Source organism: Thauera carbonicopians (genome assembly GCF_025699485.1).
GTDB lineage: Bacteria > Pseudomonadota > Gammaproteobacteria > Burkholderiales > Rhodocyclaceae > Thauera.
This window is the reverse complement of record NZ_JANUXN010000004.1, coordinates 1-114408: the sequence shown is the minus strand read 5'-3', so window position 1 is coordinate 114408 and position 114408 is coordinate 1. Positions and strand designations below refer to the sequence as shown.

Genomic DNA, 114408 nt, shown 5'->3' with positions numbered 1-114408 from the left:
AGTCCTGCGGGAACTGGGTTGCGACTACGGGCAAGGCTATTATTTCTCCCATCCGCTGGACCGGGACCAGACCCTGCAATGGCTGGAACAGGAATCAGCGAAGGCCAGCACGTGATGAAGAACAGACTCACCGCCCGGCTGACGGCCTTCGCCGCCGCCCTCGTCCTGCACGCAGGTCCAGTTGCCGCGGACATCGAGAGCGTCACCTTCTCGGGCTTCGGCACCCTGGGCGCCGTCGCGTCGGATACCGACGACCTCCAGTTCGTCCGCGTGGGCACCGAAGCACCCGGCTCAGGCAGGCTCAACTTCGGCTCCGACTCGGTTCTCGGCGTGCAGGGCAATTTCGGCTTCGGCAACGGCACCGAAGCCGTCGTCCAGGTACTGGCCCGGCACACCCCGAAGAACAACTACACCCCCCGCGCTGCGCTGGCTTTCATCAGCTTCGCGCCCTCGCCGGAGTTCACCCTGCGCGCCGGACGACTGCGTGTGCCGGCCTTCATGCTGTCGGATTCGCTGGACGTCAATTACGCGCATCCCTGGGTACGCCCGCCGGTGGAGGTGTACACGCTCAATCCCTTTGCCGACCTGGACGGCATCGACCTCCTCTACCGCACCCGGATCGCGGATGTGGACCTCGAGCTGCACCCCTACTTCGGCCGCAGCCGGGTCAACATCGCCCACTACGGCCATGCCTCGCTGTCGCGGCTGCGGGGCCTGAACATCGGGCTCTCCAAGGGTCCGCTCACGCTCCATCTCGGCTACTCGCGTGCGCGCCTGGACCTGCGCTGGGGCGACCCCGAATTCGATCGCCTGCAGCACGCCTTGAACACTTTCCCGCAGGGCAGGCTGATGCTGGCCGAAATGGAGGGCGACGGCGCCTCCGCCTCCTTCACCTCCGCCGGCTTCCACTGGGACGACAACCGCTGGCAGTTGATCGGCGAATACGCGGTGCGCCGCACCTCGGCCTTCGTGAACAGCGCCTCCGGCTGGCATCTGACGATCGGACGGCACGTCGGTGCCACCACGCCCTACCTCAGGTTCGCCCGCAACCGGCAGAACAGCCCGATCGTCAGCCGGAACCTGAGCATGGGCCTGGCCGAGATCGATGCCTTCAACGCGTCGCGCAACAACAGCCAGCGCAGCATCGGCGCCGGCCTGCGCTGGGATCTGCATCCGAACGCCGCCATGAAGGTCGAGCTGGCACGCAGCCGCATCGAGAACGACGGATGGGGAGCGTTCTACCCGCAGGGAGACATCCTTTCCACCCGCGTCAGCGGCCGCACGGTCAACACTTTGAGTCTGTCGATCGATGTGGTCTTCTGATCGCTTCGCCCTCCCACAGTGCTGGATCGCCCTGTTGGCGATCCTGCTCGCCCTGGGCGCGCACCCGGCACACGCGGAGGAGGTCCTGATCGTCACCGCACGCACGGGCACGGTCGAGACCCTGAGCCGCGACGAAGCCGAACAGCTCTACCTGGGGCGCCGCGCCACCCTCGCCACCCGCATCTCCATGCTGCTGGACCTGCCGCCCGGAAGAACGCGAGACCATTTCTACCGCACGCTCACGGACAAGAATCCCAGCCAGATCCGCGCCTACTGGTCGCGCATGGTGTTCACCGGACGCGCGCTGCCGCCCAAGGAAGCGGCCGACGCCAGCGATGCGCGCCGCCTCCTGCTCGAGAACCCCGGCGCCATCGGCTACCTGCCCGGGCGTTACGCCGACGACCCGGAGCTTCGCATCCTGCTTCGCCTCGAATAGGCCTGAGCCGCCATGCACACGGGGAACGCGATCACCCGCCGCAGCACAATGGTGCCACCGCGGCGAGGTTGATACACTCCGCGTTTTTGCGCCCGGCTCCGCCGCGGCAGCCATTTCCGTGATCAGAATCGAAGGACTCGGCAAGACCTATCTCGTCAAGGGGCGGGAGGTCAGCGCGCTGGACGGCGTCGACCTCGAAATAGCCAAGGGCGAAATCTTCGGCATCATCGGCCGCTCCGGCGCCGGCAAGAGCACGCTGCTGCGCAGCCTGAACCTGCTCGAACGGCCGAGCTCGGGCCGGGTGCTGATCGACGGCGAGGACATCACCGGCTTCGACCGCCAGCGCCTGCATGCGCTGCGCCAGCGCATCGGCATGATCTTCCAGCATTTCAACCTGCTCAACGCCAAGACCGTGGCGGCCAACATCGACTGGCCGCTACGCTGCACCAGCAACCTGACCGCCGCCCAGCGCACCGAACGCGTGGCCGAACTGCTGGCCCTGGTCGGACTCAGCGAGCACGCCGGCAAGTACCCCGCGCAACTGTCCGGCGGCCAGAAGCAACGCGTCGGCATCGCGCGGGCGCTGGCCAGCCGGCCGCAACTGCTGCTGTGCGACGAAGCGACCTCGGCGCTCGACCCCGAGACCACCCAGTCCATCCTGCGCCTGCTGCTCGACATCAACCGCCGGCTCGGCCTCACGATCGTGCTGATCACCCACGAGATGCAGGTCATCCGCACATTATGCGACCGCGTCGCGGTCATCGACGGCGGCCGCATCGTCGAAAGCGGCAAGGTCGCGGACGTCTTCCTGCACCCGCGGCATCCGGTCACCCGCAGCATGGTGGCGCAGGACGATCCGCTGACCGCGGCGATGCTCGACCCCACCCACGCCTTCGCCCAGGACAAGCTGCGCGGCACCCTGGTGCGCCTGACCTACGTCGGCGACATCACCTACCAGCCCGTCCTGAGCGACATCATGGCCGCCAGCGCGGTGCGCTTCACGATCCTGCAGGGCGAAGTGTCGAGCATCAAGGACCTGCCTTTCGGCCAGTTGCTGCTCGAGCTCGAAGGCAGCGACGAGGACGTCCGCCGGGTGTTCGCCGAACTGGACCGGCACCACATCCATCACGAGGTGCTGCAATGATCGACCTGTCGATGATCGAGTGGGGCGACATCGCCCTCGCCACCTGGGAAACCCTGGTGATGACCGGCGTGTCGCTGTTCTTCACCGTGCTGATCGGCCTGCCGCTCGGCATCCTGCTGTTCGTCACCTCGCAGGGGCAGTTGCTGGAACAGCGCGCGCTGTACCGGGTGCTGTCCTTCGTTGCCAACGTGCTGCGCTCGGTGCCCTTCCTGATCCTGCTGATCGTGATGATCCCGGTGACGGTGATCCTGATCGGCACTTCGCTCGGCGTCGAAGGCGCGATCCCGCCGCTGGTGGTGGCCACCTCACCCTTCTTCGCCCGCCTGGTGGAAAACGTGCTGCGCGAGGTAGACCGCGGTGTCATCGAGGCCTGCCAGGCGATGGGCATCCGCACCCACCGCATCATCTTCGGCGCCTTGCTGCCCGAAGCCCTGCCCGGCCTGCTCGCCGCCACCACGGTGACCGCGATCACCCTGATATCCTACGCGGCGATGTCCGGCGTGATCGGCGGCGGCGGCCTCGGCGACCTCGCCATCCGCTTCGGCTACCAGCGCTTCCAGACCGAAGTGATGGTGATCACCGTCGCCCTGCTGGTGGTGCTGGTGCAGCTCATCCAGTACGCCGGCGACCGCCTCGTGCTGCATTTCAGCCGCAAGTAACAGACTGGACCTTTCAACCCCGGAGCCCCACATGTCCTTCACCCTTCGCAAACTGCTGTGCGCCGCCGTCGGCGCGCTCGCCTTCACCGCCTCCGCCCACGCCGCGGACAAGCTGGTCATCGCCGCCACGCCGGTGCCGCACGCCGAGCTGCTCGAATTCGTCAAGCCGATGCTGGCCAAGGAAGGCGTGGACCTCGAAGTCAAGGTCTTCACCGACTACGTGCAGCCGTCGATGCAGACCAACGAGAAGCGGGTGGACGGCAACTTCTTCCTGCACGGCCCCTACCTCGACGAGTTCAAGAAGAAGCAGAAGAACGACATCCAGGTCGTCGTCGCCAAGATTCACGTCGAGCCCTTCGCCGGTTACTCGACCAAGCACAAGACGCTCGCCGACCTGCCCGAAGGCGGCACCGTCGCGCTGCCGAACGACCCCTCCAACTCCGGCCGCGCGCTGCTGCTGCTGGCCAGGCAGGGCGTGATCACGCTGAAGGATCCGGGCAACGTCGTTGCCACCACCCGCGACATCACCGCCAACCCGAAGAAGCTGAAGTTCCGCGAGCTGGAAGCCGCCACGCTGCCGCGCATCCTGAATCAGGTCGATCTGGCGCTGATCAACACCAACTACGCGATCCAGGCCAAGCTGAACCCGATCACCGACTCGCTGTTCATCGAGGACGCCAGTTCGCCCTACGCCAACCTGCTGGTGGGCCGCGAGGACAACGCCGACAGCCCGGCAATGAAGAAGCTGGCGGCGGCGCTGACCTCGCCCGAAGTCCGGCAGTTCATCGCCGACAAGTACCAGGGCGCGGTCGTGCCGGCCTTCTGATGCTTGCAATGGCACGGCCCTCGTCCGCGGGGGCCGTGCTTTCCTAAAGCACAAATCTTCATATCGAATTCGGTTTTTATTATTTTTTGCCTGATTACGGCACTTGTAGACTCCCCAGCCATTACTTGCTGGAGTCATCATCATGCCGTTCCCGGCTTCTTCCCCTGGCCTGCCGGCGCTGCCCGACAGGCCAGTCGCAGCGTTTTCCCCTTCCTTCCCGCCCGCTGCCGGCCTGACGCACGGGCTGGCTGCTGAGCCTGCCCCCGGCGCCGGCCGAAGTCCCCACACGCCTGCGGCGGTACGCTGATGTCGGCCGCCAAGACTTTCCGCGTGCTGCCGGGCTTCAACCTGACGCTCGGCTATACCCTCGGCTACCTGTCGCTGATCGTGCTGATCCCGCTCGCCGCGGTGTTCCTGAAGACCGCAGAGCTGAGCTTCGGCGAATTCTGGAACGTCGTCACCGCGCCGCGCGTCGTCGCCTCGTACAAGCTGTCCTTCGGCATGTCGCTGCTCGCCGCCGCGATCAACGCAGTGTTCGGGCTGATGCTGGCTTGGGCGCTGGTGCGCTACAGCTTTCCCGGCAAGAAGCTGATCGACGCCCTGGTGGACCTGCCCTTCGCCCTGCCCACCGCGGTGGCCGGCATCTCGCTGACCGCGCTGTATGCCAAGAACGGCTGGCTCGGCCAGTACCTCGACGTGTTCGGCATCAAGGTCGCGTTCACACCGCTCGGCGTGCTGGTGGCGCTGGTGTTCATCGGCCTGCCTTTCGTCGTGCGTACCGTGCAGCCGATCCTCGAAGACCTCGACACCGAACTGGAAGAAGCCGCCACCAGCCTCGGCGCCCAGCGCTGGCAGACTTTCCGCCACGTCATCCTGCCGATCCTGCTGCCGGCGCTGATGACCGGCTTCGCCCTCGCCTTCGCCCGCGCGGTGGGTGAATACGGCTCGGTGATCTTCATCGCCGGCAACATCCCGATGGTGTCCGAGATCACCCCGCTGATGATCATCACCAAGCTGGAGCAATACGACTACACCGGCGCCACGGCCATCGCCACCGTGATGCTGATCCTGTCCTTCATCCTGCTGCTCGTCATCAACGGCCTGCAGGCATGGACGGCGAAACGTACCGGGAGGGACCGCTGATGGCCGCCGCCACCACGATGCACCTGGGCGGCGACCAGGCCGCCCGCTTCGAGAGCCGCGCCGCCACACGCGAAACGCCGCTGGTGAAGTGGCTGATCCTGGGCACGGCGCTGAGCTTCTTCGCCGTGTTCCTGCTGATGCCGCTGATCGCGGTGTTCGTCGAGGCGCTGCGCAAGGGCTGGGAAACCTACGCCACCGCGCTGGTCGATCCGGACGCGCTGTCGGCCCTGCGCCTGACCCTGCTCGCAGCCGCCATCGCGCTGCCGCTGAACCTGGTGTTCGGCGTCTGCGCGGCCTGGGCGATCGCCAAGTTCGAGTTCCGCGGCAAGCACTTCCTGATCACGCTGATCGACCTGCCGTTCTCGGTGTCGCCGGTCATCGCCGGCCTGATCTACGTGCTGGTGTTCGGCGCCCAGGGCTGGTTCGGGCCGTGGCTGTCGGAACACGACATCAAGATCATCTTCGCCGTGCCGGGCATCGTGCTCGCCACCGTGTTCGTCACCTTCCCCTTCATCGCCCGCGAGTTGATCCCGCTGATGCAGGCACAGGGCAAGGAAGAGGAAGAAGCGGCGATCGTGCTCGGCGCCAACGGCCTGCAGACCTTCTGGCACGTGACCCTGCCCAACATCAAGTGGGGCCTGCTGTACGGCGTGATCCTGACCAACGCGCGGGCGATGGGCGAGTTCGGCGCGGTATCGGTGGTCTCCGGCCACATCCGCGGCGAGACCAACACCCTGCCGCTGCACGTCGAGATTCTCTACAACGAATACCAGTTCGCCGCCGCCTTCGCGGTGGCCTCGCTGCTGGCCCTGCTGGCGCTGGTGACCCTGGGCATCAAGACCTGGGTCGAACACCGCGCCGCCGCAGCCTGGCGCAATTCACAGGACGACGCATCATGAGCATCCAGGTACGCAACATCCGCAAGCAGTTCGGCACCTTCACCGCGCTGGACGACATCTCGCTCGACTTCCCGACCGGCGAACTGGTCGCCCTGCTCGGCCCCTCGGGCTGCGGCAAGACCACGCTGCTGCGCATCATCGCCGGCCTCGAACAGGCCGACGGCGGCCAGGTGCTGCTCGAAGGCGAGGACGCCTCGGACACCCACGTGCGCGACCGCCAGGTCGGCTTCGTGTTCCAGCACTACGCGCTGTTCCGCCACATGACGGTATTCGACAACGTCGCCTTCGGCATCCGCATGAAGCCGCGCCGCGAGCGGCCGTCCGAGAAGCAGATCGCCGACAAGGTGCACGAACTGCTGAACCTGGTGCAGCTCGACTGGCTGGCCGACCGCTTCCCGTCGCAGCTTTCCGGCGGCCAGCGCCAGCGCATCGCACTGGCCCGCGCGCTGGCGGTGGAGCCGCGCGTGCTGCTGCTCGACGAGCCTTTCGGCGCGCTCGACGCCAAGGTGCGCAAGGAGCTGCGGCGCTGGCTGCGCAAGCTGCACGACGACCTGCACATCACCTCGATCTTCGTCACCCACGACCAGGAAGAGGCGCTGGAAGTCGCCGACCGCGTGGTGCTGATGAACCACGGCAATGTCGAGCAGATCGGCACCCCGGAAGAGGTCTATCGCCACCCGGCCACGCCCTTCGTCTATGGCTTCCTCGGTGCGGTCAACTTCTTCCACGGCCGCGTCGAAGGCGAGGGCCTGCGCGTCGGCGACGACCACCTGCTCCATGCCGCGGACGATTTCGGCCAAGGCGCGGAAGTGATCGCCTTCGCCCGCCCGCACGAGCTGGACATCGCCGTCGGCGCCGAGGCGAACCAGGGCATCCCCGCCCGGGTCAGCCGCGTGCTGTCCTTCGGTGTCACCGCGCGCGTCGAACTCGACGGCCTGAACGGCGCCACCGGCCAGCATTTCGAGGTCGAGCTCACCCGCGAGCGCGCCGCCGAACTCGCGCTGGAAGAAGGACAGGCCGTCCGCCTGCTACCCTCCCGCCTCAGCATCTTCGAACAACGGCATGCGGCGAATGCCACGGCGGCGGGAGCCCGGAAATGAACTTCCAGCAGTTGCGCATCATCCGCGAGACGGTGAGGCGCGGTTTCAACCTGACCGAGGTGGCGAATGCGCTGTTCACCTCGCAGTCGGGCGTGTCGAAACACATCAAGGACCTGGAGGACGAGCTCGGCGTCGAGCTGTTCACCCGTAAGGGCAAGCGCCTGCTCGGCCTCACCGCACCGGGCAAGGAACTGGTCGTGGTGGTCGAGCGCATGCTGCTCGACGCCGCCAACATCAAGCGCCTGGCCGAGCAGTACAGCAACGTGGACGAAGGCCAGTTGACGGTCGCCACCACCCACACCCAGGCGCGCTACGCGCTGCCGAAGATCGTCGCCGCCTTCAAGCAGGCTTTTCCCAAGGTCCATCTGCGGCTGCACCAGGGCAGCCCGGACGAGATCGTGCAGATGCTGCTCGACGGCGAAGCCGACGTCGGCGTCGCCACCGAAGCGCTCGCCGAGGTGCCCGAGCTCGCCACCTTCCCGTATTACGGCTGGCAGCACGCGGTGGTGGTGCCGGCGGGCCATCCTCTCGAAGCCGTCCGGCCGCTGACACTGGAAGCGATCGCCGAATACCCGGTCATCACCTATCACGAAGGCTTCACCGGCCGCACCCGCATCGACAAGACCTTCGCCGGTGCCGGGCTGAAACCCGAAGTGGTGATGTCCGCGCTCGACGCCGACGTGATCAAGACCTACGTCGAACTCGGGCTGGGCGTGGGCATCCTGGCCTCGATGGCCTTCAGCCCGGAACGCGACCCCGGGCTGCGCAAGCTCGACAGCGACGGGCTGTTCGCCGAGAACATCACCCGCATCGCGGTCCGCCGCGGCCACTACCTGCGCGGCTTCGCCTACCGCTTCATCGAGCTGTGTTCGCCGGAGCTGACCGAGGCCGTCGTCGCCAACACGGTCAGCAGCACCAGCGCATAGCCCCGCTGCGCGGCATCGATTCGCGCGCGCTCCCATCTCTCGAAGCCCCTTTCCTGCAGCTTCGCGCAGCGCCGCAAACCGCTTTTCCGCTGCCCTCCGGCACCGCCTTCACCGACAGGATTGACTCTCCCCGGTAATGCGTGATGTAATGCGAATCGTTATTATTGGTGCAAGCACAAAAATGCATTCCCGACAGGATGAGGGTCCGGCGCCAGCCGATCGGTTCCAGTCCGGCGATCCAGCGCTCCCCAGGCCCTGGCCGCTGCCCGCCGGCACGCCCCTGTCGACCGATGTACTGCTCGCCGGACGGAACGCGGTGACCATCGTGCATCTGGGAGTTCATTACGTGCTGCGCGCAACACGTTCCGGGAAGCTGATCCTGACCAAGTGAATCGCCGACCTTCAGGCGGAATCGAGCAGCGAGGCTAGAATATGTACGTCTGTGTGTGTAACGCCGTCACCGAACGCCACATCGTCGCCGCCGTGCGCGAGGGAGCCACATCCCTGCGCCATCTGCGCCGGGATCTGGGCGTGACGGCCGAGTGCGGGCGTTGTGCGCGTTGTGCGCACGACTGTCTGCGTTCGGCGCTGGCGGAACACAACAGTACGTCCGAAGCGAGCACCCCCATGTTCGCCCGGCCCATGTTCCCGCTTGCCCTGGAGGCCGTATGAAAGGCGACAAGAAAGTCATTCAGTACCTGAACCGTCAGCTCACCATCGAACTGACCGCGATCAACCAGTATTTCCTGCATGCCCGCATGTACAAGAACTGGGGCTTCGACCGGCTCGGAAAGCACGAGTACGACGAATCCATCGAGGAAATGAAGCACGCCGACATGCTCATCGAGCGCGTGCTTTTCCTCGAAGGCCTGCCCAACCTGCAGAACCTCGACAAGCTGCTGATCGGCGAGAACGTGCCCGAATGCCTGCAGGGCGACCTCACGCTCGAACTCGGCGGCCGTGCCAACCTCGTCGAAGCCATCCAGTACTGTGAGTCCTGTAAGGACTACGTGTCGCGCGAACTGTTCGAACACATCCTCGACGACACAGAAGAACACATCGACTACCTGGAAACCCAACTCGGCCTGGTCGACAGCGTGGGCCTGCAGAACTACCTGCAATCGCAGATGGAGCCGCAGGCCTCCTGAGCCCCAAGACTGAAATTCGCCTGACGGCATGCGCCCTGCGGGGCGCATTTTTTCCTACTGATGACTTCCGCTGCCCCAGCTCTCACGTTGCCACTCTACCCGCCTCCCGATCCGCTCACGCTTCGACAAGAAGCCGCTGATACGCTGGCGGGATCCTCATTATTGGCCACTCCCCACGTCTCATACGGCAGCAGCGTCCAGCGCATAGGTCTGGCGAGCTTGGTCGTCATTGCCCACCTGGCCGGCATGGCGGGCATCGCGCATCTGGCGAACCGTCCCGTCGACGTACCCGAACTCACCAGCATCGCCGTCGCACTGATCCCCGCCGAGCCGGCCATCGAACAGACCGCCCCCGCGCCGGTCGAGACGCCGCCTCCGCCCGAGCCGGTGAAGCCGGAGGTCAAGCCGCCTCCGCCGCCGCCGAAGGAAATTCCCAAACCCAAGCCGAAACCCAAGCCCAAGCCGGTGCCCAAGGTGACGGAATCGCCCACTGCGGTGACCCAGGAAGAAGCTCCGCCCGACCCCAGTCCGCCCGAAACCACCACAGTCCCCGACGCTGCGCCGAGCGCACCGGTCGCAGCCGCTCCGGTGAGTTCGGCGCCGCCCGGCCCTCCCACCGGCGGGCCGGTCACCGGCGCGCGTTTCGACGCCGACTACCTCAACAACCCGAAACCGCCCTACCCGCCGCTGTCGCGCCGGCTGCGCGAAGAAGGTCAGGTCATGCTGCGCGTGCTGGTATCGGTCGACGGCATGCCGAGCCGCATCGAAGTGCGCACCAGTTCGGGCTCCGAACGCCTCGACCGCGCCGCCGAGCAGGCCGTGAGCCGCTGGCGCTTCGTGCCCGCCAAGCGCGGCGACACACCGATCGAGGCCTGGGTGCTGGTACCGATCGTCTTCAAACTCACTGGAAACTGAAACAATGGAAGCAACGCAAGCCTTCGGCATCGCTCATCTGTGGGAGCAGTCCGACCTCGTAATCCGTGGCATCGCTGTGATCCTGATGCTGATGTCGATCGCGAGCTGGTATCTGATTCTGGTGCGCGGCCTGCGCCAGTTGCGCACTCGCCGCCAGGTGGGCGCGATCGAAGCCTTCTGGACCGCCCCTAACCTCGACGCCGGCCTGAAGCGGCTCAGCGAACTGGCCCCCGGTTCGTCCTTCGAAGCCCTCGCCCAGCAGGGCGCGGCCGCAGCACAACACATCCGCCGCCATGCCGGCAACGACACGCTGGGCAGCAAGCTCGATGCCGACGAAGTCCTGACCCGTTCCCTGCGCAAGTCGATCGCGCTGTCGACCGCCGGCCTGGAATCGGGCATGACCGTGCTGGCCTCGATCGGCTCCACCGCACCTTTCGTCGGCCTGTTCGGCACGGTGTGGGGCATCTACCACGCGCTGGTCAACATCAGCACCTCGGGCATGGCGACGCTGGACAAGGTTGCCGGCCCGGTCGGCGAAGCACTGATCATGACCGCCTTCGGCCTCTTCGTCGCGATCCCGGCAGTGCTGGCCTACAACGCCGTCACCCGCGCCAACCGCGTCGAGCTGTCCGAGCTCGATGCCTTCGCCCACGACCTGCAGGCCTGGTTCTCGACCGGCGCCCGCATCGCCCCGGTGAGCGTGGCGCAAACCGCCAAGGAGCGCTCGGCGGCTCCGGCAGCGAGCGCCGCGCCGGCCAGCGGAGCAGCGTAAATGGCATTCGGCGGCTTCAACAACGGGGACAGCCGTCCCCTGCAAAGCGAAATCAACATGGTTCCGCTGATCGACGTCATGCTGGTGCTGCTGATCGTGTTCATGATCACCGCACCGCTGCTGACGCACTCGGTCAAGATCGACCTGCCCCAGGCGTCGAGCCAGCCCAACGAGGAAAAGCCCGAAACCGTGTCGCTGGCGATCAACGGCGAAGGCCAGTTGTTCTGGAATAACGAACCGCTCGACCAGGTTGCGCTGCCGTTGCGCCTGCAGGCGGCGGCCGAGCAGAAGCCCCAGCCCGAGCTGCACCTGCGTGCAGACCGCGAGACGCGCTACCAGAAGCTGGCGGAAGTCATGTCGCAGGCGCGCGAGGCCGGCATCGAGAAGATGGGCTTCATCACCCTGCCGGAAAGCGCACCCGCCGAATGAGCGGCTGAGCGGTAGATAAAGGCAGCACGGAAAGTCGGGCCGCATCCTGCGGCCCGACGCACGTCCGGCACCGGCACACTCAGCCGCGCTTGCTGCGCACCCGGATGATCACGTCGAGATGCTCCAGTTCGGCGCCCTCGGGCAGGCGCGGCACGCCGACGACCTTCAGTTCATCGGCGGCAACGTCGCGCACTTCACCGGTATCGACGTCGTACAGGTGGTAATGCGGGTCGGTGTTCGAATCGAACACCACCCGGTCCGGATCGATGATCAGTTCGCGTACCAAGTTCTTCTCGCGGAACAGGCGCAGCGTGTTGTAGACCGTGGCGCGCGAAGTCTCGGGCGCGTTGACGCGCACCCGCTCCAGCACCTGGTCGGCAGACAGATGGACGGGGCGCGCGAACAACACGCGCGCAATCTCGATGCGCTGCTGGGTGATCGGGACGCCGACGCTGCGCAGGCAGGCGATCGCATCTTCTGTGGTGTGAACGTTCATGTCTCTCTGGGCCCGTCCGGACCTCGATCTTGTCGTCGGGATGGTGCCACGCGCCGTGGCGCCATCCCTGCAAAAAAACCCCGGCCATTCCGTCAGCACGGAACGGCCGGACCATCGGCCCCCCCTTACTGCCAGGGGTTCGGCTTCGGCGTGTCGTTGGACGACGGCGGCAGCAGCGGCATCACGAAGGTCGGCTGGTCACCGGTCAGCGTCTTCAGGAAGGCGACGATGTCGGCGATTTCCTGCTCGCTGTATTTGCGGCCCAGTTGCAGGCGCCCCATGATGTCGACCGCCTCTTCCAGCGTCGCGGCTTCGCCGTCGTGGAAGTAGGGATAGGTCAGTTCCACGTTGCGCAGCGTCGGCACCTTGAAGTTCATGCGGTCTTCGTCCTTGCCGGTGACCGCAGCACGACCTTCGGCCGGGTTGTTGGTCTTGTACGGCTCGAACAGGCCCATCTTCTGGAACGAGGTGCCGCCCACGGCCGGGCCGTTGTGGCAGGCCACGCAGCCGCTTTCCTTGAACAGGCCGTAGCCGGCCAGTTCGCGGTCGGTCAGCGCCTTGTCATCACCCTTCAGCCACTGGTCGAACGGCGAATTCGGCGTCACCAGCGTTTCCTCGAAGGCCGCGATCGCCTGGGTGATCTTGTCGATGTTGATCGCCGCGGAGCCGAACACCGACTTGAACTCGGACACATAGCCCGGGATCGAACGCAGCGTATCGATTGCCAGATCGTGGGTGAAGGCCATCTCGCCCGGGTTGGCGATCGGGCCGCCCGCCTGTTCCTTCAGGTCGGCCGCACGACCGTCCCAGAATTGCGCCACCGCCAGGCTGGAGTTGAGCACGGTGGGCGAGTTGATCGGGCCCTGTTGCCACTTGTCGCCGATCGAGGTCTTCAGGTTGTCGCTGCCGCCCATCGACAGGTTGTGGCAGGAATTACAGGAGATGAAGCCCGAGCGCGACAGGCGCGGATCGAAGTACAGCTTCTTGCCCAGTTCGACCATCGCCGGATTGACGACCTTGGCCGGCTCGATCGGCTGGATCGGCTCGTCGCGGACCGTGGCAGCCCATGCGGAGCCGGCCACGACGAGTGCGGTAGCGGCCGCGATTGCCTTGATTCTCATGTTGATTCTCCTTGTGCGCTTGAAAGTGCTCTGCCGCCGTTTTTAGACGACGTCTAAATTTCCACGGCCATTAGACCCAGCTCTTCCGGACCGTTTGTTGACCGGCATCAAGAAACATTCACTTGCAACGGTCGCTTGTCACGCAAGGGCTGCAATTCGATACACGCCGACACAGGCCAGTCACTATGCTTGGCGGCGTCCAATCCTGGCCGCGGGGCGCAGTACCGGCATTCCAGGCCGCGCCCGCCCCATTCCGAACCACTGAACGACGCAAACGATGACCGCCCCACCCTCCCGCCCGAAGAAGAACCGCGCCCTGCGCACCGGCCTCGTCGTGCTGCTGCTCGCCCTTGCCGGCGCCGGTACCTGGCTGACCTGGTCGCAGTTAACCGGCAGCAACGGCGCTGCTGCCTACCAGTTCGCCAGCGTGCAGCGCGGCGACATCGAGGACGTCGTCACCGCCACCGGCACGCTGCAGCCGCGCGACTACGTCGATGTCGGCGCCCAGGTCTCCGGCCAGTTGAAGAAGATCCACGTCGAAGTCGGCTCGGTGGTCAAGGAAGGCGACCTGCTCGGCGAAATCGACTCCACCGTGTACCTGTCGAAAGTCGATGCCTCGCGCGCCCAGTTGCGCAACCTGCGCGCCACGCTCAAGGACCGCGAGGCGCAGCTCGCGCTGGCCCGCATCCAGCTTCGCCGCCAGAAAGCGCTGATGGCCGAGGACGCCACCACCCAGGAAAGCCTGCAGACGGCCGAAGCCAACGCCAAGTCGGCCGAAGCCTCGCTCGAAGCGCTGCGTGCCCAGATCGAGCAGAACGAATCCAGCCTGCGCGCCGACGAGGCCAACCTGCAGTACTCCAACATCCTGTCGCCGATGAACGGCACCGTGGTATCCATCTCCGCCCGCCAGGGCCAGACCCTGAACACCAACCAGTCGGCACCGACCATCCTGCAGGTGGCCGACCTCACCACGATGACGGTGCAGACCCAGGTGTCGGAGGCCGACATCAGCCGGCTGCGCACCGGCATGGACGCCTACTTCACCACGCTGGGCGGCCAGGGCAAGCGCTGGTACGGCAAGCTGGCCAAGATCGAACCCACGCCCACCGTCACCAACAACGTCGTGCTGTACAACGCGCTGTTCGACGTGCCCAACGACAACGGCGAACTGATGACGCAGATGACCGCCCAGGTCTACTTCATCGTTGCCCAGGCGCGCGACGTGCTGCAGGTGCCGCTGGGCGCGCTGAGCCAGATCCGCCCGCTGCGTCCGCAGGGCGCCGGGGCCGACACGGCCGGGGACGAGCGCCCGGCACCACGCATGCGGACAGCCGCCGAAGCCGGAGACGGCAGCGACGCCGGCCGCCCCGGCAGGCCGGATGGCGAACGCCGCGGGCCTCGCGCCCAGGCGGGCGCCGAAGCCGGCGGCGCCGGCGAGGCCTTCCGGCGCACCGGCCGAGGCCCGCGCGAAGGTATGCAGGCCGCCACCGGCGCAGCGCGCCAGGCCACGGTGCGGGTGCTCAGGCCCGACAACAGCATCGAGGAGCGCCTCATCACCATCGGCATCTCCAACCGGGTCGCTGCGCAGGTGCTGTCCGGCCTCGAAGAGGGCGATCGGGTCGTGGCCGGCGTCGCCACAGCGGGTGGCAACCAGCCCGGTGGCCAGCCGGGCGGCAACCGCCCGCCGATGATGGGTCCGGGACCGCGGCTGTGAAGCGCGAGATTTTCTCTCCCGCCAGCGCGCAGGCGGCAAAAGCCGCCCAGCCGCTGATCGAGCTGTCCGGCATCACGCGGACTTTCGTCAATGGTGAAGTCGAGACGCGCGTGCTGCACGGCATCGACCTCGCCATCCATCCGGGCGAATTCGTCGCCATCATGGGCGCCTCCGGCTCGGGCAAATCGACGCTGATGAACATCCTCGGCTGCCTCGACCGCCCCACCAGCGGCACCTACCGCTTCATGGGCCAGGACGTCTCCGGTTTCGACCGCGACGAGCTCGCCCGCCTGCGGCGCGAAGCCTTCGGCTTCGTGTTCCAGAGCTACAACCTGATCGGCGGCGCCACCGCACGTGAAAACGTCGAAGTGCCGGCGATCTACTCCGGCATGCCGCCGGCCGAGCGCCACACCCGCGCCGAAGCCCTGCTCGACGCGCTCGGCCTCGCCGAACGCAGCCATCACCGCCCCAACCAGCTCTCCGGCGGCCAGCAGCAGCGCGTCTCGATCGCGCGCGCGCTGATGAACGGTGGCCGCATCATCCTTGCCGACGAACCGACCGGCGCGCTCGACAGCAAGAGCGGCGAAGACGTCATGAAGCTGCTGCGGCAGCTGTCCGCCGACGGCCACACCATCATCCTGATCACCCACGCCCGCGAAGTGGCGGAGCAGGCTCAGCGCGTCATCGAGATCCGCGACGGCCACGTCGTCGCCGACCCCGGCCCGCGGCGGCCCGAAGGCCCGGAGCCCGACTTCAGCCCGCAGGTGGACCGCAGCTCGTCCTTGACCGACATCGTCGAAGCCACCCGCACCGCGCTGCGCGCGCTGCGCGCCAACCTGTTCCGCACCATCCTGACCCTGCTCGGCATCGTCATCGGCGTCGCCTCGGTGATCGCCATGCTCGCCATCGGCGACGGCGCCAAGCAGAAAGTGGTCGACCAGATCAGCGCCATGGGCACCGACCTGCTGACCATCCGCCCCGGCGCACCCAACCAGCGCGGGCGCGACAACACCGCCACGCTGGTGCCCGAGGACGTGGACGCGATCCGCGACCTGCCGAACATCCGCGCCGCGGTGCCAGAGCAGTCGAGCAGCGTCACGCTGCGCTACGGCAGCAACGACCACCGCACCCAGATCAACGGTACATCCGAAGATTACGTCATCGCGCGCACCTGGGCGGTCGCCAGCGGCACCTTCTTCAGCGCCGACGACGTCTCCCGCTACGCCACCGTCGCCGTGCTCGGCCAGACCGTCGCCAACGCGCTGTTCGCCGGCGCCGACCCCATCGGCCAGTACGTGGTGGTCAACAACATCCCCTTCCAGGTGATCGGCACCATGAGCGGCAAGGGCGCCACCGCCTTCGGCCAGGACCAGGACGACGTGATCTTCATGCCCTACACCACCGCCAGCCTGCGCATCACCGGTCAGCGCTTCCTGCGCAACGTCACCGTGGCGGTGGCCAACGTCGACCGCATCGACGATACCCAGGACGAGGTCCACGCGCTGCTGCTCAATCGCCACGGCAGGGAGGATTTCCAGATCCGCAACATGGCCTCGATCATCGACACCGTGTCGGCGACGCAGAACACCCTGACGATCCTGCTCGGCACCGTGGCGGCGATTTCGCTGCTGGTGGGCGGCATCGGCGTCATGAACATCATGCTGGTGTCGGTCACCGAGCGCACCCGCGAAATCGGCATCCGCATGGCGACCGGCGCGCGCATGAGGAACATCCTGCAGCAGTTCCTGATCGAGGCACTGGTGGTGTCGGCCATCGGCGGTGCCATCGGCGTCGCTGCCGGGCTCGGCACCGCGGCCATCATCGCCTTCTTCGGCACCCAGGTGAAATACACCCTGCTGCCGGTCGTGCTCGCCTTCGGCTGCGCCTTCGCCACTGGCCTGGTGTTCGGCTACCTGCCGGCGCGCAAGGCCGCCCGGCTGGATCCGGTCGTCGCGCTGGCCTCCGAGTGACCCCCTCCCCGTCTTTCCGCTCATCCATGTCCGCTCCGCATCTCCGCACCCTGCCCGCCATGCTGGCCGTCGCCGCCGCGCTCGCCGTCGGCGGCTGCGCGCTGCCCATCGCCCACCCCGGCGCCTCGTTCGACATCCCCGCCACCTGGGACGAAGCCGCCGCCAGCGAGGCTGCCGCCAGTTCGATCGATGCCGAATGGTGGCGGCAGTTCGGCTCGGCCGAACTCGATGCCCTGATCGAGCGTGCGCTCGCCGGCAGCCCCGATCTCGCCGTCGCCACCGAACGGGTGCTGCAGGCCGAGATCGCCGCCCGCAGTGCCCGTACCTCGCTGTTCCCGACCGTCGATCTGCGCCTCGACACCAGCACCACCGGCAGCCGCGACAGCGACGGCTCCAGCAACAGCAGAGGCTCCCAGGCCAGTCTCGGCATCAGCTACGAGATCGACGTCTGGGGCAGCAACATCGCGCGCTACGAAGGCTCGCGCTACAGCCTCGCCGCCACCCGCTACGACTACGAGGCCACCCGGCTGTCGCTGGTCGCGGGCGTGGTCAATGCCTACACGCAGATCCTGTCGCAACGTGCGCGGCTCGACATCGCCCGCGAAAACCTCGCCATCGCCGAACGCCTGTTCAAGATCGTCGAGGCGCGCTACCGCAACGGCGCCGCCTCGGCCCTCGATCTCAGCCGCCAGCGCGGCACCGTGCTGTCGCAGCGCGATGCCATCCTGCCGCTGGAAGTCACCGAGCGCCAACTGCTGCGCGCGCTGGCGATCCTGGTCGGCTCCACGCCGGTCGGCTTCGACGTCGCCGGGAGGAACCTCGATCCGCTCGCGATTCCCCACGTCGCGCCCTTCGTGCCGGCCGAACTGCTGGTGCGCCGCCCCGACCTCGCGGCCGCGGAAGCGCAGCTCGCGGCGGCCGATGCCAACATCACCGTCGCCCGTGCCGCGCTCTTCCCGCTCAAGCTCAGCCTGAGCGCCAGCGGCGGGCTTTCCAGCGGCGAGTTCGGCCTGCTGAACCTCTCCAATCCGGTCTCCAGCGGCACCCTGGCGATCTCGCTGCTGCAGTCGATCTTCGACGGCGGCAGGCTGCGCGGCGCGGTCGAGACAAGCGAATCGCAACGCCGCCAGGTCCTGGAGAACTACCGCAAGGCGGTGCTCACCGCCCTGAAGGAAGTCGACGACGCCGCCGCCAATGCCGAACGCAGCCAGCAGCAGGAAGCCTCCCAGCTCGCCATCCGTACCGAATACGAACGCGCGCTGCGGCTCTCGGAGCTGCGCTATCGCGAGGGCAGCGACGACCTTTCCTCGCTGCTCGACGCCCAGCGCAGCCTCTTCTCGGTGCAGGATTCGATCGTGCAGCAGCGCCTGTCGCGCCTCAACGCCGCGGTGGACCTGTATAAAGTGCTCGGCGGCGGCTGGATCGTGCCGCCTTCCCCGACCGACACGACCGAAGGCTGAACCCACCGATGTCCACCCCGCTGCCCAAGCTGAGCGCCATTCCGCAAGAGATCGCCGCCGTCGGCGACTACGAAGCCCAGGCCCGCGCCCGGGTGGATGACAACGCCTGGGCCTACATCGGCAGCGGTGCCGCCGACGAGATCACGCTGCGCGACAACCGCACCGCTTTCGACCGCATTCCGCTGCGCGGGCGGGTGCTGGCCGACGTGCGCGGCGGCAACACCCGGCTCGAACTGCTCGGCCACAAGCTCGCCCACCCCATCCTGCTGGCGCCGGTGGCCTATCAGAAGCTCGCCCATCCGGCCGGCGAAACCGGCACCGTGCAGGCCGCCGCCGCGCTCGACGCCTGCATGGTGGTCAGCACGCTGGCGAGCTGCACGCTCGAAGACATCGCCCGCCACGCCGCCGGCCCGCTTTGGTTCCAGCTCTACGTGCAGCCCGACGCCGGCTTCAACCGCCACCTGATCGAACGCGCCGAAGCCGTTGGCTACTCTGCCCTGGTCATCACCGTCGACGCCCCGGTCGCCGGCGCGCGCAACCGCGAGCACCGCGCCGGCTTCCATCTGCCGGCCGGCATCGACGCCGCCAACCTGCGCGGCATGCCGCAGCCCGCCGCGCCGCCGCTGCCGGCCGGCGGCAGCCAGGTGTTCGACCGCCTGATGGCGCACGCCCCCACCTGGAAGGATCTCGACGCCCTGCGCGCCGCCACCCGCCTGCCGGTGATCCTGAAAGGCGTCATGCACCCCGACGACGCCGCACTGGCCGTCGCCGCCGGCATCGACGCCATTGTCGTCTCCAACCACGGCGGCCGCACGCTCGACACCCAGCCCGCCACCATCGACGCCCTGCCCGCCATCGCCGACCGCATCGGCGGCGCCGTGCCGCTGCTGCTCGACGGCGGCATCCGCCGCGGCACCGACATCGTCAAGGCGATCGCCCGCGGCGCCGACGCCGTCATGATCGGCCGCGCCTGGCTGCACGCCTTCGCCGCCGCCGGCCCGCTCGGCGTCGCCCACGTGCTGCGCCTGCTGCGCGACGAACTCGAGATCGCGATGGCGCTCACCGGCTGCGCCACGCTGGCGGACATCCGGCGCCAGGGCTGACGCGCCCGGACTGATCGCCAGCGGGCGCACGCTGGTCAGCGCCGTTGCAGCAACCTTGCGCAGGCGCTTCATGCGCCCAGCGTCTTCCTCTCCGACCGATCGTGCTTCATCGCCGCTGTAGCTGAAGCCCGCCATACCGCAACGGCTGCACGGCAGCCATGCCTTGCCGGCACGATGAACGGCTCGATCCGGACCGACACATATTCGTCATATGTGTTTCATTATTGCAACAAAACAGAAGCCAACTTCGTCACAAAAACGAACAAATCTTTGCAATGCTTGTTACGAATCATTATTGTTTGCATAAATTTGACAAATCGTAGCCAGCCACCTGCAGCCTAGGTCCCCCTTATGTGCCTGTCGGGAAGCCAGCCAATTCTCTTGACATCAACCAAGGACTTCGTTTCATGGCACATACTGCAATTCCGCGCCTGCGGCGCACTGCCCTGCTGATCGGTCTGATCTTCCCTGCCGGCGCAGCCTTCGCCCAGGAACAGCAGCTCGGCTCGGTGGTGGTCAGCGCGGCTGGCTTCGAACAGAAGATCACCGATGCGCCGGCCAGCATCTCGGTCGTCACTCAGGAAGAGCTCACCAAGAAGCCTTACATGACCCTGATCGACGCGGTACGCGAGCTGGAAGGCGTGGACGTCGGCGAAACTTCGGACAAGACCGGCCAAAGAACGATCAGCATGCGCGGCATGGGTTCGGAGTACACACTGATCCTGGTCGACGGCAAGCGCCAGAACAACCACGGCGACATCTACCCCAACAGCTTCGGTGGCAACCAGTTCAACCACATCCCGCCGCTGGACGCGATCGAACGCATCGAAGTCATCCGCGGCCCCGCCTCCACGCTGTATGGCGCCGACGCAATGGGCGGCGTCATCAACATCATCACCAAGAAGGACATCACGAAGTGGACAGGCTCGGTCACGGTCGGCCGCACCTTCCAGTCGGACAACGACTTTGGCGACGACACCACCACCGACTTCGCCATCCGCGGCCCGATCCTGCCCGGCAAGCTCGGCGTGGCCTTGCGCGGTAGCTACTACGACCGCGAACCTTCCACACCAGAATTCAAGTCGGTTACCGACCCTGCCGGAGATGTTCATCGCCGGACTCTCGGCTTCGGCGGCGGCGGCAAGACCGTCGACAACACCAATCAGGCTTATGGCATCAGCCTGTTCTTCACGCCCGACGCACGCCAGCGCATCACTTTCGATTACGACATCTCCAGGCAAAAGTACGACAACAAACCCATCGTCGACCCTGAAACAGGAGCTTCCAGCTTCCCGCTCGGCACGGTGGACAGCATTGGCACTGTCTGGCGGGCGGAGAACTACTGCCAGGGCGCCTCCGGCGCCAATGCCAGTGCGTGCGCCAACAACGGGGGCACCTGGAGCCGCCGTGTCGGCCCTCGCGTCGGATACGTAGACGAGCAAAAATTCACCCGCGACGCCTGGTCGCTGACCCATGAAGGCAAGTGGGATTTCGGTAACAGTTTCATCTCGCTGTCCTACGTCGAAACCGACAACAAGGGCCGCACCATGCCCTTCACCGTGGCCGAACGCAACGAACTGAGCGACATGTACTTCGGCAGGGGGGCCTGGGCCGGTGTGAGCGAAGCAGACCGCAGGGCCGCGGCCGAAGCGACCTTCCTGCCTCGGCCCAAGCGTACCTTGCAGAGCAATCAATACACGCTGGACGCGAGGCTGGACATTCCGCTGCAGAACTTCGCAGGTGATCACCTGCTGGTCATCGGTGGCCAGGTCATCGACGGCGAACTGAAGGACGGCGTGTTCGGCATGGAGTCCGGCACACCGGGCAAGGTCCAGGACCACAAGATGTGGTCACTGTTCATCGAGGACAACTGGATGGCGACCGAGGCCTTCACGCTCACCGCCGGCATCCGTTACGACGACCACGACATCTTCGGCAACCAGGTTTCACCGCGCGTCTATGGTATCTACAACCTGAACTCGCAATGGACCTTGAAAGGTGGCGTGTCGACCGGCTTCAAGACGCCCAAGACCACCGATCTGTACGACGGTATCACCGGCTTTGGCAGCCAAGGCACACTCCCCTTCTTCGGCAATCCGGATCTGGAACCGGAAACCAGCCGCAACACCGAACTGGCAGCGTACTGGAACCATCCGAACGGCCACAGCTTCAACGCCACGATCTTCCGCAACGACTTCAAGGACAAGATTTCCTCACAGCCTTGCGGCCCCAATACCTCGCTGCCGTGCGCCAGCACGGGCGACTATGCTGACCTCGGCTATGCCAACTCCAGCAAGGCCACAAACATCGACAAGGTCGTGATCCAGGGTGTGGAGCTGGCCGGCCGCTGGCAGATCTCGCCTGTTTGGGGGCTGCGCGGCAACTACACCTATACCGACAGCGAGCAGAAGAGCGGCGCCAACAAGGGACGTCCGCTCAACAATACCGCCAAGCACATGATGAACGCGACGCTGGACTGGCAGGCGATGGACAAACTCAACGTCTTCCTGACCATGGAAGCACGTTCGAAGCGCTACCGCGGCGTGATCAACGACGAGGAAGCACACTACAAGGACTACGAAGTCTTCCATCTTGGCGCAAGCTATCAGGTGAACAACAACATCACCGTCAACGCCCGCGTCAATAACCTGCTCGACCGCGACTTCACCACTTACCGGACCACGTTCAACGATCTCAATGGCGACGGAAGATACGACAGCAGTGCCTCGCCTTCAGAAGTGACCTACCTCGACGACTACAACAACAAGGACAAGGCTCGCAACTTCTGGATCAGCGTGAACGCCCGATTCTGATATAGAGGTCTTCTGCCTTGCATGACGAGCCGCGCCGGCCCAGCCGGCGCGGCTCTCTCTTTTAGGGCGCACGACGTACAAAAAACTACAACAAATTCGGAAAACCTTATTGTTGCGAATGATTATCAACATTAGAATCGCCGGTTCATGGTCCCGACATCCAGCGGCTACGTACACCGCATCGGGCATTCGAACCGACGGAACCGCGCTTTACCGATGCCGACCTCTCCCGACTCCCTGAGCCGCCGCACGCCCAACGCAAGCTCCACTCCGGCGTCCGGCCACCAAGCCGTCGCCCGCCAGCAGGCCCGCCGCGGCAACTGGCTCAAGACGCTGCACCAATGGCACTGGATCAGCTCCGCGGTGTCGCTGTTCGGCATGCTGATGTTCGCCATCACCGGCATCACGCTCAACCACTCCGGCGCCATCGAATCCAAGCCCGTCATCGAGACCCGCACGGCCGTCGTGCCCGACGCCGTGGCCGAAGCGCTGCGCCGGATGGCCGCCGACGAGGATGCCCCGGCGGAGCGGCCGCTGCCGGCCGATGCCGCCGGCTGGGTGGCCGAAGCGCTGGGCATCTCGGTGTCCGGCCGGGACGCGGAATGGTCGGAAGAGGAGATCTACCTCGCCCTGCCCCGTCCCGGTGGCGACGCCTGGCTGCGCCTCGACCTGCAGGGCGCCGAAGCGGAATACGAGCTCACCGACCGCGGCTGGATCGCCTGGCTCAACGACCTGCACAAGGGGCGCAATTCCGGCGAGGCCTGGAGCTGGTTCATCGACATCTTCGCCGTGGCCTGTGTGGTGTTCTCGGTCACAGGCCTGCTGATCCTGCAGGTCCATGCCGCCAACCGCGCCTCGGTATGGCCCGTCGTCGGGCTCGGCATCGTGCTGCCCACCGTGCTCATCCTGCTTTTCGTCCATTAACCCCGCCCAGGAGTCACCCATGCACAAACCCCTGTTCCTCGCTGCCGGCCTGCTCGCGGCCAGTTCCGCGTTCGCCGCCGGCATCGAGGTCGACATCGAACTGCCGCGCATCGACGTATCGGACTACCGCCGCCCCTATGTCGCCGCCTGGCTGGAGCGCCCGGACAACTCGGTCGCCGCCAACCTGGCCGTGTGGTACGACGTCAAGATGCGCAACGCCGAAGGCGCCAAATGGCTGAAGGACATGCGCCTGTGGTGGCGCCGCACCGGCCGCGACCTGGAGCAGCCGGTCGACGGCGTGACCGCCGCCACCCGCAACCCCGGCGTGCACAAGCTGAGCTTCACCGAAGGCCAGACACCGCTCGGCAAGCTGGCGGCGGGCGAATACCGCCTCGTCGTCGAAGCCTCGCGCGAGCACGGCGGCCGTGAAGTGGTGACCGTGCCGCTGCAATGGCCGCCGGCCTCGGCCACCCGCAACGAAGTGCGTGGTGAACACGAACTCGGCACCATCGCCGTCCAGCTCAAGCCCTGATCCATCCGCCATCCGACCCGAGGAGAGAAATCCCATGAAATTGAACAAGCACTTCGCTGTTGCCGCCCTCGCCCTTGCCGCCGCCGTGCCGGCCGCACAGGCACACGAATTCTGGCTGCTGCCGTCCTCCACCGTGCTGTCGAGCCCCGGCTACATCACCGTCGACGCGGCCGTGTCCAACGACATCTTCTATTTCAACTACCGTCCGCTGGGCATCCGCGACAACCTGGCCATCGTCTCGCCCGACGGCGCCAAAGTCGAGCCCGAGAGCATGGTGCAGGGCAAGCTGCGCACGGTGTTCGACGCCAACCTGCAGGCCGCCGGCACCTATCGCTTGGCGATCGCCAACTCCAGCCTGATGGCGAGTTGGAAGGAAGGCGGCGAAACCAAGCGCTGGCGCGGTGCCCAGGCCGAGATGGCGGCAAACGTGCCGGCCAAGGCCGATGAACTGACGATCCGCGAAAGCGTGTCGCGGCTCGAGACCTTCGTCACCGTCGGCCGCCCCACCGACGTCAAGCCGACCGGCCAGGGCCTGGAACTGGTGCCGGTCACCCATCCGAACGACCTGTATGAAGACTCGCCTGCGGTGTTCACCTTCGCCGTCGACGGCAAGCCCGCCGCCGGCATCGAAGTGGAGATGATCCGCGCCGGCACCCGCTACCGCGACCAGTTGGAAAAGATCACTCTCACCACCAATGCCGACGGCCAGATCAGCCACACCTGGAAGCACCCCGGCATGTACTACCTGAAGGCCGGCGTCACCGGCAAGAGCGCGACGATGGAAAACGTCGAGCGCCGCCTGTCCTACGTCACCACGCTGGAAGTGCTGGCGCAATGATCGAGGCCGGCCCGCCGCTCGTCGGCGGGCCGCCTGAATGCCGATGATAAGCAGTCTCGAAATCAGCCGCATCGGCCCGGCTGCGGGCGTGATCGCCGCCTACGCGGCCTTCTGTCTGCGGATCTGGCACGGCCATCGCAAGCGCGCCGCCGCGCACAATGCGACGGGGGCCGACGCGGTGCTGGTGGCGTTCGCCAGCCAGAGCGGCTTCGGCCGCGAACTGGCCGAGGAAGCGGCCACGGCGCTGGAATCGGCCGGCGTCGGCGTGCGCCTGTGCGCGCTCGACGCGCTTGACGCCGCCGGCCTGAAAGCCTGCCGCCAGGCCCTGTTCATCGCCAGCACCTGCGGCGAAGGCGACGCGCCGGACAATGCGGCGCGTTTCGTCAAGCGCACGATGGAGCTGGAGCCGTCGCTGGCCGAGCTTCGCTACGGCCTCCTCGCTCTCGGCGACGCCACTTATGCAAACTACTGCGGCTTCGGCCGCCGCCTGGACGCCTGGCTGGAAGCCTGCGGCGCCACGCCGATGTTCCCGCGCATCGACATCGATCGCGCCGACGGCGATACGCTCGCCACCTGGCGCCACCGTCTGGCCGCTTTCGCCGGCCTCGCCGAACTGCCCGAAAGCGCCCTGCCGGCACTCGGCTTCTGGCGCCTGCGCAGCCAGCGCCACCTCAACCCCGGCAGCGCCGGCGAGCCGGCCTGGCACGTCGAACTGGAAGCGGTCGACAGCGACGGGCCGGACGCCCGCCCGGTGCCGCTGCCCGACTGGCAGGCAGGCGACCTGTTGCAACTGTACCCGCCGGGCGAAGGCAGCTCGCCGCGCGACTATTCGATCGCGTCGCTGCCCGAAGACGGCGCTGTTCACCTGCTGGTGCGCCAGATGAAAGGGCCCGACGGCACTCCGGGCGTGATGTCCTCGCTGCTGGCCGACGCGTCGGGCACCGGCCTGGTGCTGCGCGGGCGCATCCGCCCCCATCCCAACTTCCGCATCGGCGACAATGCCGAGCGGCCGCTGCTCCTGATCGGCAACGGCACCGGCCTTGCCGGCCTGCTCGCCCATCTGCGCCTGCGCGCCCGCCGCAGCGACGGCCGCAACTGGCTGATCTTCGGCGAGCGCAACAAGGCTTTCGACGACTTCCACGGCGCGGAAACCGAGGCGCTCGAACGGCAGGACCTGCTGGCCCGCTGCGATCGCGTATATTCGCGCGACGAACCGGCGGAATACGTGCAGGACCGCCTCGCCGGCGCTGCCGACACGGTGCGCGCATGGGTCGATGGCGGGGCGGCGATCTACGTTTGCGGCAATGCCGTGGGCATGGGTCCGGCGGTACATGAAACCCTTCTGGCCATCCTCGGGTCCGAGAGCCTGGAACGGCTGGCGCACGAAGGCCGCTACCGCCGCGACATCTATTGAACATGACGGACCGCTGCGGCCGTCATGCCCAGGATTCCATTCAACTCGACGACAAGGAAGAAAGCATGATCAAGCAAAGCTTCGCCATTCTCGCCCTCGCCGCTTTCGGCACACTGGGCAGCCTGCCCGTGCACGCCGAGGACAGCGCACCGCGCGTCAACCACTACGAAGCCAAGAAGGGCGAATCGAAGGACGAGACGATCGCCATCCTGCGCGAGACCAACGCCAAGCTGAAGGAACTACTGGACGGTGAAATGGGTGAATACGACATCCATGACGTCCACAGCCTGTGCTACACGCTCGAAGACGCGCTGCTGGCGCTCGGCGGCGATGAGGCCAAGCGCCTGCACAAGATCGTCACCGACATGCACTTTTCCAGCGAAGGCCAGGACCGCGACGCCGTCATCGACTACGGCAGGGCTTATCTGAGCGGGATCGAGAAGCTTCTTCCCTGAGCCTGATCCGGTCTCTCCGACCGGGTCTGTCCCGAGCGGCCTCCTCGGCCGGGCACTTCCTCCCTTCATGGAAGAAGTGCCCGGCCGAGGGGGCCGCCTCGTTTCCTGCATCAACGTCGACAGCGGGGCATTGTTGTATCCCAACAACATCTCAAAAAGTTCAATAAATTTTATTATGTTTCGAAAACAAGAATCGTTATTATTCGCTTCCACAAAATAGCCAGCCACCCAACCGGATGTCTCCCGGCCAGGAAGCCAGCCAGCGTTTACTTCCTGCCCCCACTGACGGAGATATCCCATGGCCCACATCGAGAGCCAGAAACACGCCTTGCCGCAGCAGCCGCGCCTGCACCAGACCACCGCCCTCACCCTTCTCGCCCTGGCCCTGCCCGGCACCGCCGCGGCCCAGCAGGCCGCCCAGACGCCCACGCTGCCGAAAGTCGAAGTCACCGCCACCGGCGAACAGACCTACAAGGCCGACACGGTGTCCTCGCCCAAGTTCACCCAGCCGCTGGTCGACACGCCGCAGACCATCACCGTGATCAAGAAGGAAATCCTGCGCGAGCAGCAGGCCACTTCGCTGACCGAAGCGCTGCGCAACACCCCGGGCATCACCCTGCTGCTGGGCGAAGGCGGCAACAGCAACCAGAAGGACAACATCTTCATGCGCGGCTTCGATACCTCGGGCAGCGTGTTCATCGACAACGTGCGCGACCTCGGCAACTTCGGCCGCGACACCTTCAACGTCGAGCAGATCGAGATCTCCAAGGGCGCGGTGGGCGCCGACAACGGCCGCGGCGCGCCGTCCGGCTACGTCAACCTGTCGTCCAAGTCGCCCTTCGCCGACAACGCGCTGAGCGGCAGCATCAGCTACGGCACTGCCGAGAACCTGCGCATGACCGCCGACGTGAACCGGCAACTCGGCGAAACCTCGGCCTTCCGCCTCAACGTCATGAAGCAGGACGGCGGCGTCGCCGGCCGCGACCACCTGGAAAGCAACCGCTGGGGCATCGCGCCCTCGATCGCCTTCGGCCTCAACACGCCGACCCGCACCACGCTGTCCTACCTGCACGTCGAACAGGACAACGTGCCCGACGGCGGCATCCCGACGGTCGGACTCAAGGGCTACTACAACGCCGCGCTCGCCGCCGCCGGCGTGGGCGCGCGCAAGGTCGACACCGAGAATTTCTACGGCTCCAAGCACGATTTCGAGGACGTCAGCCTGGACATGTTCACCGTCAAGATCGAGCACGACATCGCGCCCGGCACCACGGTGCGCAACACTTCGCGCTGGGGCAAGGTGCGGCACGAACTGTTGCTGACCGCCCCCGGCAGCGCCAACTCCAGCGCCACCAATCCGAACGGCATCAACGCGGGCAACATCAACAACCCCGAAACATGGACGGTGACCCGCAGCCGCCAGACCAAGTGGCAGGAAAACGAACTGCTGACCAACCAGACCAACCTGACGACCGAGTTCAGCACCGGCGCGCTGACGCACTCGCTGAGCGCCGGCCTGGAATTCATCCACGAGCGCCAGTTGACCAAGACCCTGACCGGCGCCGGCAGCATGGTACCGGGCAATCTGTACAACCCCAGCCGCCACGATCCGGTCAGCAACTACGACCTGGGCACGGACGGACGCAAGGCCGACGGCGAGACGACGACCATCGGCGCCTACCTGTTCGACACCGCCAAGCTCGGCGACCGCTGGCAATTCACCGCCGGCGTGCGCCTCGACCGCTACCGCACCGAAGCCCGCAACACCGTCGCTTCCACCGCCACCAGCCATCCGACGCTGCCGGTCGGCACCCTGGTGCCGCAGAACATCGACGCCAAGGACACGCTGACGAGCTGGAAGGTCGGCGCGCTGTACAAGCCGGCGGCCAACGGCAGCATCTATGCCGCCTACGCCACGTCGAAGCAACCGCCGGGCGGCTCGAACTTCACCCTCAGCGCCACCGGCATCAACAGCCCGAACATGGACCCGCAGGAAGCGAAGACCATCGAGCTGGGCACCAAGTGGGATCTGCTCGACGAACGGCTCGCCTTCACTGCCGCGATCTACCGTACCGAGAACAAGAACGATCTCACCCAGACCGACCCGGTCACCGGCGACGTCACCCAATGGGGCAAGAAGACGGTGAAGGGCATCGAGCTGGGCCTGGTCGGCGCGATCACGCCGGCATGGCAGGTGTCGGCCGGCCTGGCGAAGATGAAGACCGACGTCAAGGAAGGCAGCACCAGCCAGCAGGGCAACGCGGTGCAGTGGTCGCCGGAACTGACTTTCACCGCATGGACCACCTATCGCCTGCCCTTCGGCCTGACGGTCGGCGGCGGTGCGCGCTACGTCGATTCGATGCTGCGCTCGTCCAACAACGCCACCGCCACCACCAACATGCCTGAGGTCGACGACTACTGGGTGTATGACGCGATGGCATCCTACGAGATCAGCAAGAACGTCTCGCTGCAGCTGAACGTGTACAACCTCACCGACAAGAAGTACGTCGCGTCGATGAACAACAACGGCGGCCGCTACACGCCGGGCACGCCGCGTTCGGCCCTGCTGTCGGCGAACTTCCAGTTCTGAAGCTGCTCTCCTTGCCGCCCGCCAGGCTTCATCGGCGGGCGGTTTTTTCATTTTCCAAGGAATTCCCGCGATGATGCTGCATGTTCCCGAAGTCCTGACGCCCGACGAACTCGACGAGTGCCGGCAACTGCTGGCGGCGGCAGACTGGGCGGACGGCCTGGCCACCGCCGGCGCACAGGCTGCCCAGGTCAAGCGCAACCGGCAACTGCCCGAGCATGCGCCGGCGCTCGGCCGCCTGCGCAGCATCGTCGCCGCCGCGCTGATGCGCAACCCACTGTTCGTCTCCGCCGCGCTGCCACGCCAGGTGCTGCCGCCCTTCTTCAACCGCTACGAAGGCGGCGAGCACTTCGGCAACCATGTCGACAACGCCATCCGCCAGGCGCCGGGCAGCGGCCAGATCGTGCGCACCGACGTGTCGGCGACGCTGTTCTTCACCGCGCCCGACGAATACGCAGGCGGCGACCTGGTGGTCGAGGACACCTATGGCACCCACCGCGTCCGGCTGCCGGCCGGCGACATGATCCTCTATCCATCGACCAGCCTGCACCGCGTCGAGCCGGTCACCGCGGGCGTGCGCGTCTGTTCCTTCCTGTGGACGCAGAGCATGGTGCGCGACGACTGGAAGCGCCACCTGCTGTTCGACCTCGACATGAACATCCAGCGCCTGCGCGCGCAGCTCGGCGAGACGCCCGAGACCGTGGCGCTGACCAGCCACTACCACAACCTGCTGCGCCTCTGGGTGGAAACATAACAAGTCCGATTCTCATTATTGAGTTATAGTCGCCGACTTGCTGATTCCTGAACGGTTTTCCGAGCCGATGCCCATGCGCCCGCAATCCCGTAAGCCCTGCCCGCAGACTGACCGCCACCCAGGCGAAGCACCAGACGATCGTGGAGAGCACCGATGAGCCGCGTCGTCTCTTCGCTGCCGGGGCGCATCCGCATCCGTGACAAGGCGCTGCGCAATCGTGCCCGCCTGGCCCAGGTCGAAGCCGAGTTGAAGCGGGTGGACGGCGTGGTCGTCGTCGAACCGAATGCCGCGGCCGGCAGCATCGTGCTGCACTATTCACCGGACAGGACCGATCCGATCCGGCTCGAGAACGACATCGATGCGCTGATCGACAAGGCGCTCGCGGTGCCGCAGCGCCCCGCCGGCACGCGTTCGCTGCGGATGCAGGTGAACCGCTGCGCCAAGATCGGCATGATGGGCAGCCTCGCCACCTCGCTGGCGCTGGCCGCCACCGGCAACAAGCGCTGGCATGCCGTCACCGGCGGCATGTTCGTCGCCTGCCTGGGCGTGCATCTCGGCGTCCATCGCCGCCACCTGCTGCGCTGACGCGCAGCCGAGGCGGCATTCAACAGCAACGGTGCGGCACGGCCACGGCATCACCAGCGCACTGCGCGGCAAGGCCGATCAATCGCCTTGCCAGCGCCACCGCCTGCGGCCGCGCACTGCCGTCGTCGGCCAGATAGATTTCCATGCAGAGATAGAGAAAGGCCGGATTGCGCCAGATCCGCTCCGGAATCACGGTGCGGGTGGGAATGGCATCCGGCGCGCCAAGCCGGATCACGCGCACGCCATTTGCCGGCGCTCCGGCGGCCGCACCCTGCGCCAGCGCGGCTTGCAGCCGCTCGGCCAGCGCCGCGTCGCCGCACATCAGATCGGCACAGGGACCATCGCGGTCGGCGCCGACATGCAGGTCGATCAGCAGCCGGTGGCGGCCGCGCATGTGGGGCAGCAGTTGCAGGTACAAGGCCTCGTGCGCAAGGTCGTAGCGGAAGCACTGGTCCGGCCGCGGCCGGCGCCCGGACAGGCCGTCGGGAATCTCCAGCACGTCGGCCTCGTCCGGCGCCAGCGCGGCCGCCACTTCGCGGCCGAAGGCCAGTTCCTCGCGGTGGATGCCGATCACGACCAGCACCGGCGCAGCAGGCGCGGCCATCACGATCCGCTCCTCAGCCGGCGCCCGGCTGGCGTGCTCCGGGCTGTGGCGCCCCCGGCTGAGGCGCCCCCGGTTGCCCAGCGCCCGAGTTCTCGGCGGCAGCCCATTCATACACCGCCACCGTCGCCGGATCGCATTTGCAGCAGGTCGAACCGCAGCCCGATTCACCCTCGATCCGGCGCACGCGCCCCTTGCGTTCGAGCGTGTCCAGCATCGGCCCGAGCGCCTCGGGCGAGCTTTCCAGCGCAAGCGCCATGTCGGCCACGCTGGCCCGGCGCCGCTCGCGCAGATAGGTACTGAGACGGGACAGGATCATATCGGCCTCCTAAACCTGTTGCGGCAGCGGCAGGCTACCGTCCTCGCGTGCGCCGTAGCGCCGCAGCGACAACAAGACGATCGCGAAGCCGATGACGATGCCGACGATCCAGGCCATCGACGAGCCCGGATGCTGCGCCCAGGTTGCCGCCTGGTAGAAGATCGTCGCCAAGCCATAACCCAGGCCCGTCGTCCAGGCGGCGACGAACACTGTCCAGCGCGTACCCGATTCGTTGTACACCGCCGCGATCGCCGCCGTGCAGGGGAAGTACAGCAGGATGAACAGCAGGTAGGCGAAAGCCCCGGCAGCGCCGTCGAAACGGGCCGCCATCGCGCCGAAGGTGCCGGCCGACACGTCCTGGTCCACTGCCTCGGCCACCGCCTCCGCATCGCTGAGGTCACCGACGTTGAGGCCCATCGGATCGGCCCAGGAGCCCAGCGCGTCGATCAGATTCTCGGGGATGGTGGCGAAGGCCGCGACGATGCTGGCGCCCAGGTTGAAGGGTTCCTCTTCTCCATCTGCTTCTTCGCCGGCATCCTTGGCGGCAAGCGCCGAGTAGGTCGCGTCCAGCGTGCCCACCACCGCCTCCTTGGCCAGCACGCCGGTGAAGATGCCGACCGCGGCCGGCCAGTTCTCCTCGGTCAGGCCCATCGGCGTGAACGCCGGCGTGATGCTGCGCCCAACCGCGGCCAGCACCGAGGCGTCGCTGTCCTCGTTGCCGTAGCTGCCGTCGGTGCCGATCGAGTTCAGCACGTTCAGCACCAGCACCATCGGCACGATCACCCGTCCGGCGCGCACGATGAAGCCCAGCAGCCGCTCCCAGGCGTGGATCAGCACGCCGCGGACGGTCGGCAGGTGGTAGGGCGGCAGTTCCATGATGAAGGGCGTCGGTTCGCCCTTCAGCAGCGTGTGGCGCAGCACCAGGCCGGTCAGCACCGCCACCGCGATGCCGATGACGTACAGCCCGAACACCACGTTCTGTCCCCCTTGCGGGAAGAAGGCAGCGGCGAACAGCACATAGACCGGCAGGCGGGCACCGCAGGACATGAAGGGCGCCATCGCGATCGTCATCAGCCGGTCGCGGCGGTGCTCCAGCGTGCGCGTCGCCATGATCGCCGGCACGGTGCAGCCGAAGCCGACGATCAGCGGCACGAAGGATTTGCCCGGCAGCCCGACCCAGCGCATGAAGCGGTCCATGACGAAAGCCGCGCGCGCCATGTAGCCGGAATCCTCCAGCACCGACAGGAACAGGAACAGGAAGCCGATGACCGGGATGAAGGTGGCGACGACCTGGATGCCGCCGCCGATGCCCTGGGCAAGCAGGAAGCTCAGCCATTCCGGCACACCGAGGCCGTTCAGCAGTTCGGCCAGGCCATCGACCAGCAGCGCGCCGGTGAACTGGTCGAAGAAGTCGATGAAGGCGCCGCCGATGTTGATCGTGAACAGGAACATCAGGTACATCATCAGCAGGAAGATCGGCACGCCGAGCACCCGGTTCAGCACGACGCGGTCGATGCGGTCGGTGATGTCACGGCCGACCCGGCCGCTGACCGTCAGCGCTTCGCCGGCGATCCGGTTGGCGAGGCCGTAGCGCGCATCCGCCACCATGATGTCGAGGTCTTCACCCAGTTCGCCGCCCAGCCGCCCGGCTTCGGCAGCCAGCACCTTGCCTGCCGCCGTGCGCGCCAGATCGTCACCTTCGAGCAGCCGCACCGCCAGCCAGCGCGGCGAGGTGCCGGCGGCCTGCGCCGCCGACTCGAGCTTCGGCACCAGCGCGTCGATCGCCTGCTCGAGCTCGGGCTGGTAGGCGACGGTGGCGCTCGCCGGCTGGCGCGCCTTGACCGCGCTGCGGATCGCCGCTTTCAGCACATCCACGCCTTCGCCTTCCGACGCGACCACCGGCACTACCGGGCAGCCCAGGCGGTGCGACAGCGCGTCGACGTCGATGCGCAGCCCCTTGTCGCGGGCGACGTCGACCATGTTCAGTACCACCAGCAGCGGCACCCGCATTTCGGCGAGCTGGGTGCTCAGGTAGAGGTTGCGTTCGAGGTTGGACGCGTCGACGATGTTGATGACCAGCCCGGCCTCACCCGAATGGACGTAGTCGCGCGCCACGCTCTCGTCGAGCGAGACTTCGCGATCGACGACGTCCAGCGAGTAGGTGCCGGGCAGATCGACGACCTCGAAGTGCAGGCCGTCGTGGCTGTATTCGCCGCTCTTCTTCTCGACCGTCACGCCGGGCCAGTTGCCGACGCGCTGGCGCGAGCCGGTCAGGGCGTTGAACAGCGTGGTCTTGCCGCAGTTCGGATTGCCCACCAGGGCAAGAATGGTTTCGTTCTTCATCACAGCCTCTCCACCGTCAGCGCATCCGCCTCGCCCTTGCGCAGGGTCAGGGCGAAGCCGCGCACCCGGATCTCGACCGGATCGCCCATCGGCGCGACCCGCACCACCTGCAGTTCCGCCCCCGGTGTCAGGCCCATCGACAGCAGCTTGCGGCGGTAGGGGCTGCCCGCCTCGGCAAAACCGGACACCTTGGCGCGGTCGCCCACCGCGAGTTGTTTGAGCATCATCTGATTCACTCCAATCGAATCTGCGCAGCGCGCTTCATACTGATTTGCATTCAAAACGACGAATACCTTGCCTGGCCTCACGGCGCCGGGCACTGCCCTCGACTTATTTCGTCATCACGTCGGCTCTGGACCGCTATCGGTCCTCGATCCGCGCCACCAGAATCTTGTGTGCCATGCCGCCGCCGAGTGCGAAGCGCGTCTCGCCGCGGCCGACGACCAGCCCGCTGCCCTGGCGCTGGCGCACGACCAGTTCGCTGCCGACGTTCAGGCCCAGCTCGGCCACGCGCAGCGCCATCGACGAACCGCCCAGGATGCCGACCACCCGAACGGGCTCGCCTTCGCTCGCCATCGCCAGCGGAAAGGCGCGGGAACGGTCGGGGCCATTCATGCCGGCACCTTCCTTTCGCGCGGCAGTGCCTTGCCCGCGCGGCGGCCGCGCGGCAGGCCGGCACCGGCCAATGCGCGCAGCAGGATCGCGATGGTGCTGCCGTTGTGCAGCGCCGAGGCCGCCACCGGCGTCAGCCAGCCGAAGGCGGCGGCCGACAGGATCGAAGTGTTGAGGCCGACGGTGAGCTTGAAATTGCTGTCGATCAGCCGCTGAGTGGCGATCGACAGCGCTTTCGCGTCCGCCACCCGCGCGATGTCGTCTTCGAGCAGCGCGACGTCGGACGCCAGGCGGGCGACGTCGGCGCCGTTGTGCATCGAGATGCCGACGTGCGCGCCGCTCAGCGCCGGCGCATCGTTGACGCCGTCGCCGACGAAGGCGATGCGCGCGCCGCCGGCCGCCAGTTCCTGCAGGATGCGGGCCTTGTCCTCGGGCATCAGCCCGGCGTGGAATTCGTCCAGCCCCAGTTCGCCGGCCATCGCCCGGGCGCGCTCGGGATGGTCGCCGGTCAGCATCAGCACCCGCTTCACGCCCAGGCGCCGCAGGCGCCGGACGGTGGCGGCGCTGTTGCTGCGCAGGCTGTCGCGCAGGGCGATGACGCCGAGCAGTTCGCCGCCGAAACCGATGTAGAGCAGGGTCTTGCCTTCCAGGTGCAGGCGCTCGATGGTGTCGCGATGCGTCTGCGTGCTGATGCCTTCGTCGTCCTCGACGAAGTGGCGCGAACCGACGACGATGCGCCGGCCGTCGATGATGCTGGCCACACCGTGGGCGACGATGAACTCGACTTCCTTGTGGTCGAAGTGCTGCGGGTGATGCAGCCGGCGCGAGGCTTCGACCACCGCCAGCGCCAGCGGGTGGAAATAGTGCTCTTCCACCGAGGCCGCCAGGTTGATGATGTCTTCGGGGGAATAGCCCGGCTTGAAGGCGATCGAATCGGTCACTTCGAGCTTGCCGGTGCTCAGCGTGCCGGTCTTGTCGAAGACGAAGGTGTCGGCCTCGGCCAGGCGTTCGAGCGCCTTCGCGCCCTTGACCAGCATGCCCGACTTGCCGGCCTCGTACATCGCGGCCTTGAAGGCGACCGGCGTCGACAGCTTCAGCGCGCAGGAATAGTCGGCCTGCAGCACCGCCGCCACCCGCTGCCAGTCGCCCGACACCAGCCAGGTGGCGCCGGCCAGGCCGAGCACCATCGGCACCAGGCGGTCGGCCATGCGCGAGGCTTCGAGCTGGGTGGCGCTCTTGACCGCCAGCGAATGCTCGACGAAATCCGCGATCCGCGCCGCCGCGGCCTGGGCGCCGACCCGTTCGGCGTAGATGCGCAGGCGGCCTTCCTCGACCAGGGTGCCGGACAGCACCGTATCGCCGCGGCGGCGCGCGACCGGCACGCTTTCGCCGGTCATCGTCGCCTCGTTGACCATCGCCTCGCCGCCCAGCACCGTGCCATCGACCGGGATCACCCGCCCGGAGGCGGCGATGACGGTATCGCCCATCCGCACTTCGGCAGCGTCGAGCTGGATCTCCTCGCCGTCGCGCTCGACCCAGACTTCGCCCACGTCGGGCTTCAGCAGATGCTTCAGCAGGTCGTCGGAGCGGCGCTCGATCGAGGCTTCGAGGTACTCGCCCAAGGCGAGCAGGAAGGAAGTCATGTTCGCCGCGAGATAGTCCTTGCGCCCGATCGAGATCGCCACCGCCATCGCTTCGAGCACGTGCGAAGTGACGCCCTTCTCGAGGAAGTCATCGACCGCCTCGCCGAGCAGCGGAATCGCCGTGCCCACCGCCACCGGCGCCTGTAGCCCGGGCTGCAGCGAGCGGGTGGCGAGCAGCGTGGCCGCGCTCAGCGCCACCGGCGCGGCACTGGGCTCCTCGCCCTGTGCATGCGGGCGCGGCAGCGGCGCCATGCGCAGGATGTCGAGCGCGATGCGGTCGGCCGTGGTGGCGGCCGGATCGAACTCGACCACCAGCGAACGGGCGGCCGGATTGACCCGCACCTTGCTCACGCCGGCAATCGCTTCCACTGCCCGCACGATCGCGCGCGCTTCCAGCGGCGCCCCCTTGCGGCAGGTGTAGCGCCAGCGTGCCCGGCCACGCGCGGCGTGGACCGGTTCGAGCGCGGACATCCAGCCTGCGTCCATCATGCGTCTCCGTGGCGCTCCGCGTCGACTTCAGCGCGGATGTCGGCCATCTGCTCCTTCATCTCCTCGAAGCCGCCGGCCACGCCGGAATACAGCTTCATCGCCGACTTCACGATCTTGCCGCGCAGTTCCTCGTCGCTCAGCACCCAGGCCGCGGCCGCGCCGATCAACGCACCGAGCAGGAACTGCTCGGTATTGCCGGTGCGCAGGAAGGCCGGCATGTTCTGCAGGAAGCCACCATCGGCAGCCGCCTGCTGGGGCAGCGGGCCCATGCCTTGGGCGAACCCCTGGGCGAAGCCGGCTTCCATGCCGCCCGGCAGGCCGCTCGCCATGCCGTACTGCCCCCAGGGCGGTGCTCCGTACTGCTGGCCGTATTGACCGTACTGAGGACCATACTGGCCATTCGGGCCGTACTGCGCATTGGGCGGCTGGCCGTACTGGCCCGGCCAGGCGTCGTTCTGCATCGCCTGCCTGCCGCGGCCGTGCTTGTTCTTCTTAGCCATCTTGCTTCTCCTGTTCGGCCTGCGCGCTGTCGCGCAGCAATCGTTCGATGATCAGCACACCGGCCGCACCGACCGCGGCGGCAGCCAGCGCACCGGTGTAATTCCGTTGGCGGACGGCGGCCGCGGCCCGGGTGCCGGCAGCCAGTGCAGTGCCGCCCTGCAGCGCATGGCGCAGCACCCGCTTCAGTTCGGCCGGCGAGGGCGACGAAAGCTGTGCAGGACGGTCCTGGAAGGCCGACAGGCAGCCCCCGGCAACGAAGCCCTGCACGAAGGTCGCCCCGCTGGCGCGAAGCGGCACGCCAACCGGCACCGCACCATAGGGCATGATCGCGTTTCTCATGATCCGGCTTCCTCCCCGGCTGCGCCGGGTTCGGCTTCAGTGCTTGCTGCGGGTGTGGCCTTTGCCTTCTTCGGCTTGGCCGCAGCGCGCGGCGCACGCTTCCTGCGCGGCGGGGCCGGCTTCCCGGCCTGCTCCGGTGCAGCATCGGCGCTTGCCGCAGCAGGAGCTGCCCCGGCATCGGCTGCCGCAGCGTGGGCTGCCCCAACTTCTTCATCTGCTACCGCGTCTTCGGCGGCCAGGCGCTTGCGCGCACGCGCCGAGGCGTTCTCGATCGCTTCCAGGCTGGATACTGCGGCGCCGCGCAGCGTGTCCTGTGCCTTTTCCATGCCGGCACGGGCCTTCTCGACGCCGGCCTCGACGCCCGCCTTGGTCTTGTCGGTCTTGATCAGGCGGAGGGCAACTGCACCGGTCAGCACGCCGGCGACGAAAGGTAATAGCGGGAACATGTCAGTCCTCCTTGCGATGGCGGCCGGTCCTGGTCTTCCACAGATAGACTCCTGCGCCCCCCGTCACCATGCCGGCCAGCATGGCGGGGTGCGCATTGCGCAGAAGCGGACTGAAGATGCCGAGCGGCCCGGCATAAGGCCCGAGCTGCGAGAAGGCACGTTCGAGAAAGTCGGACAGCGGGCCGTGGCGCACATAGGCCTGCTGCGGCGAGATGCCGTGCGCGGCGTGGTAGCTTTCCTGCGCCTGCGCCGCGACCGCGGCCTGGCGAAAGGCGGGCAGATGATGCTGCAGCGCCGCTGCCTGCAGGTTCTGGAACACCCTGCGCACTTCCGGCTCGGCAACCTGGTTCAGCAGCCCGGCATACATCTGCACGTTGGCGATTTCGCCGGCAACGGCGCGCTGGCAGTTCGCCAGCCAGGTCGGCTCGACGGTGGATTCCTGCGGGAAGGGGTCGAGCGGCCGCGGGATGCCGAAGCGTTCGCACAAGCCCAGCAAGGCCGTCACGTGCTGCTCTTCCGAGCGCAGCACGTTGGAAAACGGCGCCCGCTCGCCGAAGGACTCGACCACGCGCGCATAGAAGCTGCGGGCGGCATATTCATCGTAGAGCGCGATCCTGACCGCCTGGTGCGCCACGGGAAAAGGCGCCGCCGGATCGATGCGCTGCGTGCGCAGGATCAGTTCATCATAGTTTTGCATTGCCGGCCTCCAGATAGGCGTCGTGCAATATGCGTTCGAGAATCGCCGCGGCCTCCGAGTCGACGCCGCCCAGCAGATCGATCCAGGCCCGTTCAGGTATCACCGCGGGGTCGTAATGCACGGTGCAGGAGCGCGCCAGCAGATTGACCTGCACCGAAGCGACGCCGGGAGTGCGGTCGAGCAGGGACTGGAATTCGCGCGCCTGCGTCCGCGGCACGTCGATGGACACCGAGCGGCTCTCCAGCTTCAGCCGGATGCGCCCGCGAATGTGATGGGCGATACGCACATCACACAGAAAGACGCGCAACTCTTCGAACTCCGGCATTTCGATCTCCAGCCTTTCTCTACCATGGCAGACTTGCCACACCCACGGCATACGGCCCTGTTTCCACAACCAATTCCACGGGCATTGCTGGCTGGCGACCTCGGCTGGCTACACGAACCCGATCCATCTGTGAATCACTTTACGCCCCTTGCCGCGGGCGGTAATGACGCATGTCAAACTCCGGTCGAAACGGCTGCTCCGTCTTCAGAACTCCCATGCCACACCGACATTGGCGATGTTGCGGTCATTGCCGCGCCCGACCGCACCCGAAACCTTGACGCCATCGGCGATCTCGTAGCGCAGCCCGGCCTGGCGATCCGGGCCGGCATGCTCCTCGCCGAAAGTCTCGATCGTGAACTGCAGCCGCTCGCTGAGCGGGAAGTCCGCGCCCACCCCCCAGAAATCGGCGTGGCCGTCACCGCGGACCCATTCGCGGCCGAGATTCACGTGCACCCGCGGACCGGCCTCGAAGGCCCAGCTCGCAAGACCGGCCAGCGCATTGGCACGCGAGATGCCTTCGCCGCTGACGCGCTCGCGCCCGTATTCATACTTGAGGCCGGCGGACAGCCCGGTTTCCGCCTGCAGCGGCACCCATTTGAGCGCCGCTCCGACGCCGCGCACGGTGACGTCGGGCGACTCGTCGCGGTCCTTCGCCCGACCGAAGGAAAGCTCGACTTCGACGTTGTCGATCGGGCCGTAGCCAACGGCACCCTCGAAGCCTTTCAGCGCGTCGTCCCGGCTCCAGCCGAATTCCAGCTTGGCGCCGCCGCGCTCCAGCGTTCCGGCGTCATCGACTGCCATCGGGCGTTCGGCCGATACCGGCATGCTCGTCGCGGCGAGTGCGGACGCGACGGCGAGCAGGCTCACCAGCCTGCAATTCCTTGTCGTTTTCATGATGCGGCTCCGCGGGGAGACAGACATGAAAGGGGGTGCCGGCTCCCCGGCGACGCCTCCTGTGAGGGCTGTCGGTGCGGCATCTTCATGCCGTCATCAAACAGTACTGATTCTCACTCTATGCCTCTCTGCCGCCGCCGTTCTGACGCAGATCAAAGCCTCATGCGCCCTCCTCCATCGGTTCCTCGCAGCCCGTGCCGGCGTCCGGCCGCGGCCTCAGGAACACCGCGCCGAGGAAGACGGCGGCGAAGCCATAGCCCAGCGCCCAGGCCGCCACGCTCGCCGCCTGCAGCCCGGCTACCGGCATCCCGGGCAGGCCCGCCGCCGCACGCGCCAGCGCCGCTGCGCCGATCGCCAGTGCGGCCACCGGCACCCATGGCCGCATATCGAGCTCGTAGCCGGAGTGTGTGCGTCCGGCGATGCACAGCACGCCGAAGATCGACAGGCCCATCGCGCCGACCGTCAGCAGATGCAGGCCGGCACTGGGCGCCACCGCCACGCCGAGCAGGGACAGGCCGATCAGGCCGTAGCCGAGCGCCATCATCCAGTACACCGCGTACAGCAAAAAGGCCCAGCGCGTCAGTAGCGCGCGGCCGACGTGCCAGTCGTTGAGCAGGTTCAGCACCGCCGCGGCCGCGGCCAGCGCGATCCAGCCGGCGATCGGCGAGCCCGGCAATGCGAACTCGGCCAGCGTATGGGCGGCGATGCCGAACACGGCGAGATTGCGCCGCGGCGGACGGGCGCGGTAGGCAGGCAGTTCGTCGTCGTCCTCGCCGGGCAGGCGCGGCCGTTCGCCGGCCATCGCATCGCCCTGCGCCGCCGCACGGCGCAGGCGCTCGGCGTCCAGCGCATCGTTGACGATGCGCATCGACACCCGGCTCATGGCGACGACGATCAGCACCATCATCGCGCCGGCACCGGCCAGCACCCAGCGCATCGGGTACAGCCCGCGCAGCACGTCGGCGTGGAAGCCGCTGACCACCAGCCACATCGCCGCCAGCCCCCACAGGAAGGACAGGTGGCGCCGTTCCGGATCGCGCCACAGCCGCGGCGCCACCAGCACGACGATTCCCGCCATGAAGCCGCTGTTGAGCAGCGCAGCCAGCACAGTGCCCCCTGCGCCCAGCACGCCGGACAGCCAGAACGCCACACGCGCCGCCGCCCAGCACAGCAGCAGCGCGAGCGTCACCCGCCGCCCGAAAGCCGGCGTCGCGGTGAACTCGGGCACCGCAGTCAGCACGAAGCCGGCGACGGCGGCGAGGCCGAAACCGAACATCAGCTCGTGCGCATGCCAGACGATCGGGCCGCCCGGCACGTCGGGCAGGCCGATGCCGGTGGCGAGAAAACCCAGCCAGCCGAGCAGCAGGAGCACGCCATACAGCGCGGTGGCGAGGAAGAAGGAACGGAAGCTGCACATGAACAGCGGCTTCGCCGCCAGCCGATCGAAGCTCGTCATCGCGCCCTTCATCCTCCGCAGCGGCTGGCGCTGCGCGCCGGCGCAGACTCGGGCGTCGCCACCAGGCGCAGCGCCGAAGTGGAAGGGACGCCGGCCGGCATCCCGGTGGCCGGCGTTTCTGCAGCCTGCTCACCCGCCGCCGGAGTGCCGGCCGCCGGTTCGCCGGCCGCCCCTGCCCCTGTCATCAGCGGCGGCATACCAAAAGCATCGCGCACCACTGCGTTCTGCAGCAGCTCCGCCGTATGGCGATAAACCCAGGCGTCGTCGCGCTGCGCCGCGGGCACGTCCAGTTCGAAGCGGCAGACGATGCGTCCGGGCGCCGGCGCCATCAGCAGGATCGCGTCCGACAGCCGCACCGCCTCCATCAGGTCGTGGGTGATCATCAGCACGCCCATCGCCCGCGCAGCCTGGTGGTCCAGCAGCAGGCGGTAGAGCTCTTCCTTCAGGCCCACGTCCAGTGCCGAGAACGGCTCGTCGAGCAGCAGCAGGTCCGGCGCCAGCACCAGCGCACGCGCCAGCGCCACCCGGCTCTGCATGCCGCCGGAAAGCTGGTGCGGAAACTTGTCGAGGTCGCGCGGCGCGAGGCCGAGCTGCAGGCCGATGTCGCGCGCGCGGCGGTGGCGTTCGGCGCGCGCGAGGCCCGCCGCCTTGAGGCCGAGCGCGATGTTGTCGAGCGCGGTCTGCCACGGCAGCAGGCGCGGCTGCTGGAACATGAAGGCGGTGGTGTCGAAGCCGTTGCTGACCTGCCCCTCCTGCACCGTCAGCAGCCCGGCGGCCAGATGCAGCAAGGTGGTCTTGCCGCAGCCCGAGGGACCGACCAGCGCCGCCACTTCGCCCGCGGGCAGGCGGAAGCCGATGCCGGCCAGCACCTCGTCGCGGCCGAACGCATGGCTCAGGCCAGCGACGCGCAGCTCGCGCGGGCGGGTATCCGTTGGACAGGACGCACTCATCTGCCCTGCTCCCGCCAGCGCTCCACTTCGCGCTTGATCGGCTCCAACACCAAATATTCGACCGCCAGCAGCAAACCGACCACGGCGGCGATCCAGGCCATCGTCGCCGCAGTGTCCAGATGCGAGCGCGACACTGCCAGCGCCGCGCCGACACCGTCCTGGGTCGCCAGCAGTTCGGCCATCACCACGACTTTCCACGAGGTGCCGAGCGCGGCGATCCAGGCCGGAAACAGGTAGGAGACGACGTGCGGCAGATAGACATCGGTGAACATCATGCGCCGCGGCAGGCGGAAGGCCTCGGCCATGCCGCGCAACTGGTTGTCCAGCGTGCGCGTGCCCTGCAGGGCGCCAATGAAGATCACCGGAAAGGCGGCGACGAAGACGGTGAATACCGGCGTGCCGTCGCTGGCGCCGAACCACAGCATGGCCAGCACCAGCCAGGCGATCGGCGGCGTGCCCATCAGCACGGTGACGAGCGGGCGCGACATCATCGACGCGGTCATCGACAGCCCCGCGAGCAGCCCAAGGAAGCTGCCCGCGACCAGCGACAAGGCATAGCCGCTCATCGCCCGGCGCGCGGTGGCGGCCAGTTCCGGCCAGGCCGCGCCGCTTTCGATCAGGCCCAGCAGCGTGCCGAAGGCCGAACGCGGGTCCGGCATCACCAGCGGGCCGTAGATCAGGCTGACCGCCTCCCAGGCCGCGAACAGCAGCAGCAGGCTGGCGATCGCGCCCCAGCCGCTCCACAGGTAGGCGGGCAGTCCGGCCGCCCAGGCACGCAGCAGCCTCATTGCGCGGCGGCGGCTCCGCCGTAGAAGCCGTCGTCGGGCAGCTTGCCGCCGACCAGCGCCGGATTCTTGCGCAGCAGATGGCCGAACATGAACTCGAGCTCGGCGCGCGCCTCGGCAACCGGCACCGCCTCGAGCTGGCTGACGGCGATCGAATCGGCCACCGCTGCCGGGCTCAGCATGTCGATGCGGGCGGCCACCGCCCTGCCACAGGACTCGGCGTTGGCGCGGCACCAGGCGAGCGAGCGGACGTATTCGGCTTCGATGCGGGCGATCACGTCCGGGCGATCGCGCAAAGCGCCCATCACCGCGATGCCGGCCTGCGGAATGCGGGCCGGACGCTCGAACACCCGCCCCCATTCCTGCTGCAGATCGACGCTGCGGTGCAGCTCGGGCGCGACCACGCTGAGCGGGAAGGAGCCGGTCTTGCGCAAGGCCATCGACACCGCCGGCTCGGCCAGCAGCGCATGGTCGACGCGGCGCATCACCAGCAGCTGCATCGCATCGATCGGGCTGGCGACGTAGCGCAGGCTCAGGTCCTTGCGCACATCCAGGCCCTGCTGCTCGGCCAGCAGCTGGAAGACGATGTCCGGCATGTCGCCGCGGAAAGGCATCGCCAACTCCTTGCCGCGCAGGTCGGCGAGCGATTTCAGCGCCGGATCGCGCGACACCAGCCACAGCACGCCCCAGGTCGACACGTTGAGCATGCGCAGCTTGGCGCCGCGGTTGTAGAGGTTGGCGGCGACGTTGCTCGGCATCGCCAGCACGTCGGCGCGGCCGTCGAGCGCCATCACGCGCAACTGGTCGGGGTCGCGCCAGGGCACGAACTCGACCACATCGGCGAGATCGGCCAGGGCGCCGGAGTCGACCATGTGGATCAGCGGATTGGACACCGCCGCCGAAGGCCCGGCGAGCGTCAGCTTGGGCAGCTTTTGCGCGCTGGAGGTACCGGTCACGACCAGAAATGCGAGCACCACGCAGATGTGCAGCAGGATCCGGCTCCAGCCGGGCAAACGGGGGCGTGGTGCTTGCATGTCAGAAACTCCCGGAAAGACTCAATGTTAAACCCCGGCCGGGCGCAGCCAGTTCCTGGCCGGAAATGCCGTCGGTCAGGTGTTCGTGGTAGCGCTTGTCCGCCAGGTTGTGCAGGCCGACGGCGGCGGTGGCACCGTTGAAGAAGCCGACCGGGCCGAAGCGCCAGCCCAGCTCGGCGTCGGCGGTGACGAAGCCGGAGGTGGCATCCTCGGTGCCGTTGGAGAAGCGCGTCGCGATGCGATCCTGCTCCGCCACCGCACGCAGTTGCGCATGCCAGTAGAAGCCGCGCTCGGCCGGCTGGCCGATGCCCAGCCGCAGTTCGGGCGCCGGCATCTGGTACAGCGGCTCGCTGTCCTGATGGTTCTTGCCGCGCAGCCAGGTGAAGCCGGCATCGGCGACGAAGGCGCCGACCGGTGCGCGGACGCTGCCTTCGACACCGTAGATGGTGACCTTGTCGAGGTTCTCGGTGCGCTTGAGCGGCAGCCCGGAGCCCGGATGCACCGCCCCGGTGACGCGGCCGGCGATGTAGTCGTCGATGCGGGTGTAGAAGGCCGCCAGTTGGTACTCGACCCCGCCTCTTGCACTGCTCTTCAGGCCGAGTTCGACGCTGGTCGACACTTCCGGGTCGAGCTGCGGATTGCCGACATGGTAGTAGCCGTCGCCGCGCGCCGAGTCCTCGAAGCGTTCGCGCATGTCGGCGGCACGGTAGGCGCGGCCGAGATTGGCATAGACGTTGAGGGTTTCGCTCAGCGGATGGATCGCGCCCAGCGACCAGGACAGGTTGTTGTCGGTGCTGTCGAGGCCGCTGGTCTGCGCCGCCGGCCCCCAGCCTTTCTGCCTGGCGTCACCCTTGACGCGGTCGTAGCGCGCACCGGCGACGATGCGGCTGCGGCCCAGTTCGAACTCGTCCTGCACGAAGACGCCGACCGCCTCGATCTCGCCATCGGCAAACGGATCGTTGCGCTGGTTGTTGTTGAAGAAGGGCGGGTTGTTGTCCATGTAACGCTCGGGATCGCCCTTCATGCGCCAGGTTTCGGCGCCGACCGTCAGCAGATGGCTGCCGCCGACCGGGAACATGTACTTGGCCCGCAGCCCGTCGGTGGTGAAGGTGACGTCGTTGCGCACGTAGTCGCGCCCCAGCCGCTCGGCGCGGGCGCGGATCTGGCGGAACACTTCCTGGCGATAGACTTCTGCCGACAGCTGCCCCTCACCCAATCTGGCATCGACACCCAGCTCGTAGAGTTCGCGGCGCTGCTCGGGCGAATGGATGGTGGCGACGCCGAGCGGCGGCGGAATGCCCGCCCCCGTGCGCGCCGAACCTGGATACCAGACGTCCTTGTCCTCGTGCCGCTGCAGGTTCAGCCGCAGGCTGACGTCGTCGCCGAGGCGGTGGCGATATTTGGCCAGCAGGGTGTTGGAGTCATAGCCGGTGCGATCCTCGCGGCCGTCCGGGCTGCGGTAGTCGCCGATGTCCCGCCCGGCGGCACCCAGCACCAGGGCATGGTCGGCATTCGAGCGCTGCACCAGCAGCGCGCCGGTGACGCCCTTGTCGACGCTGCTGAAGCGCAGGCCGGCGCGGCCGCCCATGCGTTCGTCTGCGCTGAAGGCGGCATCGGGCGTCAGCATGTTGACCACGCCGCCCATCGCCCCGCTGCCATGCAGCACCGAACCCGGCCCCTTCACCACTTCCACGCGGTCGAGCAGGCCGAGGTCCATGAAGGAGGCGATCGCGCCCTGAGGCTGGGCGGAATTGACCCGCAGGCCGTCGACCATGACGACCACGCTTTCCCGTTTCAGGCCGCGCAGCACCGGATTCTGCCCCCAGGCACCGTCGGACTGTACCGCCAGGCCCGGTCCGCCCCGCATCAGGTCGCCGAGCACGTTGGCGCCGCTCGCGGCGGGGCGCAGCACTTCGATCGCCTGCGGCGTCTCGAGCGCATCGCCGGCATAGCCCTTGGCGGTGACGACCTGCTCGCCGAGCAGGGTTTCGGCATGTACGACTGAGGACGGGATCAGGGACAGGGGGGCAGCGAACAAACCCAGCATGGCCAGGCACAGCTTGCGCGGACGCGACTTCATGGACGGCTCCATCGGGCGGGCGAGCTGGCTGGCGGCGGCTGGCTTGCTCAGGATGACAGGAATCAGACTGATGCAACGATAGCTAAATAGGAATCACTACCGTTTGATTCCGGTCAAATCCGCATCTCAGATGCCCGGTCACACGCGCTCGATCTTACTTCTTCAGCTTCGGGCAACCCTTGCAGGGCTTGTCCTTCTTGCAGCACTTCTTCTTGCTCATGATCTTGCTCCCGGGCCATCGGCCCAATGACGGCGATCGATCAATGCAGTTGCGAGCCCGCTTCCAGCGTGGGCGGGGATTCGCTCAACATGGCGTACGCGCGCCAGTCATCGACCAGCCTGGATGCGCACTCGCGCACGCAGCCGGCCATCCTGGCATCACTGCCGATCACCGCCAGGTGATCGGCAATGGCCTTCGCCACCGCCGGCGACTGCCGCGCCGGAAAGCGCGACAGCAGCTGCAGCACGGCGGCGAGTGCCAGTTCGGGCTGGTTCGGGTAGGCCAGCCCCTCGTCCGGCGCAGCCGAAGCCGCGCCGCGACGGCGACGGGATGCCAGGGTGCTCACATCCGCACCGCGTAGTATTCGACGACCTGCTGCACGTCGACCGGGAACGGCACTTCGTCCGGCGACGGCGTGCGCGTCACGCTGGCGGCGAAGGCGGCTTCGTCGAAAGCCAGCCATTCGGGGCGGGTCAGCGCCGGCTCGGCGAGCGCCTCGACCACGACCGGGATGCGGCGGCCGCGCTCGGTGAGCTGGATGCGGTCACCCGGCTTGACGCGGATCGACGGGATGTTGACCGAGCGGCCGTTCAGCAGCACGTGCTTGTGGCGCACCAGTTGGCGGGCAGCCACGGTGGTCGGCGCGAAGCCGGCGCGGAAGACGAAGTTGTCCAGGCGGCGTTCGAGCAGTTCGAGCAGCTTGTCGCCGGTCGGGCCGCGGTCGCGCTTGGCTTCGCGGAACAGGCGCTGGATCTGCTTCTCGGTCAGGCCGTAGTTGAAGCGCAGCTTCTGCTTCTCGATCAGCTGCACGCCGTAGCCCGACTTGCGCTTCGGGCGCTGGCCATGCTGGCCGGGCGGATAGTTGCGCTCGCCGAGCGACTTGCGCGACAGGCCGGGCAGCTCTGTTCCGAGCGCACGCATCACTTTCAATCGGGGGCCGGTGTAACGGGACAAGATGATCTCCTTCGATCAGTTCTGGAATGATGAAATGGTTGTGGCGGAAGTGCGCGAGCGAAACTGATCCGAAGTCCATGCATCGCTGCCGGCGCTCGCACCGCCCAGATGGCGGGGATGGGATATCGCCTGGTCGAGTTGTTCGCACGATGTCATCAGGTCCTCATCCATCGTGCTGGCATCGAGGCAGCGCAGCAGCAGCCCGGCCTGATGGGCGGCACGGGGACAGCCGGTATCGAGATAGCGCGACACATGCGTGAGCACGCCGGCAAGCAGGCGCGTCTGCTCGAAGACTGGATCCCTTGCCATGAGACACCTCCGACATTCTGCGAATCGTTCTCAATATCATTCAATTCTGGCATCCTGTCAAGACATCTGGCTTCTTTCCTCCATGCGCTGCCCGGCGGAACGGGACGGTGAAATTTACATGGCCGGCCAAAGCCACGATAATGGAAGTCGTTCTCATTTCTCGAACTCTGCCGGAACCACTACCCATGCGCCTGAAACTCCTCGTTGCCGGCCTGGCCGCGGCCGCCCTTTCCCTGCCCGCCATCGCGCAGAAGACCGTCACCCCGCAGGACGTGCTGAACCACTACGGCCAGCTCGTCCACGCCAGCTATGCGGACTCCGCCTCCACCGCGCAGACCATGAAGAAGGCCATCGATGCCTTCGTCGCCGCACCGTCCGAAGCTGGCCTGCTCGAAGCCCGCAAGCGCTGGCTGGAAGCGCGCGAGTGGTACGGCCAGACCGAGGCCTTCCGCTTCTACGGCGGCCCGATCGACGGCGAGGACGGCCCGGAAGGCCGCATCAACGCCTGGCCGATGGACGAAGCCTATGTCGACAGCGTGGAAGGCAACCCGGGTGCCGGCATCATCAACGACCGCAGCGTGAAGCTCGATGCCGACACGCTCGCCGAACTCAACGAGAAGGACGGCGAGGAAAACATCTCCACCGGCTGGCATGCGATCGAATTCCTGCTGTGGGGCCAGGACCTGCGCGCCGACGGACCGGGCGACCGCGCCTGGACCGACTTCGTCGACGGCAAGGCGCCCAACGCCGACCGCCGCCGCACCTACCTGAAGATCGTCACCGACCTGCTGGTGCAGGACCTCGACGACCTCATCCAGGCCTGGGCGCCTGGCGCGCAGAACTACCGCGCGGAATTCGTCGCCGATCCGGCCAGCCTGACCAAGGTGATCTCGGCGCTCGGCATCCTCAGCCGCGCCGAACTGGCCGGCGAACGCATCGAAGTCGCACTCGATTCGCAGAGCCAGGAAGACGAGCATTCCTGCTTCTCCGACAACACCCACCGCGACGCCGTCACCAACGCGCTCGGCATCCGCAACGTCTGGCGCGGCGAATTCCGCCGTGCCGACGGCTCGCTGCTGCAGGGCCCCTCGCTCAATGCGCTGGTGGCGGAAAAGGACAAGGCGCTCGCCAGCGAAGTCGATGCGCGCATGAGCGCCAGCCTGGAAGCCGCCGAGGCCATTCCCGCCCCCTTCGACCAGGCCATCCTGGCCGGCAACCCGGGACGACCGAAAGTGGAAGCCACCGTCGCCAGCCTGAAACGCCAGACCGAGAGCCTGGTGCAGGCGGCCGACGTGCTGGGCATCAAGCGCCTGAACACCGCGCTGCCCGAGTGAGCCGGCCCGCCAGCTCCGAAAGAGGCGCCCGCTGCCGGCGCCGCCCGCTTCAGCACTCACAGCCGCATCGCCGGGGCAGCAGCGCCGGCGATGCGGACATGAATCGATCGATGTCACTCAAGCTCAGCCTGCGCCGCGCGGCGCTGGTGGTGATGGCCGCGAGCCTGCCCGCCTTCGCCGCAGCGGCCGATGCCGTGGCGGCCAATGCCGCGGCAGCCGATTTCGAACCCGGCGAGGACCTGCCGGGCGGCGACACCACGACCAGCGACCAGGGCCGCAACGCCTTTTCCTACCCGGCCGCCAACCTGTCGGTCGACCGCCAGACGCCGTTCTTCATCGGCAATTCCTTCTTCAGGAAGAACTGGGTCGAGGCGCCCGCCTCCACCACCGGCCGTGACGGCCTCGGCCCCCATTTCATCGCCCGCGCCTGTGCGGGCTGTCACATCCTCGACGGCAGGGGCGCGCCGCCGCCGGCGCCGGACGGCGTCAACACCGAGCAGCCGGTCGGCCTGCTGTTCCGCCTGTCCATTCCCGCCACGCCGGCACAGCCCGCCGGCAAGGACGGCGTGGTGCCCGAGCCGAGCTACGGCACACAGTTCAACAACGCCGCCGTGGCCGGCATCAAGGCCGAAGGCGCGGTCGAGATCCGCTACGTCGAACAGCCGGGCCAGTTCGCCGACGGCACGCCCTACTCGCTGCGCAAGCCGGCCTACCGGCTGCACGAACTCGCCTACGGGCCGCTGCACCCGGAGACCCGTGTGTCGCCACGCGTCGCCCCGGCAGTGATCGGCCTCGGCCTGCTGGAAGCGATCCCCGAGGCCGAGCTGCGCGCGATCGCCGCACGCCAGGCGGAAGAAGGCCTCGGCATCTCCGGCCGCCTCAACCGCGTCTGGGATGCCGGCACGCAGGACTGGATGGTCGGCCGCTTCGGCTGGAAGGCCAACGTCGCCACCGTCCGGCACCAGACCGCGGGCGCCTTCCATGGCGACATGGGCATCACCAGCACGCTGTTCCCGCACGAGGAGTGCATGCCCGCACAGACCGACTGCCTGGAGCGCCAGCAGCGTGAAGCCGGCTGGCGGCGCGAGCGCGGCGAACCGGATGTGGACATCGACGACCGCGCGCTCGAGCGCACGGTGTTCTACACCACCACGCTCGCCGTGCCCTCGCGCCCCGACGCCCGCGACCCGCAAGTGCTGGCCGGCAAGCGCCTGTTCCACGAAGCGCAATGCGCGAGCTGCCACGTGCCCCGGCATGTGACCGGCGACCTGTCCGGCTTCCCGGAACTGTCGAAGCAGACCATCTACCCCTACACCGACCTGCTGCTGCACGACATGGGCGAAGGGCTGGCCGACGGCCGCCCCGACTTCGACGCCGACGGGCGCGAATGGCGCACGCCGCCGCTGTGGGGCATCGGCCGGGTCAGGACGGTCAACGGCCACACCTTCTTCCTCCACGACGGCCGCGCCCGCAACCTGATGGAAGCCGTGCTGTGGCACGGCGGCGAAGCCGAAGCCGCCAAGGCGCGGGTGCTCGGCTTCAGCCAGGCCGAGCGCGACGCCCTGATCCGTTTCCTGGAGTCGCTATGAAGCAGCGCCTTTCCCTTGCCCTCGCATCCCTGCTCGCCGCCGCGCTGCTGTCCGCGCCGGCCTCCGCTGCTGCACCGGCGCCCTTCGTCAGCCCTTCGGCCTGGATGTCGGCGCTCGGCCGGCAGGTGCTGGCGCCCGGCTATGCGGAACTGGCCCGATCCTCGGCCGCGCTCGCGCAGCGCGTCGACGCCGTCTGCAAGCAGCCGGGCGACGACACGCTCGACGCCGCGCGCGGCGCCTGGCGCCAGGCCGCGCTCGAACTGCGGCGCCTGAGCGCGCTGCCTTACGGCCCGGCGCTGGAAACCCGCATCCTGCGCCGGCTCGACTTCTGGCCCACCCGCCCGCCGCAGATCGAATCCTCGCTGCGCGGCCGCGCCGCGGGCACGCTGGCGGACGAACGCATCGGCGTCACCGCCAAGGGGCTGCCGGCGCTGGAATACCTGCTGTTCGACCCGGTCCGGGCGCCGCTCACCACCGACGCCGCGGCCTGCGGCTACGCGAGCTGGCTGGCGGCCGACGCCGCCCATGACCTCGACGCGATCCTGCCCGCCTGGCAGGACTGGATCGCGAGCCTGGACGAAATCGACGAGGAAACCGAAGCCTCGATGATGAGCGACAGCGTGAACATCCTGATCGGCGGCATCGATACGCTGCGGGTCAAGTACCTGGAAAAACCCGCACGCAAGCCGACCGATCGCAGCGGCTTCGATGCCTGGCGCAGCGGCGAGGAACGCAGCCACCTGCTGGCCCTGTTCGACGGCCTGCGGCTCGGCCTGCAAGGCCGCGAGGGCCTGCCGGGGCTCACCGCCATGCTGCGCGGCCGCGGCCTGCTGGTGCTCGCCGACCGCTTCGACGCCCAGATCGCGCTTGCCGGGGATGCCCTGCAGGCGCTGCCGGCCATCCCCGGCGAGGATGGCGGGGCCGCCATCGCCCGCGCCATCGAGACGCTGGCCGTGCTGCAGGGGCTGCTCGCCCACGATGCCGCGGAACATCTGAAGGTCCGGGTCGGCTTCGGAGACAATGATGGCGACTGAGCTCTCGCGCCGCCGCCTGCTCGCCGGCCTCGCCGCGCTGTCCTGCGGCGGATTCAGCGCCCGCCCGGCCCTGGCCCGGGCCACCGCCTGCGCCCGCGCCGATGCCGGCGCGCCGCCCGGCCTGCTGAGCTGCTGGAGCGATTCGCCGACGCGCCCGACCGAATTCCATGCCGGCCTGCTCGGCACCGCTTCGCCGGCGCTCGCGCTGCCCGCGCGCGGCCACGACATCGCCTGGCATCCGTCGGCGGACGGCAGCGCCGTGGTCGCCGCGCGCCGCCCCGGCGATTTCCTCGTGCGCTGGCATGTCGCCACCGGCACCGAGCTGGCGCGCTTCGAAGCCGACGACGAGTCGCGCTTCGAAGGCCACCTCGCCTTCCGCCCGGACGGCCGCGTGCTGTACGCCACCGAGACCGACCTGATCACCGGCGACGGCCGCATCGGCGTGTTCGACGCGCTCAGCCTCGAACGCCTGGACGCCTGGCCCTGCGGCGGCATCGGTCCGCATGCGGTCGAATGGATCGCCGACGGCCGCCTGGCGGTCGCCGTCGGCGGCATCCTGACCCTGCCGGAAACCGGCCGGGTGAAGCGCAACCTGAGCAGCATGGACCCCGCGCTGGCCTTTCTCGACCCGACCGACGGGCGGTTGCTGTCCCGCCACCGTCCGCCGGACGCCTTCATGAGCGTGCGCCACATCGCCCAGGACGCACACGGCAACATCGCAGTGTCGATGCAGAACGAAGGCAGGGCCGGCCGGCCGCTGTTCGCCCTGCTCGACGGTGAACGGCTGCGCTACGGCGGAGCCGACGCCGGCCTGATCGAACGCTGCGGCGACTACGCCGGCGACATCATCGCGCTCGACGATGGTTTCGCGGTGAGCTGCACGCACGCGGGCGTGACTGCGAGCTGGGGCGCGGACGGCCGGGCCGGCACGGTTTTCGATACGCGCCGGGTGTGCGCGATGACCACGCACGGCGACCGCCTGCTCGTCACCGGCGACGCAGGCGACCTGTGGCAGCTCGACGCCGCCGGCTCACGCTGCGCCCGCCACTGGCAATTGCCGGTGGCGCTGGACAACCACGCCGACCCCGCCCCTGCGCAGACCTGAACGCCGGCCCTGGTGAAGGCCTGCGCCGCACCCGGGCACCAACCATACGCATCCGTATCTTTTACCGCCGCACCCATTCCTACGCCCATCGGAAAACCGTATCATTCCCCTGCTCTCCCCAGCGGGGCCAGGGCGGACTCGAACGGCCGCCTCGCGCCAGGGCGGCGAGGGCGTCCACCCCGTCGGAGCGAGGAGAGGGAATCGGAAACGGGCACCGCTGTACTCATTCCTAATCAATAGCCCGTTTCTCACGATGGGAGTGGAAACAGAATGTCGAATGCCTACGCAGTCGGACTGGACAAGAATCCGGCCAACTATGTCCCGCTGTCGCCGCTGAGCTTCCTGGAGCGCACGGCAATGGTCTACCCCACCCGCACCAGCGTTGTACACGGCTCGCGCCGCTACACCTGGAGCGAGACTTATACCCGCTGCCGCCGGCTCGCCAGCGCGCTGGTCGCCCACGGCATCAAGCGCGGCGACACCGTGGCAGTGATGCTGCCCAACGTGCCGCCGATGTTCGAGGCCCACTTCGGCGTGCCGATGGCCGGCGCCGTGCTCAACACCCTGAACACCCGGCTGGACCCGGATGCCGTCGCCTTCATGCTCCAGCACGGCGAGGCCAAGGTGCTGATCACCGACCCCGAGTTCGCCGCCATCATCCGCCCCGCGCTCGATCTGCTGGAAGGCGACAAGCCGCTGGTCATCGACGCGCTCGACGACGAATTCCCCGGCACCGAGCGTGTCGGCACCCTGCTGTACGAAGACTTCCTCGCCGGCGGCAATCCCGAATACCAGTGGAGCCTGCCGACCGACGAGTGGGATGCGATCGCGCTGAACTACACTTCCGGCACCACCGGCAACCCCAAGGGCGTGGTCTATCACCACCGCGGTGCCTATCTGAACGCCGCTTCCAACATCATCAGTTGGGGCATGCCGCAGCACTCGGTATATCTGTGGACGCTACCGATGTTCCACTGCAACGGCTGGTGCTTCCCCTGGACCATGGCCGCCAATGCCGGCGTCAACGTCTGCCTGCGCAAGGTCGACCCGGCGCTGATCTACGAGCTGATCCGCAGCCAGAAGGTCACTCACATGTGCGGCGCGCCGATCGTTTACGGCATGCTGATCAACGCCCCCGATCAACTGCGCGCCGGCATCGAGCACAGCGTCGCCGGCCTCATCGCCGGTGCCGCACCCCCGGCGGCGATCATCGAAGGCGCCGAACGCGTCGGCTTCGACATCACCCACGTCTATGGCCTGACCGAGACCTATGGCCCGGCCTCGGTCTGCGCCAAGCATCCGGAATGGGACGATCTGCCGATCGACCGCCGTGCCGAGCGCAACGGCCGCCAGGGCGTGCGCTACCACATGCAGGAAGGGCTGACGGTGATGGACCCGCAGACCATGGAAGTCGTGCCCGCCGACGGCGAGACCATGGGCGAACTGATGTTCCGCGGCAACCTCGTCATGAAGGGCTACCTGAAGAACGAGAAGGCCACGCAGGAAGCCTTCGCCGGCGGCTGGTTCCACACCGGCGACCTGGGCGTGCTGCAGCCGGACGGCTACGTGAAGATCAAGGACCGCTCGAAGGACGTGATCATCTCCGGCGGCGAGAACATCTCCTCGCTGGAAGTCGAGGAAGTGCTGTACCGCCATCCGGCGGTGCTGACCGCCGCCGTGGTCGCCAAGCCTGACGAGAAGTGGGGCGAAGTACCTGCCGCCTACATCGAGATCAAGGACGGCGCCGGCGTCACTGCCGACGACATCGTCGCCCACTGCCGCGAGCATCTGGCACGCTACAAGGTGCCCAGGCACATCGAGTTCTGCGTGCTGCCGAAGACCTCCACCGGCAAGATCCAGAAGTTCGCGCTGCGCGAGATGGCGAAATCCAGCTCGGCGATCGAGTAAAACCCGCTCCCCGGCCGTGCCGGCGCTTCGCGCCGCCAGCACGGCCAGGCACCCCAGGGGCTGGGCCGGTGGCTGCTGCTACCAGCCCAGCCCTTTTCTCATCGCCAGCAGCACCGCCATGCCGGCGATGAAGGGCAGCCAGGGGTTGCGCCAGCGCCACGCCACGCCGATCACCACCAGGCCGGCGGCGAGCTTCGGATTCAGCAGCGACACTTCGTTGCCATCGAGCAGCAGGTCGGGCACCACCAGCGCGGACAGCGCCGCCGCCGGCGCGTAGCGCAGCGCGCGCTGCAGTACGGGCGGCAAGCGCCCCTTTTCGCCCAGCAGGATGAAACTGCCGCGGGTGCCGACCGTCGTCATCGACATCAGCACGAAAGCCAGCCACAGCCACACGCCTTCGATCATGCCGCCCTCCCGCGCTGCTGCCAGCGTTCGGCGATGAAGCCGGCACCGATGCCGACCACGATGCCGGCCACCACACCGAGGCGCAGCGGCAGGCCGCGCAGCAGCACGGCGCCCAGGCCGCCGGCCAGTGCGGCGACCAGCATCGGCCGCGTGCGCAGCATCGGCAGCACCATGACCATCAGCGCGATCGTCACCATGAATTCCAGCGACCAGTCACGCGGCACGAAATCGGCGCCGAACACGCCAAAGGCGACGAAGAGCTGCCACATCATCCAGTTGAAGATCGACGGCGCGATGAAGTAGCCCCAGCGCCAGGGCACGTCGTCGGACTTCAGTGCCTTGTCGGCGCAGATCGCATACACGCCGTCGACCAGCAGATAGCTCGAGGCCAGGCGCTCGGACAGGCTGCGTCCGGCGAACATCGGTGCGATCGACGCGCTGAAGATGACGAAGCGCAGGTTCAGCGCCAGCGCGGTGAGCATGATCAGCCACAGCGGCGCGCCGGCGGCGATCAGCGGCAGCGTGCCGAGCTGGGCAGTGCCGGCATAGACCAGCAGATTCATGCCCAGCGACTCGAGTTCGGTCAGACCGATCGAGCGCATCGCGATGCCGGTGACGATCCCCCAGGGCACCAGGCCGACCGACAGCGGCAGGAAATCGCGCAGCCCTTCCCGGGCGCCGCGGCGAAAAGCGGATTCCATCGAAAGCTTCTCGAAAAAAGCTTCGAAGGATAGCAGCCCTATGCCGCGTGCGGCAGGCCCCCCCGCCCCCGCAACGGGAAGCTCACCCCGAAAGAGGCGGCGAATTCCGCCGGCACCATCGGCTTCGCGAACAGATAGCCCTGCGCCTCGCTGCAGCCGCGCTCGCACAGGAAAGCCAGTTGGCCATGATCTTCCACGCCTTCGGCGACGATCTTCAACTTCAGGATCCGGCCAAGGTCGACGATCAGGTTGACGATCGCGGCATCATCGGGATCGCTGGCCAGGTCGCGCACGAAGGCGCGGTCGATTTTCAGCTTGTCGATCGGGAAGCACCGCAGGTAGGCGAGGCTGGAATAGCCAGTGCCGAAATCATCGATCGCGATGCGCAGGCCGAGCGCCTTGAGCCGCCGCAAGGTGTCCAGCGTCGTGCCCGAGCCGTCATGCACCAGCAGCGATTCGGTCAGTTCCAGCTCCAGGCATGCGGCCGGCAGGCCGGTTTCGCGCAGGATGCGGCCGACCATTTCCACCGGATCGCCGCGATGGAACTGCAGCGCCGACACATTGACCGCCATCGCCTCCAGCCCCAGCCCCTGATCGCGCCACTCGCGGGCCTGGCGGCAGGCTTCGCGCAGCACCCATTCCCCGATCGGAATGATCAGGCCGGATTCTTCCGCCAGCGGGATGAAGCACGCCGGCGGCACGCTCCCAAGCTCGGCGCACTGCCAGCGCAGCAGCGCCTCCGCACCGACCACCCGGCCGCTGGCGAGATCGATCTGGGGCTGATAATGCAATGCCAGCTCACCGTTCTGGATGGCATTGCGCAGATGATTCAGCATCGTCAGGCGCTCGTGTGCGTCGACGTTCATCTGCGCGGTGAAGAAGCGGAAGACGTTGCGGCCGCTCGCCTTGGCCTGGTACATCGCCGTATCGGCACGCAGCAGCAGGCTGTCGAAATCCGCGCCGTCGCCCGGTTGTATGGCGATGCCGATGGAGCACGAGCAACTCAACGCATGGCCGTCGATGTAGCACGGCTGCTGCACCGCCTCGATGATCTTCTGCGCGATCGCGCCGACCGCGCCGCGATCGCGCAGGCCCGACAGCACGACCAGGAATTCGTCGCCGCCCTGGCGGCTGATGGTGTCGCTCTCGCGCAGGCAGGCCGACAAGCGCCGGCCGATCTCCTGCAGGAAGCGGTCGCCCACGCCGTGGCCCAGGGTGTCGTTGATGATCTTGAAACGGTCGAGATCGACGAACAGCAGCGCCAGCAGCGTCTGTTCGCGCTCGGCCAGCGCCAGCGCCTGGTCGAACCGGTCCCGCGCCAGCACGCGGTTCGGCAAGCCGGTCAGCGGGTCGTGGGTCGCCGCACGCCGCAACTGCGCCTGCGTCTCGCGCAACTCGCTCAGGTCGACGTCGATGCAGTACATCTCCACCTCGCCCAGTTCGTTGCGCAGCATGCTGTGGCAGGAGAACACCGGCACAAGCGCGCCATCACGCTTGAGCAGTTCGACCTCGCCCGACGGAATCGGCTCGCCCTTGTCGACCCAGTTGCGGTGCAGGCGGATCACCGCGTCACGGTCAGCCGGCGGAATGATCAGATCTTCCAGACGCTGGCCGGCCGCTTCTTCACGCGAATAACCGTACAGTTTCTCGCTCGCGGTATTCCAGAACACCACCCGGCGATCCGGGCCATAGCCCTGCACGGCAATGTTGTCGAGATCCTCGAACAGGCGGCGGAAGCGCTGCTCGCTGACCTTGAGCCCGGTGATGTCGCGCACCACCGCGATCACGCCGACGAAGCGCCCCTCCTCGTCGACCATCGGCGACAGCTTGGCGCTGTACCAGCAACGCCCGCGCGGCAGTTCGAGCGCGTACTCGACCGACTGCGTCGAACGCTCGTCGCGTGTCCGCCGCAGCGCCTGGCCGATCTCGGCCGGCATGCCCACCTCGTCGGCCCCCTTGCCCATGAAGCGCTCGGGCGGCATCAGCAGTTCCGTGCGATCGGGATAGTAGGCGTCGGCAAAGCGCAGCTTGTCGTCGAACACGAAGATCAGGTCGTCGAGCGACTCCAGCATTCGACGCAAGCGCGTGGCGAGGTTGCGTGCCTTGGCACGCGAGCGCTCGATGCGTGCGAATTGCCGGCGCATCAGGACATGGAGCAGAAGCCCGGTGGCAAGGACGAAAACCGCGCCCTTCCATGTCTGCAGCCTGGCGTAGATCGTGGCATCGGCTGCGAGCCACAGCGCGATGGCGTCGGACAGCCCGACCCACAGCCCTGCCACCACCATGTAGGGCACGACGATTCGCAATGCACGCCCGATGGAAGGAGCGACGCCCAGCCATTTACAGTTCATGTTCCGCAAGTCATTGAATCGGCGTACAGCTTGACGCCTGATGGCGGATTCGTCGCGGTAAAACTGCACGAGTCGTGCAGCGCCGATACGGGCATGCAACCCGGCGCGTGGCGCGGTTCAGTCCTCGCCGAGGATCCGGAAAGTGAGCGTGGGCGCGGTGAAGTCTTCCGGCTGGGCGCCGAGGCCGATCTCCCCTGCCCCGTACAGCGCGCAACTGTCGCGGCGCAGCACGACGGGCGCGGAGGAACCGGCATAGCGCACCCAGCTACCGTTGCTGCTGAAGTCGGTGAAGGTGCATTGCCCGCCCGCCCATTCGATGCGCGCATGCCGGCGCGACACGCGGGGATCATCGACGGCAAAGCCCGCGCCTTCGCCCCGCCCGACGATCAGCGGCCCTTCGCCCGAATACAGCACCGTCTGCTGGTCCAGCCGCTCGATGTCGATGCGCTGGATCGGCTGGCGGTCTTCCAGCAACTGGTTGAAGTCGAAGCTCGCGGCCAGCGTCGATTCGGCGGTGCGCGCCCAGTCGACGCGCCACACCCGCATCGGCTCGGCCTTGCCCTTGATCGTGATGCGGTCGAGGCTCTGGCATGCCAGCCGCTGAGCCTCCGGCAAGCCGTCGAAAGCCGCCTCGCCGATCAGTGTCTCGCCCGGCTGGGCCCGGTCGCTGAGCCGGGCGGCGACATTCACCGCATCGCCATAACAGTCGCCGTCGTGCTCGACGATGGGGCCCCGCTCGATGCCGGTCTTGACGCCGAGCGTGCCGCCCTGGGGCAGTCCGGGCACCTGCTCGCGCAGCACCTCCTGCATGCGCGAAGCAGCTTCGACGGCGGCGAGCGTGTTGTCGAACAGCACCAGTACGCCATCTCCCAGGTATTTCACGAGCTGCCCGCCCGCGAGCGTGAGATGGCGGCCGATGGTCTGCGTACAGCGCGTGACGAGCCGCGTGGCAATCATGTTGCCCGCCGATTCAAAAAGACCGGTACTCCCCGTCAGGTCGGCAAATACCACGGTCCTTACCGATTGCTTCACACCTCTCCCCGCAGTGGATCATCGAAGCCGCGCGGGACAGGAGGCTCCTTGCCGGCGCGACGAGGGGCTCCTGCCCATGCAGAAAGACAGGATGCTAGCACCAAGCCTTCTGAACGTCATCGCCTGCGCGACCAAAGACGGGCACATGGCGGGGCGGGAAACTCAATCGGTGTGGATCGCGCGCAAGGCTTCCGCCAGTCGGGGAGCAAGGCATGCCGCCTTGCCCGGGTAGGTGGCGAGTTCGGTGCTCGGCCCCTGCTCCGCGCCGGCCTCGCGCGGCAAGGCGTGCGCATGCAGCACCGGCACGGCCTCGGCCAGCGACGAGACACGGTTCGGATGCGGATCCACCGTCAGCACCACGTCGAACAGGCCGGCGAGAAAACTGCCGATGATGTCCCGGCCGCCGGCCTCGCCGGGCAGGACCTCGTCGCCCTGCCGCATGTAGGCGAGACAGGGCGCGACCAGCGTGACGTGCTCGGCGCCCAGCCGGCCCGCGGCGCGCACCAGCAGCAGCAATTCCAGCAGCTTCTCGTCGGGACGATGCAGGCTGCGATAGACGACCACCCTGCGCGGCAGGGACTGGGGCAGCCGCAGATGAAGCTCGTCATCGAGGAAGCGATGCCGCTCGATGACCGCGCACTCGACGCCCACAGCCCGGGCTAGGCGTTCCGCCTCCCGGGTTTCATCGTCGAAGTGCAACAGCAAGGTATCCATCAATACTCCACGAACAAATGCCGCAGCGGTGCCGCGAAACGCAGGCAGGCGCCGATACGGGCAGGCGAGTGGAGGCTACACGCAGGCTTCCGCAGTTTGAAGGATCAAATGAGCCCGGGCGAGAAGCACGCCACGCTGGACATTTCCTCTGCTGCGGCAAGGCCGTTTCGGGCAGGCGGACGACGGTTTCCCGCTGCCGGACGAACGGCTTCGCCTGCAGGCGAAGCCCGCCGGTGCGCAGATGGGCGGACCCCGCCCCTCAGCCGCCGGCCGGCATGCTACTGACGCGGAAGCGCAGCGTACCGATCATCTGCTCGTCCCCGGTCAGCACCCTGACCTGCCAGCGGCCGGCAGGATTCTCCGGAAAACGCTGCTTGTGCGTCCAGGCGCGGTAGCCTTCCTTGCGCCCGCCGCGGATGTCGAGGGCGATCCGGTCGATCTCGCGCCCTTCGTGGAGCCAGACGTGCTGCACACGCTCCTGCAGGCCCAGCGGCGCACTGATCGCGGTGTAGGCGTAGAGGCCCTGCGCCGCCAGCTGGGCGGCGTCGATCTCGGCCAGGCTGTCGGCCGGCGCCCGCTGCGCATCGTCGATCCTGCTGGCGAGCGCGACGTCGGTCAGGCGCAGCGTGGCCGGCGGCACCCACAGCCGCGCCAGCCAGCCCGTCGCCGCGAGCGCCCCCATCAGCCCCACCACCAGCACCCCGCGCCACCAGCGCGGCACCGTGATCGAGCCGAGCAGGCTAGGAAAGGCGAGCAACACCGCGATGCCCAGCGCAAGCTCGTAGCTGCGCGCGGTCGGCAGTTGCAGGATCAGCGGCATCGCCACCAGCAGCACCACGAACAGCGTCAACGTGTGATAAGTGAGGAACAGCCAGCGCCGGGGCGCAAGCCGGCGGTAGTAGATCGGATCGAGCAGCGCCACCAGCGCCGCCACGATCAGGCCGCCGGTGAACACCGCCTGGCCGCTGTTCCACGACGTGCTGGCAAGGAAGAAGGGCAAGGCGAAGAACAGGCTTTCCTGGTGGATCAGCTGGGTCGCATAGCGCAGCACCGGCGCCGGCAGGCGCAGGCCGAAACGGTCGAGCAGCATCTCGCTCAGCATCCGCTCCAGCACCAGCCAGACCCAGCCGAGCAGCATCACCAGCGCGATGATGCGGGCAAAGCCCTCGTGGCGATCGACCAGAAAGAAGCTCGCCACGCCGGAAACGAAGCCGAAGGCCGCGATCACGCCCGGATAGCGCCGCGCCAAGGCGACGAACCGCAACAGTCGGTGCTTGAGCAGAGGCATCGGCAGAAAGGAGGTGAGCATGGACCGGGAGGACGCAGAACATACCGCATGGCGCGCCCGGCCGAAGCGCGCTGTCAGGATTTCTTTCAACCAGAGCGCCGCCGCGCCGCGGCCGGCGAAGCCGTAGAATGTGCGTCCTGCTCGCCCTGGACGCCGCCATGCCCGCCTACCGGCACATCCTGTTCGATCTGGACGGCACCCTGATCGACTCCGCACCCGCCATTCTCGCCAGCTACCGCGACGCTTTCGCCACTGCCGGCCGCAGCCCCGCACGCACGATCGACGCCTCCATCGTCGGCCCGCCGCTGACCGAGACCCTGCAGATGCTGGCGGGCAGCACCGACCCCGCGCTGATCGCCCCGCTGGCCGAAGGTTTCAAGGCCAGCTACGACAGCACCGGCTACCTGCAGACGACCGCCTATGCGGGCGTCGGCGAGATGCTGGCCCGGCTGGCGGCTGGCGGCGGCCGCCTCGCCATCGCCACCAACAAGCGCCTCCACCCCACGCGGCTGATCCTGCAGCATCTCGGCTGGGCGCATCATTTCGACGCCGTCTACGCGCTGGACATGTTCGAACCGCGCCTGCCCGACAAGGCCGCGATGATCGCGCGCCTGCTCGCCGATCGCGGCATTCCGCGCGAAGAGGCGGTCTATGTCGGCGATCGCGCCGAAGACGGCGAATCCGCCGACGCCAACCGCCTGCCCTTCATCGCCGCGACCTGGGGCTACGGCAGCCTGCAGGCCGGCGACATGGCGGCGCACTGGCAGGCTGCAGCCAGTCCGGAAGCGCTTGCGGACACGCTGCTCGGAGCCTGAGGCCCATCTATCGCCAGAAACCATCCCGTGGGAGTCAAGCGTCACTTCCTGCCGCACTCCGTTCTCGACTCCCAATTTACTCTTGCCAATGACACAAGCGGCTTCAGCCGGGGGCGCCGAGCCGGGGGCGCCGAGCCGCGAACAGAGCTGCGATAGCGGCCCTTCCCGATTAGGCAGGCCTGCAACCTGCATGCGCGGCTCGGCGCCCCCGGGGTTGAAGACGCTCCTACGGAAAAGCTGGGCAGCCGACGTGCTCGCCGGCGGCATCAGGCCTTTTCGCCGGCCGGCCAGCCGTCGGGCGGATATACGCACCAGCCCCCTCCGCCTTTCCGCTTCACCGCGTAGAGCGCCTGGTCGGCGCAGCTTTCGAGGCTGGCGCGGTCCTCGCCATGCAGTGGCGACAGCGCGATCCCGACCGAACCGGATACCCGTGCCTCGCCCTGCTCCAGCATGAAGGGCAGGGCCAGTGCGGCGCAGATGCGCTGCGCCGCTTCCCGGGCATCCTCGGCGCCGCCCACTTCGAGCAGGATGGCGGCGAACTCGTCGCCGCCGAAGCGGGCCACGGTATCCGATTCGCGCACGCAGGCGGCGATCCGGCTGCCGGCCTCGATCAGCAGGGCGTCGCCCGCCGGGTGGCCCAGGCTGTCATTGACCGCCTTGAAGCGGTCGAGGTCGATGAACAGCACCGCGAACAGGCCGCCACTGCGGTGGATCTTCGCCAGCGCGGCATCGAGCCGGTCCTGGAACAGCGCGCGGTTGGGCAGGCCGGTCAAGGCATCGTGATCGGCGCGGTACTGCATGCGCTGCTCAGCCTCCTTGCGCAGCGTGATGTCGGTCAGCGTCGCGACGAAAGTTTCAGCCTCGCCCGCCAGGCTGGCCCGCGTGATTGACATCCACTGCACATAGGCGTCGCCGCTCTTGCGCCGGTTCCAGATTTCACCCTGCCAGCGCCCGCCATCGGCCAGCGCGTCGCGGATGCCGTCGAAGAAATCCTGCCCGTGGCGCCCCGCCCCGAGCAGATCCAGCCCGCGGCCACGCACTTCGTCCTCGCCGTAGCCGGTGATCGCAGTGAACGCCGGGTTGACCTGCACGATCCGCATCCGGTCGTCGATCAGCATGATCCCCTCGGCCGTGCTGTCGAAGATCGCCCGGTAGCGCGCCTCGCTGGCGGCGAGGCGGCGCTGGTCACGCTGGCGCCGATCGATTTCGCGCGCCAGCCCGAGGTTGCTCGCCTCCAGCTCGCCGGTGCGCTGCGCGATGAGCCGCTCCTGCTCTGCATTGACGCGGGCGATGGCACGCACGTGGCGCCGCGCGGTGGCGAAGACGTAGTGGATCGACCCCGCCACGAACACGAAAGCCGCCAGGAACATCCCGGCGACGCGCCGGCGCTGGGCGTCGCGCACGGCCAGCAGCGGGGCCGCGGGCATGGTCACCGAGATGCCGCCGCGGATGTCGCCGAGGCGATAGCCATCGGCAGCGTGGCATTGCAGGCAGGACTCGACCACGTACAGCGGCGCCATGTAGCGATGGGCTGCGCCGGCCTCGGTGTCGACCAGCGCCAGGCGCTCCGGCACACCGCGCTCGAACGCGGCCAGCGCCTCGGCTTCCCAGGGGTCGGGCCGGTTGGCCGGGCGCAGCGGGCGCAGGCTGGTGAGGTGCAGCCGGATGCCGCCGACCCGCTCCGAGAGTTCGGCGAGCTGCCTTGTCATGATGGCCGGATTGACCATCGTCAGGCGCTGCCCGTCCAGCGTGACGACGTCGCGCCGGGGATGCGCGAGATGGGGGTTGGGCTGGCTGTCGTCCGTCGTCAGCACATAGACACCACCATGGCTGGCGTTCCAGTCGCGCGTGGTCTCGACCAGGCGGAACAGGGTCTCGCCCCGTTCGCGCGCAACCGCCATCGACGCCTGGTCGACCTGCCGCAGTTCGGTCCACAGCAGGCCGCCGAACAGCAAGGCGACCAGCAGGTGGACGAACACGAGACTGCGGCAGTGCCGGACATCGTTCTCGTGGGCGGTGGAGAGCGGGGACTTGGCCATCATGGTTTCCAGTGCACAATGCCTTGCCGTCACCTAAGCGGCAAGCATGGCCGTGCCAGGGCGAACCGCGGGCGCGGACGGCGGCATTCAGGCCGGCGCGGATGCGAGGCCGGCGAGTTCGTCGTCCTCGGTCGCCTCGCCGATGAAGCCGCCACTCTGCCGTGCCCACAGCCGCGCATACAGGCCGCCGCGCGCGAGCAGGCTGCGGTGGTCGCCCTCCTCGACGATGCACCCCTTGTCCATCACCACCAGCCGGTCCATCGCCGCGATGGTCGACAGCCGGTGGGCAATCGCCACCACCGTCTTGCCTTCCATCAGGCGGTACAGGCTGGCCTGGATCGCCGCCTCGACTTCCGAGTCGAGCGCGCTGGTGGCCTCGTCGAGCAGCAGGATCGGCGCGTCCTTGAGCATCACGCGGGCGATGGCGATGCGCTGGCGCTGGCCGCCGGAAAGCTTCACGCCGCGCTCGCCGACGTGGGCGTCGTAGCCGATGCGGCCTTTCGGGTCGGTGAGGCCGAGGATGAAATCGTGCGCTTCGGCACGCTTCGCGGCCGACATCATCTCGGCCTCGCCCGCATCCGGCCGGCCGTACAGGATGTTGTCGCGCACCGAGCGGTGCAGCAGCGAGGTGTCCTGGGTGACCATGCCGATCTGCGCGCGCAGGCTGTCCTGCGTCACCGTGGCGATGTCCTGGCCGTCGATCAGGATGCGGCCCTGGTCGATGTCGTAGAAGCGCAGCAGCAGATTGACCAGCGTGGACTTGCCGGCGCCCGAGCGCCCGACCAGGCCGATCTTCTCGCCCGGCCGGATCGTCAGCGACAGGTCGTCGATGATGCGCCGCGCCTCCGGCCCGGTCGCGCCGTAGGAGAAGCCCAGGTGCTCGAAGCGGATCTCGCCCCTATCCACCACCAGCGGCTTCGCATCCGCGCGATCGACCACCGCATGCGGGCGCGACAAGGTGTTGATGCCGTCCTGCACGGTGCCGACGTTCTCGAACAGCGAAGCCATCTCCCACATCACCCAGTGCGACATGCCGTTCAGGCGCAGCGCCATCGCCGTCGCCGCCGCCACCGCGCCGACACCGACCTGGCCCTGGCTCCACAGCCACAGCGCGAGGCCGCCGGTACTCAGGATCAGCAGCATCGACAGGCCGTGGTTGACGATCTCGATCGCGCTGACCAGTCGCATCTGCGCATGCACGGTGTGCATGAACTCCTGCATCGCACTGCGTGCGTAGCCCGCCTCGCGGCCGGCGTGGGAGAACAGCTTCACCGTGGCGATGTTGGTGTAGGCGTCGGTGATGCGGCCGGTCATCAGCGAACGCGCATCGGCCTGGGCCCGCGCCACCTTCGACAGCCGCGGCACGAACCAGCGCAGCGACACCGCGTACAGCGCAAGCCAGCCGAGGAAGGGCAGCAGCATCCACAGGTCGAAGCTCGCCACCACCGCGGTGAGGGTGACGAAGTAGATGACGACGAAGACCAGGATGTCGGTCATGATCAGGCAGGTGTCGCGCACCGCCAGCGCGGTCTGCATGACCTTGGCCGACACCCGGCCGGCGAACTCGTCCTGGTAGAAGCTCATGCTCTGGCCGAGCATCAGGCTGTGGAACTTCCAGCGCAGCCGCATCGGGAAATTGCCCGCCAGCGCCTGGTGCTTGAGCATGGTCTGCACGGCCACCAGCACGATGCTGCCGGACACGATCGCCGCCAGCCACAGCAGCTTGCTGCCTTCGTCGGCCCACAGCCGCGCCCGCTCCACCGCCGCCAGCCAGTCGACCACCTTGCCCAGCATCGCGAACAGCAGCGCCTCGAAGGCGCCGATGGCCGCGGTCAGCAGCATCATGCCGAGGATGAAGGGCCGCGTGCCTTCGGTCGCCGCCCACAGGAAGGCGAAGAAGCGCTTCGGCGCGGGCTGCGGCGGCGTCTCGGGGTAAGGATCGACACGGCGCTCGAACCAGTTGAAAAGCAAGGGAATTCTCCGTCAGAAAGGGGCGGCGCCGGAAAGCGAAAATGCCCCGCAGCAGGCGGGGCATTCTACGACAGTGCGGCGGCGGATCAGGCCGGTGCGCTGGTCCGGATCAGGTGGTCGAAGGCCGACAGCGCCGCCTTGGAGCCTTCGCCCATGGCGATGACGATCTGCTTGTACGGCACCGTGGTGCAGTCACCGGCGGCGAACACGCCCGGCACCGAAGTCTGGCACTTCGGATCGACGACGATCTCGCCGAAGCGGCTCAGCTCGATCGTGTCCTTCAGGAAGTCGGTGTTGGGCAGCAGGCCGATCTGGACGAAGATGCCTTCCAGTTCGATGCGGTGCGGCTCGCCGGTCTTGCGGTCGGTATACACCAGGCCGTTCACCTTCTCGCTGCCGGTGACTTCGGTGGTCAACGCGCTCTTGATCACGGTGACGTTGGCCAGGCTGTAGAGCTTCCGCTGCAGCACCGCGTCGGCACGCAGCTCGTCGGCGAACTCCAGCAGCGTGACGTGGCTGACGATGCCGGCGAGGTCGATCGCCGCCTCGACGCCCGAGTTGCCGCCGCCGATCACCGCCACGCGCTTGCCCTTGAACAGCGGGCCGTCGCAGTGCGGGCAATAGGCCACGCCCTTGCCGCGGAACTCCTGCTCGCCGGGCACGTTCATTTCGCGCCAGCGTGCGCCGGTGGCGAGGATCACCGTCTTCGCCTTCAGCGAGGCGCCGTTCTCCAGCTGCACTTCGGCCAGCGTGGCGCCGTCCGCGCTGCCCGGCACCAGCTTGGCCGCGCGCTGCAGGTTCATGACGTCGACCTCGTACTGCTTGACGTGCTCTTCGAGCGCCATCACCAGCTTCGGCCCTTCGGTTTCCTTCACCGAGATGAAGTTCTCGATCGCCAGCGTGTCCATCACCTGGCCGCCGAAGCGCTCGGCGACGATGCCGGTGCGGATGCCCTTGCGCGCGGCATAGATCGCCGCCGCGGCACCAGCCGGGCCGCCGCCGACGATCAGCACGTCGAAGGCTTCCTTGGCCGACAGCTTCTTGGCGTCGCGTGCCGCAGCGCCGGTGTCGACCTTGGCGAGGATCTCGCCCAGCTCCATGCGGCCGGCGCCGAATTCCTCGCCGTTCAGATAGACCGTCGGCACCGCCATGATCTGGCGTTCCTCGACTTCCTGCTGGAACACGCCGCCATCGACCATGGTGTGGCGGACGTTGGGATTCAGGACCGCCATCAGGTTCAGCGCCTGCACCACGTCGGGGCAGTTATGGCAGGACAGCGAGATGTAGGTGACGAACTCGAAGTCACCTTCGAGGCTCTTGATCTGCTCGATCACCTCGGCCTCGACCTTGGGCGGATAGCCGCCGGCCTGCAGCAGAGCGAGGATCAGCGAGGTGAATTCATGGCCCATCGGCAGGCCGGCGAAACGCACGCGCGCCTCGCCGCCCTTGGGGCCGACCGAGAAGGACGGCTTGCGCTCGTCGCCGTCGCGGCGTTCGATCAGCGTAATCAGGTTGGACTGCTCGGCGACGTCGCGGAGCAGCTCCTGCATTTCGTGCGACTTCGGACCATCGTCCAGCGACGCCACGATCTCGATCGGCTGCGTCACCCGTTCCAGATAGGCTTTCAGTTGAGTCTTGATGTTGGCGTCCAGCATGATGGCTTCTTCCTTCAAAAGTACGGTCGCCGCTGTTTACGGCAATCCTGATACGACACAGCCGGCACTCGGCCGGCTGTGGAGCGGGCAGCCCGGGCCGGATGGGCCCGGACGGTGCGGCGATGGACTCAGATCTTGCCGACCAGGTCGATCGACGGAGCCAGCGTCTTTTCGCCTTCCTTCCACTTCGCCGGGCACACTTCGTTCGGGTGAGCGGCGACGTATTGGGCGGCCTTCAGCTTGCGCACGGTTTCGGTGACGTCACGGGCGATGGCGTTGTCGTGAACTTCCATCGTCTTGATGATGCCTTCCGGGTTGACGATGAAGGTACCGCGCAGGGCCAGGCCTTCTTCCGCGATATGCACGTCGAAGGCGTTGGTCAGTTGGTGGGTCGGGTCACCGACCAGGGCGAACTGGGCCTTGCCGACGGCCTGCGAGGTTTCGTGCCACACCTTGTGCGAGAAGTGGGTGTCGGTGGTGACGATGTAGACTTCGGCACCGGCCTTCTGGAACTCGCCGTAGTGCTCGGCGGCGTCTTCGATTTCGGTCGGGCAGTTGAAGGTGAAGGCGGCCGGCATGAAGATCAGCACGGACCACTTGCCCTTCAGGTCGGCGTCGGTGACTTCGATGAACTTGCCGTTCTTGTAGGCTTGGGCTTTGAAAGGCTTGACTTCGGTGTTGATCAGCGACATCTGACGTCCTCCAGCGGGGGGTTGATGAAACGGGGGTGTTGAACTGATGGAGCGAAGTTTAGACCGGTTCGATGAATTGCTCTAATTGATAATCGAGATACGGGCGATTCAATCTCGCTATCGACAAGCCCCTCATGAATGGTCATCTCCAATCGCTCGCCAGCATACAGCAAGCATGTTGCGGCAAGACCGGCGATCCCATCGAACTGGGAGCGAAGCCCGGAAAATCAAGTGCTGGCGAGATGCCGGCGCACTGAAATGACCGCGCCCAGCCAGCCGAGGAAAGCCGCGAAGGCGACGATCGCCAGCGACGCGCGCCAATCCGGGCCGCCGAGCTGGAACACCGCGCCGTAGGTCTGTGCCAGCCGCGCTACCGGCTGCCCCAGCGCCTGCACGCCGAGCCACACCGTGCCGAGCGCGACCAGGCCGCCGAGCGCACCCTGCAGCCCGCCGAACCAGTAGAAGGGCCGGCGGATGAAGGGGTCGGTGGCGCCAAGCAGGCGGCTCACTTCGATTTCCTGGCGCTGGGTCAGGATCTGCAGGCGGATGGTGTTGAAAGTGACGATGACGAGGGCGAAGCCGAGCAGCCCGGCCAGCATCAGCACTGCGGAGCGCCCCAGCTCCAGCAAGGCATGCAGGCGCGCGACCCAGGCCGAGTCGAGCTGCACATGGGCCACCTTGGGCCAGTTGCCGATGTCCGCCGCCATCTGCTCGAACAGTTCGGGGTCCTCGCCCTGCGGCGTCAGCACGAAGGCATCGGGCAGCGGATTGTCGCCCAGCCCGGCCAGCACGTCGCCCAGGCCGCTGGCGGTGAGCTGGCCGAGCGCTTCGTCGCGAGCGACGAAGCGATAGCTGGCCAGCGCCGGCATGGCCTTGAGCCTGGCCTCGATCGCCTCGGTGTCGGCCTTTTGCGCCTGGGTGTCGAGGAAGACGCTGATTTCCGGCGTGCCCGACACGCCGCGCGCCAGCGAGGCGACGTTGTCCAGCAGCAGGTAGCCGCCGCCGGGCAGCGACAGCGCGATCCCGACCACCAGCGCCGACAGCAGGGTGCCGACCGGCTGGCCGAACAGGCGGCGCAGCGCATCGGCGATCGCCCGCACATGCAGATACAGCCAGTGGCTCATGCGAACACCTCATCCGCAGTGCTGCCGATTGGGCGGTTGTCCTCGCTCAGCATGCCCTTCTCCAGCACCAGCCGGCGCGGCTGGCTGGCAGCGAACAGCGAGGCGTCGTGGGTGCTGACCAGCACCGTGACGCCCGCCTCGTTGAAGGACAGGAACAGCTCGGCGATGTCCGCCGCATAGGCCGGGTCGAGGTGGGCGGTGGGTTCGTCGGCGATCAGGATGGACGGCCTGTTGACGATCGCGCGCGCGATCGCCACCCGCTGCTGCTCGCCGCCCGACAGCCCTGCCGGCACTTCCTTGCCGCGCCCGTTCAAGCCGACGCGGTCGAGCGCGGCGGCCACCCGCTTGGCGGCGTCGCGCGGCGGATGGCCGGTGATCACCAGCGGCAGCATCACGTTGTCGAACACACTGCGGTCGAACAGCAGCCGGCTTTCCTGCAGCACCAGGCCGAGGTTGCGGCGCAGGTAGGGAATCGCCGCCTTCGGCAGATGCGACACGTCCTGGCCGTTGATCAGCACGCGGCCGGCGCTCGGCCGCTCGATGACCGGGATCAGCTTCAGCAGCGTGCTCTTGCCGGCGCCGGAATGGCCGGACAGCACGACCAGCTCGCCATGGCGAATCGCAAAGTCGACGCCGGCCAGCGCCGTGTAGCCGCCCGCATAGCGTTTGGCCACGTCCTCGAAGACGATCATGAACGTTCGCCTTCTCCGTTCCGCACAGTGCCCGCGACAGGCTCGAACAGCGCGTCGACGAATTCGCGCGCCTTGAACGGCTGCAGGTCGTCGATGCCTTCGCCGACGCCGATGAAGCGCAAGGGTTTCGGGCACTGGCGGGCGATCGCCGCCAGCACGCCGCCCTTGGCGGTGCCGTCGAGCTTGGTCACGACCAGGCCGGTGACGCCGATCGCCTTGTCGAAGGCCTTGACCTGGGCCAGCGCGTTCTGGCCGATATTGGCGTCGAGCACCAGCAGCACCTCGTGCGGACCGCTCGGGTCGGCCTTGGCGATGACGCGCTTGACCTTGGCGATCTCTTCCATCAAGTGGAGCTGGGTCGGCAGCCGGCCGGCGGTATCGGCCAGCACGATGTCGATGTTGCGCGCGCGCGCGGCGTTGATCGCGTCGAAGATCACCGCCGCGGCATCGCCGCCGTCCTGCGCCACCACGGTGACCTTGTTGCGCTCACCCCAGGTCATCAACTGCTCGCGCGCCGCGGCACGGAAAGTGTCGCCGGCGGCCAGCAGCACGCTCTTGCCCTGGGCCTGGAAATGCTTGGCCAGCTTGCCGATCGAAGTCGTCTTGCCGGCGCCGTTGACGCCCGCGATCATGATCACGAAAGGCTTGTGGGTGCCGGCGTCGAGCGGCTCTTCGAGCGGCGCGACGATAGCCTGCAGGCCGTCGGCCAGCGCCTTCTGCAACTGATCGGCGGTTTCCAGCCGGTCGCGCTTCCAGCGCAGGCGCAGGTCGTCGATCAGGTGCTGGGTGGCCTCGACACCGCAATCGGCCATCAGCAGCGTCGATTCGAGCTCTTCGAGCAGCTCTTCGTCGATCTTGCGGCGGCCGAACAGGCTCGCCAGGCCGCCGCCCAGTTGCTGCCGGGTGCGGGCCAGGCCGGCCTTGAGGCGGTCGGTCCAGGAGCGCCTGGCCGGTGCTCCGGCAACGGCCGGAGCATCAGGCTCATCGGCGGGCACGGCTGGCTCGGCGATTTCTTCGACGGTGGCCGGCATATCCACCGGCTCGGGCTCGATGGCGGCCACGGGCTCTTCGACGGCAGCGGCAGGCTCGGCCACTTCGGCGACCGGCGGCAGGATTGCGGGCTCGGCTACGGCTTCAGCCGTGACTTCGGGCCGGGTTTCGACGACAGGCGCGGACTCGGTGAGCGGCGCGGCCGCCTCATCCACCCGCGGCTCGGCAGGCGTATCGAGGCGCTCGGCGGGCAGTTGCCGAGCGGCAGCTTCTTGCTCCGCTCCGGGCACGACATCGGGGACTGCATCGGCCGATACCTGTTCGGCAAGGTCCTCGGCCGGCGGCTGACCGGCTTCGGTTTGCCCGGTCTTGCCGAACTTCTTCTTCAGGAAACCAAACATTACACGCTCGGGTCAGAGGGAACGTTTCGCGTCGGCGGCGCCCCACGCCAGCCGTGGGCACCCGCAACCGATCACGTTAAGATGCGGCTCCCCGTCCGGCCGGTGCGTACTGCGCGCCCGGCCCGGCGGAGCGCCGCGAATTCTAACAGATGCAGGACATCCCCATGTTTCTCCACACGTTTGCCCGCGCCCTGGTCATCGGCGGCATCGCCGCCGCGCCGCTGCTCACGCCTTCGGGCGCGCTTGCCAATCCCTTCGAGACCACGCTCACCAACGGCATGAAGGTCATCGTCAAGGAAGACCGCCGCGCGCCGTCGGCGGTGCATATGGTGTGGTACCGCAGCGGCTCGATGGACGAACCCGAAGGCGTGTCCGGCGTCGCCCACGTGCTTGAGCACATGATGTTCAAGGGCACCAGGAACGTCGGCCCCGGCGAGTTCAACAAGCGGGTGGCCGCCGTCGGCGGGCGCGACAACGCCTTCACCGGCAAGGACTACACCGCCTATTTCCAGCAGGTGCCGCCGGACCGGCTGAGCGAGATGATGGCGCTCGAAGCCGACCGCATGCAGCACCTGGTGCTGGACGACGACGCCTTCCGCCGCGAGCTCGAAGTGGTCAAGGAAGAGCGCCGCCTGCGCACCGACGACCAGCCGCGGGCGCTGGTCTACGAACAGTTGATGGCCACCGCCTTCAAGGCCCATCCCTACCGCCGCCCGGTGATCGGCTGGATGCCCGACCTGGAGGCGATGCAGCCCGAGGATGCCCGCGAGTGGTATCGCCGCTGGTATACACCGGCCAATGCCTACCTGGTGGTGGTGGGCGACGTCGACCACCGCCGCGTGTTCCGCGACGCCGAACGCTACTACGGCCCGATCTCCGCACGCCCGCTGCCCGCCCGCCGCATCTCCGCCGAACCCGTCCAGCAGGGGCCGCGCCAGGCGGTGGTGAAGGCGCCGGCCGAACTGCCCTACCTGAGCATGGCCTGGCACGTGCCAGCCATGCGCGACCCGGCACGAGATCGCGACGCCTACGCGCTGCAGGTGCTGTCGGCCGTGCTCGACGGCTACGACGGCGCCCGCCTGACCCGCAGGCTGGTGCGCGACAGCGGCCTGGCGCTGTCCGCCGGCGCCGGCTACGACGGCAGCGGCCGCGGCCCGGCGCTGTTCTACCTCGACGGCGTACCGGCTCCCGGCCACTCGGTCGACGAGCTCGAAGCCGCCCTGCGCGCCGAACTGCAGCGCATCCGCGACGAAGGCGTGAGCGAGGCCGAGCTTGCCCGGGTCAAGACCCAGGCCGTGGCCAGCCGGGTCTACAAGCGCGACTCGCTGATGGGACAGGCGATGGAAATCGGCTACATGGAGTCGGCCGGCCTGTCGTGGCGCGACGAAGAGCTGCTGCTCGAAGGCCTGCGCAGCGTCACCGCCGAGGAAGTCCGCCGCGTGGCACAGCGCTACTTCAGCGACGACAGCCTGAACGTCGCCCGCCTCGACCCTCAGCCGCTCGAGACGCAGGCTCCCCGGCAGCCGCGCTCGCCGCTCGCGCCGGCGCATCACTGATCGCTTCCGCCAACCGACGGAATCCCTGACATGACCAAGACTTCCCGCCCCTTTTCCCTCAGCCTGTTCACGCCGCTGGTCGCCAGCCTGGCCTTGCTCGCCCAGTTCGTCGCCAGCCCCGCGCTGGCCGGCCCCAGGATCGAACAATGGACGGCGCCGACCGGCGCCCGCGTGCTCTACGTCGAAAGCCGCGCCCTGCCGCTGGTCGACATCCAGGTCGATTTCGCCGCCGGCTCGGCCTACGAGCCCGCCGACAAGGCCGGCCTCGCCAGCCTGACGCAGAGCCTGCTCGACGCCGGCACCACCGCGCTCGACGAACAGCAGATCGCCGATCGCATCGCCGACATCGGCGCGCAGATCGGCGGCAGCACCGACAGCGACCGCGCCAGCCTGTCGATCCGCAGCCTGTCGTCCGAAGCCGAGCGCGACGCCGCGGTCGAACTCGGCGCCAGCCTGCTCGCCCAGCCCACCTTCCCGGAAGAGATCCTCGAGCGCGAGCGCAAGCGCGCCCTCGCCGGCCTGCGCGAAGCGCTGACCAAGCCCGCCACGCTGGCCACCCGCCGCTTCAACGAAGCGCTCTACGCCGGCCACCCCTACGGCGGCAGCGTCACGCCGGAATCGCTGGAATCGATCACCCGCGACGAACTGGTCGATTTCCACCGCCGCCATTTCGGCGCCCAGCGTGCCTCGGTCGCCATCGTCGGCGACGTCGATCGCGCCACCGCCGAGCGCATCGCCATCCGGTTGACCGAGCAGTTGCCGCCGGTCGAAGCCGCGGCCCCGCTGCCCGCGCCGTCGCCGACGCAGGCGGCCGTGCTGCGCATTCCCAACCCTTCGGCGCAGGCCCACATCCTCGTCGGCCAGCCCGGCCTGGCACGCGAGGACGCCGACTACTTCCCGCTGCTGGTGGGCAACTACGTGCTCGGCGGCGGCGGCTTCGTGTCGCGGCTGACCAAGGAAGTGCGCGAAAACCGCGGCTTCGCCTACAGCGTCTATAGCTTCTTCTCGCCGCAGCAGGTTGCCGGCCCCTTCCAGATCGGCCTGCAGACCCGTGGCAGCCAGGCCGACGAAGCCCTCGCAGTGGTGCGCGATACCCTGGCCGGCTTCATCGCCGAAGGCCCGAGCGCAGAAGAGCTGCAGGCCGCCAAGGACAACCTGATCAACGGCTTCGGCCTGCGCCTGGACTCGAATGCCAAGATCCTCGGCTACGTGGCGATGATCGGCTTCTACCGCCTGCCGCTCGACTGGCTCGACACCTATCCGCAGCAGGTCGCCGCGGTCAGCGCCGAACAGATCCGCGACGCCTTCGCCCGCCGCATCCACGCCGACCAGTTGGTCACCGTGATCGCCGGCGGCGATGGCGACAAGGCCGATGCCACGCCCGCCGCGGCAGAAGCCGGCCAATGAGCCGTGTCCGCATCGTCGGCGGCCAGTGGCGCTCGCGCCTGCTCGAGGTCACCGACGCCCAGGGCCTGCGCCCGACGCCCGACCGCGTGCGCGAGACCCTGTTCAACTGGCTGGGCCAGACGCTGGCCGGCGAGCACTGCCTCGACCTCTTCGCCGGCAGCGGCATCCTCGGCTTCGAAGCCGCCTCGCGCGGCGCCGAATCCGTCGTGCTGGTCGAGCGCAATCCCCGTGCGGTCGCCGCGCTGCACAATGCGGCAAAGACCTTACAAGCGTCGCAAGTAGAGATCGTGTGCGGCGATGCGGTAAGATTCGCCCAAAACGCGCAACGGAAGTTCGACGGCGTGTTTCTCGACCCGCCCTACAAGCAGGGCTGGATCGAGCGGATACAGCCCTGGCTGGACTCGCTGCTGAAACCCGACGGATGGATCTACGTCGAGTCCGAAGCCACGGTGGCAAAGCTGGGGAACTGGCAGGCGGTGAAGCAGGGCCGCGCCGGAACGGTCAATTTCCATCTGATGCGCAGGAGCCAGGAATGAAGGAAGCGGTGGCAGTCTATCCGGGAACGTTCGACCCGTTCACCCGGGGGCATGCCGATCTCGTCCGCCGGGCGTCGGTGCTGTTCGACCGCGTCATCGTCGCGGTTGCACGCAGCAACAGCAAGGGGCCGATCTTCGGCCTCGACGAGCGGGTGGAAATCGCCCGCGAGGCGGTGGCGGACTACCCCAACGTCACGATCATCGGCTTCGACTGTCTGCTGATGGATTTCCTCAGGCAGCAGAACGCGCGCGTCATTTTGCGCGGCCTGCGTGCGGTGTCGGACTTCGAGTACGAGTTCCAGATGGCCGGGATGAACCGCAAGCTGCACCCGGACGTCGAAACCGTATTCCTGACACCGGCGGAGGAATACATGTTCATCTCGGCCACGATGGTCCGGGAAATCGCCCGTCTGGGCGGCGATGTAAGCAAGTTCGTGCAGCCTTCGGTGCTGTCACGGCTGCAGGAAAAACTGAAATCAAGGCAATAGCAAGGAAGCGAACACCATGGCTCTGAAGATTACCGACGAGTGCATCAACTGCGACGTCTGCGAACCGGAATGCCCCAACGGCGCCATCTCCCAGGGTGATGAAATCTACGTCATCGACCCGCACAAGTGCACCGAGTGCGTCGGCCACTTCGACGAACCGCAATGCCAGCAGGTCTGCCCGGTCGACTGTATTCCGCTCGACCCGGACCGGCCCGAGACACAGGACGAACTGATGGAGAAGTACAAGAAGCTGACCGAAGGCTGAGCAGCCGCCTGCGCTGAAGCGACGAAGCCGCCCGCTGCGCGATGCAGCGGGCGGCTTCGTGCATTCGGGCTCAGGCCGCCGCGCGCACTTCGGCGCCGCGCCCGCTTTCCCGCTCGCCCCGCGCCAGCGGCCCGAGGGTTTCGGCGATTTCCTGCTGCAGGGCATCGAGCTGCACCAGCATCACCAGCACGTTGTCCTCGCCCTGCTTCAGTTCCTCGACCCGGTCTTCCAGCGTGTCCGTCGCCTGGTGGATGCGCTTGACGCTTTCGAGCCGGCGCTTGAGCTGGATCTGGTATTCGCGCACCTGGGTCTCCAGCGGCGACATCACCGCGCGCAGCCACTGCTCGACGTCGCGGTTGGCGACTTCGAAAGTGCGCCGGGCCTGCACCGCGACCGTCTCGAAGAACTTCTGCGTCAGCGCATGCTTCTCGGTCGTCACCAGCGTCAGCGTGGTGTTGAGCTGGCGGTTGAAGGCCGCTTCCAGGCGGTCGATCTCCTTCTCGTAGCGCAGCGTGGAGAAGGATTCGGGCGGCGTCAGCTTGAGCCCGTGCTCGACGCTGAAGCGCTTGTACATGGCGTCGAGCATCCTGGAGATCTCGCCGATTTCTGCCGTCGAGCGCAGCAGGTTCTCGCGCAGGTGGCGGAAGAAGCCTTCCATCGCGTCGCGCAAACCCTTGGTGAAAGTCGATTCCAGCATCGCCTCGCGCGTGCGGCGAGTCTGGTCGCGCAGCGCATCCATGCCGATGTTGGCAAGCAGGCTGTTGGTGAGCTCGGAGAACACCGAACGCACGGCATAGTACTTCTGCAGCCCCTGCTCGAAGTCGTCCTTCTCGCTGCGGATCTTGCGCATCATGTACTCGATGACGCTCTGGTTCTTGCCGCGCAGGTCGGTCAGCTCCTGCAGCTGCTCGCGCAGGCCGGCCAGGCGGGCTTCGAGCAGCACACGCGTCTGCGCCATCACCTCGCCGGTCTCGGCCAGCGTGTCCTCGCGCACGATGTCCTGCTTGGCGGGCAGCAGGCCGCCGGTCAGCGCCTGCTCCAGCGCCGGCATGCGGCTGCGCGCGAGCAGCGGCGCATCGCCGGTGACCCGCGCCACCAGCCCTTTCTGCGCCGACACCGGAAACACCGCCTCGGCGTCGATCTCCAGCGTCGCCGCGACCGAGTCCACCTGGCGGGCGATCTCGGCGTCGATCCGCGCCTCGTCGCGCAGGCCGTCCCACAGGCCGTCGATCTTGTTCAGCACCACCAGGCGGCCACGCTGGCTGCCGCCCTGCACATAGCTGCGCCACACGGTCAGATCGCTCTGGGTGACGCCGGTGTCGGCGGCGAGGATGAACAGCACCGCATGCGCGCTCGGCAGCATCGACAAGGTCAGCTCGGGTTCGGCGCCGATCGCGTTCAGGCCCGGCGTGTCGAGCACCACCAGGCCTTGTTCGAGCAGCGGATGCGGAAACTGGATCACCGCATGGCGCCAGCTCGGAATCTCCACCAGGCCGTCCGCGCCCGGCTTCAGCCCGTCGTCGCCACCGGCGTCGACGGCGAAACCGAGGCGGACGGCTTCGTCCTGCGTCACGCGTTCGGTTTCGCCGACGCGGGCGAGCGCCGCCTGCAGGCTGCCGGCATCCAGGCTCTGCAGCGACACGGTCTGCCACTCCTCGGCATAGCGCTTAAGTTCGCTGACCGGGGTCTGGCAGGCGCGCGTGCGGATCGGCAGCAGGCGCAGCTCCGGCTGCGCACCCTTGCGCCATTGCAGCTCCGTCGGGCACATCGTCGTGCGTCCGGCGCTGGAAGGCAGGATGCGGTCGCCGTAGTCGGCGAAGAAGATCGCATTGATCAGCTCCGACTTGCCGCGCGAGAACTCGGCGACGAAAGCCACCGTCAGCTTGTCGTCACGCAGGCGCTCGAGCAGGTATTGCAGGCGCAGGTCGCTCTGGACGTCGCCGACTTCGTTGCGCGCCAGCCACGCGCGCAGGCGCGCGACGGAATCGGCGGCGGCGGTACGCCAGCCGGCATAGGCTGAAAACTGGTCGATCAATTCGGTCATCGGGTCGCTCACAGGACTCAGGGCACGAAGCGAAATATCCGCAGCATAGCGGCGAAGACGAGGCGCGACCATGTAGAAATGCGCACTCCGGCTCAGCGGCGGCGCTGGCAGCGCGGGCAGAAGTAGGTCGCCCGCTGGCCGCTGACGATGCCGAGCACCGTGCCGCCGCACTGCCGGCAGACTTCGCCGGCGCGGCCATAAACGAAGTACTGCTGCTGGAAATAGCCGGGCCGGCCGTCGCCGCCGACGAAGTCGCGCAAGGTGCTGCCGCCTGCGGCGATGGCGTCGGTCAGCGTCTCGCGTACCGTCTGCACCAGCCGCGCACAGCGCCGCAGGCCCAGCGTGCCGGCCGGCTCCAGCGGATGGATGCGGGCACGGAACAGGCTTTCCGAGGCGTAGATGTTGCCGACGCCGACCAGCTTGCGGTTGTCCATCAGCACGTGCTTGATCGGCGCCCGCAGGCCGCGCGTGACGCGGAACAGCCAGGCCGCGTCGAAAAGCTCGCCCAGCGGCTCCGGCCCCAGATGCGCCAGCAGCGGATGCCGTTCGGGCGCTCCGTCCTGCCACACCACCATGCCGAAGCGGCGCGGATCACGCAGCCGCAGGGCCTGCGCGCCGAAGACGAAATCGACATGGTCGTGCGTGCCGGGCATTTCGTCGGCGGCGACCAGGCGCAGGCTGCCCGACATGCCCAGATGCACGATCACCGTGCCGGGGCCGAAATCCAGCAACAGGTACTTCGCCCGCCGCGACACGCCCTGCAGCGTCCGGCCGACGATCCGTTCGGCGAGTTCGGGCGGCACCGGCAGGCGCAGCCGCGGATTGCGCACGCGCAGCCCGCTCAGCTCGCAGCCTTCGACATGGGGGCGGATGCCGCGGCAGGTGGTTTCGACTTCGGGCAGTTCGGGCATCGGCGCTATCGGGGGTCGGGTGACGGGGGCGGGGACGAACCTGGGCAAACCTCACGGCGCCCGCGCGGCCCGTCTTGCGGGCCGGACGCCGATCTGCATACCATGCTTGATCGAACCGAATTCTAGAGCAGCACTCCAAAACCTGCCGACACCCACGGTACACATCCTTGCATGTGCGCCCCTGCCTTCCGTGGCACCATCTTCACTGCGCGAACTGCTGCAGCCCGCCGGACCACCGATATGAACACTCGCTCCTCCCGCTCTCTCCGCATCCTGTGCCTGGCCATCGGCCTGAGCACCACCGCCTGCCTCGCCGGCGCGGCGGACGAGGGCGAGGCAGGCGGGGCGCTGCCGGCGCAGGAACTGACGCCGCGCACCGTCTACCAGTTCCTGCTCGCCGAAATCGCCGGCGCACGCGGCCAGATCGGCCTGTCGGCCCAGCTTTACATCGATCTCGCGCGGGCCACGCGCGATCCGCGCATCGCCCGCCGCGCCACCGAGATCGCGATGTATTCGCGCAACCCCCAGCTGGCCGGCGAAGCCGCCCGGCTGTGGACCGAAACCGCACCCGGCTCCGAAGAAGCGCGCCGCGTGCTTGCGGGCGTCAGCGGCCAGATGGCCGGCAGTTCCCCGGTCAACCTCGAACAGGTCCAGATCCAGCTGGCCCGCACCCTGGCCCAATCCAATACCCGCCTCGCCCAGAACCTGCTGAGCCTGAACCGGGCACTCGCGGGCATTCCCGACAAGGAAGCGGCGCAAGGCATCGTCCGGCGCCTGACCGATCCCTATCTCGACCTCCCCGAAGCCCATATCGCCCGCGCCCAGGCGGCGATGATCGCCGAGGAGCCGATGCAGGCATTGGGAGCGGTCGACACCGCGCTGCAACTGAGGCCGGGCTGGGAACCCGCCGTCCAGTTGAAGGCGCAGATTCTGCAGCACACCGGCGCCACCGCCGAAGCAGTGCGCCAGTTGGAAGCCGAACTCGCCCGCAACCCCGACAGCGCCTCGCTGCGCCTGACCTACGCCCGTGCGCTGGTCAGCGCCCAGCGATTCGATGCGGCACGTGACGAATTCCGCCGCCTGCTCGCCGCCAACCCCGGCGATCCCGAACTGCTCTACGCCGTCGGCCTGCTGTCGATGCAGCTCGACGACACCGCCGACGCCGAAGCCCGCTACCTGGAAGCCCTCGAAGCCGGCCATCCGCAACCCGATCTGATCCGCCTGCAGCTCGGCCAGATCGCCGAACAGCGCGGCGAAGGCGTGCTGGCACGCAAGTGGTTCGGCGAAGTCGGCGACGAACGCCACCATTCCGAGGCGATGATCCGCAGCGCACAGAGCCTGGCACGCGAAGGCAGCGTCAACGAAGCCCGCGCGCTGCTGAAGGCGCAGCAGGGCAGCGACGAGGACATGCGCCGCTACCTGCTGGCCGAAGCCCAGCTGCTGCGCGAAGCCGGACGCACCGACGAGGCCCTCGCCCTCCTGGAGCAGGCCCTGGCCGCCACGCCGGACGACGTCGACCTGCTGTACGAAACGGCGATGCTGGCCGAGCGCGTGAACCGCATCGAGGTCATGGAAGCCCGCCTGCGGCGCGTGATCGAGCTCGAACCCGAGCACGCCCATGCCCACAACGCACTGGGCTATTCGCTTGCCGACCGCAACATGCGCCTGGACGAAGCCGAGGCTCTGATCGCCCGCGCACACGAGCTGTCGCCCGACGACGCCTTCATTCTCGACAGCCTGGGCTGGGTACGTTTCCGTCGCGGCGATGCAGCCGGCGCGCTGGAACACCTCGAGCGCGCCTACACAATCCGCCAGGACGCCGAGATCGCCGCCCACCTCGGCGAAGTGCTGTGGGCGCTGGACCGCCGCGACGACGCCAACCGCGTCTTCGACGAAGCCCGCCAGGCCCACCCCGACAACAGCCTGCTGGCCGACACCGTCCGCCGCCTGCGCGGCCAATGACGACACGCCGCCTTTCCCTGCCGGCTGCGGCGGTCGCCGCAGCCGCACTGGCCTTCTCCGCCTGCGCGCCGCTCCCGGCCACCGCGCCGGCGGACATCGCCGCACGCGGCTTCTCGTCGGCCTTCGAGTTGCAAGGCCGCATCTCCGCCAACGACGGCAGCCGGGCCGCCAGCGGCCGCATCGAATGGCGGCACGAGCACGACGCCGACAGCTTCGCCCTGCTGACGCCGATGGGGCAAATCGTCGCCACCCTCGACGCCGATGCCGCCGGTGCCCGCCTGCGCACCGCCGACGGCCAGTCGCTGCACGCCGACAGCGCGGAAGCCCTGCTGCCGCGCGTGCTCGGTACCGAGGTGCCGGCCGGCCGCCTGAGCCGCTGGGTGCAGGCGGCACCCGACGCCGGCGCCGAAGTCCGCACGCTCGACGACGCCGGCCGTCCGGCCATCGTCATCGACCAGGGCTGGCGCATCGAATACCTCGAATACGCCGGCGCCGCCGGCGATGCGCCGCCGGCCCGCCTCGACATCTCCCGCGGCGACGCCCGCATCCGCCTCGTCATCGATTCATGGACCGCCCTGCCCTGACCCCGCCGGACACTTCCGACCCGCGACGCCTGCCAGGCTGCCCCGCGCCGGCCAAGCTCAACCTGTTCCTGCACGTCACCGGCCGCCGGGCCGACGGCTACCACCTGCTGCAGACCGCCTTCCGCCTGCTCGACTGGGGCGACACGCTCGACTTCAGCCTGCGCGAAGACGGCGACATCCGGCGTACCACCGAGGTCGCCGGCGTGCCGCCCGAGCAGGACCTGGTCGTGCGCGCGGCCCGCCTGCTGCAGGCGCATACCGGCTGCCGCCTCGGCGCCGACATCGCGCTGCACAAGGTATTGCCGATGGGCGGCGGCATCGGCGGCGGCAGCTCGGATGCGGCAACGACGCTGATCGCGCTCAACCGCCTGTGGGGCACCGGGCTCGGCCGCAGCGAATTGCAGACGCTGGGCCTGCAGCTCGGCGCCGACGTGCCCGTCTTCATCTTCGGCCGCGACGCCTTCGCCGAAGGCGTGGGCGAAGCCCTGCAGCCGATGGAACTGGCGCCCGCCTGGTACGTGATCGTGTCGCCGGGCGTATCGGTGCCCACCGGCGAAATTTTTTCGGCAGAGGACTTGACGAGAAACACTCCTCTCATCAAAATGGCGGACTTCGCAGCAAGCACCACACGGAACGATCTGCAGGCCGTAGCATGCAGCCGCTACCCGGAAGTGCAGCGTGCGATCGACTGGCTGATGCAGTACGCACCAGCCCGGATGACAGGCTCGGGCGCCTGCGTCTTCGCCGAAATCCCTTCGGCCCGGGACGCGGAACGCATCGCCGCAAGCTGTCCGCAACGCTGGACGGCCTGGAAAGTGCGAACGGCCTCTCGCCATCCGCTGTACGAATGGCTAGAATAGCGGCCGCTTCGTCACAGTCGATTTCACGAGCTGGCGAAAAAGGTTTATTGGGGAGTCGCCAAGTCGGTTAAGGCACCGGATTTTGATTCCGGCATTCGAGGGTTCGAATCCTTCCTCCCCAGCCATACAACGACGGGCAGGCCCAGGTGTGATCCGGGAGCCTGCCCGATTCGTTTTCAAGGGTCGACAATTCAAACGGCATCGGAGCAGCGATCATGCCCCACGGCAGCCTGATGGTCTTCACCGGCAACGCCAATCCCAAGCTCGGCGCGGACGTCACGCGGCGCCTGGGCATCTCCCTCGGCTCGGCCACCGTCGGCCGCTTCTCGGATGGTGAAGTCAACATCGAACTGCTTGAGAACGTCCGCGGCAAGGACGTCTTCGTGCTGCAGCCGACCTGTTCGCCGACCAACGAAAACCTGATGGAACTGCTGGTGCTGGTCGATGCGCTCAAGCGCGCCTCGGCCGGACGCATCACCGCCGCCATCCCCTATTTCGGCTATGCCCGCCAGGACCGCCGCCCGCGCTCGGCGCGCGTGCCGATCACGGCCAAGGTCGTCGCCAACATGCTGCAGGCCGCCGGCGTCCAGCGCCTGCTGACGATGGACCTGCACGCCGACCAGATCCAGGGCTTCTTCGACATCCCGGTCGACAACGTCTATGCCGCCCCGGTGCTGCTGAACGACCTCGACAAGCAGAAGTACGACGACCTGCTGGTGGTGTCGCCCGACGTCGGCGGCGTGGTGCGCGCCCGCGCCTTCGCCAAGCGCATGGAATGCGACCTGGCGATCATCGACAAGCGCCGGCCGAAGGCCAACGTCTCCGAGGTCATGAACATTATCGGCGAAGTCGAAGGCCGCACCTGCGTGATCATGGACGACATCGTCGATACCGCCGGCACGCTGTGCAAGGCTGCCTCCGCGCTCAAGGAACACGGTGCCAAGCGGGTGCTGTCCTACTGCACGCACGCCGTGCTGTCGGGCGCCGCGGTGTCGCGCATCAACGACTCCGAGCTCGACGAACTGGTCGTCACCGACACCATTCCGCTGCGCGACGACGCCAAGGCCAGCCCGCGCATCCGCCAGGTCTCGGTCGCCTCGCTGCTGGCCGACACCATCCTGCGCATCAGCAACGAAGAATCCGTCTCGTCGCTGTTCATGGAATGATTTTCGCCCGCGCCTTCGGCTGAAGGGGCGGGCTTTTTGCGTTTTCGCCTGGTCGCGGGCGGAGACATCAACTTCAGGAGCAACACATGCAAATCCAATTCAAGGCCGCCAAGCGTGACGCTCAAGGTACGGGTGCGAGCCGCCGCCTGCGTCGTGCCGGCCAGCTGCCGGGCATCATCTACGGCACCAGCGAAGCCCTGCCGATCACGCTCGACCACAACGAGCTGTTCCACCTGCTGCGCAAGGAAGTGTTCCACTCGTCCGTGCTGACCATCGACGTCGACGGCAACAAGGAAACCGTCGTGCTGCGCGACACCCAGTGGCACGCCTTCAAGCCGCAAGTCCTGCACATCGACTTCCAGCGCGTCGCCGCCGACCAGAAGATGCACCTGAAGGTGCCGCTGCACTTCGTCGGCGACGACGTCTGCCCCGCGGTCAAGCTGGGCGGCTGCATCGTCTCGCACGTCCTCAACGAAATCGACGTCCAGTGCCTGCCGAAGGACCTGCCCGAGTTCGTCGAGGTCGACCTGTCGGCGCTGGAAGCCGGCCAGTCGGTGCACGTCTCGCAGATCAAGCTGCCGGCCGGTGTCGAACTGGTCCAGCACGGCGATGCCGACCCGGTGGTCGCCAGCTCGCTGAAGGTCAAGGGCGCTGCTGCTGACGCCGAGGAAGGCGAAGCCGCCTGAGTCCTCCAGACCACGGAAAGCCGGAGACCGTAGATCGATGAGCACAGCGCCTTCGCGCCCCCTGCGCCTCATCGTCGGTCTCGGCAATCCGGGCGGTGACTACGCTGAAACCCGGCACAACGCCGGGTTTTGGTTTTGTGAGCGGCTCGCCGACGAGCTCGGCCTGCGCTTCTCGCACGAATCCCGTTTCCACGGCCTGGTCGCCAATGCCCGCGAAGCCGGTGCATGGCTGCTGATGCCGCAGACCTTCATGAACCGCTCGGGCCAGGCCATCGGCGCCCTGGCGCGTTTCTACCGCATCGAACCTGCGGAAATCCTCGTCGTACACGACGAACTGGACATCCCCCCCGGCCAGCTGCGCCTGAAGTTCGGCGGCGGCCTCGGCGGCCACAACGGCCTCAAGGACACTTCCGCCCACCTCGGCACCCACGACTACTGGCGGCTGCGCATCGGCATCGGCCATCCCGGCGACCGCAACGAAGTGGTGAATTTCGTCCTCAAACCGGCACGGCGCGAAGAACAGCAACTGATCGACGAGTCCATCGACAAGGCGCTGGCCGCCTGGCCGCTGCTCGCCAAGGGCGAACTCAACACCGCCGCCACCCGGCTGAACGCCCGCCCGGCGCCGCCGAAACCGCCCAAGCCTCCAAAGGCACCCAAGACGGCGACACCTCAGGCACCGGACGACGCCGGCGCCTGAGCAGGATTCACGCAGGAAGCACTCAGTAGCCGACTGCCGCCAGCGCCTTCAACGGCCCCACACGGCGGATCGACTCGATCTGCTCCGGCTGGCGGGTATACAAAGTGCCGCCGAAGCACACCGCACTCATCGAAATCCCCTCGAAGTGCTCCGCGCTGCGCGGCAGCACCAGCAGCCAGCCGTCGCTCGCCAGCAGGTTGTACGGCGACAGCAGGCCATCCGCGCCCGGCTGCAGGTCCAGCGTCTCGCAGGCCAACCGATAGGCTGCATTCAAGCTGTCCGCCGCCGTCTCCACCGGCACGCCTTCGCCGCAGCACACGCGCACGAAGCAATGCTTCATCGGCAGCGCCGGATGCTGGGCCACGCCCTGCTCGGGCAGGCCTACCGGCAGACCGGGCGCGAAGATGCGCAGGCTGGCATTGCCCGCGGTCGACGGAATCCACTGCACATGCTTGTGGCGCTGACTGGCACCCGCGGCCGTGCCGCCGTTGTACAGGCCGATGCCGCCGGCCTCGGCCATGATCTCCGCCAGCGCGGCGAAGTCGCTGCGCGCCAGCGGCAGCAGTTGTTCCTCGAACTCGCGCCGCGCCAGCACCAGGTGGCGCTCGCTGAGCGGAAACTTGTTCAGGATCACGACATGCTCCTCACCCAACGGGCCGACGGTCAGTTCCGGATCGGGATTCAGGAAAGGATTGAAATTCGGGTCGCGCGGCCCGCCCGGGATCGCCACCTGGGCAGTCTTGGCCGCATCCTTCACCGCCAGCGACGACACCCAGCGCACGATGAAGCGCATGCCGCCGTCTTCCATCTCGGTCTGCTCCGCCTGCACCGGCTGCAAGGCTCCCGACGCCAGCGCGCCCGCACTGCGCGCATCGATCACCTCGATCCAATTGCTCGCCATATCTCCTCTCCTCCTTGATTCGTCTTGTGTGTGGCAATACAAGCCGGACATTGTAGGCGCTGCCCAGCCGTTTTGTAGGCACCGGCCGGCTTTGGAGCTGCTCCCCATCGCGGTACAATTCGCGGTTTTCCACACCGGATCAAGGCAATAGCCCGCCTTCGCGGCACCCCGCCCCGGAACGACAAGGATTCACATGAGCCTGAAATGCGGAATCGTCGGACTGCCCAACGTCGGCAAGTCGACCCTCTTCAACGCCCTGACCAAGGCCGGCATCCAGGCCGAGAACTACCCCTTCTGCACCATCGAGCCCAACGTCGGCATCGTCGAAGTGCCCGACCCGCGCCTCGACCAGCTGTCCGAGATCGTCAAGCCGCAGAAAATCCAGCCCGCCATCGTCGAATTCGTCGACATCGCCGGCTTGGTCGCGGGCGCCTCCAAGGGTGAAGGCCTGGGCAACCAATTCCTCGCCAACATCCGCGAAACCGACGCCATCGTGCACGTCGTGCGCTGCTTCGCCGACGACAATGTCATCCACGTCTCCGGCAGCGTCGACCCGATCCGCGACATCGAAGTCATCGACACCGAACTCGCGCTGGCCGACCTCGCCACCGTCGAAAAAGCCGTCAACCGCTACAAGCGCCCGGCCGCCTCAGGCGACAAGGAAGCCAAGATCCTGGTCGCAGTGCTCGAAAAGTGCTTCGCCCAGCTCGACGCCGGCAAGCCGGTGCGCGCGCTCGATCTCTCCAAGGAAGAATGGGCCAGCCTCAAGCCCTTCTGCCTGATCACCGCCAAGCCGGTGCTCTACGCCGCCAACGTCGCCGAGGACGGTTTCGAGAACAACCCGCAGCTCGACGCCGTGCGCGCCCACGCCGCCGCCGAAGGCGCCGAAGTGGTCGCCCTGTGCGCCTCCATCGAAGCCGAGATCGCCGACCTCGAAGACACCGACAAGAAGGAATTCCTCGAGACCATGGGCCTCGAAGAACCCGGCCTCGACCGCCTGATCCGCGCCGGCTACACGCTGCTCGGCCTGCAGACCTACTTCACCGCCGGCGTCAAGGAAGTGCGCGCCTGGACCATCCACACCGGCGACACCGCCCCCCAGGCCGCCGGCGTCATCCACACCGACTTCGAGCGCGGCTTCATCCGCGCCCAGACCATCGCCTTCGACGACTTCATCCAGTACAAGGGCGAAGCCGGCGCCAAGGAAGCCGGCAAGATGCGCGCGGAAGGGAAGGAGTACGTGGTGAAGGATGGGGATGTGCTGAATTTCCTGTTCAACGTGTGATGATTTTCCCTGAATTCAGAGGCGCCCGGCAGGCTGCTCGGGCCCGCTGACACGAAGGACCCACAATCCCGGGCGATTCGTCGGACACACATCGCAACTGCATCCGGCCACCGGCCGGGCGTGTCCGGCCCGCTCGACGCCCCCAAACTCGATCACCCGCAGCACTATCGGACTCACCGACCTTCCATGCCTGGCAGACGCGGACGAAGGCGCAGCTCGCGGCGCAGTACCTTGCCCGTGGTCGTGCTCGGCAGTTCGTCGAGGTACTCGATCAGCCGCGGGTACTCGTGCCCGGCGAGGCGCGAGCGCACGTGCTCCTTCAACTGCCGCGTCAGCTCGTCTCCACCGATGAATCCATCGTTGAGGACGACGAAGGCCTTCACCAGTTCGGTCCGCTCGGGATCGGGGACGCCGACCACCGCGGCCTGCCGCACCGCCGGGTGCCCGAGCAGGCAATCCTCGATCGGCCCCGGCCCGATCCGGTAGCCGGCACTGGTGATGATGTCGTCGTCGCGTCCGATGAAGCGGATGAAACCCTCGGCGTCCATCTCGCCCTGGTCGCCCGTCAGCAGGAAGTCGCCGGCAAATTTCTCGCGGGTCGCCGCCGGGTTGTTCCAGTAACCAAGGAACGACACCGGGTCGGGCTGGCGGACGCCGATCAGCCCGACTTGTCCCGCCGGCTTCACCACCCCGCTCGCATCGACGATGCGCACGTCGTGTCCCGGCACGGCCTTGCCCATCCAGCCGGGTCTGGCGGGAAACGAGCGGCTGCTCGACGACACCACCATGTTGCACTCGGTCTGCCCGTAGAACTCGTTGATCTCCACGCCGAGGACGGCCCGCCCCCAGTCGAGCAGCTCGGCGCCGAGGCTCTCTCCGCCGCTCGCAACCGATCGTAGCGCCAGGCCGTAGTCGTGATCCCTGCGCGTGCCGGCGCGCAGGAGCTTCAATGCGGTCGGCGGCAGCATCACGTTGCGGACGCGGTGCCGGGCCATCAACAACATCGCCTCGGCGGCGTCGAACTTCTCGAAACGGCGCGCGACGACGGGAATGCCGTGGTGCCAGGCGGGCATCAGCACATCCAGCAGCCCGCCGATCCACGACCAGTCGGCCGGCGTCCACATCAGGTCGCCGGGCTGGCCGAGGCCATCGTGCGACATCTCGACGCCGGGGAGATGGCCCAGCAGCACGCGCTGCGCGTGCAGCGCGCCCTTTGACTTTCCGGTCGTGCCGGAGGTGTAGATGATCAACGCCGGATCATCCGCGGCCGTGTCGGCAATCGGCGCATGCGTCGCGGCACTGCGTCGAAGCGCGTGGAAGTCCTCGGCGCCATCGGCGGGCCCATCGACACACAGCACCCGCTTGAGATGCGGCAATCTCGCACGGAACCGCTCCAGCTTGCCGATCGACTGGCGGTCGCCGATGAAGACTTCGGCTTCGCTGTCGGACAAGCGATGCTCGATTGCTTCTTCGCCAAACAGCGGAAACAGCAGAACCGCAATGGCCGCCGATTTGTAGATGGCGACATGGCAGTACGCCGTCTCGGGGCGCTGCGGAATCATCAGAGCCACCCGGGTTCCGGGGACAACGCCGGCCTCGCGCAGCAGGTTCACCGTCTGATTCGACAGCACCTCGATGTCCTGGAACGAATAGCGCTCGATGGACTTTCCATCGTCGTGGATGAGCGCCAGGCGATCCGGGCCAGCCGCCCATTTCGTGCATACGTCGAATCCCATGTTGTAGCGAGCGGGAATCTCCAAGGCAGATGTCGCATGTCCTTCAATGGAATAATCCACCTCGTTGCTTGCCAGTTTCTCCATTTCATCTCCACGCAGTAAGATAGGCACGACAAGATTCCAGCAGGAATGGAAGAAAAGATTCGAGGATCATTTCCGGGATATGAACCTTCCCGACCACCAATCAGCGAATCACGCTAGCAAGAAGACTGCGGCCGAGGAAGATACAGTCGCGGAAAACAGTTGCTCACGACATTCCGAGCCGATGACGCCATGAAACAGAAGAACGCCGCGGAAAAGATCGCCCAGGACATTTCGAAGCAGATACAGTCCGGTTCGCTGAAGAAAGGCGACAAACTCCCGTCGTTGCGCATCTACGCACGGCTCTACTCGCATTCGCTGAATACCGTCGTTGCCGCCTTCGAGCTGCTGACACAATGGCAATTGGTCCAGGCCCATCGGGGCAAGGGCTTCTTCGTGATCGGCAGTCCCAGACAACTCCCCGACGGTGACGAGAGCGCACCGCCGCAGGCATACCAGCGCGCCATCGACACCATCTGGCTGATGCGCCAGCAACTGCTGCAGGCCCCGGGCGAATCGAACCTCAGCATCGCATTGCCACCGCCGCATTGGCTGTCGGAAATGCGCATCGACAAATTCCACCGGCAGATCACGCGCAACGGCATTGCCGGGCTGTTCCGCTACGGCAGCCGCTACGGCAACCCGAACCTGCGTTCCCACATCAACCGCAAACTGGCCGCCCATTCGATCGGCGCCTCCGAGCGCCAGATCATGACGACGCACGGCGGCAACCACGGACTCGATCTGATCATTCGCCGCTATGTATCGGCCGGCGATCCGGTTTTCGTCGAAGAGCCCGGCTATTACCCGCTATTCGGCAAGCTCCAGTTGCAGGGCGCGCGGATGATCGCCATTCCACGCCTTGCCGACGGCCCGGATGTCGAAATACTCGAACACAAGCTGCGCACCGAACGCGCCCGCCTTTTCTTCATCCAGTCGTCGGGGCAGAACCCGACCGGTTCCGATATCAGTGAGGAAAAGGCGCGGCGAATTGCGAAGCTCGCCGCCATGTACAATCTGCTGGTCGTCGAGGACGATGCCGTCGCCGACATCAAGGTCAATTCCGCACCGAAGATATCGGCGGTGGATAATCTCAAGAACACGCTTTACGTCGGCAGTTTCTCCAAATCGCTTTCCGCATCATTGCGTGCCGGCTTCATCGCCGGTGATGTCAACCGGATCGAGGAACTGGCCGACATCAAGATGCTGCTGCATGTCAGCGGCTGCGAATACAGCGAGCGGATTCTCGACGTCATGCTGAGCGAGGGGCATTTCCTGCGCCACGTGGTCCGCCTCCAGGAACATGCCCGCAGCGCCACCCGGGCCGGCATCCGGATCCTGAAGGATCTCGGCGCCGAACTGTTCTGCGAACCCGAGCAGACGCTGTACCTGTGGGCGCGCTTCCCCGGCATCGACGACATGAACGCGTTGACGCTGCGCCTGCTGCCCAAGGGCGTCGTTCTCGCGCCCGGTTCGATCTTCATGCTGAACCCCCGCTCGAAGTCGCCCTGGACCCGGCTGAACGTCGGCTACCTGCAGGACCCGCTGTTCATCGAAAGCATGCAGGCCTGCCTGTGAAACCGGGCGGCGCGGACCGCATCCGCGCCGCCCGCCGACGGTCATGCCCCCCTCGCGACGTGGATGACGTGGCGATCGGTGAACTCGTGGATGCCGTCGAGGCCGAACTCGACCCCCAGGCCCGACTGCTTGCGCCCGCCGAACGGGATGTCCGGCGCCAGCGCGAAATGGGTGTTCACCCACGTCGTGCCGCTTTCCAGCCGCGCGGCGATCCGGGTTGCACGTTCGATGTCCTTGCCCCACACCGAGCCGCCCAGCCCGTACTGCGTGTCGTTGGCGCGGCGGAGCGCGTCGTCGATCGACGAATACCTCAGGATCGAGCGGATCGGGCCGAAGGTCTCTTCGCGGACCAGCGGACTGGCTTCGTCGATGTCGCGCACCACCGTCGGCGGCACGAACCAGCCCTTGCCCTCCGCCGGCTCGCCGCCCGCGATCACCGTCCCGTCGCGCCTGGCGACGTCGAGCGAACGCAGCACCGCTTCATACTGGCGCCGGTTCTGGATCGGCCCGTACTCGGTCTTCTCGTCGAGCCCGTGGCCGACGACCGCGGACCTGGCCAGTTTCGCGAACGCGTCGCAGAAGCGGTCGTACAGCGCATCCGGCACGTAGATGCGCTTGATGTTGATGCAGACCTGCCCCGAGTTCATGAAAGCCCAGGTGAAGATGCCCTTGGCCGCCGACTCGACGTCGGCATCGTCGAGCACGATCGCGGCATCGTTGCCGCCCAGCTCGAGCACGATGCGCTTCAGCGTCGGCGCGCCGCTGGCCATCACCTGCCGCCCCGCCGCGGTCGACCCGGTGAACGAAACCTTGCCGACGTCGGGATGGCTGGAAAGGCGCGGGCCGAGGCTGCCGTCGTCGCCGACGATATTGACCACGCCCGGCGGCAGAATGCCGTGCAGGATCTCGCCCAGCAGGATCGCGTTCAACGGGCTGGTCGGCGCCGGCTTGACGACGACGGTGTTGCCGGTCAGCAAGGCCGGCACCAGCTTGTACACGGTCTGGAAGAACGGGAAATTCCACGGAATGATCGCCGCGACGACGCCGATCGGCTTGTACTGGACCTCGACGTAGGCCTGCTCGTCGTCCTGCAGCACGTCCGGCTTCAATTCGACGCCGGCGACCTGGCGCGCCCACATCAGCGAGAGATCCACGTCGGCGCGGGCGGCCGTGATCGGCTTGCCGACCTCCAGCGTGATGATCCTGGCGATCTCCTCGCGGCGCGCCTCGATCGCATCGGCGATGCGGTGGATCAGTGCAACGCGTTCGGCATGCGCCACGTTCTTCCAGCCATCGAACGCCGCCTTGGCCGACGCGACCGCCTGTTCGAGCTGGCTTGCGTCGGCTGCCGGGGCATGGGCGATGATTTCCTCGGTCGCAGGATCGACCACCGGGATCGACGACGCACCGTCGACCAGTTCGCCGTCGAGCAGCATCGCGTAGCGCCGAACGCCTTCGGCCTGCGCGGCCGCACCGGGGTTCAGATCGTTTTTCATGCTTTCGTCTCCTTCGAATATTTCCTTGTTTCCACCTCTGACGGTTTGCCCTCAGAGTGACCAGACCAGGCGGAAATTGAGCGAATTTCCGGCCGGTCGATTCTTGCCATCCACCGTGTGCAGCAAGTGAACCGAGGCGCTCGCCTTGTCGAAATGGAACATCACCCCGCCCAGGACGTCGGTCTCGCTGTTGGCGGGGTTGATCGCCGACGTCTTCTGGTACTCGTAGGCGACGCCGACGTAAGGTTCGACGAGCGGCGAGACACGATAGCCGAACAGGTGCTCGGTCGACCACGACTTCCCGGCCTTGGCGTCCTCCTTGTTCGACGTCCCCGGGAAGTTCCAGATCACGTCGCCGGTGTAGTTGAACTTGCCCAGCTGCACATCGATGAAAACGGAGTTGGTGAACTTCCAGCTGTCGCCGCCGCCGACATCGCCGTCGCCGACCGGGAGCTGGAACAGGAAGTCGGTGCCGACCGTGACCTCGTCCGACAGCTTGTACCAGATGTAGGGCGCGACGATGGGGTCGCCCACCCCGCTCGACGACGTCCTCGCCGTGCGGTTGCGCGCGCCGATCACCGGCACGATCAGCTCCCAGGCGTAGCCGAAGTTCGGGTTGCTTTCGAGGGTCCAGCCGCGCGAATACTTCAGCAGCGAGACCATCGTCTCCGTGCGGTCGGAACGGCGCTTGTCGCCCTTGGCGTCGAAGGCCTGATCACCCCGTTCCAGGTAGCCATAGACGAGAAACACGTCGAATCCATCGGGGACGTTGGAAGGCAGCGCATATTCATGCGGCGCAATGAAGCTGCGGCCCGTGGCCGCCTCGCTGTCCGCCGCCGCCAGCATTCCGGCAGCGCCGGCAACGCAAGCCAGCCCCAGCAGCCGCCCGATCGACGGACGTTGTTGACGTTCTTCGTTCATTTTTTTCACCTCGTGACGAGGCCACCACCCCCGCGAGATGCGGCGGCGGTGCCCTCAGGGTCGGTCATGCTTCAGGGATTGGCTTTGGCAGCCGGATTGCCGGACATCCGCGCGGCCTGCTCGGCTTCCTCGTCGGCCTTGAGCTGGATGGCACGGTCGACCAGCCAGGCGCGCAGCGCCTCCACGTCATCCCGGCTCATGCGGTCGGCGAAGCTCACCATGCCGCGGCTTTCGCGGATGCCGTCATACACCACCGCGGCGAACGACGCCTTGTCCAGCAGCAGCGGCGAACGGCGCAGGTCGGGCACGACCTCGTCATTGGTGTAGGTGCCGTAGCCGTGGCAGGCCACGCAGTTGCCGTAGAAGGCCGCGCCCCTGGCGACCATTTCGGCCGGGAAGGTCTCCGCCGGCACCTGTGCCGGCCGGCGCACGCGCTCGTAGGGCGGCAGGGCGCCGCTGCCGTCGAGCTTGAACACCAGCACCCGTCCGATGCCGGCGCGGGGGTTCTTCATGTGCGGAATCTGCAGGCCGGCCGAACCGCCCAGTCCCGACAGCACGGCGATGTACTGCGTGCCGTCGATCTCGTAGCTCATCGCGCCGGCGATGATGCCGATGCGCCCGTCGTAGCTCCACACTTCCTTGCCGGTATCGGCGGCATAGGCATGGAAGATGCCGTCGGGCGTGCCCTGGAACACCAGATTGCCCGCCGTGGCGAGCGTGCCGCCCGCGCCGATGGATGGATAGGGCACGCGCCAGACTTCCTTCTGCGCCTGCGGGTCCCAGGCGATCAGGTCGCCGCGGAAACTCTGGGTGATGCTCAGGCGGTCGGCCTCGTCGCGCGGAGCCAGCGTCGGATGCCCGGAAATGTTGGCCAGGTTCCAGGCACCGTTGAGCGGGTTGTACTTGAAGTCCGGATCGTGCTTGTAGCCGAACGAACCCTGCTGCGCCGGGATATACACCAGGCCGGTGTCCGGGCTGTACGCCATCGGCGGCCAGTTGTGCGCGCCGAACGCGCCCGGAATCGCAAGGAAATCGTTGCCGTGCTTCGAATAGCGCGCCGCCGGGTATTCGATCGGGCGCCCCGTTTCGAGATCGATGCCCGCAGCCCAGTTCACCGGCATGAAGTTCTTCGCCGAAATGAGCTTGCCGTTGCTGCGATCGAGCACGTAGAAGAAACCGTTCTTCGGCGCCTGCATCGCCACCCTGGTCTTCTTGCCATCGACGTCCAGCTCGGTCAGCACGATGGGCTGCGTCGCGGTGAAGTCCCATTCCTCGGCCGGCGTGGACTGGTAGTGCCACTTGTACTCGCCGGTATTGGCATCGACCGCGACGATGGACGAGATGAACAGGTTGTCGCCCTCGCCGCCCGAACGCGCCACGTGGCTCCACGGCGTACCGTTGCCGGTGCCGATCAGCACCTGGTCGTAGTCCTTGTCGTAAACGATGGAATCCCACGCGGTACCGCCGCCGCCGGTCTGCTTCCACCAGCCGTCGCCCCAGGTCTTGAAACCGATCTCCCGGTGGATCCTGTCCGAGGCCGCGCCGTCGGGCTTTCCTTCCGGGTTGGGCGTGATGTAGAAGCGCCAGGCCAGCTCGCCGTTCTCGGCGTCATACGCCGACACGTAGCCGCGCACGCCGAACTCGGCGCCGCCGTTGCCGATGAACACCTTGCCGTTGGCCACCCGCGGCGCGCCGGTGATGGTGTAGCTGCGCGTCACGTCGGTGGTCTGCGTTTCCCACACCGGCTTGCCGGTCCTGGCGTCGATCGCGATCAGGCGCCCGTCGTAGGTGCCCACATAGATCTTGCCCTGCCACGCCGCCACGCCGCGGTTGACCACGTCGCAGCAGCCGTCCGGCGCCTTCCTGCCCGGCACTTCGGGATCGAAGAACCACAACTGCTCGCCGGTCGCCGCATCGTAGGCATATACCTTGGACCACGCCGTGCTCGTATAAAGCACGCCGTCGATCACCAGCGGCGTGGCCTGCTGGCCGCGGTTGGTGTCGAATTCGCCGTACCAGGCCAGGCCGAGCCGGGACACGTTGGCGGTGTCGATCTGCTTCAGAGGGCTGTAATGCTGTTCGTCCGAGGTGCCACCCCGGGTGATCCAGTTGGCAGGATCGGCTGCCGCCTCGACGAGCCGTTTCTGGTCGACGGCCGCTACGGTGTTCTTCCCTGCGGAAAAGGATTGGAGTGGAAAGGCGGCAATGGCGACACAGCCTGCAATGCTCAGGCATGCCTTCCGCCAGGAAAGCTGATTCGATGACGTTCTGAATATCACCACATCCTCCTGATTCTTCATTTTTCTGAATAATCTGAAATCGCGGACGGTATGGCCTTCTGCTCATTGCCATCCATCCGCTTTTCTGTCTCCTACCCGGCCAAACACCTGCCAAAGAACATCCGACGCGCAATCTCCTTCAAATACATCCGTATCCGTCAACTTTCCGGATCATTCCCACCCCGCCCGGCATGAGCCCGCCGAGGAAATGAAGACGCAATGGCACACTGCCGCCACGCGCCGGCAGTACCCAGCTTTCGAGAAAAATGACCCGCCTGAAGAAATGACGCCCGGCAAACGGGGCTTCGCCCGGAAAGGCCAGCAATGCAAATACCCTGAGCCGCTCCGGAATCAAAGAAAAAATAGATTCGCCCCTCGCCTGAAAAGAATCTTAGGACAGAACTGCGGTGCAACATGACGGCCTGCAGATACAGTTTCGGACAACAGTTGGATCGGTGTATCCATTCCCACCCGGCAATGGATTCGCGCACTCGGGCAACTGTCCGAATGGCGAAACGTGCTGGATTCGATTCGGCAGCGCCGGATATCGACTAGCTCCCGGCCTTCATCCAGCCATACAACCGGACGAAGAAGCGCCAGGTGCTCGCCGGCGCAAGCGGCACAGGTGCTGGCGCGTCCCAGGGAGCAGGAAGGTTGCGGGCGGCGCTCGTCGAAACGACGCCCAGTGTGATCCGGGCAGTTGGCTCCGGCACCACTTTATTCCTCAAGCATCGGGCGCTTCCTGTCGATAAGCAGTGTCGGCAACACTGACAACAGCGGCCCGGTCTGATCATCGCCACGTGCTGCGCCCCCCCCCGATATGGAGCACCCCATGCGTCTCGACGCCTTCACCCTCAAGACCCGGCTGATCGTCGCGGTCGCCATCCCCTGCATCGCCCTGCTGCTGGTTGCGCTGACCAGCCTCGGCAGCATGGCCAGCATGCACAGGAACACCGAAATCCTCTATCTCAACACCGCCGCGCCGATGCGCGCGATGGCAGAAGCGGCGTCGCGGATTCCGCGCATGCGCGTGGGCATCGACATGATGCTGCTGCAGGACACCCCGCTGCGCGACGAGCGCGGCGTGAGGACGCGGGTGCAGGAAGCCCGCAGCGAAGACATTCCCGGCATGCGCGATGCCATGCGCAATGCGGTGGACGCCCAGGTCAACCCGGAACGCAAGGCGCAGGCGCAGCGCCTGTTCGATCAGTTCGAGACGATGGTGACGAACGAACTCGAACCCATGCTGAATGCCCTCGACGCCGGCGACATGCGCAGGGCCCAGCAGATCTACCGCGACCAGTACGCCAGGAGCTACGGCACCATGCGCCAGGGCGCCAACGAGCTGCTCGATGCGCTGTTGCAGCAGGCCGAGCAGCAGAACCAGCACAGCGCCGAGAGCTACGACGCCGGTTTCACCCGCCAGGTCGCCATCATCGGCCTCGGCCTGCTGGTGTCCTTCGTCGTGTCCTGGATGATCGCCAGCCACCTGCGCCGCCGCGTGGCGATCCTGCAGAACAAGCTGAGCCTGGCTGCCGAGAACCTGGCACTGGACACCCGCATCGAGCTGCCCGGCAAGGACGAACTGAGCGAGATCGCGGGCAGCTTCAACCGTTTCATCGACAAGGTGCATGGCGCGATGCGGCAGCTGGCCGACAATTCGCGCCAGCTCTCGGGCATGGCCCGCGAGGTGGCCGAACGCGCCCGCCTGACCCAGAACAACTGCACCTCGCAAAGCGAACGCACGGCGGAGGTGGCCACCGCCATCAACGAGTTGGGCATCACCGTCAACGAAATCGCCCGCAATGCCGAGAACGCCGCCACCCTGGCCCGTGAAGCGACCGAGCATGCCGGCAGCGGCAGCGAGGTCGTCACCCAGGCGCACCGCCAGATCGATGCGCTGAACGGCGAGCTGGCGCAGGCGGCCAGGGTGATCGAGGCGCTGGCCGAGCAGACCGATGCCATCAGCACCACGCTCGACACCATTCGCAGCATTTCCAACCAGACCAACCTGCTGGCCCTCAACGCCGCGATCGAAGCCGCCCGCGCCGGCGAGCAGGGCCGCGGTTTCGCCGTGGTGGCCGACGAGGTGCGCACGCTGGCCAGCCGTTCCGGCAGCTCGACCGAGGAGATCCAGCAGGTGATCGATCGCCTGCAGGCCGAATCCCGCGCCGCGGTGGCAACCATGATCAAGGGCCGCCAGCAGAGCACGCTGGTGGTGGAATACGCCGGCAAGGCTTCCAGCGCGCTGGAGCAGATCAACGGCCACATCAACCAGATCAGCGACCAGAACCTCCAGGTCGCCATCGCCACGGAAGAACAGTCCAACGCGGTCGGCGAGATCAACCACAACGTCGAGGGCATCAGCCAGCTCACCGCCGGCACCACGCAGATCGCCGCTCAGTTGAACGAGGCCAGCAGCAACCTGCAGGCGCTGTCGACGCAGCTGGACGACCTGGTGGGCCGCTTCAGGCTGTGAGCCCCAGCCGCGAAATGCGCGGGCACTGCCGCGCCCGCATGCGGCGCGGCAGTCGCCGGGCGTTCACCGCCCCGTGACCGCCTTCAGCACATCGATCACCAGCCGCCAGCGGCTCAGCACCAGCGCCGAGAAGATCAGCCCGCAACCGAAGAGCTGCAGTTCGCTCATGCGTTCGCCGAACCACCATGCGGCGACCATCGCGGTCCACATCGGCTCCAGCATCAGGATCAGCGCCGCGTGGCTGGGCGTGGTCAGGCTCTGGCCGTAGAGCTGGACGAAGAAGCGCAGGGTGGTCGCCAGCAGCGCGCTGGCGAGCAGCCAGCCCAGCACCGGCATCGACACCGCTTCGGGCCAGGTTTCGAACAGCGCCGACAGCGGCAGCATCAGCACGCCGACCGTCATCACCTGCACCGTGCTCAGCGCCAGCGGCGGCACGCTGCGCACCACCCGGCCGTTGAGATTGATCAGCACCGCGAACACCACCGCGGCAGCCAGGAAGAACCATTGCCCGGGCTCGAAGCGAAAGCCGTGCTCCAGCGACAGACAGGTGAAGCCGGCCAGCGCCAGCGGCATCGACACCCAGGCAACGCGGGGCGGACGCTCGCCGAAGAACAGGCGGCCGACGAGCGGCACCAGCACCACGCCCAGGCTGGAGATGAAGGCGCCTTCACCAAGGTGGCTGGCGTGATGGAGACCGCCGATCCAGAAGCCCATCGCCAGCGCGAACAGCACGCCGATCAGCAGCGCGCCACGCCAGTTGGCTCCGCTCATCGCCCGCAGCTGCGTCCAGCTAAAAGCCGCCAGCACCACGCCGGCCAGCAGGAAGCGGGTGCCGATGAACAGCAGCGGCGGCAGGCCCGCGAGCGATTCCTTGGAGAAGATCCAGCCAGCGGCGGCCACCAGGGTCGCCAGCACGAGCAGCAGGTCCGCCTTGAGCGGATGACGGGTATCGGACATGGAGGACGGCCTCAGTCGCCGCTCGGCGGACGGGCGAGCTTGCGTTGCAGGGTGCGGCGGTGCATCTGCAGCGCCCGCGCGGTGGCCGAGATGTTGCCGTCGTGTTCGGCCAGTACGCGCTGGATGTGCTCCCACTCCAGCCGGTCGACCGACATCGGCGCATCGGGCGCATGCTCGTCGACGACGACGTCTTCGGCATGCAGCGCCTTGACGATGGCGTCGATGTCGGCCGGCTTGGCCAGGTACTGGACGGCACCGAGCTTCACCGCGTCGACCGCGGTGGCGATGCTGGCATAGCCGGTCAGCACCAGGATGCGCGCACCCGGGCTGGCTTCGAGCAGCGGGCGGATGAGCTTGAGGCCGGATTCGCCGCCGATGTTGAGGTCGAGCACGATGAACTCGGGCGCATGGTCCTGCGCCAGCTCGAGCGCACCTTCGCTGTCGGTGGCGCCGTAGGTGTCGAAACCGCGCTGCGCCAGCGCACGCGACAGCACGCGGTTGAAGGCGGGATCGTCATCGACGACGAGCAGGACGGGGGCGTGTTCTGAGCTCATGCGGCAGGCAGAAAGGTCAAGCGTGCAATGGTGCCACCTCCCGGACACGAAAGGAATCCGGCCCGCCATCCGTACGAGCGCGGCATGGATGCTTGCCTTAATTGTATTTGTTGAAATATAATTTACACAAATATTGATGCCTTGCTTGCATCGAATTCCTTTCGCCGGTTCCTGATTGCCTGCCTCTGCGCCGGCTCGATCGGCTTCATTCAACGGCCTGAGCGTCGCTTGAGTTCCTTTGTAGGCCCTGCGGGGCCGGCCGGCAGGTGATCCTGTTCCCTGACGGCTTGGTGTGCCGCTCGCCATCCGCTGGCAAACGCCGCACCACCGACAAACAACCCATGGCATGAACGACACGGACCGAAGTACCCCGAGCATCTCCCCTTCCCTTCATTTCCGCTCCGCACGCCCCGGCGACGGCGCTGCCCTGTGGCAACTGGTCGATGCGACCGGCGCGCTGGAGCTCAACTCGGCGTATTTCTATCTGCTGTTCGCGGCCGATTTCGGTGACACCTGCCTGGTCGCCGAACGCGACGGCCGCATCGTCGGCGCCGTCGTCGGCTACCACCCGCCGCGCCGGCCCGACACGGCCTTCGTCTGGCAGATCGGCGTACTGCCGGAACTCCGCGGCCAGGGCCTGGGGCTGAAGCTGCTGCAGGAATGGGCCGCGCTGCCGGCCAATCGCGGCTGCAAGTGGATCACCGCCACCGTCGCCGACGGCAACACGGCGTCGCAGGCGCTGTTCCGTTGCTTCGCCCGCGACTGCGGCGCGGACTGCGAAGTCTCGCCGCTGTTCACACCGGAGCTGTTTCCCCGTCCGCACCCTGCGGAACCCCTGTACCGCATCGGTCCGCTCGACGGCTCGGCGCCCTGAGCCTCTGCGCCGGGGACAGCGCCCGCCGGGCGCTTTGCCGGCGCCACCACTCGAACCACCACAAGGAGGAGTCCGATGAACGTCTTCGAACGACACGAATCCGAGGTCCGCGGCTATTGCCGCAATTTCCCCGCAGTATTCACCACGGCCAAGGGCGCCTGGATGAGCGACCAGCGCGGCCGGCGCTATCTCGATTTCTTCTGCGGCGCCGGCGTGCTCAACTACGGCCACAACCCGGAGCCGATCAAGCGCGCGCTGCTCGACTACCTGATGGCGGACGGCATCACCCATACGCTGGACATGTACAGCACGGCGAAGGCGAGCTTCATCGAACGCTTCAACGCGCTGATCCTCGAGCCGCGCGGCCTGAGGTACAAGCTCCAGTTCCCCGGCCCCACCGGCACGAATGCGGTCGAGGCGGCGCTGAAGCTGGCGCGCAAGGTCACCGGCCGCGAGCAGGTGGTGAGCTTCACCAACGCCTTCCACGGCATGACACTGGGCTCGCTGGCGGTGACCGGCAACGGCTTCAAGCGCGCCGGGGCCGGCGTGCCGCTGTCCCACGCCGCCTCCGTCCCCTTCGACGGCTATCTCGGCAAGGACATCGATACCCTCGACTACTTCGAGGCGATGCTGCTCGACAACGGCAGCGGCATGGAAGTGCCTGCCGCGGTGATCGTCGAGACGATCCAGGCCGAAGGCGGCGTCAACGTCGCCGGCGCCGAGTGGCTGCGCCGCCTGCGCAAGATCACCCGCGACAACGGCATCGTCCTGATCGTCGACGACATCCAGGTCGGCTGCGGCCGCAGCGGGCGCTTCTTCAGCTTCGAGGAGGCCGGCATCGAGCCCGACATCGTCACGCTGTCGAAGTCGCTGTCCGGCTACGGCCTGCCGCTGGCGCTGGTGCTGATCCGGCCCGAGCTGGACCAGTGGGAGCCGGGCGAGCACAACGGCACCTTCCGCGGCCACTGCCCAGCCTTCGTCACCGCCACCGCGGCGCTGGAGCACTTCTGGCAGGACGAGCGCCTGAGCCGGGCAGTGGAACAGAAAAGCGCGCTGGTACGGAAACGCCTGCAGCGCATGCTGAAGTCGCACGGTGTCGACGGCACGGTGCGGGGTCGCGGCCTGATCCAGGGCGTCGAGTTCGGCAACCCCGCACTCGCCGGCCGCGTCTCGCAGGCCTGCTTCGAGCGCGGCCTGATCATCGAGACCGCCGGCATCAACGACCAGGTGCTGAAGCTGCTGCCCAGCCTGACCATGGACGAAGCCACGCTGAGCAAGGGCCTGGACATCATCGACGACGCGCTGGCCTCGGTGCTGGCCGAAGACGTCGGCCAGGTCGCCTGACCACGCGTCAGCACTTCCCAAGACAAAACCGACATCGAGGACCCGAACCATGATCGTGAAACATCTCGACGACATCCTCGGCACCGCCGCCGACGTGGATGCCGACGGCTGGACCAGCCGCCGCCTCATCTACAAGCAGGACGGCATGGGCTATTCGGTCAACGACACCATCATCAAGGCCGGCGCCGAACTCGAAATGGAGTACCGCAACCATCTCGAGACGGTCTATTGCATCGAAGGCGAGGGCGAGATTACCGATCTCGCCACCGGCCTCACCCATTCCATCCGGCCGGGCACGCTGTATGCCCTCAACGACCACGACCGCCACATCCTGCGCGCCAACAAGGGCGTGCCGATGCGCATGGTGTGCGTCTTCAACCCGCCGCTGACCGGACGCGAGGTGCATGACGAAAGCGGCGCCTACGCGCTGGCCGACTGAGGAGGAGCACGCCATGACGACGACCCTGTCACCGCAGGCCGCACAGGCGCGGCCGCGGGACGACGACCGTTATCCGTCCCGCTTCTGGCCCGAGCCGCGCATCAGCGAGCGCCGGGATCCGGCGGTCCATGGCGGCGCCGGCGACGGCCCGCTGAGCGAAGCCGAGCTGCGCTTCTACCGCGACAACGGCTATCTGACTTTCGAGCAGTTGATCGGCGCACACGAACTCGAGACCTACCTCGCCGAACTGAACGCGCTGCGCCGCGACGAAGCCGTCAGGCAGGCGGCGGAAGCCGTCATCGAACCCGACAGCGGCGAGCTGCGCTCGCTGTTCGAAGTCCATAAGCGCAGTGCCGTGCTGCACCGGCTGTGCGCCCACCCCAGGCTGGTGGCGATCGCGCGCCAGTTGCTGGGCAGCGAGGTCTATCTGCACCAGTCGCGCATCAACTACAAGGGCGGCTTCCGCGGCAAGGAGTTCTACTGGCACTCCGATTTCGAGACCTGGCACATGGAGGACGGCGTTCCGGCGATGCGGATGGTGAGCTGCTCGGTGAGCCTGACGCCCAACACGCCGCACAACGGCCCGCTGATGATCATCCCCGGCTCGCACCAGCGCTACATCTCCTGCGTCGGCGCCACGCCCGAGGAACACTACCTCGCCTCGCTCAAGCGCCAGGAAGTCGGCGTGCCCGACGATGCCAGCCTGAGGCAACTGGTCGAGGACTTCGGCATCGTCGCCCCCACCGGCCCGGCCGGCTCGGTGACCTTCTTCGACTGCAACACGATGCACGGCTCGAACTCCAACATCACGCCGCTGCCGCGCAGCAACGTCTTCTTCGTCTACAACAGCGTGCACAACACGCCGGCCGCGCCCTTCTGCGGCCTGCCGCCGCGGCCTTCCTTCATCGCCGAACGGCAGGACTTCACGCCCATCCAGACGGAGGTTTCACCATGAACGGGCAGCGGCTCCTCCCCCGCGGCGGCCTGCTCGCCGCGCTGATCGCCACGGCGCTGGCCGGCATCGGCCCCGCCACGGCCGAGACCACGCTGGAACGCATCCAGCGCGAAGGCAGCATCCGCGTCGGCTTCGCCAACGAGGCGCCCTACGCCTACGCCACCACCTCGGGCGAACTCACCGGCGAATCGCCCACCGTGTTCCGCCACATCATGAAGCAGCTCGGTGTCGGCAAGGTCGAAGGCGTGCTGACCGAATGGGGCGCGCTGATCCCCGGCCTGAAGGCCGGGCGCTTCGATGCCATCGTCGCGTCGATGTACATCACGCCCAAGCGCTGCGAGCAGGTGCTGTTCGCCAACCCCACCTACGGCGTCGGCGACGCCCTGGTAGTCAGGAAAGGCAACCCGGACGGCATCCACACCTACGCCGACGCCGCGAGCAGCGGCAAGAAGCTGGCCTTCGTCGCCGGCACGGCGGAGATCGAGCACGGCCAGCTGGCCGGCATGACACGGCAGCAGCAGATGATCGTGCCCGACTTCGCCGCCGCCGTCGCCGCGGTCAAGGCCGGCCGCGTCTCGGCCGCCGCCTTCAATGCGATGGCCGCAGGCGAGCTGGCGGGCAAGGACGAGGCGATCGAGCGTGCCGAGCCCTTCACCTTCACCCACGAAGGCAAGCGCTATCGCGGCGAAGGCTCGTTCGCCTTCCGCCTGCAGGACACCGAACTGCGCGACGCCGTCAATCGGGAGCTCGCCAGCTTCGTCGGCAGCGAAGAACACCTGGCGATGGTGAAGGCGTTCGGCTTCGACGCCTCCAACCTCCCCGAGATGACGGCCGATCAGCATTGTGCCGGCGAATAGGACGGGTTCGGCCGGGACTAGCCCGACCGGATCCAGTCCCGCCGCCGGCGCGCTGGCCGCGGCCGCCATCCTCGGTTTTGCCGGCGGCCTGGTCGTCTCCAGCTTCGCCGGCTTTCGCGATTTCCTGCCCGAGCTGCTGCGCGGCGCGGCGGTCACCGTGCAGGTGGCCGCCGGCGGCAGCCTGGTCGCGGTGGCGATGGCGCTGCTCGCCACCGCGGCGCGGCTGTACGCTCCGCTGCCGCTGCGCTGGCTCGCAGTCGCCTACGTCGAGCTGTTCCGCGGCACCTCCGCCCTGGTGCAGCTGTTCTGGCTGTTCTTCGTGCTGCCGATGTTCGGCATCAGCCTGTCGCCGATGACGGCGGGCATTGCCGCGCTCGGCCTCAACATCGGCGCCTACGGCAGCGAAGTGATGCGCGGCGCGATCGAGGCCGTGCCGCGCAGCCAGTGGGAAGCCGCCAGCGCGCTGAGCCTCGGCCGCTTCCGCACGCTGCGGCGGGTCATCCTGCCGCAGGCTTTCGTGACCATGATCCCGCCCTGGGGCAACCTCTTCATCGAGCTGCTGAAGGCGACCTCGCTGGTCTCTCTGATCACGCTGTCCGACCTCGCCTTCAAGGCCCAGCAACTGAACCAGACGACGCTGCGCACGGTGGAAATCTTCGGCATCGTGCTGCTGATCTACCTCGCGCTGTCGCTGCTGGTGACACTGGCCATGCGCGCGCTGGAGCACCGCGCCGGCCGCCGGCTGCTGCGCGGCAAGGAGACGGGTTGAACGCACACTGGGACTGGCACTACGTCCACGAGATCCTGCCGATTCTCGGCGAGGCCGCGCTGATCACGCTGCAGGCCACGCTGCTCGGCTTCGCCCTCGCGCTGGTGATCGGCCTCGTCCTCGCCGTCTGCCGCATGGCGGCCAATCCGCTGGTGCGCCATGCGGCCGCCGCGGTGGTGGAGTTCATCCGCTCGACGCCGCTGCTGATCCAGATCTTCTTCCTGTACTACGGCCTGCCGGAGTTCGGCCTCGCGCTCGACGCCATGCTGGCCGGCCTGATCGCGATCGGCCTGCACTACGGCGCCTACTGCGCCGAGGTCTATCGCGCCGGCATCGACAACGTGCCGCGCGGCCAGTGGGAAGCGGCGGCCGCGCTGAACCTGTCGCCGCAGGCCACCTTCCGCCGCATCATCTTGCCGCAGGCGATCCCGCCGATCGTGCCCGCGCTCGGCAACTATCTGGTCGCACTGTTCAAGGAAACGCCGCTGCTGTCGGCGATCGGCGTGCTGGAGCTGATGCAGACGGCGAAGATCCTCGGCTCCGAGAGTTTCCAGTACACCGAGCCGATCACGCTGGTCGGCCTCTACTTCCTCGTCTTCAGCCTGCTTTCGAGCGGACTGATCCGGCTCCTCGAACGCCGCCTCGGCGTGCGCGCCGCTTCCCGATCATGAACGAATCCCCGGCCTCCTCATCCGAAACACCGATGGTGCGCTTCGAGCGCGTCTCCAAGCGCTACGGCGCGCTCACGGTGCTCGACCAGCTCGATCTCGACGTCGCCAGCGGCGAGAAAGTCGCCATCATCGGCCCCTCCGGCTCGGGCAAGACCACGGTGCTGCGGGTGCTGATGGCGCTCGAGCGCATCGACGACGGCGTGATCCACATCGACGGCGAGCCGCTCACCCACATGCCGCAGGGCGACAGCCTGGTGCCGGCCGACGCCCGCCACCTGCGCAAGATGCGCGGCCACATCGGCATGGTGTTCCAGCACTTCAACCTGTTCCCGCACATGAGCGCGGTGCAGAACTGCATGGAAGCGCCGATCAGCGTGCTCGGCCTCGGTAAGGAGGAGGCCCACGCGCGCGCCGCCGAATTGCTGACCATGGTCGGACTGGCCGACAAGCTCGACCATCATCCCGCCCAGCTGTCCGGCGGCCAGCAGCAGCGCGTGGCGATCGCCCGGGCGCTGGCGATGCGCCCGCGCGTGATGCTGTTCGACGAAGTCACTTCGGCGCTCGACCCCGAGCTGTGCGGCGAAGTGCTGAACGTGATCCGCGAGCTGGGCTCGGCGCATCAGCTCACGATGCTGATGGTGACCCACCAGATGGGCTTCGCGCGCGAATTCGCCGACCGCGTCTGCTTCTTCGACGCCGGGCGCATCGCCGAACAGGGCAGCCCCGAGGAACTGTTCGGCAACCCGCAGCACGAGCGCACGCGGCAGTTCCTGCGCGCCGTCATGGAAGCGATCTAAGCGCGGCTATCAGGGGTTCGGGACTTGCCCGAAACGGCGCATCAGCGTGCTCCTGAGGCTGGCGGTCGTCAGTTCGCCCATGTGGGTATCCACCAACCTTCCCTGTTCATCGAAGAACAAGGTGGTGGGCAGGCCGCGCGAACCGAAGACCTGCATGGCCTGGGACGAGGGGTCGAGCAGCACGTCCTTGAGCCTCAACTGCTCGCCTTGCAGGAAAGCGAGCGCCTGCTGCGCGCTTTCCCCCTGGTTGAGCATGACGAAGGCGACCTGCGGGAAATCCTGCTGCGCCTGCGCGAACACCGGCATCTCGCGGCGGCAAGGCGGGCACCAACTCGCCCACAGGTTGAGCACGACCGGCCGCCCTGCATAAGCACTCAAGCCGAGCGGCCGGGCATCGAGCGTGCTCACCTGCACGTCGGCCAGCGGCGGCCCGGATTGGTGCAGCAGCGTCAACATCCCGCCGCCGGCGAACCAGCCCAGCACGCCCGCCGTGATGCCCGCGACGACGGGGATACGCAACACGGACATCGTGCGGCTTCGCCACCAGACGAACAGCAGGGCCGCGACAACGCCGATCCACCAGGTGAAGCCGCCGTCGCCGATGGCGATCATGGAAGCCGGCGCCGCGGCGTATTCCTCCCACCACTGCGCGATGTAGCCCAGGCGGGCGGCCAGCACACCCCAGAACACGCCGTCGAGCAGCAGCCCGCCAGCTGCGTTCTTGTACGACCCGTCCGGCAAGCGCCTGGCGATCAGGCGCGCCACTGCCCAGGCCAGCAGCACGGCGCCGAAGACGATGACGACCCGGACCGGAAACGGGCCGATACCGATCACGTCGCAACTGCTTCATTCAAGCCGTAGAGAAAGGCATGCATATCCGAGCTTTGTGCCCGTTCACTGCATGCCAGGGCGTTTTCACGTACGCTGGACAAGGAGATGATCTGGATGTGTTGCATGGCATCGAAGTGTGAAGCATGAATCCGGTACAGCATATCGGCTTCCTGGCATTGCCATGGCCCCTGCTGCTCGCCGCCGGAGCCGCGGCCCTGGGTTTGGCGGTCGGCATGCTTCTGGACCGGCGCCAGGCCGCCGGGTTCTGGGCAGTGGCCTGGCGGGTGCTGCTGGCCACGCTGCTTGCCGCGCGGCTGGCTTTCGTGTTCGAGTATCGCGATACCTATCTGCAGGCGCCACTGGACATCCTGGACATCCGCGACGGCGGCTGGAATGGCCAGATCGGCGTGATCGTCGGCTGGCTCTACGCCCTGGCGCTGGCGCGCAAGCAGCCATCCTTGCACAAGCCGCTGATGGCCGGCATGGTTAGCGGCACCGCCGCCTGGATGCTCGGCTCTGCGGCCCTGCTGCTGAACACCGGCAACGACACCCGGCTCTCCACCGCCACCGCCCAGGCCCTCGACGGCACGCAGGTCGAACTGCGCTCCTTCTCGGACCGGCCGACCGTGGTCAATCTCTGGGCGAGCTGGTGTCCGCCATGCCGGCACGAAATGCCCTTGCTGCAACGGGCGCAGGTCGAGTATCCACAGGTTCATTTCGTCTTCCTGAACCAGGGTGAACCCGCCGGAGACGTACAGCGCTTCCTCGACAGCCAGCAGCTCGAGCTGCGCCACGTGCTGCTCGACCCCAAAGGCCGGGCAAGTGCCAGTCTGGGCGGGCAGACGGGATTGCCCACCACGTTGTTTTTCGATGCCCGGGGGCACCTGGCCGCACGCTACGTCGGCGAGCTTTCGCACGACACGCTGGAGCGCTTGCTGGGCAGAATCGGCGTCCATCAGGCGCCTGCAGCTGCCCGGTGACGCTCGCCGGCAAACACGGAATCCCGCGATGTTAGCGATCAGGACGGACGCAGCGGCACGGCAACACGTGCGATGGTGCCGCCGCCGGGGCGGGCAAGGAACGCCAGCCGGCCGCCGTGATGCTCGACCGCCGCATGCGCCAGCATCAGGCCGACGCCCATGCCTTCGGCGTGGCTGCCGAGCGGGGCATGGCGCGCTGCCTCGAGCCGTGCGTCGTCGATGCCGGGGCCGCGGTCCAGCACCTCGATGCGTAGCATGCCGCCGTCCGGCACGGCACGCACTTCCACCGCGGCGCCGGCCCGGCCTGCCGCCGCGTTGGCGTTGGCCGCGTTGTCGATGAGGTTCTGCAGCGCTTCGACCAGGCTCGCGTCGGCGACGAGGCTGAGCGCGGACAGTTCGGGCGCGATGTCCAGCCGCAGGCCGGCTTCCGGACGCAGGCGCTGCCAGCGCACCGCCGTCTCATGCAGCCAGGACCCGGCGCATTCCGCGCCGCCGCCTTCGGCACGCTGGCGGCCGGCCTCGCGCGTCAGGCTGTTGAGGATTTCGCGGCAATGCTCCAGCTGCTCGCGCATCACGCCGAGGTCTTCGCGCACCTCGGCATCCAGCTCCTTCCGCCGCAGGAGCTCCCCGGTCAGGATGCGCAGCGTGCCGAGCGGCGTCCCCAGCCGGTGCGCGGCCCCCGCGGCCAGATTGCCCAGGCCGACGACGTAGGCGTCGCGCGCCCGTGCCGCGCGCGCCTCGGCCAGTGCGGCTTCGCCTTTCGTCAGTTCGGCATTGAGCCGGACGATGAACCACACCACGATCGCCGCGGCCAGCGAGAAGCTGAGCCACATGCCGGCCAGATGCCACTGCATCGCGGTGGCGGCATCGGCCAGTTGCACCGGGTGATGGAACTCCCACAGGGCCGCATAGATGCCGACCGCCACCGCGGCCAGCGCCCAGGCCTGGCGCGCAGGCAGGATCGACGCCCCCACCGCCACCACCGGCAGCAGCAGCGCAGCGGCGGGGTTGGTGACACCGCCACCGAAATACAGGAAAGCACCCCAGCCGAGCAGATCGAACAGCAGTTGCGCGAAGGCACCGCGCCGCCCATCGAGCCAGCGCGCCGGACCGGCGAGCAGCAGCAGGTTCGCCACCGCGAGGATCAGCGCCACGCCCAGCAGCGGCTGCACGGAGTGATCCGGCGCCAGCAGCGGAAACACCAGCGCCGCCATCGCCACCATGGCGGCGACCGACAGCCAGCGCAGGTGCAGCAGGCGGCTGCCGCCGGTGCGCAGCGCGGCGATCTCGGGCTCGGCAGCCGCAGCGCCAGCGGGCTGCGGCTCGGTGGCGGCAGGCAGCGGGGTGTCGGGCTGGCGATGCAGTTGCTTCATTCAAATGAAATCCAGTACGGGGAGATACAGATACGGTCCGGGCGGAACGAGCATCCTTAACGCAGATCAAGGATCGCGGCTCCGGCCCGATCTAGAGTGGCCCTGCGACAAAACGCCGCAGGGCATCTTGTCAGAGGCATCCACTCCGCAAACAGGCGGGATGCGGATGTCCGGACGAACACCGATCAAGCCAGAACGGGAGCGACACGATCATGAACGAAGTAGTGAAGATGGACCAGGCCGGCACGATGCCCGACCCGAGCCGCCGCAAGTTCCTCAACACCGCCGCCTTCGCCGGACTGGCCGGTGCCGGCCTGTCGGTCGGGCTTTCGGCATGCAACAACGAATCCGCCCCGGCCGCGGCACCCGCAGCCACGCCCGCCGCTCCTGCTGCGGCCCCGGCTGCCGCGCACAGCTCGGTCCACCTGCAGCCGGGCGAGCTCGACACCTACTACGGCTTCTGGAGCGGCGGCCACACCGGCGACTTCCGCGTGCTGGGCCTGCCGTCCGGCCGCGAACTGCACCGCGTGCCCTGCTTCAACCCCGACGCGCTGGTGGGCTGGGGCATCACCAACGAATCGAAGGAAGTCATGGGCACCAAGGCCAACGGCAGCCTGCGCTACACCGTCGCCGACACCCACCACACCCATGCCTCCTACAAGGACGGCAACTACGACGGCCGCTACGCCTGGATCAACGACAAGATCAACAGCCGCCTGGCCCGCATCCGCCTCGACTACCTGATCTGCGACAAGATCACCCAGCTGCCCAACGTGCAGGGCTTCCACGGCATCTTCCCGGACAAGCGCGACCCGGTCGATCCCGCGATCAACTACACCACCCGCGTGTTCTGCGGTGCCGAATTCCACATTCCGCTGCCCAACGACGGCCGCGACCTCGACAGCCCGGAGAAATACCGCACGCTGTTCTCGTGCGTCGACGCCGAATCCATGGAAGTGCGCTGGCAGGTGCTGATCGACGGCAACTGCGACCTCGCCGCCACCTCCTATGACGGCAAGCTGGCAGCCACCAACCAGTACAACACCGAAGGCGGCTACCACTACGAAGGCATGATGTCGGCCGAACGCGACTCCTGCCTGTTCTTCAACATCGCCCGCATCGAGCAGGCGGTCAAGGACGGCAAGTTCACCACCATCGGCAGCTCCAAGGTGCCGGTGGTCGACGGCACCAAGGATGCCAACACCGACCCGACCACCGCGCTGGTGGCCTACGTGTCGGTGCCGAAGAACCCGCACGGCGTCAATGCCAGCCCGGACGGCAAGTACTTCATCTGCGCCGGCAAGCTGTCGCCGACCGGCACGGTCATCGAACTCACCAAGGTGCTGGACTGGTTCGACGGCAAGCTCGACGACGTCGACAAGGCCATCGTCGCCGAAGTCGAACTCGGCCTCGGCCCGCTGCACACCGCCTTCGACGGCCGCGGCAACGCCTACACCACGCTGTTCCTCGACAGCCAGATCGTGAAATGGAACGTCGACGCGGCAATCAAGTTCCACGCCGGAGACACCAGCGCGCAGTACGTCGTCGATCGCCTGGACGTGCATTACCAGCCCGGCCACATCAACGCCTCGCAGTCCGAGACCATGTTCGCCGACGGCAAGTGGCTGTGCGTGGGTTGCAAGTTCTCGAAGGACCGCTTCCTGCCGGTCGGCCCGCTGCACGCCGAAACCGAGCAGCTGGTCGACATCTCGGGCGACAAGATGGTGCTGGTGGCCGACCACCCGGTCCGCCCCGAACCGCACGACTTCATCATCTTCAAGCGCGAGTTGCTGCAGCCGAAGCAGGTCTATGACCTCAACGAGTTCCCGAACGCGGTCAAGGACCCGAAGGAAGCCGGCGTGTTCCGCGACGGCAACAAGGTCACGGTCAAGATCACCTCGCTGGCGCCGGCCTTCGAGCCGCGCGAGTTCAAGGTCAAGGTCGGTGACGAGGTCACCGTGATCCTGACCAACCTGGACAAGATCGAGGACTTGACCCACGGCTTCGCGATTCCGAACTACAACATCAACTTCATCGTCAACCCGCAGGAAACCAAGTCGGTCACCTTCAAGGCCGACCAGCCGGGCGTGTTCTGGTGCTACTGCACGCACTTCTGCCATGCGCTGCACCTCGAAATGCGCAGCCGCATGATCGTCGAAGCCTGACGACCGCACTCCGGCAACACACGGAACACAGGGGGCCGAGGCCCCCTGTGGCTTTTTCGGGCCCCGGCGCAGCCCGGCCAGGAATTGATCCGCGACAAATACAGCGCCGTTCTGCTTTCCTAGACTTCATCGCAGTTCACTAATGGAGAGCGCCATGAAGCTGCTGTCCGCACTGCGCGACTCCCTGTCCGCCCTGCTCCTCACTGCCGCCATCGCCAGCACCACGGCCCCCGCGCTGGCCCAGACCGCGTACGAAGCCGCGCTGCCGCCCGAGCTCAATACCGCGCCGGCACTGTGCGACTACGTGCCCTGTAGCGAAGTGCTGCCCGGCGCGACGAGCTTTTCCGAGCGCAAGGGCCAGCCCTTCTACGTCGAGGGCTACGCCGACGAGAACGGCAAGCGCAAGCTGGTCGGCTACGTCGTGCTGTCGACCGACGTCACCGACACCCCGGCCTATTCCGGCAAGCCGGTGATCACGCTGATCGGCCTGACCCCCGACGGCCACTTCGCCGGCATCAAGATCCTCAAGCATTCCGAGCCCATCCTGCTGCTCGGCATTCCCGAGTCCGCGCTGGTCAGGTTCAACGACCAGTACCTGGGCAAGTTCGTCGGCGACAACATCGAGATCGGCCGCTCCCGCCCCGACGAGGACATCATCGGCCTGGACGCCATCTCCGGCGCCACGGTGACGGTCATCGCGCAGAACCAGGTGATGATGATGTCGGGCGCGGCAGTCGGCCGCCAGGTCGGCATCCTCGAAGCGACCGTGCGTCCGCAGGCAAACTTCGTCGACCGCGGCCGTGCGCTCGACTGGGACACCATGGTCAAGGAAGGCGTGGTGCAGCGGCTGGCGGTGATGCCCGAACAGGTCGGCCTCGAGCGCAGCAGCGAGCCTTTCATCGAGCTGTGGTACGGTTATCTGAACCACCCCGAAGTCGGCCGCGCGATCATGGGCGAGGCCGGCTGGCGCTCGCTGATGGGCCGGCTGGCCGAAGGCGAGCATGCGCTGTTCGTGATCCGCACCCGCGGCAACGAATCCTTCAAGGGCTCGGGCTTCGTGCGCGGCGGCATCTACGACCGCATCCAGGTCCGCCAGGGCCAGGACGCCTTCACTTTCCGCGACCTCGACTACCTGAACCTGTACGGCCTCGCCGCCCCCGGCGCGCCGGCCTTCAACGAATCCGGCATCTTCATCGTCCGTTCGCCGGCCTTCTCCGGCGCCTTCCCATGGAAGTTCATCTTCCTCGGCAACCGCGTCGACCGCGCCACCGGCGCCCGCACCTTCGTCAACTTCGACCGGGAGTACTGGCTGCCGGCAGCCTATCTCGAAGGCGGCCGCCCGGTGGTCAAGAAACCCGACGCGCCCTGGGTGCGCATCTGGAAGACGCGGGCGGTCGAGATCGGCCTGTTCTCCGCACTGCTGCTGATGGTGGCGGTGGCCTACGCCAACCGCGACGCACTGACGCGGCGCTCGACGCGCAAGAACAAGTGGCCGGTCAACGTGTTCAAGTACACCGCCTGGGTCGTCAGCATCGGCTTCGTCGGTTTCGGCCTGCTCGCCCAGCCCTCGATCACGCAGGTGCTGACCTGGTTCCACTCGCTGCTGTTCCAGTGGCAGTGGGAGCTGTTCCTGACCGATCCCTTCATCTTCCTGTTCTGGATCTTCATCATCGTCACGGTGTTCGTGTGGGGCCGTGGGCTGTTCTGCGGCTGGCTGTGCCCCTTCGGCTCGCTGTCCGAACTGCTGCACAAGATCGGCAGCGCGGTTGGCCTGAAGCGCTTCCAGTTCGAGATGCCGGCGAAATGGCACCACAAGCTGAAGTGGCTGAAGTACTTCATCTTCTTCGGCCTGCTGGCGGTGTCGATGTTCTCGATGGGGCTGGCGGAGAAGCTCGCCGAAGTCGAGCCGTTCAAGACCACCTTCCTGGTCGGCATGTTCAACCGCAGCTGGCCCTACACGCTGTTCGCCGCCGGCCTGCTGGGTCTGTCGATCTTCACCGAACGGCCGTTCTGCAAGTACCTGTGCCCGCTCGGCGCCGCGCTGGCGATGCCTTCGACCTTCCGCTGGTACGGCCTGCGCCGCAAGCAGGAATGCGACAGTTGCAAGGCCTGCGCGAAAGGCTGCGGCTCGCACGCGATCGACGAGCACGGCCGCATCGACCACCGCGAATGCATGCTGTGCCTGGACTGCATGGTGCTCTACACCGACGAACACGCCTGCCCGCCATTGGCGCAGGAACGCAAGCGCCGCACCAAGGCCGGCCTGCCGCTGACGCCGATCGGCAAGGACGGCTACTACATCCCGATCAAGCCGGTCGCGTCCCCCACGCCCCGCGCCTGATCCCGACACCGTATTCGAGGAGGATCCGACCATGGCCGATCCACGCATCCTGACCGAGCCGGTCGAACCGCCCTACGCCGGCGAAGGCGCCGCCGCCCGCCTGCTGGCCGAAATCCGCGACCACCTGTGGCCCTGGAGCCGCAACGGCTTCCAGCGCCAGCGCGTCGTCCAGGCCGCCGGCCTGGCGCTCGCGCTGGCCGCCAGCGTGGCCTGGGTGCTGGCGGCGATGGGCGACATGACGCCCGGCGCCATCATCGGCTGGTGGTTCGGCTGGAGCGTGTTCGAAGTCGCCGTGCGCATGGGCTCCAAACCCTACGTCAAGGACGGCCCGTGGTGGGGCCGGCGCTACCGCCAGGCAAGCCTGATGGACATGGTCTGCTACGTCGGCTTCAAGAACCTGCTGATCGGTGCCGCGCTGTTCCTGGCGCTGAAGAGCCTGGGGCTGGTGCAGGTCTGACACCGAGGCCACGGCGGCTGGCGCCCGCCTGCGATCCGGCACGAGGCCGATCCCGCAACTTGCCAATGGCATGATCACTGCCTGCAGCGCTTCACCCAGATCAAGGAAGGCTGCGCAAGCGTGCGCTTATACTTGGCACCGTCGTCCAATGCCATCCACGCAATGCACCTTGCCCGCCGCTTCCTCCACGCCATCGCCGCCGCCAGCCTGCTCGCGGCGCTCGCCGCCCCGGCCGCGGCCGCGGTGTGGCGGGTCAAGGCGGGCGAATCCATCCAGGCCGCGATCGACCGCGCCGCCCCGGACGACACCATCGAAGTCGAGCGCGCCCGCTACGTCGAGAACCTGCTGATCACCCGGCCGCTGACCTTGCGCGGCATCGACCGGCCGACGATATCGGGCGGCCTGCGCGGCGACACCATCCGCATCAAGGCCGAGAACGTGACGATCGAAGGCCTGATCATCGCCGACTCCGGCGCCAGCCTGCGCGAGCAGAACGCCGGCATCTACGTCTGGCCGGGTTCGCACCACACCGTGGTGCGCAACTGCGACTTTTCCTACACGCTGTTCGGGCTGTGGATCGAGCAGTCGAACGACGTGCTGATCGAAGGCAACCTGATCACCGGCAAGCGCGAGCTGCGCTCCTCGCAGCGTGGCAACGGCATCCAGCTCTACAACACGCGGCGTGCGCGCATCATCGGCAACAACATCAGCTTCGTGCGCGACGCGCTCTACGTCGATGTCTCGCACGACGCGCTGTTCCGCGACAACCGCCTGCACCACAGCCGCTACGGCACGCACTA

General features: G+C 67.4%; 108 protein-coding genes and 1 tRNA gene (1 of these 109 only partly in view). 63 read left to right on the top strand and 46 right to left on the bottom strand.

All coding sequences use genetic code 11. The features are described 5' to 3' along the window. From NX068_RS07905 to NX068_RS07830, 16 genes are all read left to right on the top strand, one after another. A protein-coding gene (locus tag NX068_RS07905; protein WP_263460748.1) for an EAL domain-containing protein crosses the window boundary here: on the top strand, nt 1-115 show its final stretch. It extends 2330 nt beyond the left edge of the window; the window shows 115 of its 2445 coding nt (coding positions 2331-2445); the start codon falls outside the window, past its left edge; its stop codon occupies nt 113-115. Beyond that, nucleotides 115-1323 (top strand): porin, encoded by a 1209-nt coding sequence (locus tag NX068_RS07900; protein ID WP_263460747.1) that lies wholly within the window; start codon nt 115-117, stop codon nt 1321-1323. Before NX068_RS07905 ends, NX068_RS07900 begins: the two co-directional genes overlap by 1 nt. Further along, a complete protein-coding gene (locus tag NX068_RS07895) occupies nt 1310-1759 on the top strand; it encodes a hypothetical protein (protein WP_263460746.1) in 450 nt (149 codons plus the stop codon). The genes NX068_RS07900 and NX068_RS07895 overlap by 14 nt, the downstream gene beginning before the upstream one ends. Before the next feature lie 118 nt (nt 1760-1877). Continuing rightward, entirely contained in the window at nt 1878-2903 is a 1026-nt protein-coding gene (locus NX068_RS07890; RefSeq protein ID WP_263460745.1) for a methionine ABC transporter ATP-binding protein, read from the top strand. Next, on the top strand, nt 2903-3562 hold the full coding sequence (locus tag NX068_RS07885) for a methionine ABC transporter permease (protein ID WP_263460966.1): 660 nt from the start codon (nt 2903-2905) through the stop codon (nt 3560-3562). The genes NX068_RS07890 and NX068_RS07885 overlap by 1 nt, the downstream gene beginning before the upstream one ends. A 31-nt stretch (nt 3563-3593) precedes the next feature. Beyond that, entirely contained in the window at nt 3594-4388 is a 795-nt protein-coding gene (locus NX068_RS07880) for a MetQ/NlpA family ABC transporter substrate-binding protein (protein ID WP_263460744.1), read from the top strand. Between the two features lie 306 nt (nt 4389-4694). Then, the gene (cysT, locus tag NX068_RS07875; RefSeq protein ID WP_263460743.1) at nt 4695-5531 is read left to right on the top strand and encodes a sulfate ABC transporter permease subunit CysT; all 837 of its coding nucleotides are present in this window, start codon (nt 4695-4697) and stop codon (nt 5529-5531) included. After that, complete coding sequence (gene cysW, locus NX068_RS07870; protein WP_263460742.1) at nt 5531-6430, top strand: sulfate ABC transporter permease subunit CysW; 900 nt, start codon at nt 5531-5533, stop codon at nt 6428-6430. The genes cysT and cysW overlap by 1 nt, the downstream gene beginning before the upstream one ends. Beyond that, nucleotides 6427-7530, top strand: coding sequence for a sulfate/molybdate ABC transporter ATP-binding protein (locus NX068_RS07865; protein ID WP_263460741.1), 1104 nt, complete (start codon nt 6427-6429; stop codon nt 7528-7530). The genes cysW and NX068_RS07865 overlap by 4 nt, the downstream gene beginning before the upstream one ends. Continuing rightward, entirely contained in the window at nt 7527-8456 is a 930-nt protein-coding gene (locus NX068_RS07860; RefSeq protein WP_263460740.1) for a CysB family HTH-type transcriptional regulator, read from the top strand. The genes NX068_RS07865 and NX068_RS07860 overlap by 4 nt, the downstream gene beginning before the upstream one ends. 148 nt (nt 8457-8604) lie before the next feature. Next, nucleotides 8605-8847 (top strand): hemin uptake protein HemP, encoded by a 243-nt coding sequence (locus tag NX068_RS07855; RefSeq protein ID WP_263460739.1) that lies wholly within the window; start codon nt 8605-8607, stop codon nt 8845-8847. 41 nt (nt 8848-8888) lie between these two features. Further along, on the top strand, nt 8889-9128 hold the full coding sequence (locus NX068_RS07850; protein WP_263460738.1) for a (2Fe-2S)-binding protein: 240 nt from the start codon (nt 8889-8891) through the stop codon (nt 9126-9128). Then, nucleotides 9125-9604, top strand: coding sequence for a bacterioferritin (gene bfr / locus NX068_RS07845; RefSeq protein WP_263460737.1), 480 nt, complete (start codon nt 9125-9127; stop codon nt 9602-9604). The genes NX068_RS07850 and bfr overlap by 4 nt, the downstream gene beginning before the upstream one ends. Before the next feature lie 162 nt (nt 9605-9766). Then, nucleotides 9767-10519 carry an energy transducer TonB gene (locus NX068_RS07840; RefSeq protein WP_263460736.1) on the top strand — a complete coding sequence of 251 codons (753 nt, stop codon included), beginning with the start codon at nt 9767-9769 and terminating at the stop codon, nt 10517-10519. Nucleotides 10520-10523: 4 nt separating this feature from the next. Continuing rightward, entirely contained in the window at nt 10524-11291 is a 768-nt protein-coding gene (locus NX068_RS07835; protein WP_263460735.1) for a MotA/TolQ/ExbB proton channel family protein, read from the top strand. Then, on the top strand, nt 11292-11720 hold the full coding sequence (locus NX068_RS07830) for an ExbD/TolR family protein (RefSeq protein ID WP_263460734.1): 429 nt from the start codon (nt 11292-11294) through the stop codon (nt 11718-11720). It abuts the gene before it with no gap. A 79-nt stretch (nt 11721-11799) separates the two neighbouring features. Here the strand turns inward: NX068_RS07830 and NX068_RS07825 are convergent, their stop codons facing one another. After that, entirely contained in the window at nt 11800-12216 is a 417-nt protein-coding gene (locus NX068_RS07825) for a Fur family transcriptional regulator (protein WP_263460733.1), read from the bottom strand. 125 nt (nt 12217-12341) lie between these two features. Further along, a complete protein-coding gene (locus NX068_RS07820; protein ID WP_263460732.1) occupies nt 12342-13337 on the bottom strand; it encodes a cytochrome-c peroxidase in 996 nt (331 codons plus the stop codon). Between the two features lie 277 nt (nt 13338-13614). On the opposite strand from NX068_RS07820, the gene NX068_RS07815 reads away from it, so the two are divergent. The 13 genes from NX068_RS07815 to NX068_RS07755 all read left to right on the top strand — a co-directional run bounded on the left by NX068_RS07815 (nt 13615) and on the right by NX068_RS07755 (nt 30486). Then, nucleotides 13615-15051 (top strand): efflux RND transporter periplasmic adaptor subunit, encoded by a 1437-nt coding sequence (locus NX068_RS07815; protein ID WP_263460731.1) that lies wholly within the window; start codon nt 13615-13617, stop codon nt 15049-15051. Then, nucleotides 15048-17021, top strand: coding sequence for a MacB family efflux pump subunit (locus NX068_RS07810; protein ID WP_263460730.1), 1974 nt, complete (start codon nt 15048-15050; stop codon nt 17019-17021). The genes NX068_RS07815 and NX068_RS07810 overlap by 4 nt, the downstream gene beginning before the upstream one ends. A gap of 26 nt (nt 17022-17047) precedes the next feature. Continuing rightward, nucleotides 17048-18481 (top strand): efflux transporter outer membrane subunit, encoded by a 1434-nt coding sequence (locus tag NX068_RS07805; protein WP_263460729.1) that lies wholly within the window; start codon nt 17048-17050, stop codon nt 18479-18481. Between the two features lie 8 nt (nt 18482-18489). Then, nucleotides 18490-19584, top strand: coding sequence for an alpha-hydroxy acid oxidase (locus NX068_RS07800; protein WP_263460728.1), 1095 nt, complete (start codon nt 18490-18492; stop codon nt 19582-19584). 407 nt (nt 19585-19991) lie between these two features. Beyond that, on the top strand, nt 19992-22397 hold the full coding sequence (locus NX068_RS07795; RefSeq protein ID WP_263460727.1) for a TonB-dependent receptor domain-containing protein: 2406 nt from the start codon (nt 19992-19994) through the stop codon (nt 22395-22397). A gap of 216 nt (nt 22398-22613) precedes the next feature. Continuing rightward, nucleotides 22614-23321: a PepSY-associated TM helix domain-containing protein gene (locus NX068_RS07790; RefSeq protein WP_263460726.1), complete on the top strand. Its 708-nt coding sequence runs from the start codon at nt 22614-22616 to the stop codon at nt 23319-23321. A 19-nt stretch (nt 23322-23340) separates the two neighbouring features. After that, nucleotides 23341-23853, top strand: coding sequence for a DUF2271 domain-containing protein (locus tag NX068_RS07785; protein WP_263460725.1), 513 nt, complete (start codon nt 23341-23343; stop codon nt 23851-23853). A gap of 34 nt (nt 23854-23887) precedes the next feature. Then, a complete protein-coding gene (locus NX068_RS07780; RefSeq protein ID WP_263460724.1) occupies nt 23888-24691 on the top strand; it encodes a DUF4198 domain-containing protein in 804 nt (267 codons plus the stop codon). A gap of 43 nt (nt 24692-24734) precedes the next feature. Further along, nucleotides 24735-26105, top strand: coding sequence for a flavodoxin domain-containing protein (locus tag NX068_RS07775; protein ID WP_263460723.1), 1371 nt, complete (start codon nt 24735-24737; stop codon nt 26103-26105). A 65-nt stretch (nt 26106-26170) separates the two neighbouring features. Further along, nucleotides 26171-26560: a DUF6746 family protein gene (locus tag NX068_RS07770; protein ID WP_263460722.1), complete on the top strand. Its 390-nt coding sequence runs from the start codon at nt 26171-26173 to the stop codon at nt 26558-26560. A gap of 298 nt (nt 26561-26858) precedes the next feature. Further along, nucleotides 26859-29150: a catecholate siderophore receptor Fiu gene (locus NX068_RS07765; protein WP_263460721.1), complete on the top strand. Its 2292-nt coding sequence runs from the start codon at nt 26859-26861 to the stop codon at nt 29148-29150. A gap of 70 nt (nt 29151-29220) precedes the next feature. Then, complete coding sequence (locus NX068_RS07760; RefSeq protein ID WP_263460720.1) at nt 29221-29901, top strand: Fe2+-dependent dioxygenase; 681 nt, start codon at nt 29221-29223, stop codon at nt 29899-29901. Nucleotides 29902-30054: 153 nt separating this feature from the next. Then, the gene (locus tag NX068_RS07755) at nt 30055-30486 is read left to right on the top strand and encodes an HMA2 domain-containing protein (RefSeq protein WP_263460719.1); all 432 of its coding nucleotides are present in this window, start codon (nt 30055-30057) and stop codon (nt 30484-30486) included. A 19-nt stretch (nt 30487-30505) separates the two neighbouring features. On the opposite strand, the gene NX068_RS07750 is transcribed toward NX068_RS07755, so the two are convergent. The 20 genes from NX068_RS07750 to NX068_RS07655 all read right to left on the bottom strand — a co-directional run bounded on the left by NX068_RS07750 (nt 30506) and on the right by NX068_RS07655 (nt 47483). After that, nucleotides 30506-31090: a hypothetical protein gene (locus NX068_RS07750; RefSeq protein WP_263460718.1), complete on the bottom strand. Its 585-nt coding sequence runs from the start codon at nt 31088-31090 to the stop codon at nt 30506-30508. A 13-nt stretch (nt 31091-31103) separates the two neighbouring features. After that, the gene (locus tag NX068_RS07745) at nt 31104-31406 is read right to left on the bottom strand and encodes a FeoC-like transcriptional regulator (protein ID WP_263460717.1); all 303 of its coding nucleotides are present in this window, start codon (nt 31404-31406) and stop codon (nt 31104-31106) included. Nucleotides 31407-31415: 9 nt separating this feature from the next. Next, complete coding sequence (gene feoB / locus NX068_RS07740) at nt 31416-33749, bottom strand: Fe(2+) transporter permease subunit FeoB (protein ID WP_263460716.1); 2334 nt, start codon at nt 33747-33749, stop codon at nt 31416-31418. After that, the gene (locus NX068_RS07735; RefSeq protein WP_263460715.1) at nt 33749-33976 is read right to left on the bottom strand and encodes a FeoA family protein; all 228 of its coding nucleotides are present in this window, start codon (nt 33974-33976) and stop codon (nt 33749-33751) included. The genes feoB and NX068_RS07735 overlap by 1 nt, the downstream gene beginning before the upstream one ends. A 133-nt stretch (nt 33977-34109) precedes the next feature. Next, the gene (locus NX068_RS07730) at nt 34110-34364 is read right to left on the bottom strand and encodes a FeoA family protein (protein WP_068635930.1); all 255 of its coding nucleotides are present in this window, start codon (nt 34362-34364) and stop codon (nt 34110-34112) included. Beyond that, the gene (locus NX068_RS07725) at nt 34361-36493 is read right to left on the bottom strand and encodes a heavy metal translocating P-type ATPase (protein WP_263460714.1); all 2133 of its coding nucleotides are present in this window, start codon (nt 36491-36493) and stop codon (nt 34361-34363) included. The genes NX068_RS07730 and NX068_RS07725 overlap by 4 nt, the downstream gene beginning before the upstream one ends. Beyond that, nucleotides 36490-36993 (bottom strand): hypothetical protein, encoded by a 504-nt coding sequence (locus tag NX068_RS07720; RefSeq protein WP_263460713.1) that lies wholly within the window; start codon nt 36991-36993, stop codon nt 36490-36492. Before NX068_RS07720 ends, NX068_RS07725 begins: the two co-directional genes overlap by 4 nt. Next, complete coding sequence (locus NX068_RS07715) at nt 36986-37333, bottom strand: hypothetical protein (protein WP_263460712.1); 348 nt, start codon at nt 37331-37333, stop codon at nt 36986-36988. The genes NX068_RS07720 and NX068_RS07715 overlap by 8 nt, the downstream gene beginning before the upstream one ends. Then, nucleotides 37330-37779, bottom strand: coding sequence for a hypothetical protein (locus tag NX068_RS07710; RefSeq protein ID WP_263460711.1), 450 nt, complete (start codon nt 37777-37779; stop codon nt 37330-37332). The genes NX068_RS07715 and NX068_RS07710 overlap by 4 nt, the downstream gene beginning before the upstream one ends. A 1-nt stretch (nt 37780) precedes the next feature. After that, nucleotides 37781-38476 (bottom strand): ferritin-like domain-containing protein, encoded by a 696-nt coding sequence (locus NX068_RS07705; protein ID WP_263460710.1) that lies wholly within the window; start codon nt 38474-38476, stop codon nt 37781-37783. Continuing rightward, entirely contained in the window at nt 38463-38801 is a 339-nt protein-coding gene (locus NX068_RS07700; protein WP_263460709.1) for a cation transporter, read from the bottom strand. The genes NX068_RS07705 and NX068_RS07700 overlap by 14 nt, the downstream gene beginning before the upstream one ends. Nucleotides 38802-39005: 204 nt before the next feature. Beyond that, nucleotides 39006-39695 carry a PA4824 family protein gene (locus tag NX068_RS07695; RefSeq protein WP_263460708.1) on the bottom strand — a complete coding sequence of 230 codons (690 nt, stop codon included), beginning with the start codon at nt 39693-39695 and terminating at the stop codon, nt 39006-39008. A gap of 160 nt (nt 39696-39855) precedes the next feature. Continuing rightward, nucleotides 39856-41151 (bottom strand): NnrS family protein, encoded by a 1296-nt coding sequence (locus NX068_RS07690; protein ID WP_263460707.1) that lies wholly within the window; start codon nt 41149-41151, stop codon nt 39856-39858. Between the two features lie 8 nt (nt 41152-41159). Then, a complete protein-coding gene (locus NX068_RS07685; RefSeq protein ID WP_263460706.1) occupies nt 41160-42101 on the bottom strand; it encodes an ABC transporter ATP-binding protein in 942 nt (313 codons plus the stop codon). Continuing rightward, on the bottom strand, nt 42098-42889 hold the full coding sequence (locus tag NX068_RS07680) for an ABC transporter permease (RefSeq protein WP_263460705.1): 792 nt from the start codon (nt 42887-42889) through the stop codon (nt 42098-42100). The genes NX068_RS07685 and NX068_RS07680 overlap by 4 nt, the downstream gene beginning before the upstream one ends. After that, the gene (locus NX068_RS07675; protein WP_263460704.1) at nt 42886-43920 is read right to left on the bottom strand and encodes an ABC transporter substrate-binding protein; all 1035 of its coding nucleotides are present in this window, start codon (nt 43918-43920) and stop codon (nt 42886-42888) included. The genes NX068_RS07680 and NX068_RS07675 overlap by 4 nt, the downstream gene beginning before the upstream one ends. 1 nt (nt 43921) lies before the next feature. Beyond that, nucleotides 43922-46000, bottom strand: coding sequence for a TonB-dependent receptor (locus tag NX068_RS07670; RefSeq protein ID WP_263460703.1), 2079 nt, complete (start codon nt 45998-46000; stop codon nt 43922-43924). Between the two features lie 260 nt (nt 46001-46260). Then, complete coding sequence (locus tag NX068_RS07665; RefSeq protein WP_263460702.1) at nt 46261-46566, bottom strand: hypothetical protein; 306 nt, start codon at nt 46564-46566, stop codon at nt 46261-46263. Beyond that, a complete protein-coding gene (gene rpsD, locus NX068_RS07660; protein WP_068635940.1) occupies nt 46563-47174 on the bottom strand; it encodes a 30S ribosomal protein S4 in 612 nt (203 codons plus the stop codon). Before rpsD ends, NX068_RS07665 begins: the two co-directional genes overlap by 4 nt. A 15-nt stretch (nt 47175-47189) precedes the next feature. Beyond that, entirely contained in the window at nt 47190-47483 is a 294-nt protein-coding gene (locus tag NX068_RS07655; RefSeq protein ID WP_263460701.1) for a hypothetical protein, read from the bottom strand. 185 nt (nt 47484-47668) lie between these two features. On the opposite strand from NX068_RS07655, the gene NX068_RS07650 reads away from it, so the two are divergent. The 5 genes from NX068_RS07650 to NX068_RS07630 all read left to right on the top strand — a co-directional run bounded on the left by NX068_RS07650 (nt 47669) and on the right by NX068_RS07630 (nt 54453). Beyond that, nucleotides 47669-48817, top strand: coding sequence for an imelysin family protein (locus NX068_RS07650; RefSeq protein ID WP_263460700.1), 1149 nt, complete (start codon nt 47669-47671; stop codon nt 48815-48817). A gap of 110 nt (nt 48818-48927) precedes the next feature. Further along, nucleotides 48928-50406: a di-heme oxidoreductase family protein gene (locus NX068_RS07645; protein ID WP_263460699.1), complete on the top strand. Its 1479-nt coding sequence runs from the start codon at nt 48928-48930 to the stop codon at nt 50404-50406. Further along, nucleotides 50403-51440, top strand: coding sequence for an imelysin family protein (locus NX068_RS07640; RefSeq protein ID WP_263460698.1), 1038 nt, complete (start codon nt 50403-50405; stop codon nt 51438-51440). Before NX068_RS07645 ends, NX068_RS07640 begins: the two co-directional genes overlap by 4 nt. Continuing rightward, entirely contained in the window at nt 51430-52545 is a 1116-nt protein-coding gene (locus NX068_RS07635; protein WP_263460697.1) for a DUF1513 domain-containing protein, read from the top strand. Before NX068_RS07640 ends, NX068_RS07635 begins: the two co-directional genes overlap by 11 nt. Before the next feature lie 270 nt (nt 52546-52815). Further along, nucleotides 52816-54453, top strand: coding sequence for an acyl-CoA synthetase (locus NX068_RS07630; RefSeq protein WP_263460696.1), 1638 nt, complete (start codon nt 52816-52818; stop codon nt 54451-54453). Between the two features lie 78 nt (nt 54454-54531). Here NX068_RS07630 and NX068_RS07625 read toward each other — a convergent pair whose 3' ends face one another. The 6 genes from NX068_RS07625 to NX068_RS07600 all read right to left on the bottom strand — a co-directional run bounded on the left by NX068_RS07625 (nt 54532) and on the right by NX068_RS07600 (nt 60944). After that, on the bottom strand, nt 54532-54858 hold the full coding sequence (locus NX068_RS07625) for an AzlD domain-containing protein (protein WP_263460695.1): 327 nt from the start codon (nt 54856-54858) through the stop codon (nt 54532-54534). Further along, on the bottom strand, nt 54855-55559 hold the full coding sequence (locus tag NX068_RS07620; RefSeq protein WP_263460694.1) for an AzlC family ABC transporter permease: 705 nt from the start codon (nt 55557-55559) through the stop codon (nt 54855-54857). Before NX068_RS07620 ends, NX068_RS07625 begins: the two co-directional genes overlap by 4 nt. Nucleotides 55560-55597: 38 nt before the next feature. Next, on the bottom strand, nt 55598-57910 hold the full coding sequence (locus NX068_RS07615) for a putative bifunctional diguanylate cyclase/phosphodiesterase (RefSeq protein ID WP_263460693.1): 2313 nt from the start codon (nt 57908-57910) through the stop codon (nt 55598-55600). Between the two features lie 117 nt (nt 57911-58027). Further along, nucleotides 58028-58942, bottom strand: a complete 915-nt coding sequence (locus tag NX068_RS21200) for an FHA domain-containing protein (RefSeq protein WP_327084809.1) — start codon at nt 58940-58942, stop codon at nt 58028-58030. A 162-nt stretch (nt 58943-59104) separates the two neighbouring features. Continuing rightward, the gene (locus NX068_RS07605; protein WP_263460691.1) at nt 59105-59656 is read right to left on the bottom strand and encodes a ribose-phosphate pyrophosphokinase-like domain-containing protein; all 552 of its coding nucleotides are present in this window, start codon (nt 59654-59656) and stop codon (nt 59105-59107) included. A gap of 259 nt (nt 59657-59915) precedes the next feature. Then, on the bottom strand, nt 59916-60944 hold the full coding sequence (locus NX068_RS07600) for a DUF5924 family protein (protein WP_263460690.1): 1029 nt from the start codon (nt 60942-60944) through the stop codon (nt 59916-59918). 158 nt (nt 60945-61102) lie between these two features. Between NX068_RS07600 and NX068_RS07595 the strand changes: the two genes are divergently transcribed. Further along, nucleotides 61103-61759: an HAD family hydrolase gene (locus tag NX068_RS07595; protein ID WP_263460965.1), complete on the top strand. Its 657-nt coding sequence runs from the start codon at nt 61103-61105 to the stop codon at nt 61757-61759. 266 nt (nt 61760-62025) lie between these two features. On the opposite strand, the gene NX068_RS07590 is transcribed toward NX068_RS07595, so the two are convergent. From NX068_RS07590 to ftsY, 7 genes are all read right to left on the bottom strand, one after another. Then, entirely contained in the window at nt 62026-63798 is a 1773-nt protein-coding gene (locus NX068_RS07590) for a diguanylate cyclase domain-containing protein (RefSeq protein ID WP_263460689.1), read from the bottom strand. A gap of 87 nt (nt 63799-63885) precedes the next feature. After that, a complete protein-coding gene (locus NX068_RS07585) occupies nt 63886-65769 on the bottom strand; it encodes an ABC transporter ATP-binding protein (RefSeq protein WP_263460688.1) in 1884 nt (627 codons plus the stop codon). An 86-nt stretch (nt 65770-65855) separates the two neighbouring features. Further along, the gene (gene ahpF, locus NX068_RS07580; protein WP_263460687.1) at nt 65856-67424 is read right to left on the bottom strand and encodes an alkyl hydroperoxide reductase subunit F; all 1569 of its coding nucleotides are present in this window, start codon (nt 67422-67424) and stop codon (nt 65856-65858) included. A gap of 128 nt (nt 67425-67552) precedes the next feature. Further along, the gene (gene ahpC, locus NX068_RS07575) at nt 67553-68116 is read right to left on the bottom strand and encodes an alkyl hydroperoxide reductase subunit C (protein ID WP_263460686.1); all 564 of its coding nucleotides are present in this window, start codon (nt 68114-68116) and stop codon (nt 67553-67555) included. Nucleotides 68117-68343: 227 nt separating this feature from the next. Then, nucleotides 68344-69240: a permease-like cell division protein FtsX gene (gene ftsX, locus NX068_RS07570; RefSeq protein ID WP_263460685.1), complete on the bottom strand. Its 897-nt coding sequence runs from the start codon at nt 69238-69240 to the stop codon at nt 68344-68346. Further along, entirely contained in the window at nt 69237-69932 is a 696-nt protein-coding gene (locus tag NX068_RS07565) for a cell division ATP-binding protein FtsE (protein WP_263460684.1), read from the bottom strand. The genes ftsX and NX068_RS07565 overlap by 4 nt, the downstream gene beginning before the upstream one ends. Beyond that, nucleotides 69929-71323 carry a signal recognition particle-docking protein FtsY gene (gene ftsY / locus NX068_RS07560; RefSeq protein WP_263460683.1) on the bottom strand — a complete coding sequence of 465 codons (1395 nt, stop codon included), beginning with the start codon at nt 71321-71323 and terminating at the stop codon, nt 69929-69931. Before ftsY ends, NX068_RS07565 begins: the two co-directional genes overlap by 4 nt. 164 nt (nt 71324-71487) lie before the next feature. Here ftsY and NX068_RS07555 point away from each other — a divergent pair, with 164 nt between their 5' ends. The 5 genes from NX068_RS07555 to NX068_RS07535 are packed head-to-tail and all read left to right on the top strand — an operon-like array spanning nt 71488 to nt 75575. Then, a complete protein-coding gene (locus tag NX068_RS07555) occupies nt 71488-72879 on the top strand; it encodes a M16 family metallopeptidase (protein WP_263460682.1) in 1392 nt (463 codons plus the stop codon). A 30-nt stretch (nt 72880-72909) separates the two neighbouring features. Continuing rightward, nucleotides 72910-74286: a M16 family metallopeptidase gene (locus NX068_RS07550; RefSeq protein ID WP_263460681.1), complete on the top strand. Its 1377-nt coding sequence runs from the start codon at nt 72910-72912 to the stop codon at nt 74284-74286. Then, nucleotides 74283-74822 carry a 16S rRNA (guanine(966)-N(2))-methyltransferase RsmD gene (gene rsmD, locus NX068_RS07545; protein ID WP_263460680.1) on the top strand — a complete coding sequence of 180 codons (540 nt, stop codon included), beginning with the start codon at nt 74283-74285 and terminating at the stop codon, nt 74820-74822. The genes NX068_RS07550 and rsmD overlap by 4 nt, the downstream gene beginning before the upstream one ends. Beyond that, nucleotides 74819-75310 carry a pantetheine-phosphate adenylyltransferase gene (gene coaD / locus NX068_RS07540; RefSeq protein WP_263460679.1) on the top strand — a complete coding sequence of 164 codons (492 nt, stop codon included), beginning with the start codon at nt 74819-74821 and terminating at the stop codon, nt 75308-75310. The genes rsmD and coaD overlap by 4 nt, the downstream gene beginning before the upstream one ends. Nucleotides 75311-75326: 16 nt before the next feature. Next, nucleotides 75327-75575: a YfhL family 4Fe-4S dicluster ferredoxin gene (locus tag NX068_RS07535; RefSeq protein ID WP_263460678.1), complete on the top strand. Its 249-nt coding sequence runs from the start codon at nt 75327-75329 to the stop codon at nt 75573-75575. Between the two features lie 70 nt (nt 75576-75645). On the opposite strand, the gene NX068_RS07530 is transcribed toward NX068_RS07535, so the two are convergent. Further along, nucleotides 75646-77619: a dynamin family protein gene (locus NX068_RS07530; protein WP_263460677.1), complete on the bottom strand. Its 1974-nt coding sequence runs from the start codon at nt 77617-77619 to the stop codon at nt 75646-75648. 92 nt (nt 77620-77711) lie between these two features. Beyond that, nucleotides 77712-78530: a bifunctional DNA-formamidopyrimidine glycosylase/DNA-(apurinic or apyrimidinic site) lyase gene (mutM, locus tag NX068_RS07525; protein ID WP_263460676.1), complete on the bottom strand. Its 819-nt coding sequence runs from the start codon at nt 78528-78530 to the stop codon at nt 77712-77714. A gap of 240 nt (nt 78531-78770) precedes the next feature. On the opposite strand from mutM, the gene NX068_RS07520 reads away from it, so the two are divergent. The 7 genes from NX068_RS07520 to pth all read left to right on the top strand — a co-directional run bounded on the left by NX068_RS07520 (nt 78771) and on the right by pth (nt 84488). Beyond that, entirely contained in the window at nt 78771-80492 is a 1722-nt protein-coding gene (locus NX068_RS07520; RefSeq protein WP_263460675.1) for a tetratricopeptide repeat protein, read from the top strand. Continuing rightward, nucleotides 80489-81076 (top strand): lipoprotein insertase outer membrane protein LolB, encoded by a 588-nt coding sequence (gene lolB / locus NX068_RS07515; RefSeq protein WP_263460674.1) that lies wholly within the window; start codon nt 80489-80491, stop codon nt 81074-81076. The genes NX068_RS07520 and lolB overlap by 4 nt, the downstream gene beginning before the upstream one ends. Beyond that, a complete protein-coding gene (ispE, locus tag NX068_RS07510) occupies nt 81058-81936 on the top strand; it encodes a 4-(cytidine 5'-diphospho)-2-C-methyl-D-erythritol kinase (protein WP_263460673.1) in 879 nt (292 codons plus the stop codon). Before lolB ends, ispE begins: the two co-directional genes overlap by 19 nt. 48 nt (nt 81937-81984) lie before the next feature. Further along, a tRNA-Gln gene (locus NX068_RS07505) sits at nt 81985-82061 on the top strand. Between the two features lie 90 nt (nt 82062-82151). After that, nucleotides 82152-83102 carry a ribose-phosphate pyrophosphokinase gene (locus NX068_RS07500; protein WP_068635968.1) on the top strand — a complete coding sequence of 317 codons (951 nt, stop codon included), beginning with the start codon at nt 82152-82154 and terminating at the stop codon, nt 83100-83102. A gap of 86 nt (nt 83103-83188) precedes the next feature. After that, complete coding sequence (locus NX068_RS07495) at nt 83189-83788, top strand: 50S ribosomal protein L25/general stress protein Ctc (protein ID WP_263460672.1); 600 nt, start codon at nt 83189-83191, stop codon at nt 83786-83788. A gap of 37 nt (nt 83789-83825) precedes the next feature. Then, nucleotides 83826-84488, top strand: a complete 663-nt coding sequence (gene pth / locus NX068_RS07490; RefSeq protein WP_263460671.1) for an aminoacyl-tRNA hydrolase — start codon at nt 83826-83828, stop codon at nt 84486-84488. 22 nt (nt 84489-84510) lie between these two features. Here the strand turns inward: pth and NX068_RS07485 are convergent, their stop codons facing one another. Continuing rightward, complete coding sequence (locus tag NX068_RS07485) at nt 84511-85389, bottom strand: ATP adenylyltransferase family protein (protein ID WP_263460670.1); 879 nt, start codon at nt 85387-85389, stop codon at nt 84511-84513. A gap of 193 nt (nt 85390-85582) precedes the next feature. On the opposite strand from NX068_RS07485, the gene ychF reads away from it, so the two are divergent. Beyond that, nucleotides 85583-86674 carry a redox-regulated ATPase YchF gene (gene ychF, locus NX068_RS07480; protein ID WP_263460669.1) on the top strand — a complete coding sequence of 364 codons (1092 nt, stop codon included), beginning with the start codon at nt 85583-85585 and terminating at the stop codon, nt 86672-86674. 173 nt (nt 86675-86847) lie between these two features. On the opposite strand, the gene NX068_RS07475 is transcribed toward ychF, so the two are convergent. Further along, on the bottom strand, nt 86848-88494 hold the full coding sequence (locus NX068_RS07475; RefSeq protein WP_263460668.1) for an AMP-binding protein: 1647 nt from the start codon (nt 88492-88494) through the stop codon (nt 86848-86850). Between the two features lie 189 nt (nt 88495-88683). Between NX068_RS07475 and NX068_RS07470 the strand changes: the two genes are divergently transcribed. After that, nucleotides 88684-90069 (top strand): aminotransferase-like domain-containing protein, encoded by a 1386-nt coding sequence (locus NX068_RS07470; protein WP_263460667.1) that lies wholly within the window; start codon nt 88684-88686, stop codon nt 90067-90069. 41 nt (nt 90070-90110) lie between these two features. Here the strand turns inward: NX068_RS07470 and NX068_RS07465 are convergent, their stop codons facing one another. The 3 genes from NX068_RS07465 to NX068_RS07455 form a co-directional block, all read right to left on the bottom strand. After that, nucleotides 90111-91565: an aldehyde dehydrogenase family protein gene (locus NX068_RS07465; protein ID WP_263460666.1), complete on the bottom strand. Its 1455-nt coding sequence runs from the start codon at nt 91563-91565 to the stop codon at nt 90111-90113. A 51-nt stretch (nt 91566-91616) separates the two neighbouring features. Further along, nucleotides 91617-92486 carry a transporter gene (locus NX068_RS07460; protein ID WP_263460665.1) on the bottom strand — a complete coding sequence of 290 codons (870 nt, stop codon included), beginning with the start codon at nt 92484-92486 and terminating at the stop codon, nt 91617-91619. A 71-nt stretch (nt 92487-92557) separates the two neighbouring features. Further along, nucleotides 92558-94765, bottom strand: coding sequence for a PQQ-dependent dehydrogenase, methanol/ethanol family (locus NX068_RS07455; RefSeq protein WP_263460664.1), 2208 nt, complete (start codon nt 94763-94765; stop codon nt 92558-92560). Between the two features lie 832 nt (nt 94766-95597). Between NX068_RS07455 and NX068_RS07450 the strand changes: the two genes are divergently transcribed. After that, entirely contained in the window at nt 95598-97244 is a 1647-nt protein-coding gene (locus tag NX068_RS07450) for a methyl-accepting chemotaxis protein (protein WP_263460663.1), read from the top strand. Nucleotides 97245-97307: 63 nt separating this feature from the next. Here NX068_RS07450 and NX068_RS07445 read toward each other — a convergent pair whose 3' ends face one another. Beyond that, a complete protein-coding gene (locus tag NX068_RS07445; RefSeq protein WP_263460662.1) occupies nt 97308-98201 on the bottom strand; it encodes a DMT family transporter in 894 nt (297 codons plus the stop codon). Nucleotides 98202-98212: 11 nt separating this feature from the next. After that, entirely contained in the window at nt 98213-98755 is a 543-nt protein-coding gene (locus NX068_RS07440) for a response regulator transcription factor (protein WP_263460661.1), read from the bottom strand. Nucleotides 98756-99101: 346 nt separating this feature from the next. On the opposite strand from NX068_RS07440, the gene ectA reads away from it, so the two are divergent. From ectA to ehuA, 8 genes are all read left to right on the top strand, one after another. Further along, entirely contained in the window at nt 99102-99629 is a 528-nt protein-coding gene (ectA, locus tag NX068_RS07435) for a diaminobutyrate acetyltransferase (RefSeq protein WP_263460660.1), read from the top strand. A gap of 75 nt (nt 99630-99704) precedes the next feature. Beyond that, complete coding sequence (gene ectB, locus NX068_RS07430; RefSeq protein WP_263460659.1) at nt 99705-100973, top strand: diaminobutyrate--2-oxoglutarate transaminase; 1269 nt, start codon at nt 99705-99707, stop codon at nt 100971-100973. Between the two features lie 49 nt (nt 100974-101022). Further along, a complete protein-coding gene (locus NX068_RS07425) occupies nt 101023-101412 on the top strand; it encodes an ectoine synthase (RefSeq protein ID WP_263460658.1) in 390 nt (129 codons plus the stop codon). Nucleotides 101413-101425: 13 nt separating this feature from the next. After that, nucleotides 101426-102367: an ectoine hydroxylase gene (gene thpD, locus NX068_RS07420; RefSeq protein ID WP_263460657.1), complete on the top strand. Its 942-nt coding sequence runs from the start codon at nt 101426-101428 to the stop codon at nt 102365-102367. Next, nucleotides 102364-103224 (top strand): ectoine/hydroxyectoine ABC transporter substrate-binding protein EhuB, encoded by an 861-nt coding sequence (gene ehuB / locus NX068_RS07415; protein WP_263460656.1) that lies wholly within the window; start codon nt 102364-102366, stop codon nt 103222-103224. Before thpD ends, ehuB begins: the two co-directional genes overlap by 4 nt. Next, on the top strand, nt 103211-103993 hold the full coding sequence (gene ehuC / locus NX068_RS07410) for an ectoine/hydroxyectoine ABC transporter permease subunit EhuC (protein ID WP_263460655.1): 783 nt from the start codon (nt 103211-103213) through the stop codon (nt 103991-103993). Before ehuB ends, ehuC begins: the two co-directional genes overlap by 14 nt. After that, nucleotides 103990-104664, top strand: a complete 675-nt coding sequence (gene ehuD / locus NX068_RS07405; RefSeq protein ID WP_263460654.1) for an ectoine/hydroxyectoine ABC transporter permease subunit EhuD — start codon at nt 103990-103992, stop codon at nt 104662-104664. The genes ehuC and ehuD overlap by 4 nt, the downstream gene beginning before the upstream one ends. Beyond that, nucleotides 104661-105461, top strand: coding sequence for an ectoine/hydroxyectoine ABC transporter ATP-binding protein EhuA (gene ehuA / locus NX068_RS07400; protein WP_442806707.1), 801 nt, complete (start codon nt 104661-104663; stop codon nt 105459-105461). The genes ehuD and ehuA overlap by 4 nt, the downstream gene beginning before the upstream one ends. A 9-nt stretch (nt 105462-105470) precedes the next feature. On the opposite strand, the gene NX068_RS21195 is transcribed toward ehuA, so the two are convergent. Then, complete coding sequence (locus NX068_RS21195; RefSeq protein ID WP_263460653.1) at nt 105471-106295, bottom strand: prolipoprotein diacylglyceryl transferase family protein; 825 nt, start codon at nt 106293-106295, stop codon at nt 105471-105473. Between the two features lie 140 nt (nt 106296-106435). Here NX068_RS21195 and NX068_RS07390 point away from each other — a divergent pair, with 140 nt between their 5' ends. Further along, nucleotides 106436-107272 carry a TlpA family protein disulfide reductase gene (locus tag NX068_RS07390; RefSeq protein ID WP_263460652.1) on the top strand — a complete coding sequence of 279 codons (837 nt, stop codon included), beginning with the start codon at nt 106436-106438 and terminating at the stop codon, nt 107270-107272. 38 nt (nt 107273-107310) lie between these two features. Here the strand turns inward: NX068_RS07390 and NX068_RS07385 are convergent, their stop codons facing one another. Next, complete coding sequence (locus NX068_RS07385) at nt 107311-108645, bottom strand: sensor histidine kinase (protein ID WP_263460651.1); 1335 nt, start codon at nt 108643-108645, stop codon at nt 107311-107313. 212 nt (nt 108646-108857) lie between these two features. Here NX068_RS07385 and nosZ point away from each other — a divergent pair, with 212 nt between their 5' ends. The 4 genes from nosZ to NX068_RS07365 all read left to right on the top strand — a co-directional run. After that, nucleotides 108858-110810, top strand: a complete 1953-nt coding sequence (gene nosZ / locus NX068_RS07380; protein ID WP_263460650.1) for a TAT-dependent nitrous-oxide reductase — start codon at nt 108858-108860, stop codon at nt 110808-110810. 154 nt (nt 110811-110964) lie between these two features. Beyond that, nucleotides 110965-113151, top strand: a complete 2187-nt coding sequence (locus NX068_RS07375; RefSeq protein WP_263460649.1) for a 4Fe-4S binding protein — start codon at nt 110965-110967, stop codon at nt 113149-113151. A gap of 31 nt (nt 113152-113182) precedes the next feature. Then, nucleotides 113183-113608: a transcription regulator gene (locus NX068_RS07370; RefSeq protein ID WP_263460648.1), complete on the top strand. Its 426-nt coding sequence runs from the start codon at nt 113183-113185 to the stop codon at nt 113606-113608. A 162-nt stretch (nt 113609-113770) separates the two neighbouring features. Next, nucleotides 113771-114408: right-handed parallel beta-helix repeat-containing protein (locus NX068_RS07365; protein WP_263460963.1), on the top strand; the 638-nt coding region annotated here is incomplete at its 3' end.

Coding starts and splice junctions, on each gene's coding strand:
- NX068_RS07900 (WP_263460747.1), top strand. CDS start 115: ATGAAGAACAGACTCACCGCCCGGCTGACGGCCTTCGCCGCCGCCCTC.
- NX068_RS07895 (WP_263460746.1), top strand. CDS start 1,310: ATGTGGTCTTCTGATCGCTTCGCCCTCCCACAGTGCTGGATCGCCCTG.
- NX068_RS07880 (WP_263460744.1), top strand. CDS start 3,594: ATGTCCTTCACCCTTCGCAAACTGCTGTGCGCCGCCGTCGGCGCGCTC.
- cysT (WP_263460743.1), top strand. CDS start 4,695: ATGTCGGCCGCCAAGACTTTCCGCGTGCTGCCGGGCTTCAACCTGACG.
- cysW (WP_263460742.1), top strand. CDS start 5,531: ATGGCCGCCGCCACCACGATGCACCTGGGCGGCGACCAGGCCGCCCGC.
- NX068_RS07865 (WP_263460741.1), top strand. CDS start 6,427: ATGAGCATCCAGGTACGCAACATCCGCAAGCAGTTCGGCACCTTCACC.
- NX068_RS07860 (WP_263460740.1), top strand. CDS start 7,527: ATGAACTTCCAGCAGTTGCGCATCATCCGCGAGACGGTGAGGCGCGGT.
- NX068_RS07855 (WP_263460739.1), top strand. CDS start 8,605: ATGCGAATCGTTATTATTGGTGCAAGCACAAAAATGCATTCCCGACAG.
- NX068_RS07850 (WP_263460738.1), top strand. CDS start 8,889: ATGTACGTCTGTGTGTGTAACGCCGTCACCGAACGCCACATCGTCGCC.
- bfr (WP_263460737.1), top strand. CDS start 9,125: ATGAAAGGCGACAAGAAAGTCATTCAGTACCTGAACCGTCAGCTCACC.
- NX068_RS07835 (WP_263460735.1), top strand. CDS start 10,524: ATGGAAGCAACGCAAGCCTTCGGCATCGCTCATCTGTGGGAGCAGTCC.
- NX068_RS07830 (WP_263460734.1), top strand. CDS start 11,292: ATGGCATTCGGCGGCTTCAACAACGGGGACAGCCGTCCCCTGCAAAGC.
- NX068_RS07825 (WP_263460733.1), bottom strand. CDS start 12,216: ATGAACGTTCACACCACAGAAGATGCGATCGCCTGCCTGCGCAGCGTC.
- NX068_RS07820 (WP_263460732.1), bottom strand. CDS start 13,337: ATGAGAATCAAGGCAATCGCGGCCGCTACCGCACTCGTCGTGGCCGGC.
- NX068_RS07815 (WP_263460731.1), top strand. CDS start 13,615: ATGACCGCCCCACCCTCCCGCCCGAAGAAGAACCGCGCCCTGCGCACC.
- NX068_RS07805 (WP_263460729.1), top strand. CDS start 17,048: ATGTCCGCTCCGCATCTCCGCACCCTGCCCGCCATGCTGGCCGTCGCC.
- NX068_RS07800 (WP_263460728.1), top strand. CDS start 18,490: ATGTCCACCCCGCTGCCCAAGCTGAGCGCCATTCCGCAAGAGATCGCC.
- NX068_RS07795 (WP_263460727.1), top strand. CDS start 19,992: ATGGCACATACTGCAATTCCGCGCCTGCGGCGCACTGCCCTGCTGATC.
- NX068_RS07790 (WP_263460726.1), top strand. CDS start 22,614: ATGCCGACCTCTCCCGACTCCCTGAGCCGCCGCACGCCCAACGCAAGC.
- NX068_RS07785 (WP_263460725.1), top strand. CDS start 23,341: ATGCACAAACCCCTGTTCCTCGCTGCCGGCCTGCTCGCGGCCAGTTCC.
- NX068_RS07780 (WP_263460724.1), top strand. CDS start 23,888: ATGAAATTGAACAAGCACTTCGCTGTTGCCGCCCTCGCCCTTGCCGCC.
- NX068_RS07775 (WP_263460723.1), top strand. CDS start 24,735: ATGATAAGCAGTCTCGAAATCAGCCGCATCGGCCCGGCTGCGGGCGTG.
- NX068_RS07770 (WP_263460722.1), top strand. CDS start 26,171: ATGATCAAGCAAAGCTTCGCCATTCTCGCCCTCGCCGCTTTCGGCACA.
- NX068_RS07765 (WP_263460721.1), top strand. CDS start 26,859: ATGGCCCACATCGAGAGCCAGAAACACGCCTTGCCGCAGCAGCCGCGC.
- NX068_RS07760 (WP_263460720.1), top strand. CDS start 29,221: ATGATGCTGCATGTTCCCGAAGTCCTGACGCCCGACGAACTCGACGAG.
- NX068_RS07755 (WP_263460719.1), top strand. CDS start 30,055: ATGAGCCGCGTCGTCTCTTCGCTGCCGGGGCGCATCCGCATCCGTGAC.
- NX068_RS07750 (WP_263460718.1), bottom strand. CDS start 31,090: ATGGCCGCGCCTGCTGCGCCGGTGCTGGTCGTGATCGGCATCCACCGC.
- NX068_RS07745 (WP_263460717.1), bottom strand. CDS start 31,406: ATGATCCTGTCCCGTCTCAGTACCTATCTGCGCGAGCGGCGCCGGGCC.
- feoB (WP_263460716.1), bottom strand. CDS start 33,749: ATGAAGAACGAAACCATTCTTGCCCTGGTGGGCAATCCGAACTGCGGC.
- NX068_RS07735 (WP_263460715.1), bottom strand. CDS start 33,976: ATGATGCTCAAACAACTCGCGGTGGGCGACCGCGCCAAGGTGTCCGGT.
- NX068_RS07730 (WP_068635930.1), bottom strand. CDS start 34,364: ATGAATGGCCCCGACCGTTCCCGCGCCTTTCCGCTGGCGATGGCGAGC.
- NX068_RS07725 (WP_263460714.1), bottom strand. CDS start 36,493: ATGATGGACGCAGGCTGGATGTCCGCGCTCGAACCGGTCCACGCCGCG.
- NX068_RS07720 (WP_263460713.1), bottom strand. CDS start 36,993: ATGGCTAAGAAGAACAAGCACGGCCGCGGCAGGCAGGCGATGCAGAAC.
- NX068_RS07715 (WP_263460712.1), bottom strand. CDS start 37,333: ATGAGAAACGCGATCATGCCCTATGGTGCGGTGCCGGTTGGCGTGCCG.
- NX068_RS07710 (WP_263460711.1), bottom strand. CDS start 37,779: ATGTTCCCGCTATTACCTTTCGTCGCCGGCGTGCTGACCGGTGCAGTT.
- NX068_RS07705 (WP_263460710.1), bottom strand. CDS start 38,476: ATGCAAAACTATGATGAACTGATCCTGCGCACGCAGCGCATCGATCCG.
- NX068_RS07700 (WP_263460709.1), bottom strand. CDS start 38,801: ATGCCGGAGTTCGAAGAGTTGCGCGTCTTTCTGTGTGATGTGCGTATC.
- NX068_RS07695 (WP_263460708.1), bottom strand. CDS start 39,695: ATGAAAACGACAAGGAATTGCAGGCTGGTGAGCCTGCTCGCCGTCGCG.
- NX068_RS07690 (WP_263460707.1), bottom strand. CDS start 41,151: ATGACGAGCTTCGATCGGCTGGCGGCGAAGCCGCTGTTCATGTGCAGC.
- NX068_RS07685 (WP_263460706.1), bottom strand. CDS start 42,101: ATGAGTGCGTCCTGTCCAACGGATACCCGCCCGCGCGAGCTGCGCGTC.
- NX068_RS07680 (WP_263460705.1), bottom strand. CDS start 42,889: ATGAGGCTGCTGCGTGCCTGGGCGGCCGGACTGCCCGCCTACCTGTGG.
- NX068_RS07675 (WP_263460704.1), bottom strand. CDS start 43,920: ATGCAAGCACCACGCCCCCGTTTGCCCGGCTGGAGCCGGATCCTGCTG.
- NX068_RS07670 (WP_263460703.1), bottom strand. CDS start 46,000: ATGAAGTCGCGTCCGCGCAAGCTGTGCCTGGCCATGCTGGGTTTGTTC.
- NX068_RS07655 (WP_263460701.1), bottom strand. CDS start 47,483: ATGGCAAGGGATCCAGTCTTCGAGCAGACGCGCCTGCTTGCCGGCGTG.
- NX068_RS07650 (WP_263460700.1), top strand. CDS start 47,669: ATGCGCCTGAAACTCCTCGTTGCCGGCCTGGCCGCGGCCGCCCTTTCC.
- NX068_RS07645 (WP_263460699.1), top strand. CDS start 48,928: ATGTCACTCAAGCTCAGCCTGCGCCGCGCGGCGCTGGTGGTGATGGCC.
- NX068_RS07640 (WP_263460698.1), top strand. CDS start 50,403: ATGAAGCAGCGCCTTTCCCTTGCCCTCGCATCCCTGCTCGCCGCCGCG.
- NX068_RS07635 (WP_263460697.1), top strand. CDS start 51,430: ATGGCGACTGAGCTCTCGCGCCGCCGCCTGCTCGCCGGCCTCGCCGCG.
- NX068_RS07630 (WP_263460696.1), top strand. CDS start 52,816: ATGTCGAATGCCTACGCAGTCGGACTGGACAAGAATCCGGCCAACTAT.
- NX068_RS07625 (WP_263460695.1), bottom strand. CDS start 54,858: ATGATCGAAGGCGTGTGGCTGTGGCTGGCTTTCGTGCTGATGTCGATG.
- NX068_RS07620 (WP_263460694.1), bottom strand. CDS start 55,559: ATGGAATCCGCTTTTCGCCGCGGCGCCCGGGAAGGGCTGCGCGATTTC.
- NX068_RS07615 (WP_263460693.1), bottom strand. CDS start 57,910: ATGAACTGTAAATGGCTGGGCGTCGCTCCTTCCATCGGGCGTGCATTG.
- NX068_RS07605 (WP_263460691.1), bottom strand. CDS start 59,656: ATGGATACCTTGCTGTTGCACTTCGACGATGAAACCCGGGAGGCGGAA.
- NX068_RS07600 (WP_263460690.1), bottom strand. CDS start 60,944: ATGCCTCTGCTCAAGCACCGACTGTTGCGGTTCGTCGCCTTGGCGCGG.
- NX068_RS07595 (WP_263460965.1), top strand. CDS start 61,103: ATGCCCGCCTACCGGCACATCCTGTTCGATCTGGACGGCACCCTGATC.
- NX068_RS07590 (WP_263460689.1), bottom strand. CDS start 63,798: ATGGCCAAGTCCCCGCTCTCCACCGCCCACGAGAACGATGTCCGGCAC.
- ahpF (WP_263460687.1), bottom strand. CDS start 67,424: ATGCTGGACGCCAACATCAAGACTCAACTGAAAGCCTATCTGGAACGG.
- ahpC (WP_263460686.1), bottom strand. CDS start 68,116: ATGTCGCTGATCAACACCGAAGTCAAGCCTTTCAAAGCCCAAGCCTAC.
- ftsX (WP_263460685.1), bottom strand. CDS start 69,240: ATGAGCCACTGGCTGTATCTGCATGTGCGGGCGATCGCCGATGCGCTG.
- NX068_RS07565 (WP_263460684.1), bottom strand. CDS start 69,932: ATGATCGTCTTCGAGGACGTGGCCAAACGCTATGCGGGCGGCTACACG.
- ftsY (WP_263460683.1), bottom strand. CDS start 71,323: ATGTTTGGTTTCCTGAAGAAGAAGTTCGGCAAGACCGGGCAAACCGAA.
- NX068_RS07555 (WP_263460682.1), top strand. CDS start 71,488: ATGTTTCTCCACACGTTTGCCCGCGCCCTGGTCATCGGCGGCATCGCC.
- NX068_RS07550 (WP_263460681.1), top strand. CDS start 72,910: ATGACCAAGACTTCCCGCCCCTTTTCCCTCAGCCTGTTCACGCCGCTG.
- rsmD (WP_263460680.1), top strand. CDS start 74,283: ATGAGCCGTGTCCGCATCGTCGGCGGCCAGTGGCGCTCGCGCCTGCTC.
- coaD (WP_263460679.1), top strand. CDS start 74,819: ATGAAGGAAGCGGTGGCAGTCTATCCGGGAACGTTCGACCCGTTCACC.
- NX068_RS07535 (WP_263460678.1), top strand. CDS start 75,327: ATGGCTCTGAAGATTACCGACGAGTGCATCAACTGCGACGTCTGCGAA.
- NX068_RS07530 (WP_263460677.1), bottom strand. CDS start 77,619: ATGACCGAATTGATCGACCAGTTTTCAGCCTATGCCGGCTGGCGTACC.
- mutM (WP_263460676.1), bottom strand. CDS start 78,530: ATGCCCGAACTGCCCGAAGTCGAAACCACCTGCCGCGGCATCCGCCCC.
- NX068_RS07520 (WP_263460675.1), top strand. CDS start 78,771: ATGAACACTCGCTCCTCCCGCTCTCTCCGCATCCTGTGCCTGGCCATC.
- lolB (WP_263460674.1), top strand. CDS start 80,489: ATGACGACACGCCGCCTTTCCCTGCCGGCTGCGGCGGTCGCCGCAGCC.
- ispE (WP_263460673.1), top strand. CDS start 81,058: ATGGACCGCCCTGCCCTGACCCCGCCGGACACTTCCGACCCGCGACGC.
- NX068_RS07500 (WP_068635968.1), top strand. CDS start 82,152: ATGCCCCACGGCAGCCTGATGGTCTTCACCGGCAACGCCAATCCCAAG.
- NX068_RS07495 (WP_263460672.1), top strand. CDS start 83,189: ATGCAAATCCAATTCAAGGCCGCCAAGCGTGACGCTCAAGGTACGGGT.
- pth (WP_263460671.1), top strand. CDS start 83,826: ATGAGCACAGCGCCTTCGCGCCCCCTGCGCCTCATCGTCGGTCTCGGC.
- NX068_RS07485 (WP_263460670.1), bottom strand. CDS start 85,389: ATGGCGAGCAATTGGATCGAGGTGATCGATGCGCGCAGTGCGGGCGCG.
- ychF (WP_263460669.1), top strand. CDS start 85,583: ATGAGCCTGAAATGCGGAATCGTCGGACTGCCCAACGTCGGCAAGTCG.
- NX068_RS07475 (WP_263460668.1), bottom strand. CDS start 88,494: ATGGAGAAACTGGCAAGCAACGAGGTGGATTATTCCATTGAAGGACAT.
- NX068_RS07470 (WP_263460667.1), top strand. CDS start 88,684: ATGAAACAGAAGAACGCCGCGGAAAAGATCGCCCAGGACATTTCGAAG.
- NX068_RS07465 (WP_263460666.1), bottom strand. CDS start 91,565: ATGAAAAACGATCTGAACCCCGGTGCGGCCGCGCAGGCCGAAGGCGTT.
- NX068_RS07460 (WP_263460665.1), bottom strand. CDS start 92,486: ATGAACGAAGAACGTCAACAACGTCCGTCGATCGGGCGGCTGCTGGGG.
- NX068_RS07450 (WP_263460663.1), top strand. CDS start 95,598: ATGCGTCTCGACGCCTTCACCCTCAAGACCCGGCTGATCGTCGCGGTC.
- NX068_RS07445 (WP_263460662.1), bottom strand. CDS start 98,201: ATGTCCGATACCCGTCATCCGCTCAAGGCGGACCTGCTGCTCGTGCTG.
- NX068_RS07440 (WP_263460661.1), bottom strand. CDS start 98,755: ATGAGCTCAGAACACGCCCCCGTCCTGCTCGTCGTCGATGACGATCCC.
- ectA (WP_263460660.1), top strand. CDS start 99,102: ATGAACGACACGGACCGAAGTACCCCGAGCATCTCCCCTTCCCTTCAT.
- ectB (WP_263460659.1), top strand. CDS start 99,705: ATGAACGTCTTCGAACGACACGAATCCGAGGTCCGCGGCTATTGCCGC.
- NX068_RS07425 (WP_263460658.1), top strand. CDS start 101,023: ATGATCGTGAAACATCTCGACGACATCCTCGGCACCGCCGCCGACGTG.
- thpD (WP_263460657.1), top strand. CDS start 101,426: ATGACGACGACCCTGTCACCGCAGGCCGCACAGGCGCGGCCGCGGGAC.
- ehuB (WP_263460656.1), top strand. CDS start 102,364: ATGAACGGGCAGCGGCTCCTCCCCCGCGGCGGCCTGCTCGCCGCGCTG.
- ehuA (WP_442806707.1), top strand. CDS start 104,661: ATGAACGAATCCCCGGCCTCCTCATCCGAAACACCGATGGTGCGCTTC.
- NX068_RS07390 (WP_263460652.1), top strand. CDS start 106,436: ATGAATCCGGTACAGCATATCGGCTTCCTGGCATTGCCATGGCCCCTG.
- NX068_RS07385 (WP_263460651.1), bottom strand. CDS start 108,645: ATGAAGCAACTGCATCGCCAGCCCGACACCCCGCTGCCTGCCGCCACC.
- nosZ (WP_263460650.1), top strand. CDS start 108,858: ATGAACGAAGTAGTGAAGATGGACCAGGCCGGCACGATGCCCGACCCG.
- NX068_RS07375 (WP_263460649.1), top strand. CDS start 110,965: ATGAAGCTGCTGTCCGCACTGCGCGACTCCCTGTCCGCCCTGCTCCTC.
- NX068_RS07370 (WP_263460648.1), top strand. CDS start 113,183: ATGGCCGATCCACGCATCCTGACCGAGCCGGTCGAACCGCCCTACGCC.